The sequence below is a fragment of the Phocaeicola acetigenes genome, from assembly GCF_027529745.1.
Classification (GTDB): domain Bacteria; phylum Bacteroidota; class Bacteroidia; order Bacteroidales; family Bacteroidaceae; genus Phocaeicola; species Phocaeicola acetigenes.
The window spans coordinates 1-112476 of record NZ_JAPZVM010000012.1; the positions used below are offsets into that span (position 1 = coordinate 1).

Sequence of the window (112476 nt, forward strand, 5' to 3'; positions counted from 1 at the left end):
GGAGTTTTTAATCAGACAAGAGGATCTTCGCCGGCTTTTTCCGGGGTGATGTCTACGGTGGTTTCACCGGCCTTCTGGGCTTTCAATACCTTACGGACTGCATCACGGGTCGGAACCGGTGTAAATTCCATTCCGGCAAAGATGTTTTTCAGGTCTTCACCCGGTACAAACTGGATGTTTACATCCTTGATATAATCTGAGGTAAACTCCTCTGCTTTTGCGGCTCCCTCGCTGCTGATTTGCAGACGAAGTTTGCCCAGTTCGCCCAGGTCTACCTGGTTGCCCTCACGGAGCACTTCAAAGATGTTGTCTACCAGGGCGGTAAGTACCGCCATCACATCGGCACGGTTCACCGTGGTCTGCGAAGCAATCCGCTTCGACATGGTTTTCAGACTTACGTTGCTGCCGATCTGAGCTTTTGCATACGCTTTTTTAATTGCTTCCGGATCCATCGGATTGGAAGATCTCATCGAGATACTGTAATTTAAGGCCATAAGTTTAAGTTTTTAAGGTTATTAAATAGGTAACTAGGTATCAGGTGACAAGTTGACGAGGCGCTTGTGTAAGTTTTTTAGTTTTTAAGTTTTTTAGTTTGTTAATGTTCTCAAACTCATAAACTCAAGAACTAAAAAACTCATAACAACTTGTCAACTGATTTAACCTGAAACAAAGATACAACACGGAAACAGGGGCTCGGAAGAAAAGGAATGAATGCGGTGGAATATGAAGTAAAATCGTATAAAATAATTCTCTCAGGCAATGGATATTAGCGGATTTTTTGCTATATTTATAGTGATAAAACAATAATATTCAAGCAATTATGAGAGACACAAGTATTTCTGAAGAGAAGATAGAAAAAGAGTGGGAAATCCATCCTTACTACCGTAGAGAACTGGCCATGGCCTATGCACCTGAACTGACTCCCGAAGCGGCGGTGAACCGGCTGACGAAATGGCTGAAACAGAACGCGACACTGTTCAAGGAACTTCAGGAGTACGGATACCGTCCCAACCAGCGGGTATTTACCCCTGTCCAGGTGGAAACAATTTTCCGCTATTTGGGGCGACCCTAAAGCTTGGGTTTACGTGACTATTACCGTGAGCTCACGTGAACAATCGCGTTGGCTTACGTGAACAATCGCGTAAGCGTACGTGACCAATCGTGCAAATTTGATGCAAAAATCGGCAGTTTTGCTCCGAAACCGACGGTTGCGGATGCAACACTGAAAAGAGATTTCAGATAGTAAAGAATTTTCAATATTTTATTAATCAGCGTTTTATGGTGAAAGATGAAAGATGTGAAGCGTGTTTTGTATAATGTTTCAAAATGTACACTAAAAACCCCACCTTTAAAGGTGGCTATTTTGTTGTCATTGCTGCAACATAGTGAAAATATCCTTCACATCTTTCACCAGGCTTCCAGCCGACTGGTTTACAGAATATTAAGGGTGAAAGATTGATGCAAAACCAATCTTTCACCATCTTTCATCTTTCACCGGGAACCCGAACTTCTACTCGTAGCCTTCGGAAGGCTCCGGAAGAATGTGATCGATTTCATCCTTGGTACGTTCCACAACGACCCAGAAATTGCCGTTCTTGGTATGTACCTGCTGAAATCCCAGATCCTTCAGTGCACGGCCTACCTGCACGGCATTCAGGCGGACTCCTGTTCCAAAGCGGGCGACAATCTGTGCAGAGGTAATGTACTGCCCCTTTTCCAGTTCCACAGGCGGACGGAAATAAGACAGAATCAGTTCGCGGGCAAGATTAGGAGTTTCGAAGCGGCGGTTTCTTCCGTTCAGCACTTCGATTTCCTTTTCGTCGAACCAGTAGCGATAGCCCTGATCGAGTAAAGCCTTGGCCTGTGCATACACCCCTTCGTAAGGAATGGGCGTCGTCCAGGGATTCTCAATCTCCTCGATTTCGGCAATCAGCCAGCGCCGGGTACCCGTATCATCGGTGAGAAACTGAAGGTTGTTTCCCGTGGCACAGAACGAAGCAATGTGCGGCAGTCGCACCTTATGCCGTCCGTATACCGGACGCTCGTTGACAAAAGCCGTTGTGGTCATCGCCTTGAGCTGATTGAGTTCCTTGCGCTGCATGGAGTCAATTTCCTCGAAGTTAATCAGGATGTTCTCCGTCATTCCGAAAAGATCATCCTTGGTAAGACGATGGCTGTTGGTCTTCGTCGCATAATAACGGCGCAACACCGGCGGAAGCAGGTTCTCCATAAAGGAACTTTTGAAACAGCCCTGACGGCCCAGGAAGACCAGAATCACATGATTCACCACCTTGTCGTTGAACACTCCGGCAAGCATACCCACCATCCAGCGGCAGAAATAGTCGCGGAACTGTGCAGGCGAAAGATTGGCACATTTCACCATAGCTGCCATACGGCCGATATAGTCCGTCTTTCCGTCCCAGGCAGGAAGGCTGTCGAGATACTCCTGTAAAGGATGAAACTCTTTCACATAATCGCTGGATATCAGCGTACGCAAGCGGGAAATATCCACCTCCATACCCGTGCGCTGCATGTTGCACCAGAGTGAGTTTTCCACATTATCGGTAAGACACTCCCACGGCGCATTTTCCGGCTTTCTGAACCGGAACTCCAGCTGGTGAATCAAGGTGTTCATCCGCAGTTCTACATGCTCGTTGAGGTAATTTTCCATTTCCTCCACACTGGCACGGTTGAGCAGCCGCCGTTCCCGGTTCTGCCGGACAGGACGATAATCCGCCAGCTTGCAGGTAGCATGTTCGGCAGTCAGCGCATAACAGCTCTGCACGGTTGCCACCACCGAATGTTCCACCGCCTCGTAGTCGGCAAAGACACGCAGCGCCCACTTTTCGGCCTCCTGCTTCTTTACCCCGAAGCGGTTCATCCAATACAGACAGCGGCAGATGTAGTCGTTGTGGCGGTGCTCCTCGTAGCGCGCCCCGTCCTCTTCTACCAGACGCCGCACCACCGGTTCCGCCATCCGCACCGTCACCGCCTTCCGTCCGTCACCGGCAGCATCCTCTGCACAGTCGGACACGGGAAAAGCCTCGGCATCGGGACGGAACAACACATCCGGGTCGTGACAAATGACCGACATCCTCGTGGCATTCTTGCACTGCAAGTCCATGGGAACTCCCAGCAGGTCGGCATAATACGCGTTCACCTTCTTCCAGACAGAAAGGAAGTTGCGCTTCGTCACCGGAGCATCCACGCGAACCAGCACCCGGATACCGCATCCCGACAAGGTAAAATGCACCAGAAACGCATATTTGTCCTGTCGCAGCCGATGCATGGCACGATACAGTGCGTCGCCCTCCAACCCGTCTATATCGCCCATGATAAATCCGGAATACCCGGTAATATGACGGTCGGAACGCCCACCCTCCAGACTTACGGAAGGCACAAAGGCAGGCTGGTTCATTTTCACGTTGCGCAGGTACCCTTTGAGGTTGTCCGCATTACCGGTATCTCCCTCTCCCTCCAGCGCACGGATTCTGGAAAGTGTTTCCCGATAATGCAGGGTAGCATCACGGTGCAAAGGACCTTTGATTTCGTCGACAATGGCCTCCCACGAAGAAGCCTGTGGATGTGTGTCGCGTAATGAAAGAAAACGCGACGGAAAGAAAACAGAATTATTCTTCATAATAAAATTTTAAGGTTAACAGTTTATGCTTCATAAGCCCGAAGCCTTAATTGACCGTGAAGATAATATATGTCATAAAACGGGATTTTCCCTCCATGAAAGGAAAATGCCCCGCAAAAAAATAATGCAAAAAAGAAAAGAGACAGACATGAGTACCCAACAACCGGACTCCCTGATGGGAATTATGCTGGAATATTTCCGGCACGCCAGCCAGCTGCCAATCTCTACCCTGTGCAGCGAAGCCGGCATCAGTACAAAGACGTATTTGAAATTAAAAAAAAAGATTATCCTCCCCTTGTAAGGATATGTAAACTTTTCTGTGTACTCTACATGCATTTCCCTCCCGAAGAACTGGGAGAGATGGCAAAAGAAGCCACAGAACTATGGGCAGAAGGCATCAGGGAAAAAGAAAAGAGAAAGTAATATTACATATATATGCAATAGCAAAAAAATAATGCATAAAATTTTATTCATATGCAAAAGACCACTTATCTTTGCGCCCCGAAAACAGAGCTATAGCTAATCTGAAAACGGATTGAATAAAAATGCATAAAAATACTTATCCCATACTCACTGCTCAGGAAGCAGCCCTTCTGATTCACCACGGAGACACCTTGGGAATCGGAGGATTTTCATCCGTAGGAACCCCCAAGGCAGTACCCGCTGCCCTGGCTTCCCACGCACAGGCCCAACATGAGGCCGGTAAGGAATTCAAGGTAGGACTCATCACCGGAGGAGCTACCGGAAACACCATCGACAGCGCCCTGGCACAAGCTGGAGCCGTCAGTTTCCGTACCCCCTTCCAGTCGAACAAAGACATGCGAAACGCCATCAACAGCGGCGATGTAGCCTACTACGACGTACACCTCTCCCACATCGGTCAGGACGTACGCTACGGCTTTCTTCCCAAGATCAATGTGGCACTGATTGAAGCTTCCGATGTAACAGCCGACGGCGAAATTACCCTGACTACTTCGGTGGGTATCTCGCCTACCCTGATTCAGCAGGCAGACAAAGTGATTATCGAACTGAACCGCATGCACAGCGGCAAGTTGCAGGGCATGCACGACATTTATACTCCTTCGGCTCCTCCCGCACGCACCGACATTCCCATTTTCCGGGTAAGCGACCGTGCCGGCAGTCCGGTGGTAAAAGTCGACCCGAAAAAGATCGTTGCCATTGTGGAAACCAACGAACGCGACCACATCGCTCCTTTCACTCCGCAGAATGAAACCACGCTCCAGATTGGAAACAACGTGGCGCAGTTTCTGCTTTCGGAATGGAAGAAAGGCCGTATTCCTCAAGAGTTCCTTCCGCTGCAGTCGGGTGTAGGCAACATTGCCAATGCCGTACTGGGTGCCCTGGGCGACGATACACAGCTCCCTGCCTTTACCATGTTTACAGAAGTGATTCAGAACTCAGTCATCGACCTGATGCTAAAAGGACGCATCCGTTTTGCAACCGGCAGCTCATTGACGCTGAGTGAAGACCATCTGGATATGATATACAACGACCTTCCTTTCTTCCGCGACCGGCTTTTGCTGCGTCCGCAGGAGATTACCAACCATCCGGAAATGATCCGCCGTTTGGGCATCATCGCCATCAACACGGCATTGGAGGCTGACATTTTCGGTAATGTTAACAGTACGCACGTATCGGGCAGCAAGATTATGAACGGTATCGGTGGTTCTGCGGATTTCTCGCGCAACGCCTACCTGTCTATCTTCACCACTCCTTCTACGGCAAAGAACGGTCTGATTTCGTCCATCGTGCCCCAAGTGTCGCACGTAGACAGCACGGAACACGATGTCCGCATCTTAGTGACCGAACAGGGTGTAGCCGACCTTCGCGGCAAATCGCCCCGCCAGCGTGCACAGTGCATCATCGAGAACTGTGCTCATCCCGACTACAAGCAGCTGTTGTGGGATTACCTGAAACTCTCGGAAGGCAAGTCGTGTCATACCCCTTTCAGCCTCCGCAACGCTTTCCAGATGCATCTCGCCTACGAAGAAACAGGCGATATGCGGAATACTACTTATATCGCTTAAAATAAACTTATTATATTTTTTAATTGAACAGAGGATATCACCTTATGGGTGGTATCCTTTCTTGGTATGTGAGTATACCTCATACAATACGTCAAAACTGAATGCTTAGCCAGTATTAGAAACCCTTTCTCATCAATTCTTATTTTCAAATTTCATCTACATACAAAATATTCCTCCCTATTTTTAAATATAAAAATTTGGGGAGATCCTTATTCAAGATTGATAAATAAACAAATAATTATTATGAAAAATCCGAAAAACTTAAGTATTGCCGTAGCCGGAACCGGTTACGTCGGTCTCTCTATTGCCACTTTATTGGCACAGCATCATAAAGTAACCGCAGTAGATGTAATTCCTGAAAAGGTAGAAAAAATCAACAATCGTATCAGCCCGATACAGGATGAATACATCGAAAAGTATCTGGCAGAAAAAGAACTGAACCTTACTGCTACATTGGACGGAAAAGCTGCTTACAAAGATGCTGATTTTATAGTGATTGCAGCTCCTACCAATTACGATCCGGTGAAGAATTACTTCGACACCAGCCATGTAGAAGAAGTGATTGATTTGGTACTGGAAGTAAATCCGGATGCCATTATGGTGATTAAAAGTACCATTCCAGTGGGTTACTGTCGTAGCCTGTATGTAAAGTATGCAGAGAAATTTGCAAATACTCCTTCCCTTGCCAGAAAGAAATTCAATTTGCTTTTCTCTCCGGAGTTCCTTCGTGAAAGCAAGGCACTGTACGATAACCTCTACCCCAGCCGTATCATTGTAGGTATTCCGAAAATAATCAAAGGACAGAATAAGGAAAATGAAGCGATTGCTTCCATTGCAGGAGAGCATTTGGAAGAAGCAGCTCATACATTTGCAGCTCTTTTGCAGGAAGGAGCCTTGAAAGAAAACATTGATACCCTCTTTATGGGATTGAAAGAAGCGGAAGCGGTGAAACTGTTTGCCAACACTTATCTGGCTCTGCGTGTATCGTATTTCAACGAACTAGATACCTATGCAGAAATGAAAGGTCTTGATACGCAGTCGATTATTCAGGGCATCAGTCTAGATCCGCGTATCGGTTCGCATTACAACAATCCTTCATTTGGTTATGGTGGTTACTGCTTGCCGAAAGATACCAAACAGCTACTTGCAAATTATGCAGATGTTCCAGAAAATCTCATTCATGCCATCGTAGAAAGTAACCGTACACGTAAAGACTTTATTGCCGATCAAGTACTAAAAATAGCAGGAGCATATGAAGCTAATTCAAGCTATAATGCTATAAAAGAAAAAGAAATTATTATTGGTGTATATCGTCTTACTATGAAATCTAATAGTGACAATTTCCGTCAAAGTAGTATTCAAGGTGTAATGAAACGAATTAAAGCAAAAGGTGCAACTGTTATTATATATGAACCAACATTAGAAAATGGAACAACATTTTTTGGAAGTAAAATCATAAACAATCTAGAAGATTTTAAGAAACAATCTAATGCTATTATAGCCAACCGTTATGACACGTGTTTAGACGATGTAAAAATGAAAGTATATACTCGCGATGTATTCCATCGTGATTAATTGTCATAAATCTAACAAAATAAATAAGCCACTATTTGGAGAATTAATAATTGCAGTGCAGTCAACCTCCTATTTCAAACAGACTCTAATATAAAACAATTATGCTAAATAATAATATTATTTTAACAGGAAAAACAGTTTTAATTACTGGAGCAGCAGGATTTATAGGTAGTAATTTATCACAAAGTCTATTATCAAAAATAACAAATATTAAAGTTGTAGGAATTGACAATATGAATGATTACTATGATGTTAAAATCAAAGAAGAACGCTTAAAAAAACTACAGCAACTGGATAATTTCATTTTTATTCAAGGAGACATTTCTGACAAAATAATTATTGAAAATATATTTAAGAAATTTAACCCAGAAATAGTTGTTAATTTAGCAGCGCAAGCAGGTGTCCGCTATAGTATAAGCAATCCAGATGCATATATCGCTAGTAACCTAATAGGATTCTATAATATATTAGAAGCATGTCGTCATAGTTATGATAATGGCGAAAAAGGTGTTGAGCATCTAATATATGCAAGTTCTAGTAGTGTTTATGGCTCTAATACAAAAATTCCATACAGTACGGATGATAAAGTCGATAATCCTGTGAGTTTATATGCTGCTACCAAAAAAAGTAATGAACTAATGGCGCATGCTTACTCTAAACTTTATAATATTCCAAGTACAGGTTTAAGATTTTTTACTGTATATGGTCCTGCTGGTCGCCCAGATATGGCATATTTTGGTTTTACGGACAAACTTGTTGCTGGAAAAACTATCCAAATATTCAATTACGGAAATTGCAAACGAGACTTTACATATATTGATGATATTGTTGAAGGTATTATACGCATTATACAGCATGCTCCTGAACGTCAAAAAGGAACAGATGGTCTTCCTGTCCCCCCCTATAAAGTATATAATATAGGAAATAATCAACCAGAAAATCTACTTGATTTTGTAAATATCCTACAAGAAGAACTTGTCACAGCTGGAGTTTTACCCAAAGAATACGACTTTGATGCGCATAAAGAATTAGTACCTATGCAGCCGGGTGATGTACCAGTAACATATGCAGATACAACTCCATTAGAAAAAGATTTTGGCTTTAAACCCTCTACACCTCTACGAGAAGGATTAAAAGCATTTGCAGAATGGTATGCTCTATACCAGAAATAAGAATAGTATCTGAATGGCATTGCAAGTTTACACAAAAACAAATATCAATTTATACAAATTATATAAATTGATTTATAAACGTCTATCAAAGATTAAAAATTAATGATCACTAAAAAAATAAAAGACTTCTTACATAAAGGGAACAAACGTTCTGTAAAAATGAAAAAGAATATCCTCTTAATGTTATTCCTTAAAGGAGGAAGCATTTTAGCAGGATTACTTTTAATCCCTCTAACATTAGATTACGTTGACAGTGAAACCTATGGTATTTGGATGACTTTAAGTTCCATGGTTGCATGGGTACACTTCTTTGATATTGGAATAAATAACGGACTTCGTAACAGACTTACAGAAGCATTAGCCATTGGCGATCTTAAATTAGGAAAAGAATATGTAAGTACAACATATGCTATTCTAACATTAATATTCGTTCCACTAATGATTATTCTGTTAATAATTACTCCTCATATAAATTGGAATAATCTACTCAATTTAAACTTAACAACCAATCTACTCATTCCAATCTGTATTATTATTGTCTATTTTTGTTTGAATTTTATTTTCTCAACTATCAATACTATAATGCTTGCAGAGCAGCATCCAGCAGATGCTTCATGGAGACAGTTATTACAACAAGTTGTTTCATTAGCAATCATTTATATCCTAACTTTAACAACCGAAGGAAACCTAATATATTTGTGTATTGGACTATGTTTAGCTCCCATTATAGTAATTGTATTCTTTAATATAACTCTCTTTTCTGGAAAATATAAAGAACTTGCTCCGTCGATAAAATATGTTAGATTTTCATTAGCTCCCAATTTACTTAAATTAGGAGTACAATTTTTTATCATACAAATTGCAGGAGTAATACAATATCAAATGATTAATTTTTTAATTATAAGGTATTATGGCGCAAACGAGGTTTCTGCATATAATATTGCATATAAATATTTCAGTGTTATTTATATGCTATGGGGGATAATATTAGCACCTGTATGGTCTGCTGTTACAGACGCTTTTACACGTAATGATTTGCAATGGATAAGACATACAACTTCCAAATACTTAAAAATATATTTTATTTTTATATTAATAGGAATTGTTATGTTAGTTATTTCAAGTTCTATTTATTCTATCTGGATTCAAAATAAAGTATTTATAAGTTTCAATTTATCTTTTTGGATTTTATTATACTTATTAGTACTTATGTTCAGTGGTATCTATGTCAATGTTCTAAATGGAGCAGGAAAACTAAAAGTTCAGTCCATAGCTTGTATATTTTCCCCTATTGTATTTCTTTGTAGCTTTTACATCTTCAAAAAAATAGAATTAGGTGTTTCTGCAATATTAATAGCTTCGATTATTGCAAATTTCAATGGACTGATTCTTGCTCCTTTACAATATAAAAGACTACTAAAGAAATAACTCAATGATAAAAAATACAATATTTATAATTGCTGTTTTTTCTGCTATCTTTTTGTCATTAGAATCTATAATTACAATATTAGGAGTAAATCACGCATTTCTCACTTTCTCCAATCTGCTCATATTATTATATTGTTTTTATGAATTCTTTAAAAGAAAAAACACATTCAGAGACCAATTTTCCAAATTGGTCTTTTTCACTATTATAATTTCAATTCTAACAATACTAATAAAATTTTTAATAAATCAAGATGCAATAGGAAATATACTAAGAGTATTTACAATACCAAGTATTATAATTTTAGTACTAAGAAAATTGCAAGAAAAACAAAAGTTAATTTTAAAAAGGGTCATTATAATTCTATTTCTTATAGAATGCATATTGGCTATAATTGAGAAATATTTGGGTTTTGTCTTTTTCCCACCACTATTATTAACAGAAAACTTAAATGCGGGAGAATATTTATATTCAACAGCAGAAGTATGGCAGTTCAGAAGTACATCCCTATATGGACAACCCCTACTTAATGCACATATTGTTACCATAATTGTAACTTATATAGTAACAAGTAATATAAAAAGATACAAAAAAATAGTTTTGGTATCACTTGGTTTTTTTGCTATTTTATGTTTTAATGCTCGTTTTGCAACAGTAATTTTTATTACAATAATTTTACCATACCTTTTTTATGATTTTATAAGCCATACTAAACAAAAAAAACTTGTAGGTATTTGTTTTATTTCTATCACTTTAATAGTATTAGTATATTTATTTGAGAATTTCGGAGGAAGGTTAGTCCATGGAGATATAACAGATAATTCTGCTCAAACACGATTGGAAACATTTGAATTTTATCAAAAAATAAAATTTGATGAATTAATATTTGGTAGAATGGATGCTATGGGTTATTTCTGGCATATAAAGAACTTTCCAATAGAGAACGGATTCATATCTGCCATTGTTACGTATGGTTTAATTATGGCAATACCTTTGTTTATAAGTTTATTTGCCATTACCAATAGACTTACTTCCACATTCCCAATAAAGGAAAAATGGGTTATTTTATTACCCTTTTGGATCTTAGGATTATCTAATCCCAATATTATAAGTTATCATATATGGAATATATTCTATTTATGTTTCATTGCATTCGATACAAAACACAACAATCAATAAAAAATAATTTAAACATGAAAGTACTCTATGACTATATAGGATTTGCACCACGCATTAGTGGAGTAAGCAGATATCTCTGTGAAATAATATCAAATATGCCTAATGATATAAATTATGAAATTGCTCTAAAACAGTCTGATAATCTATATTTGCAGGATATGAAAATCATAGATAACATAGATATACCCCAACTAACATCTGATAACTATATACCTTTTAACTTCCCATTAAAAAAGAAAGTATATGGCGCCCTACAACGTTTTCTACCAACATTTCCCTCTCCCAATAATATCAATCGCCAATATTCTATAGAAAAAATAAAATCTGGTAATTTTGATCTATTTCATCACACAAGATTCAATGAATATTTTCTCCCATATATAGGTAAAAAACCTTTTGTTTTTACTATACACGATATGAATCATGAAATATTTAATTATAGAAAAGTTGACCAACATGCAAAAAAAATCCTTTCCGAAAAAGCCACACATATTATTGCTATTTCACAGAATACAAAAGAAGACCTAATGCGAATATATGGAGTTCCAGATAAGAAAGTCACTGTAATACATCATGGAGGACCTAAAAAAATAGACTTCAATAAAGAAAAAATTATCAAATCTCCATATCTATTGTATGTAGGGAAACGTAATGGATATAAAAATTTCATTCAAACACTAAAAGATTTTTCTGAATTTATAAAAAAATATAGTCAATTTAAATTCGTTTGTACAGGAGGAGCTTTTTCAAAAGAAGAAACACAAATCATAAATGAATTAAAATTAAAAGATTATGTTATTCAAATGTTTGTTACCGAAGCAGAATTAGCAAATTTATATCACAATGCATGGGCATTTGTTTATCCATCTTTATACGAGGGATTTGGGTTACCTATTCTTGAAGCATATACATATCAATGCCCTATTCTATTAAACAAAAAAAGCTGTTTCCCTGAAATTGCAGGAGATGCAGCAATATATTTTGATTCTCAACCTAATACATCTAATTTAACTCAAAAACTTATTGAACTTTATCATTATTCTGAAACACAACGCCTACAACTTATAGAAAAAGGAACAGAGCAATTAAAACAATATAACTGGAAGAAAACAGCTCAACAGACAGCTAATGTTTATCAAAAAATACTTTAATTACATTTAATATGGCAAGAAAAATTAATATCAGAACTTACTTTTCCGCTTTAAGACATTTCAAAAATTATTATTCTACAATAATTTTTAGAATAAAGTTGACTCTTAACAACATTTCTTACGGAAAGAATGTACGTGCCTACAATGGCATACCTAAATTATATATTCACCCCAATTCTCTTTCTGTAAATTTGGGGGACAACGTAAGAATAAGAAATTACTGGAATACAGGATGGTACGCACATTCATTTATAAAAGTACAAGAAAATGCAAGTCTTACAATTGGGAACAATGTCGGCATAAACAGTTCTATGATTATAGCAACCCATAAAATTTCCATTGGGAACCATGTTTTTATCGGAGGAGGAACAAAAATATATGATACCAATTTTCATAACCTCAATTGGGAAGCAAGAAGAGATGCTAAAACATCTAGTATATCAAATACCTCACCTGTAACAATTGAAGATGATGTTTTTATTGGAACTGACTGTATTATCGGCAAAGGAGTAACAATTGGAGCAAGATCAATAATTGCAGCCGGAAGTGTAGTTGTAAAAAGTATCCCCAGTGATTGTATAGCAGGAGGAAATCCTGCTAAAGTTATAAAAAATCTTATTAATAATTAAGCCATAACAGAACTATTTCTTTAACAAATGAATTATTTCATAAATGTCCCAATTAGTAAATATCGTAATACCATTTATGGTATAGCAACATTAGGCATAATAGCCACACATAACTCCCAGTATTTATCTGATATTCCTTATTGGATTATAAAAATATTAAAATTTGGAGGTTCTGGAGTATTTATATTTGCCTTTTTATCAGGTATGGGATTATTTATAACCTTAAATAAGGAGTATAACATACGTAAATATTATTACCACAGATTAAAAAGAGTTTTTATTCCATACCTTATCATTTCTTTTCTATGGTATGGATACAAATATATACTTATAGAACATAATATACCATATTTTTTTTATGAATGGAGTACATTGTCATTTTGGGGAAATCACCAAGGTGCGTGGTATGTAGCTATGCTTATACCTGTATACATTATATGGCCTTTCTTTTATCAATGGATAATAAAAGATTTTACGAGAAGAACTATCTTAAGTCTAGCAATAATCATAATATTATCTGAATTATTATTCTATACAAATCAAGATATAGCCAAGCATCTAAGCCAAATAACGCAAAGCCTTATGTATTTTATATTAGGTAATTACATTGGAAAAAATGTAAAAGACAATACGCTAAAATCACTATATTGGTTTATCGGAGGAATAATCATTATATTTGCCAGATTCTTAACAAATAATGATACCATAGAAAGGCTTAGTACTGGTATAGGGGGAATATGCATAACATTTGCTATCGCTTGGATTTTTCAAAAAATAAATTATAAATTCATTTTTTTCAACCAAATAACAAATCTATTTTCATCTTTAGGAAAATACTCATTAGAAAGTTATTTAACTAATATTTTCATTTTACAAGCAGTAAAATATTTCAGTTTTGATAAAATGTTAATATCATTAGACTCTTCTGGTATATTAATATTTATACTTGTTGCCGTAGTTGGAATTTTAACAGCCATAGGACTTAGCAAACTTATAGATTTTACCATTTTAAAGCATATATAAAAAACACTACAATAAATGAAAAGAATTATTATTTGTGCAGCTATAAAATTTCCAAGAGGAAGTGCAGCATCTAACTATCTACAATATTTTAGTATGGCTCTAATAGAAAGTGGTTATGAAGTGATATTGTTAGCAGAGTATAATGAAAATGAAAATCAATATTATAATAGTTTCATAAATAAATTCCAAGGTAAATTTTCACTAATTAATATCAACACACCACGAAAAACTTTAGCTAATAAGATATCATACCACCTTATTTATGGAATCAAATATGTAAAAGTCTTAAAAAAGGTAATCAGAAAAGATGATAGCATAATCATTTATTCAGATATCATGAATTTCATATCCCCCATAATAAAATTTGCCCATAAAAACAATTTAAAAGTTGGAAATATTATTGTAGAATGGTATGAAAGAAAATATCTTAAAAACCCAATACGCTATTTTTTATATAAAAAGAGTTTTAAACTAAGAGAGCAAGCAGATATTATATTCCCAATTTCAACATTCATAGAAAGACATTTTAAAGAAAAAGGATGCAATACTTTTGTACTCCCCATTCTGTCTGATCCTTATGAATATGAAAGATTTCCTAAGCCATCATATGACAAAATCAATATTGTTTATCCTGGAAATGGCTTGATAAAAGATTCATTCTTAAATATGATAAATGCTATTGAACATCTCAATAGCGAACAATTAGCAAAATTAAACTTTCATATAAAAGGAGTAAAAAAGCAAGATATTATCAATAAAATTGGACTAAAGCGATTTGAACGTATTTCTCCTTCTCTCATTTTCTATGGATGGATGAATTATGATGAATTAGTTGAATTATACCGAAAAAGTCATTATTTACTTCTTGCTAGAGAAATATGCCATTTAACAAAAGCAAATTTTCCAAGTAAAGTACCCGAAGTAATGTGCCATGGAGTTGTCCCTATTGCATCTGAAGTAGGTGATTACACACAATTCTATCTTAGAGATGGGGAAAATGCCATTATCATGAAGGGAAATTCTACAGAAGTTATAAAAGATGCTATAATACGATGTCTAAATATTCCTTATGACAAATATAATACGATGTCAAACAATGCATATAATTTAGTTTGCAACAAGCTATCATATAAAGTTTGGGGAAATAAGCTAAAAAATGTATTAAACCATATATAACATGAAAAAAATCAAGATTTGCTTCGTCGAAACGAATTGTAAAAAAAACGGTCCAATCAAGCAGACTTTAAATATAATTCGCTATATGGATAGGAGTATATTTGAACCTATCTTACTCACTTTATGGAAAGAAGAACAGTCAAACTCTATGATATCAGAATATAAAAAACAAAATATTCAAATAGTTTGTGCTAACTTAACAAAATATACAACTTTTATTATTGGCCGCAAAAAAGTAACAGAATTACTAAAACAATTAAAACCTGATATAGTACAAGGAGTAGGTATGCCTCCATACCGAACAACTCTAGGATATAAAAAAACAATACATTTTATTACTTTAAGAAATTATTGTTATGAAGACTATCCTGATTATTATGGAAAAATCAAAGGTCAGATTATGGCTTATTTGGACATGAGATTAATACGAAAAAAAATACAAAACGAGCCTATTATTACTTGCTCAAGCAGCTTAACATATTTATATAAGACAAAGCAGAAACTTGATATTCCATTTATTAGAAATGGTGTTAATGTTGAACAATACAAAAAACGAAATATAAATGAAGTATCTCATATTCGTACACAATTAGGCCTACCATTAGAAAAGATTATTTTTGTTTACGGAGGATTTTTTATAGATAGAAAAAATCAGCAAGAGTGTATCGAAGGTTTTCTAAAATCAGAATCAAATAGTAATTGCATTTTGCTTTTACTCGGAGATGGTAAAGAACGTAAAGAACTTGCTTCTAAATATAAAAATTATCCACAGATTATTTTTGCAGGTCAAGTAGACAATATACAAAATTATTTATCAGCCAGTGATATTTATATTTCATCTAGCAAATCAGAAGGCCTACCTAATGGAGTTTTAGAAGCTATGGCTTGTGGTTTACCATTGCTTCTTTCAGATATACCTCAACACATGGAAATTTTTTCCATTAATTCATCAATTGGATACAGCTATCAATTAGGTAATATAAAAGACTTATCTAAGAAAATAAATTTAATACTAAATAACAATCTCACGGAAATGGGTGAAGTAAGTTACAATACATTAAAAGAAAACCTTACAGCTGAAATAATGAGTAAAAACTATCAAAAATTATATAAACAATTAGTACAAATAAATTAATTTTTCATCATATCATCCTTTTTATATAATAGGTATATATGACTTTATTAATTTTCTTTATTTGTAAGTTCATCTTCAAATGACGTATTGCTTCAAAAACAAATAAGAAAACATAACCTTAGCTACAGTAATCATAAGTATTAAAAAGGTATAATAGTATTTCTTTCTAAGAGTGAAAGAATAAAAATCAACTTCATTTTTCCAATTATAAAAAAAGGAAAATACAGAAAAACAACTTTCCTATACGACATTTAAGATGAATGCTTGCAATCAAGTATAAATAATATTATTATACTAATTTTTACGGAATTAATTATGTCACCACTTGTTGAAAATATAATAGCAACAGAAAAAAAAACAATAGATAGCATTTTTTCTTGTAAAGGAAAAATATACACCTTCCTTAATCCTGTATCCTATTTGATTGCATTAGATAATAAAAATCTATTTAAAAATTTTGATGGAATCTTTGCCGATGGCTCTATATTAGCGGCAGCAATTAAAATTTTATATGGGGAAAACATTACACGAAGAAGTTTTGATATGACTTCACTTGCACCTAAATTATTAAGTTATACAGAAAAAGAAAAAAAAACTATCTACATTATTGCATCACAACAAGAACAAGTAGAAAAAGCTGTAAAAATATTCAAAGAACGTTATCCCAATATAATTTTTTCAGGATATAGAAATGGATACTTTAACTCAGAAAAAGACATGGATATTGAAGCTGAAAAGATTACACAGATCAATCCTGATTTTTTAATTGTTGGTATGGGAGCACTTATGCAAGAGAATTTTTTATTAAAAGTAAAAGAACATGGTTTTAAAGGAATAGGGTTTACCTGTGGAGGATTTATTCATCAAACCTCTAAAAATGAAATAGAATACTATCCGAAATGGGCTGATAAACTGAACTTACGATTTATTTATAGAATGTACAAGGAAAAACATACTCGCAAACGCTATATACAAGCAGCCTTGTTATTTCCAACTAAATTTATTTGCGAAAAATTCTTTGGATAAATCTAAAAACAGCATAAAAAGAAGTATATATTATTGATAAAGGTATCAATAATATAAATATTGATATCGAAATAATTTGCCCTATAATATATTCTTTACCCAATCTCATTCCATTAAAACAAAACACCTATAAAAATAACTGGGCTATCTGATACCCATGAGTTTATAAAATACTTTCTGACAGAAGGAAAGTATACTGAGAAAGACACGTTCGAAAAGGGAAGGTTTCATTTTATTTTTTTCTTGTAAATTACTTCAGCAAAAATAAGGGATTATTTTTGTTTGAATGCTATGTTCTCTTTCTTTTCTGGAAGAGAAGCGATAAAGCGTGCTTGTCTTTCTCGTTTTTTTACTATATTCGCTGTGTATGAAACACGGCAAGAGTGTATGAATTTATTTTCGTAAAACTCTGAAATATATTATAATATGAAAAGATATTGCCAGACTTTGGATCTCTACGACGACAAGGAGCTGATAGCGGCGTACGTGGAGGAGCATGCCCACGTATGGGAAGAAGTGAAGGCGGGAATCCGCGAAGTAGGAATCCTGGATATGCAGATTTATATCCACGGAAACCGCCTGTTCATGATTATGGATACAACAGACGAGTTTGATATGGAACGCGACTATGCACGGCTGGCTACGCTGCCACGCCAGGCGGAATGGGAAGCGCACATGGCCAAGTATCAGAAGGCTGCACCCGGACAGGCCGCTAACGAGAAATGGAAACTGATGGAGAGAATTTTTAAATTGTAGTTGACAAGGCGACAAGGTGTTATGAGTTTCTTAGTTCTTGTGTTTATGAGTTTGATAACACCAACCAACTAAAAAACTTAAAAACTCAAAAACTTAAACAAGTGCCTCTTCAACTCGTCACCTGATACCTCGTCACCTGAAAAATAAAACTAAAAAACTTACAATGAAGAAACTACTGTCATTGCCTCCCAACTTAGTGGAGTGCTTTCATGATATTGAAAAGGCAGACCGCAACGAGTGGTTCTGCACGTCGGACCCGATAGGAAGCAAGCTGGGTTCCGGAGGAGGTACGGCCTGGCTGCTCAGGGCGTGCATGGAGAGTGAGAATACAAGTGAGAATCTGACCGGATGGCTGGCGAAGGAGAAGCGTATCCTGCTACATGCGGGAGGACAGAGCCGGCGTCTGCCTGCCTATGCGCCTTCAGGGAAGATTCTTACGCCGATTCCCGTGTTCCGCTGGGGACGCGGCCAGAAACTGACACAGAACCTGCTCTCGCTGCAGCTGCCGCTTTACGAAAGAATTATGGAAAAGGCTCCGGAAGGGCTGCATACGCTGGTGGCAAGCGGGGATGTGTATATCCGTGCGACGGAAGCGCTGCAGGAGATTCCGGATGCGGACGTGGTGTGCTACGGACTGTGGGTGGACCCGCAGCTGGCGAAGAACCACGGGGTGTTTGTTTCCTCGAGAAAGGAACCGGACCGCCTGGACTTCATGCTGCAGAAACCGAGCGTAGAGGAGCTGGGAGCGCTGATGAAGGATTATCTTTTCCTGATGGACATCGGTATCTGGCTGCTGAGTGACCGGGCTGTGGAACTGATGGTGAAGCGTTCGGAAAAAGACGGAAAGATTGGATTCTATGATATGTACTCGGACTTCGGACCGGCACTGGGAGCGCATCCGCGTCTGCACGACGAGGAGCTGGCGCAGCTGAAGGTGGCGATTCTGCCGCTGCCGGGCGGGGAATTCCACCACTACGGTACAAGCCGGGAGATGATCTCCTCTACCCTCGCCGTGCAGAACTGTGTGATGGACCAGCGGGCTATCATGCATCATAAGGTGAAACCGCATCCGGCTATCTTCGTGCAGAACGCGAAGGTGGAATGCAGACTGACTGCGGAGAATGCGGAGGTGTGGATCGAGAACAGCCACGTGGGAAAGGAATGGAAACTGAACAGCCGCAACATCATTACCGGTGTGCCCTGCAACGCATGGAAGATGGAGGTGCCCGAAGGGGTCTGCATCGATGTGGTGCCGATGGGTGAACGGGGTTTTGTGGCAAGACCGTACGGATTCAACGATGCGTTCAAGGGGGCGCTGGACAAGGAGGGTACGCTGTATCAGGGTGTACCGGCGGCGGAATGGCTGAAGGCCCGCGGAATGAAGCCGGAGGAAATCAGAGGAAATCAGGACCTGCAGGCGGCAGCAATCTTCCCGGTGTGCGAATCGGTGGAGGATCTGGGTACGGTGCTGCGATGGATGACGGCGGAACCGGAACTGGAAGAGGGAAAGGATATATGGCTGAAGGCGGAGAAGAGGTCGGCGGACGAAATCTCGGCGTATGCCAACCTGAGAAGACTGACTGCGCAGCGTGAGGAGTTCCGCAAGGTGAACTGGAAGACGCTGGCGGAGAATCACGGAAAGAGTGTGTTCTACCAGCTGGACCTGCAGCAGGCGGCGGAAGAGTACAGCCGTCTGGGACTGGAACTGCCGGCGGAACTGGATGAGACGACTCCCCTGCTCACGCGTATCAGTGATGCGATGTTCCGTGCACGGACAATGCAGCTGAAGGGGGAAGCGCCGGAGATTGTGAAACCGGTAGAGGACAGGGCGTTTGCGCTGATGCGCAACGGACTGGTGAGCACGGTGGACTTCCGCCAGCATCCGAAGCTTTCGGTGTACGAGGACCAGATTGTGTGGGGAAGAAGCCCGGTGCGTGTGGATCTGGCAGGGGGATGGACGGATACTCCGCCCTACAGCCTGATGGAGGGGGGTAATGTGGTGAACATTGCCATCGAGCTGAACGGACAGCCTCCTTTGCAGGTGTATGTAAAGCCGTCGAAGGAATACAAGGTGATTCTGCGCTCCATCGACCTGGGGGCCATGGAGGTGGTGACCTCGTACGAGGAGCTGCATGCGTTCAATAAGGTGGGCTCGCCTTTCTCCATACCGAAGGCGGCACTGGTGCTGGCGGGATTCCACCCGGATTTCAATACGGAATGTTATGCCTCGCTGGAGGAACAGCTCAAGGCTTTCGGTGCGGGTATCGAGGTGACACTGCTTTCGGCTATTCCGGCGGGATCGGGACTGGGTACAAGTTCGATTCTGGCGGCTACGGTGCTGGGAGCGGTGAACGATTTCTGCGGTCTGAACTGGGACAAGCAGGAGATTGGAAGCCGCACGCTGATTCTGGAGCAGCTGCTTACCACAGGCGGAGGATGGCAGGACCAGTACGGCGGTGTGCTGCAGGGAGTGAAGATGCTGCAGACCAAGGCGGGATGGAACCAGGAGCCGATGGTGAGATGGCTGCCCGACTATCTGTTTACGGGAAGCGAGTACCGCAAGTGTCATCTGCTGTACTATACGGGCATCACCCGTACGGCGAAGGGGATTCTGGCGGAGATTGTACGGGGAATGTTCCTCAACTCGTCGAAGCACCTGGAGCTGCTGGGTGAGATGAAGGGGCATGCCGTGGATATGTATGACGCGATCCTGAGAAATGACTTTACCGCAATGGGACGTCTAGTACGCAAGACGTGGAAGCAGAACCAGCTGCTGGACGAGGGTACGAACCCGCCGGCAGTGCAGGCGCTCACGGAACTGGTGGACGACCTGTGTCTGGGTTACAAGTTGCCGGGAGCAGGGGGCGGAGGTTATCTGTACATGGTGGCCAAGGACCCGGAAGCGGCTGCGAGAATACAACGGATTTTGAATGAGAACAGACCGAACGACAGGGCGCGTTTCGTGGAGATGAGCCTCTCGGAAAAGGGTCTTGAAATAAGCAGAAGCTGATATGGAAAGAAACGGTCTGGTGAGAACGAAGGAGGGACGGAGTTTCCTCCTTCCGTTTATTCTGATTACAAGCCTCTTCTTTCTCTGGGGCTTTGCACACAGTATTCTGGATGTGCTGAACAAGCATTTTCAGGATACGATGGAGATTACAAGGACACGCTCGGCGCTGATTCAGGCCGTGGTGTACGGGGGATATTTCATCATGGCGCTGCCGGCGGGGAACATCATCCGGCGCTTCGGATACCGCGCGGGGGTGCTGACGGGACTCGTGCTGTACGGCGTGGGGGCGCTGCTCTTCATTCCGGGGGGAAGGATAGGCTCGTTCGAGTTCTTCCTGTTCTCGCTCTTTGTGATAGGGTGCGGACTGACCTGCCTGGAAACGGCGGCGAACCCGTATGTGACGGTGCTCGGAGACCCGGAAGGGAGCGAGCGGAGACTGAACCTGGCGCAGTCGTTCAATGGACTGGGGTGGATCTGCGGACCGCTCGTGGGGGGATTCTTCCTCTTCGCGGGAGGCGGGGACGTGAGTACACCGTATGCCATCATCGGGTGTATCGTGCTGGCGGTGGCACTGGTCTTTGCACGGGTGAAGTTGCCGGAAATCGGGGACACTCCTGCCCCCAGAATGAAGGAGGAAAGCACGGACAGCAGAGGGCTGTGGAAGGAAGGTACGTTTACTTTCGGTCTGGTAGCGCTCTTCCTATATGTGGCGGCACAGACGGGTATCAACAGTTTCTTCATCAACTATGCTACGGAAACGGCAGGGATTTCGGCACACGAGGCGTCGGTATGGCTATCGTTCGGAGGCATGGGACTCTTCATGGCGGGACGCATGGGGGGAAGCTGGCTGATGCGCTCGGTAAGGGCGGAAAAGGTGCTGACGGCATGTGCCATAGGAGCCGTAGCAAGTATGGCTGCCGTGATTCTGCTGCCGGGAAAGGCGGGATGGTACGGACTGCTGTGCTGTTTCCTGTGCGAGTCGATCATGTTCCCCACCATCTTTGCACTGGCGCTGAGAAAGACGGGAAGTCATACAAAGAGGGCATCGTCTTTCCTCATCATGTCGATTGTAGGCGGGGCTATCGCTCCGATTCTGATGGGTATTATCGCGGATACCAGCTCCATGGCTATGGGATTCTCCGTTCCGCTGGTATGCTTTGTTGTGATTGCGATGTATGCGTATAGATACAAGGCGATAAGTTTGTAAGTTTTTAAGTTTGTGAATTCATAACCAACTTAAAAAGTTACAAACTAAAAAACTCAAAACAGACAAGACCTTGTCAACTCGTCACCTGATACCTTGTCAACTCGTCACCTAAAACCTAATCTCCTGAAAAAAAGCTTTTTCATCTCATCATTTAAAGTTTTGTTAACTAAAATTAAAAACCAAGAAACTTAACAATTGGCCATTGTTAATTGTTATATATTCAACCAAAAACTCAAAAAACACAATGAGAAAAGTAGCTTTGATTACCGGTATTACCGGACAGGACGGTTCCTATCTGGCCGAATTCCTGATTGAGAAAGGATATGAAGTGCACGGAATTCTAAGACGCTCGTCATCGTTCAATACAGGTCGTATCGAACATCTGTATCTGGATGAATGGGTGCGTGACATGAAGCAGAAGAGACTGGTGAACCTCCACTGGGGGGACATGACAGACAGCAGCTCGCTCATCCGTATCATCAGCGACGTGCACCCAACTGAAATATACAACCTGGCAGCACAGAGCCACGTGAAGGTATCGTTCGACGTGCCGGAATATACGGCGGAAGCGGATGCCATCGGTACACTGCGTCTGCTCGAGGCGGTGAGAATATGCGGGCTGGAAAAGACCTGCCGCATCTATCAGGCATCGACTTCGGAACTCTTCGGTAAGGTGCAGGAAGTGCCGCAAAAGGAAACCACTCCGTTCTATCCGCGTTCTCCGTACGGTGTGGCTAAGCAGTACGGATTCTGGATTACAAAGAACTACCGTGAAAGTTACGGAATGTTTGCAGTGAACGGTATTCTTTTCAACCACGAATCGGAACGCCGCGGGGAGACTTTCGTGACACGTAAGATTACGCTGGCGGCAGCACGTATCAAGCAGGGATATCAGGACAAGCTGTATCTGGGTAACCTGGATTCGTTGCGCGACTGGGGGTATGCGAAGGATTACGTGGAGTGTATGTGGATGATTCTGCAGCATGATACTCCGGAGGACTTCGTGATTGCTACAGGGGAAATGCATACTGTACGTGAGTTTGCCACACTGGCTTTCGCGAAGCTGGGCATCGAACTGAAATGGGAAGGTGCAGGCGTGAACGAGAAGGGTATCGATACGGCTACTGGAAAGGTGCTGGTGGAAGTGGATCCGAAATATTTCCGGCCGTGTGAGGTGGACCAGCTGCTGGGTGACCCGACAAAGGCCAAGACGCTGCTGGGATGGAACCCGACAAAGACTTCGTTCGAGGAGCTGGTGAGCATCATGGTGGAACATGACATGAAGTTCGTGAAGAAACTGCACCTGAAGGCGCAACTGGACAGGGAGGAATAAGGAATGCTGGACAAATCGGCTAAAATATATGTGGCGGGGCACAACGGACTGGTGGGCTCTGCCATCTGGAACAACCTCATGCAGAGGGGGTATACCAATCTGGTAGGGCGTTCGCACAGTGAACTGGACCTGCTGGACGCGGTAGCGGTAAGGGAGTTTTTCGACCGGGAGCAGCCGGATGCGGTGGTACTGGCGGCTGCGCATGTGGGGGGCATCATGGCCAACCTGCAGTACAGGGCGGACTTCATCTACCGGAACCTGCAGATTCAGCAGAACGTAATCGGTGAAAGTTTCCGTCACGGGGTGAAGAAGCTGCTCTTCCTGGGAAGTACATGTATCTATCCGAGGGAGGCACCGCAGCCCATGAAGGAGGAGGTGCTGCTGACTTCGCCGCTGGAGTATACCAACGAGCCGTATGCGATTGCGAAGATTGCGGGACTGAAGATGTGCGAGAGCTTCAACCTGCAGTATGGCACGAACTACATCGCGGTGATGCCTACGAACCTGTACGGTCCGAACGATAACTTCCACCTGGAGAACAGCCACGTGCTGCCGGCCATGATAAGAAAGATTCATCTGGCGAAGTGTCTGAACGAGGGGGACTGGAATGCGGTACGCAAGGACCTGGACCTGAGACCGGTGGAAGGTGTGGACGGTACAGCTTCGGAAGAGGTGATTCTGGAGAAGCTGGCAAAGTTCGGTATCACGCCGGAAGCGGTGACGCTCTGGGGTACGGGTACACCGATGCGTGAGTTTCTCTGGAGCGAGGAGATGGCGGATGCCAGCGTGCATGTGCTGTTGAATGTGGACTTCAGGGATACGTACCGCGAAGGAGACAGGGAGATACGCAACTGCCACATCAACGTGGGTACGGGCAAGGAGGTGTCTATCCGTGAGGTGGCGGAGAAGATCATGAAAGAAATCGGCTTCAGGGGAGAACTGCGCTGGGACAGCTCAAAACCGGACGGTACCATGCGGAAGCTGACTGATGTGAGCAAGCTGCACGGACTGGGATGGCATCATAAGGTGGAAATCGATGAGGGTATCCACAGACTGTATGAGTGGTACCTGAAGGGGATTTGCATTAATCATAAGAATTGAGTGAGGAGGTGACAAGGAAACAAGGTTTCAGGGAACAAGGCCTTGTCAACTTGTCTACTGATACCTTGTCAACTGCATACAAAAAAACGGGGAGACGTTTGTGAACGTCTCCCCGTTTTTTTGTGCTTTATTTCTTCGGAGTATTTTCCAGTGTAGCTACAAGGAAATCGTAGAACTTGGATACGGTAGGAATCAGACAGCGTTCTTCGGGAGTGTGAGGACACTGAAGTGTCGGACCGAAGGAAATCATGTCTAAACCCGGGATAACAGCACCGATAATACCGCATTCGAGACCGGCATGGATGACTTTCACTTCCGGTTCTTCGCCGAACTGTGCCTTGTAAGATTCTTTCATGGCATGGAGAATCGGTGAGTTGACATTGGGTTCCCATCCGGAATAACCGCCGCTGCGTACTACATGCATTCCTGCCATAGAGAAGCAACTTTCGATGGCTGTGTTGCGGTAGTCTTTCATTGATTCGCGTGAACTGCGGGTAAGTACTTTCACTGCTGCCTTACCGCCACCGATTTCTACAATGGCCAGATTGGAAGAAGTTTCTACTGTATCGGGGATAGTAGGAATGAAACGTTCTACGCCGTTAGGACAAGCAAAGATAGCATCTACGAGGTTGTCACGGATTTCTTCGGGCACCATTGTAGCCGGAAGGTCTACACGTTCTGCTGTGAAGCTGATGCCTTCTTCAATGGTAGCAAATTCGTCACGCCATACCTGTTCGCATTCGCCTACGAAAGCCAATACATCTTCTACTTCGGTAGCCGGAACAGTGATGACTACTTCGCATTCGCGCGGGATGGCATTGCGCATGTTACCGCCTTCCCATGATACGAGGCAAGCCTCATCGTAGGTAATCACCTGATTGAGGAAACGTGCCATCAGCTTGTTGGCATTGGCATGTCCCCAGCCAATCTGGATACCGGAATGACCGCCACGCAATCCTTTCAATGTCACTTTCAATGCAACATCTTCCGGATCGGTAGGTTCTTCTTTGTATTCAAGAGTAGCAGTAAGGTCTTCGCCTCCTGCACAACCGATATAGAGTTCACCTTCATCTTCTGAGTCGAGGTTCAAGAGAATATCTCCTTCGATGGTTCCGGGTTTCAATCCGAATGCACCGTACATACCGGTTTCTTCATCGGCAGTAATCAGTGCTACCAGCGGACCGTGTTTCAGAGTTTTGTCTTCCATTACGGCCATGATGGCTGCTACACCCATACCGTTGTCCGAGCCTAATGTAGTGCCTTTAGCCTTTACCCATTCACCGTCTACGTAAGGCTGGAGAGGATCGTTTACGAAATCGTGTACGGTTTCTTTGTTCTTCTGAGGAACCATATCCATGTGAGCCTGCAGAATCACTGTTTTGCAATCTTCCATACCCGGAGTAGCCGGTTTACGGTAGATGATGTTTCCGGCTTCGTCCTGGAAAGATTCTACACCTGCATTCTTACCAAACTCCAACAAGAACGCCTGAATTTTCTCCAGATGACCCGATGGACGGGGAATCTGAGTCAAAGAATAGAAATGCTTCCACACATTCTGTGGAGCTAAAGAAAGAATTTCATTCATTGGTTTAAAGTTTTTAAATTTTATGTTCTAATCAGTAGACCAGATAACAAGTGAACGAACAAACCGCTCCCGCTACCTTGCATACCTATATAAGTTTGAAACCAAACGTTCATAGGTATGAAAAAAGACTCTGCACTTACTTCTTATTTGCAAGCGGCAAAGCCACTAATCCATATATGCCTAACAAAATTAATAAAAATGTTTGAACTCCATGTACCAAAAGAGCAAATATTCCGGCATCTTCTTTGCTGACACCATACATCATCATCATGGTGATGACCGCAAAATGCCATGCTCCGGCTCCGTTGGGAGTGGGAACAATGACAGCTATACTGCCGACAACAAAGAGTACAAGTCCTGCCATCCAGCCTAAACCGGCAGAGAAACTGAAGCAGTAGAAGGTAATATAGAAGTGCAGGAAATAGCAAATCCAGATACCGATGGTATAGAGTATAAAGAGGAGGGGATGCTGCACATGACGTACTGAAAGACAGCCTTCCCAAATGTTGCGGAAAAGACCGCGTATCCTGACAAAGAGAGAGAGGTTTCGTATCATCCAGACTAATCCTACCAATACGGCTCCTATACAAAGGAGGGTGATGTAGAAGTTGGTAGAAGAAAAGAGCCTGAGGAAAAAAGTGGGATCGGTACCGGTCTGACGGAAAAAGGCAGCAAAGATGCCCGACTGCAACAGAAGGGTTACCAACGTAATAAGACCGATGCAGACTGTATCGATAATGCGTTCTGTGACCACGGTACCCAAGGACTTGGGGAAGGATACGCCATCGTACTTGGCAAGGATGCCGCAACGGGAGACTTCGCCGATACGGGGGATGACCAGATTGGCTGCATAGGATACGAATATGGCATATACGCTATTGGACAGGCGGGGATATTCGCCCAAAGGAGCCAGTGCCAGATTCCATCGCCAGCCGCGCAGCAAATGGGCCAACACGCCAAAGACCAAAGAAAAGAGCATCCAGTCGTAACGCATTCCCCCGAACAATACATCGTGCACACGACTAAAATCGAAATCGTAATAGGTCCATATCAAAATGGCCGCTCCAAACAACAAAGGCAAAATGATTTGAAAGGATTTGTTCAGGAGCTTTGTTATTTTTATATCAGTTCGTTTCAAAACCTGTCTGTTTATTTAAGATTAATGCTTAACTTTGCATGATGCAAAGATAACATCTTGCCGGAATAATTCTTATATTAATATCGAGAAAATATATACGGAATGAAAACAGTAAAACCCAAAAAGTTTTTAGGACAGCACTTTTTGAAAGACTTGCAAGTGGCTCTGGATATAGCCGATACAGTGGACACCTGCCCTACGCTTCCGATTCTGGAGGTGGGACCGGGTATGGGAGTGTTAACCCAGTTTCTCATCCGGAAAGAACGACCGGTAAAGGTGGTGGAGCTGGATTTTGAATCGGTGGCATATCTGCGGGAGAACTTCGCACAGCTGGGAGACAACATCATCGAACAGGACTTCCTGAAAATGGACCTGTCTACCCTCTTCGACGGAAAACCGTTTGTGCTGACCGGAAACTATCCGTATAATATTTCCAGCCAGATTTTCTTCAAGATGCTCGACTATAAGGACCTGATTCCCTGCTGTACGGGTATGATACAGAAGGAAGTGGCAGAACGTATTGCCGCCAAACCGGGTAACAAGACTTATGGCATATTGAGTGTACTGATACAGGCGTGGTACAAGGTGGAATACCTGTTTACCGTGCACGAACATGTGTTTAACCCTCCTCCCAAGGTGAAGAGTGCCGTGATACGTATGACCAGAAACGAGGTGACGGAATTGGGATGCAATGAAAAGTTGTTTAAGCAAATCGTGAAGACTACGTTCAACCAGCGACGCAAAACGCTGCGTAACTCTATTTCACCTATTCTGGAAAAAGGAAATCCGCTGAGTGCGGACCCCATCTTCAACAAACGGCCGGAACAGCTTTCGGTACAGGAATTTATTGATCTGACAAACCGGGTGGAAGAAGCCCTGGGAGCGCAAACAAGCAACGTAGAGGAGTAATACTACAATGAACAACGATGACTTGACAAATGTATCCGACTTGATTGAAAACAAGGAGTCGGAGAAACTGAAAGAGATATTGAAGGACCTGCACCCGGCCGATATCGCAGAACTCTGCAACGAACTGGATGCGGAAGATGCCCGTTTTATCTATCTGCTGCTCGACAACGAAAAAGCTGCCGACGTGCTGATTGAAATGGACGAGGATGCGCGTAAACGATTCCTCGATCTGTTGCCTTCGGAAACTATCGCCAAACGGTTTGTGGACTACATGGACTCGGACGATGCGGTAGACATTATCCGTGAAATGGATGAAGACAAACAGGAAGAGGTCCTCTCGCACATTGAAGACATCGAACAGGCTGGAGACATCGTAGACTTGCTGAAATACGATGAAGATACCGCCGGTGGTTTGATGGGTACGGAAATGGTCATCGTAAACGAGAACTGGAGTATGCCCGAGTGTCTGCGCGAAATGCGTATACAGGCAGAGGACATGGATGAAATTTATTACGTATATGTAGTGGATGATGACGAACGGCTGCGGGGGGTATTTCCACTGAAGAAGATGATTACCAGCCCGTCTGTTTCGAAGGTAAAACATGTCATGAAGAAAGATCCGGTATCGGTGCATGTGGATACACCGATAGAGGATGTGGTACAAGTCATCGAGAAGTACGACTTGGTAGCAGTTCCTGTAGTGGACAGTATCGGACGACTGGTGGGACGAATTACCGTAGACGACGTAATGGATGAGGTACGTGAACAGGCAGAACGAGACTATCAGTTGGCTTCCGGTTTGTCGCAGGATGTAGAATCGGACGATAACGTATTCCGTCAGACTACTGCCCGCCTGCCCTGGTTGATTATCGGTATGTTGGGAGGAATAGGTAACTCCATGATTCTGGGAAATTTTGATTCCACCTTTGCCGCTCATCCGGAAATGGCACTTTACATTCCGCTGATTGGTGGTACCGGAGGAAATGTGGGTACACAGTCGTCGGCGCTTGTGGTACAGGGTTTGGCCAACAACTCGCTGGATGCACAGAATACATTCAAGCAGGTTCTGAAGGAATCGGTCGTAGCCTTGATCAATGCAACCATCATCTCCATGCTGGTATATATTTATAACTTTATCCGCTTTGGAGCCCATGCTACCGTAAGTTATTCTGTTTCCATCAGCCTATTTGCCGTAGTGATGTTTGCATCTATTTTCGGTACGCTGGTACCGATGACGCTGGAAAAACTGAAAATAGATCCGGCTATTGCCACAGGACCCTTTATCTCGATCACAAACGACATCATCGGTATGCTGATGTATATGGGGATTACGGTTCTGCTGTCATAAAAGCACCTTACAAATTTGCATATTTATTTAAAAAAAATACTTTTGCATTGACAAATTCCGTCACGCATTCATCACAATGCGCACCAAGGCGGAATTTGTTTTTTTATATAACTATTAAATTCTATTTTTTATAAACATTATTACAAAACTACTTAAGCTAATAATTATGAAACTATTTGGGAAATTACTTCTACTCTCCCTTTCCGGAGTTTTGCTAGAATTTGTGCTCAGGTACATTGATGTGTATATAACGAAGTTAGATTCACACTTTTCCTTCTCTATACTTTTAGGAGGAATCTTTTATGCGATATTATTTTATATAGCCTTGTCAAAGTATGAAAAAAGTGCAGGAATGCTAAAAGTTTTGCTTCCTTTGTATATAGGTATGCTTATCTTATCTCTGCCCTCCCACATTTTCTTTTTTAAAGAATCTGTAATACTCTTATGCCAAGATTTTTGTAATATAGCGATTACAGCAACAGCTGTTCTTTACTACTGCCATCATAAAAAAGCAGTTTTGTTGGCAGGTGGACTGTGTTGGTTACTTTTGGCAACATGTATTCGGACTTTAGTATTAGACTATTGGGGAGATAATATCTATCCAATATTCTCTTGAAAACCGATATCCGAATACAATCATCGCTTTAAATATTTCCAAGACTCATAACATCAGTCATTTTTCCTTGTGAAATGCCGTTTCTCACTATTATGGGAAACGGCATTTCATTTATTGGAATAATTCATTAAATCAGCTATCAGAAGAACTTATGCACAATAAGCAATAAAATAATTCACAAAATAATATGAAAATCAGATTTTATTTTCTTAATTTGTAATTCAACTTTACAATAAACAGTATCGATGATACTTTAAATTCTACATACGATGGAAGCAAATGACACCAATCGCCCCTTAACTGAAGTAAATGCAGACAACATGCCTGAAACTTCGGTTACAACTAACGAAGCTAACAACAATATGGCTGTACATAACACAAAACGTACAAAAGAAGATATTGTAGCTCGTCTAAAAGAAATCAGTCTGGATCCTTGCAATGCAGACAAACAGGAAATCGACTCACTGAAACAATCGTTCTATAAAATGCTGCATGCCGAACAGGATGCGGCATATAAGGCGTATATAGAAGCCGGAGGCGCTGCCGAAGACTACACAGTGAAAGCAGAGCCACTTGAAGGAGCCATGAAAGAAGTAATGGCACAAATCAAAGAAAAAAGAAACAGTATTGCTGCTGAACAGGAGCAGATAAAGGAAGAAAACCTTCAGAAAAAACTCGCCATTCTGGAGAGAATGAAGGAATTGACCGAAAATCAAGGAGATACCAACAGCATATACAATGAGTTCAAGCAGTTGCAACAGGAATGGAACGACATTAAACTGGTACCGGCAAACAAGGCCAATGAATTGTGGAAAAACTACCAGCACTATACCGAGAAGTTCTATGACATGGTGAAGTTGAACAATGAATTCAGAGAATACGACTTCAAGAAAAACCTGGAACAGAAAACTTATTTGTGTGAAGCTGCCGAAAAGCTGGCAGAAGCCAATGACCCTGTCTCCGCTTTCCACCAACTGCAAAAACTTCATCAGGAATTCCGCAACATCGGACCTGTGGCAAAAGAATTGAGAGACAGTATCTGGAAACGATTTAAAGATGCTTCTTCCGTTGTCAACCGCCGCCATCAGAAACATTTTGAGGAACAAAAAGAAAAAGAGCAGAATAACCTGGATCAGAAAACCGTAATCTGCGAGATTGTGGAAGCAATGGAGTATGATACGTTTACTACCTTTGCCGACTGGGAGGAAAAGACACAGGAAATACTGGCATTGCAGGCTAAATGGAAAACCATAGGCTTTGCACCGCAGAAAATGAACGTCAAGATTTTCGAACGTTTCCGCGCTGCATGCGACGAATTCTTCAAACGTAAAGCCGCTTTCTTCAAAGCTGTAAAAGAAGAAATGGCAGCTAATCTGCAAAAGAAAAGAGAATTGTGCGAAAAGGCAGAAGCCCTGAAAGACAGCACAGACTGGAAAGAAACAGCCGAAATCCTGACTAAACTGCAGAAGGAATGGAAAACAGTAGGACCGATAGCTAAGAAACATTCGGACGGAGTATGGAAGCGTTTCATCAGTGCATGCGACTATTTCTTTGCCCAGAAGAACAAGGCGACTTCTTCACAACGTTCGGAAGAAATGGAAAATCTGGAAAAGAAAAAAGGAATCATACGCCAACTGTCCGATCTGGATGCATCGGGAGATACAGATGAAAACGTATCTGAAGAAATCCGACAACTGATTAAGGAATGGAACAGTGTGGGACACGTACCGTTCAAGGAAAAAGACCGTATCTACAAGGAATTCCACGGACTGGTAGACAAACTTTTCGACAAGTTGCATCTTTCGGCTTCGGAAAAGAAACTGAATACATTTAAATCGGGACTGGGAAAGACCGAAAACCTGTACCGCGAACGTGAAAAACTGATGCGTAACTACGAAAAGCTGAAAGCCGATATCAAAACTTACGAAAACAATTTGGGTTTCCTCAATTCCAGTTCGAAAAAAGGCAATTCGCTGGTAGGAGAAATCGGCAAAAAAATTGAACGCCTGAAAGGAGATATGGAACTTATCGTGAAGAAGATACAGGCTATCGATGAAACACTGGCCAACGAGAAATAGTCTGACTCTCATATATCAGTACGGCTTGCCACTGCGGCAAGCCGTTTTTTTTATGTCTTGAAGCCGGCGGCAAATAATTCTACCTTTTAAAGAACAACTATTGCAGAAGAATAAAAAATAACGTATTTTTGTTCGCATAAATCCTTATTTTATAAACTGATAAACTTTAAAAAGAACAACAATATGGCAGATTCTAAAACGATTCTTCAGGAAGCTGAAGAAAAAATGGACATGGCAATTATGTATTTGGACGATGCATTGGCACATATCCGCGCAGGAAAAGCGGACGTACGTCTGTTGGACGGTATTCGCGTAGACTCTTACGGAAGCATGGTGCCCATCAACAATGTGGCTGCAGTGACTACTCCTGATGCACGCAGTATTGCCATCAAACCATGGGACAAGAGCATGTTCCGCGTTATTGAAAAAGCAATTATCGACTCAGAATTAGGTATCATGCCGGAAAACAACGGAGAAATCATCCGTCTGGGTATCCCTCCTTTGACTGAGGAACGCCGTAAACAGCTGGCAAAACAGTGTAAAGGTGAAGGCGAAACTGCAAAAGTCAGTGTACGTAATGCACGCCGCGATGCTATGGATGCACTGAAAAAAGCAGTGAAAGACGGTATGCCGGAAGACGAACAGAAGAACTCTGAAGCCAAACTGCAGAAGGTACACGACAAGTTTATCAAGCAGATTGACGACATGCTGGCAGCCAAGGACAAAGAAATCATGACTGTATAATACAAACAAGGAAGAATGAAGAATAGAAACCGGAGAATGGACTTGGCCTGAAAGGCTGGTAATTCTTCCGTTCCATTCTTCATTCTTTTTTATTTCACTTTTCTAAAAAAATACACAGGTTTGAATAAAGGCTTAGTTATAAAAAATACCGGAAGCTGGTACTTGGTCAAGACAGAAGACAACCAGTTGATAGAATGCAAGATAAAGGGAAACTTCCGTCTGAAAGGGATCAGAAGCACCAACCCCATTGCCGTGGGTGACTATGTAAAAATTGCTCCCAATACGGAAGGTACGGCATTTATCACCGAAATAGAAGACCGGAAGAATTACATCATCCGACGGGCTTCCAACTTGTCGAAACAATCGCATATCATTGCTGCCAATCTGGATCAGTGTCTGCTGATTGTGACCGTAAATTATCCGGAAACATCGACTATCTTCATCGACCGCTTTCTGGCATCGGCAGAGGCTTATCGGGTACCGGTAAGTCTGGTGTTCAACAAAGTGGACCGGTATACCGAGGAAGAACAGCATTATCTGGAGGCTTTAATCAACTTGTATACACACATCGGCTATCCATGCTATCGGGTTTCGGCACTGAACCAAACCGGCATTCAGGAACTGAAAGAGAGCCTGGCCGGAAAGGTCACTCTGTTCTCCGGACATTCGGGAGTGGGAAAATCGACATTGATTAACGCCATCCTACCCGACCAGCAACTGCGAACCGGAGAAATTTCCGAATATCACAACAAGGGAATGCATACCACTACTTTCTCCGAAATGTTTCCGGTAGAAGGAGATGGATACATCATCGACACACCGGGTATCAAAGGATTCGGAACGTTCGACATGAAGGATGAAGAAGTAGGTCATTACTTTAAGGAGATATTCGAAATGTCGGCCCAATGCAAGTATGGAAACTGTACACATCGTCACGAACCGGGATGTGCTGTACGTGAAGCCGTAGAAAAACATTATATCAGCGAATCAAGGTATACTTCCTATCTGAATATACTGGAAGATAAAGAAGAAGGGAAATACCGTTCGGCTTATTAACAAACTTAAAACCAGCCCTATTATCATGACAAAATTCCGCATTTTATTTTTGGCCCTGATTTGTGCCGTATGTGCCCAAATCGATGCCGCATCGCGCACGCAGTGTGACGCTGAAAAGAAAGGACTTGCCACCATCAATAGAGCCAGCGCCGAAGCTACCATCGGATTTCTTGCTGCCGACGAACTGGAAGGACGGGAAGCAGGATGGCAGGGAGGACGAATTGCAGGACAATATATTGCTTCATTGTTGCAGTTGTGGGGAATTGAACCGCTGTTCGACAGTTATTTCCAGCCGTTTGAAGCTTACCGTGCAGAACGTGCCAAACCCGGACGTCTGCAAGTTCATCCCGACTCGATTGCTGTAATCAAGGCACAACCGGTGCATCAGAAATATGCCATGCGCAATGTACTGGGGAAAATAGAGGGAAAGAAAAAAGACGAAATTGTAATTGTGGGTGCACATTACGACCACCTGGGATACGATCCGATGCTGGACGGAGACAAGATTTACAACGGAGCCGACGACAATGCTTCGGGAGTTTCGGCAGTACTGCAGATTGCCCGTGCCTTTCTGGCTACAGGAGAACAGCCGGAACGTACCGTGATTTTCGCATTCTGGGACGGAGAAGAAAAAGGATTGCTCGGTTCGAAGTATTTTGCACAGGTTTATCCGGACATCAAAAAAGTGAAGGGGTATCTGAATTTCGACATGATAGGCCGTAACATGGATGAATCACGTCCGAAACACGTAGCATTTATGTACACCGAAGCGACTCCGGCTTTCGGCGAATGGCTGAAAAAGGATGTAAAACAGTACAACCTGCAACTTGAACCGGATTATCGCCCGTGGGACAACCCTGTGGGAGGAAGTGACAATGCCACTTTTGCACGCCTGCAGATTCCTATCATGTGGTATCATACCAACGGACATCCGGATTATCACATGCCGGGCGATGAAGCTTACAAAATCAACTGGGAGAAAGTGGTGGAAATCAGTAAAGCTTCCTTCCTGGGTGCATGGAAAATGGCCAATCAGAAGTTCTAAAGACAAACTGTTTTAAATGGAGTAAGGGCTACTCTGCTCCATTTTATATCTGTATAGTATATGGGCTTATACGCAGTAACGTATAAGCCCATGTTTTATAATATACAGGCTGCAAAGCTCATTCCTACTTAAATACAAAAAATCATTAAAAAAATGTTTCTTTATTAAACATTTCCCTAAGTTTGCTCTCCAAAGTTAAAAATTGGAAACAAGTTAGATTTGAAGAACACATGAACAAAGGTATGAAGTGGGGAATCATCATTTGTGTGGGAGCCGGTCTGATTGGGCTGGGTATTCATACTTTTACCCCCAGAGAAAACGAAGAACTGAATAAGATAGAAGATGTAAAGCCTCAGGAAAGTAAAAAAGCTTTAAACGTAAACGGACAGATTATAAAACCGCATCTGATAACCGACCAGCTTTTCGTCAGCGGAAAGTTGATGCCGGACGAAGAAGTAGACCTCTCGTTTGAAGCTTCCGGAAAAATCATAGACATCAATTTTACCGAAGGTAGTTCTGTAAAAAAAGGACAGTTGCTGGCTAAAGTGAACGACAGCCAGCTTCAGGCACAGCTTGCCCGTCTGGAGGCTCAGATGCCTCTGGCAGAAGACCGGGTATTCCGTCAGAATGCCCTGCTGCAGCGCGATGCAGTGAGTAAGGAGGCCTACGAACAGGTAAAGACCGAACTTGCCACTCTGCATGCCGACATCGAGAATGTAAAAGCCAGCATTGCCATGACAGAACTTCGTGCTCCGTTTGATGGGGTAATCGGTCTGCGCCAGGTAAGTACCGGTGCTTATGCCTCTCCTACTACCGTCATTGCCAAACTGACTAAAATTACGCCGCTTAAAGTAGAATTTGCCGTGCCCGAACGCTATGCACGCCAGATACGGAAAGGTACCAATCTGACTTTCAAAATAGAAGGAAAGTTGGAAGAGTTTAAGGCTCAGGTATATGCTACCGAATCGAGCATCGACCCCGAGACACATACCCTGACCGTACGTGCCATTTATCCGAACCACAACGGACTTCTGCTTCCGGGACGCTATGCCGATGTATCGCTGAAACAGGAAGAAATCAGCGATGCCATTGCCATTCCTTCGGAAGCGATTGTTCCCGAAATGGGTAAAAACAAAGTCTTTGTATACCGTTCCGGAAAAGCATATCCTGTAGATGTAGAAATCGGTATCCGTACGGAAGCTGAAATCCAGATTGTAAAAGGCCTTTCTGCCGGCGATACCATTCTCACTTCCGGAACCTTACAGCTCCGTACCGGAATGCCTGTCACCATTGATCAACTAAACTAATACCGCAGCCATGAATATATCCGAATTAAGTATTCGCCGGCCGGTATTGGCTACCGTACTCACCATTATTATCCTGCTCTTCGGTATGATAGGATATACTACTTTGGGGGTACGTGAATATCCGTCGGTAGACAACCCGATTATCTCCGTGACCTGCAGCTACTCCGGAGCCAATGCAGATGTGATAGAAAACCAGATTACCGAACCGCTGGAACAGAACATCAACGGTATTCCCGGTATCCGCTCCCTCTCCAGTGTGAGCCAGCAGGGACAGTGCCGTATTACCGTAGAATTTGAACTTTCTGTCGACCTGGAAACCGCTGCCAACGACGTGCGCGACAAGGTTTCGCGTGCACAGCGTTACTTGCCGCGGGACTGCGACCCTCCTACCGTTTCGAAAGCCGACGCCGACGCCAGTCCGATTCTGATGGTTGCCATCCGAAGCGACCGCCGCTCGCTGCTGGAGTTGAGTGAAATAGCCGATCTCACCGTAAAGGAACAGTTGCAGACTATTTCCGATGTAAGTAGTGTATCCATCTGGGGGGAGAAACGCTACTCCATGCGTCTGTGGCTCGACCCTACTAAAATGGCAGGCTATGGCATTACCCCCGTCGACATCAAGAATGCCATGGACAATGAGAACGTGGAACTCCCTTCGGGCAGTATAGAAGGAAATACCGTAGAACTTACTCTCCGCACCATGGGGCAGATGCATACCGCCAAAGAATTCAACAATGTAGTGATAAAGGAAGTGGACGGTCAGGTAATCCGCCTTAGCGATGTAGGTTATGCCGAACTGGGTGCTGCCGATATCAAGAGTTACATGAAAATGAACGGAGTACCGATGGTAGGTGTGGTAGTCATCCCACAGCCGGGAGCCAACCACATTGAAATTGCCGATGCCGTATACCAGCGTATGGAACAGATGCGCAAAGACTTGCCCGACGATGTAGACTTCAGTTACGGGTTCGACAATACCAAGTTTATCCGTGCGTCTATTGCCGAAGTAGAAAGTACCGTATACGAAGCCTTTGCACTGGTTATCATCATTATCTTCCTGTTTCTGCGCGACTGGCGTGTAACGCTGATTCCGTGTATCGTGATTCCGGTATCGCTTATCGGTGCATTCTTTGTGATGTATGTGGCCGGATTCTCCATCAACGTACTGACCATGCTGGCGGTAGTGCTTTCCGTAGGTCTGGTAGTCGACGATGCCATCGTAATGACGGAAAATATCTACATCCGCATCGAGAAGGGAATGAAACCCTTCGAAGCCGGAATCGAAGGAGCGAAGGAGATTTTCTTTGCCGTTATCTCTACCACCATCACACTGGTAGCCGTGTTCCTTCCCATTGTCTTTATGGAAGGTACCAGCGGACGTCTGTTCCGTGAGTTCAGCTTCGTAGTGGCAGGTTCGGTTATCATTTCCTCGTTTGCCGCACTGACCTTTACTCCGATGCTGGCTACCAAGCTGTTGAAACACCGCGAAAAGCAAAGTTGGTTCTACCGCAAGACCGAACCTTTCTTCGATGGAATGAACCGGGTATACGGACGCTCGCTGGAGGCTTTTCTAAAAAAGAGAATCATTGCCATTCCGTTTATTATTCTTACGCTGATACTCATCGGATTCCTGTGGAACTACATTCCTTCGGAAATGGCTCCGCTCGAAGACCGCTCTCAAATCAACATCATGACCAAGGCGGCAGAAGGGGCCAGCTACGAATACATCCGCGACTATACGGAAGACATCAATGCACTGGTCGACTCGCTGGTGCCCGATGCAGCAGCAGTCACTGCCCGTGTATCGAGCGGTAGCGGAAACATCAGTGTCATACTGAAAGACATCAAAGACCGCGACTACACCCAGATGGAAGTAGCCGAGAAAATCTCGAAAGCCATCAAGAGCAAGACCAAAGCACGTGCATTTGTACGTCAGCAGTCTTCTTTTGGCGGACGCCGCAGCAGCATGCCTATCCAGTATGTATTGCAGGCTGTCAGTCTTGAAAAACTGGAAAAGGTATTGCCTGAGTTTCTGAACCGCGTATACGACAATCCGGTGTTCCAGATGGCCGATGTAGACTTAAAATTCAGTAGTCCGGAAGTACGTGTCCACATCAACCGCGACAAGGCCGGAACTATGGGAGTGAACGTGCGCGACATTGCCTCTACCCTGCAATACGGATTGAGCGGTCAACGTATGGGGTATTTCTACATGAACGGCAAGCAATACGAAATATTGGGACAGATCAACCGCCAGCAGCGTAACCAGCCGGCACACATCAAGTCTATCTATATCCGGAGCGACAAGGGAGAAATGATTCAGCTGGATAACCTGGTGGAATTTGTAGAATCGATTACTCCGCCCAAGCTGTATCACTACAACCGCTTCCTGTCGGCCACGATTTCTGCCGGACTGGCCGAAGGCAAGACCATTGGCGAAGGTTTGGATGAGATGGATAAAATTGCTTCAGAAGTACTGGACGATACCTTCCGTACCGCCCTCTCCGGCGACTCGAAGGATTATCGCGAAAGTTCTTCGAGCCTGATGTTTGCCTTCATTCTGGCACTGATTCTGATTTACCTGATTCTGGCTGCCCAGTTCGAAAGCTTCAAAGACCCGTTCATCATCATGCTTACCGTACCGCTGGCTATTGCAGGAGCCTTGGTTTTCATGTACTTCAACGACATTACCATGAACATCTTCAGCCAGATTGGTATCATCATGCTCATTGGACTGGTAGCCAAGAACGGTATCTTGATTGTGGAATTTGCCAACCAGAAACAGGAGAGTGGAGAAGACAAGATGACTGCCATACGCGATGCCGCCTTGCAGCGTCTGCGTCCTATCCTGATGACCAGTGCGTCTACCATCCTGGGACTTATTCCGCTGGCTTATGCAACCGGAGAAGGTGCCAACCAGCGTATTGCCATGGGTATTGCCGTGGTGGGAGGTATGCTGGTTTCTACTTTCCTCACCATGTATATCGTACCGGCCATTTATTCGTATATATCTACTAACCGAAGCAAAAAAATCAAGAAGGCATGAAACGTATCCTCTATATAGCAATTATTCTGGCGGGTATTACACTGCCCGCACAGGCACAATACGAATATACCTTGAAACAGTGTCTGGAAGAAGGACTGATGAACAACTACTCGCTGCGTATCACCCGCAACGAGGAACAGATGAGCAAGAACAATGCCACACTGGCCAATGCAGGCTACTTGCCTACACTTGACCTTACAGCGGGATATTCGGGAAGTGTGGATAACTCGGACAGCAAAGACCGGGCTACGGATGTAACCAGCAGACAACGGGGAGTATTCGACCAGACACTGGATGCCGGCATCGACCTGAACTGGACGATTTTCGACGGATTCAACATTACGACAACCTATAAGGAACTGCAGGTGCTGGAACGTCAAGGAGCCACCAATACCCGCATTGCCATCGAAGACTTCATCGCCACGCTGGCTGCCGAATACTACAACTATGTGCAGCAGGAAATCCGACTGAAGAATTTCCGGTATGCCGTATCGCTTTCAAAAGAGCGTCTGCGTATCGTAGAGGAGCGGTATCACATCGGTAACTTCTCGCGTCTGGATTACCAGCAGGCCAAGGTGGACTTCAATGCCGACAGTGCCCAGTACATGAAGCAGCAGGAACTGGTGCACACTTCGCGCATCAACCTGAACGAACTGATGGCCAACAAGGATGTAGACCGTCCGGTACGGGTGAAAGACTCGCTGATTGATGTAAAAGACTGGCTCAACTTCGGTGAGTTGTGGGAAGCCACTCTGGCAACCAATGCCAGCCTGCTGAAAGCCGACCAGAACTCTACCCTTGCCCAACTGGATTATAAGAAAGTCTTGTCGCGCAACTATCCTTACGTAAAGCTGAATGCCGGATATGGATATACGCTGAACAAATACGATGTAAATGCCATACGCAGCCGCAGCAACTGGGGATTCAGCGGAGGAATCACCGTAGGATTCAACCTGTTCGACGGTAACCGCCGCCGCGAAAAGCGGAATGCCAGTCTGGCGATACGAAATGCCCAACTGGCACGCGAAGAGGTGGAACAGGGACTTCGTGCCGACCTGAGCAACCTGTGGCAGGCTTACCGCAACAACCTCCGCCTGCTGAATCTGGAACGGCAGAATCTGATAGCAGCCCGCGAAAACCATGAAATTGCCAAAGAGCGTTATCTGCTGGGCGACCTTTCGGGTATCGAAATGCGTGAAGCACAGAAAAGTCTGCTGGATGCCGAAGAACGTATCCTCTCTGCCGAATACGACACGAAGATGTGTGAAATCTCCCTGCTTCAACTCAGTGGAAGAATCACTACTTACCTGGAGTAAATGCCTTTCAAACGATGCTTTGCTGCCTCAAAAAACGCGACTTGTCACGTTGGCTCACGATACTAGTCACGTAAGCCAACGATACAAGTATCGTGAGCCTTCGATACTTGTCGCGTAAACCGGAGGTTATACAAGCCGGACAGACCGGTTATTTTTGCCCATTCAGCCCCCACCGGCAACCCTCTCTTTTTCCCAAAGAGCGGGTTACCGGTTTTTATTTATATCTTTGCAGGAAATTATATAATATCAACCATGGGATTATTCATCAAGAAAAGTATAGAAGCACTGCAAGCAGAAGCAGAACAATCGGGTAGCAAAAGTCTGAAAAGAGTGTTAGGCCCCATCAGCTTAATAGCCTTAGGGGTAGGAGTCATTATCGGAGCCGGACTGTTCTCCATTACAGGAACAGTAGCAGCCGGATATACCGGTCCTGCCATCACTCTGTCGTTTATCATTGCCGCAATCGGCTGTTGCTTTGCCGGACTGTGTTATGCCGAGTTTGCCTCCATGATACCCGTAGCAGGAAGTGCGTACACTTACTCGTATGCTACCATGGGAGAACTCATTGCCTGGATTATAGGCTGGGACCTCGTACTGGAGTATACTGTAGCCGCCACCACGGTCAGTATCAGCTGGAGCCGGTACATGGTGTTCTTCCTGAACAGCATCGGTATCGAACTGCCACATGCCTTTACAGCCTGTCCGTGGGACGGCGGAATTGTCAACATTCCGGCTATTCTCATTGTAATAGCCATGAGCCTCATCCTGATGCGCGGTACAGCAGGCAGTTCTTTCGTAAACGGTCTGATTGTATTTCTGAAAATAGCAGTCATTCTGGTATTTGTCATTTTAGGCTGGCAGTTTATCCGTACAGAAAACTACATACCTTATATTCCTGAAAATACGGGAGCTCTGGGCGAATACGGCCTGTCGGGTATCTTGCGCGGAGCCGCCATCGTATTCTTTGCCTTTTTGGGATTTGATGCGGTAAGTACCGCCGCACAGGAGACCAGAAATCCCCGTCGCAACATGCCTATCGGTATTCTGATGTCGTTACTGGTATGTACCATCCTGTACATTCTGTTTGCCCACGTAATGACGGGAGTAGCACACTATTCCGAATTCAGCGGTCAAGAAGGAATCGCCCCCGTGGCAGTAGCCATCGAACACATGGGTACTCCCGGTGCCGACGGTGTCATTGTACCCGCCTACCCCTGGCTGAACAAAGCCATCGTACTCGCTATCCTTTTCGGGTATTGCTCCGTGATTATGGTCACCCTGCTCGGACAAAGCCGTGTATTCCTGAGCATGAGCCACGACGGCCTGCTTCCTCCTTTCTTCTCACGCATCAATGAGAAATACCATACTCCCGTACACAGCAATTTCCTGTTTATGGTGGTAGTAGGTCTGCTGGCTGGATTTATACCGGCCGAAGTAGCAGGCGAAATGACCAGTATCGGTACCCTGCTGGCCTTTACTCTGGTATGTGCAGCCGTACTGATAGTACGGAAAACCATGCCCGACGCACACCGTGCCTTCAAGACTCCGTTTGTCCCAGTTATTCCTATCCTGGGAATTCTGACCTGTCTCTGCATGATGTGTTTCCTTCCGGCCGATACATGGATCCGTCTGGTACTTTGGATGCTGATTGGACTGGATATCTACTCGGTATATGGTATCAGACACAGTAAACTGGAGCCCAATCTGCGACACCGCAAAGGAGACATGGTACTGAACATCATGGGACTGATTCTCTCGGTATTATGCGTCATCACCGGACTTTGGCATCAGCAGACAGTAGGCTGGAATGCAGACCAGACACTACTTATCATTTCGTTTGTCTTTGCCTTCACCCATTGCGCATACTACATGTGGAGAATGTGGAAACATTCGCATAAATAAAAGCAAGAGTCCTGTTCTTTTGCCTTGCATCTATTAAAAGAAGTTATAAATGAGGATACAGGACAAAAAAACAGAAGATTATACCAGTTTTAAGTCTTAAAAAAACTGTTATTTTACAACCATTTAAATAATCATGGATAAGAATATACTATTTGTTGCCATTCAAGCCGCAGTAAAGGCCGGCAAGAAAATAAAAAACGTTTACGACGATCCGAATGCGGATTTTGAGATAGAGAAAAAAGCAGACAATTCACCTTTGACGATTGCAGACCGCAAGGCGCACGAAGTAATTGCTTCTACACTGGCAGACACACCCTATCCTATACTCAGCGAAGAAGGAAAGAAAATCCCGGTAGAAGAACGGCAAAGCTGGAATGAATTATGGATTGTCGATCCGCTGGACGGAACAAAAGAGTTTATCAAACGCAACGGAGAATTTACTGTAAATATAGCTTACGTAAGAAAGGGGATACCCGAAGCGGGAGTCATTTATGTACCGGAAAAACAGGTACTTTACTTTGCCGACTATGCGGAAGGAGCCTTCAAAATAAACAACGTGACAGAGGAAAATCTTCCTGCCAGCTTCGACGAACTGGCAGCCTGCGCACACCGTCTGCCCTATCCTCAAGAGCCTGACCATACATTTATGGTAGTGGCTTCACGGTCTCACCTGACAGAAGAAACCGAAAAATACATTGCAGAGATGAAAGAAAAACATGGTCACGTAGAAACCGTTTCCATAGGAAGTTCTCTGAAACTCTGTCTGATAGCCGAGGGAAAAGCCGATGTATATCCACGCTTTGCCCCGACTATGGAATGGGATACTGCTGCCGGACATGCCATCGTACGTGCTGCAGGAAAAGAAGTGTATCAGGCGGGCAGCCTTCTCCCCTTGCAATACAATAAAACCGACTTACTGAACCCCTGGTTCATAGCAGAATAAAACCGACCATGACATTTGAAATAATTATTGTACTTCTTACACTGATAGCCATGCTGGCTGCACTGGTTATGGACAAGATGCGTCCGGGAATGATTCTGTTCTCGGCAGTAGTGGTCTTCCTCTGTACCGGTATCCTTACCCCCAAGGAAATGCTGGAGGGATTCAGCAACAAAGGAATGATTACGGTAGCCATGCTGTTTCTGGTCAGTGAAGGAATCCGGCAAAGCGGGGCCTTGACACAATTCATCAAGAAACTGCTGCCTCAAAAGCAGACCACCGTATTCAAGGCACAATTACGTCTGTTGCCAAGTATTGCCTTTATTTCGGCTTTTCTCAACAACACTCCGGTAGTTGTTATATTTGCCCCTATCATCAAGCGATGGGCCAACTATGTAAAACTGCCTGCGACTTATTTTCTGATTCCGCTTTCGTATGTCACCATTCTGGGAGGAATCTGTACACTGATAGGAACTTCCACCAATCTGGTCGTTCACAGTATGATTCAGGAAGCAGGTATGAAAGGATTCAGCATGTTCGAACTCGGAAAAGTCGGTATCTTCATTGCCATTGCAGGTATCATTTATCTTTTTCTGTTTTCCCACAAACTGCTTCCGGCAAACCGTCCGGACAATACCGCCATTGAAGACGAAGAAAATTCTTCTCTCCACCCGGTAGAAGCCGTATTGGGAGCACGCTTTCCCGGTATCAACAAACGGGTGAGCGACTTCGACTTCAAACGTCATTACGGAGCCGAAGTGAAAGAACTTCGCCGCAACGGTCATACATATACCAATTTGAACAATGTACGGTTCCGCGAAGGAGACACCCTGATTCTTCTGGCAGACGACAGCTTTATCCAGACATGGGGAGAATCTTCTGTCTTCATCATGCTTGCCAACGGAAAAGACCACGAACCGGCTCAAAAGAAAAAACGATGGTTTGCCCTGATTCTGCTGCTTATTATGATTATAGGTGCTACCATCGGCGAATTGCCAGCCATACAGAAACTGTTGCCGGAAGGCATCAGACTGGATATGTTCTTCTTCGTCTCAGTCACCACAGTGCTGATGGCATGGACCAAAATTTTTCCTCCGCGCAAATATACCAAATACATTTCGTGGGATATCCTGATTACCATTGCCTGTGCATTTGCCATCAGTAAAGCGATGGAAAACTCTGGAGTAGCCGACCTGCTTGCCGGTTACATCATCGGACTGAGCCACAATTACGGTCCTTACGTACTGTTGGCCGCCATGTTCATCATTACCAATATCTTTACCGAACTGATTACCAATAATGCTGCGGCTGCTTTGTCGTTTCCGCTGGCTCTGTCGCTTTCGCAACAGCTGGGAGTCAGTCCGATGCCTTTCTTTGTAGTAATCTGCATGGCAGCATCGGCCAGTTTCTCTACGCCGATTGGCTATCAGACCAACCTGATTGTACAGGGTATCGGTAACTACAAGTTCACCGATTTCGTACGTATCGGTTTACCTCTGAATATCATTACATTTCTGATTTCCGTATTTGTAATACCTCAAATATGGGAATTCTAAACAATTATAAAGTTTATGGAAGAAACAACTCATATTTATCCTATATTCGACAAAATGCTGGGACGCTCCGACAAAGAGCAGTTGCTAAACCAGAGGGGAGTCATGATCTGGTTCACCGGACTTAGTGGTTCCGGAAAAAGTACTCTTGCCATTGCCATGGAACGGGAGTTGCAGAAACGGGGACTGTTGTGCCGCATTCTCGACGGCGACAACATACGCAGCGGAATCAACAACAACCTGGGCTTTTCTGAAGCAGACCGTATGGAAAACATACGCCGCATCGCCGAAATAGGTAAGCTGTTTGTCGACACAGGTATCATCACTCTGGCCGCTTTCATCAGTCCGAACAACGACATGCGTGAAATGGCAGCAAACATCATCGGCAAACAAGATTTTATGGAAATATACATCAGTACTCCACTCGAGGAATGCGAGCGGCGCGATGTAAAAGGCCTGTATGCCAAGGCCAGAAGAGGAGAAATAAAAAACTTTACAGGTATTTCGGCTCCATTTGAAGTACCGGCTCATCCGGCTCTTTCGCTCGATACCTCCAAATTGTCGGTAGAAGAATCGGTAAACAAGCTGTTGGAACTGATTTTGCCGAAAGTAAAACTTTAAGTTCAAGCCTCATCACTGAATAAACAAGAAACTAAAAAAACTTAATACAAACATGAAAGAAGAATATCGTTTAAGCCACCTGAAAGAACTCGAAGCAGAATCGATTCACATTATCAGAGAGGTGGCTGCCGAATTTGAAAATCCGGTCATGCTATACAGCATCGGAAAAGACTCGTCGGTGATGGTACGTCTGGCCGAAAAAGCTTTTGCACCGGGAAAAGTTCCATTTCCGCTGATGCATATCGACTCGAAATGGAAATTCAAGGAAATGATTCAATTCCGCGATGACTATGCAAAAAAATATGGCTGGAACCTGATTGTAGAAAGCAATATGGAAGCTTTCAAGGCAGGAGTAGGACCGTTTACTCATGGCAGTAAGGTACATACCGACCTGATGAAAACACAGGCACTGCTTCATGCACTCGACAAATATAAATTTGATGCAGCTTTCGGTGGCGCACGCCGCGACGAAGAGAAATCACGTGCCAAAGAGCGTATTTTCTCTTTCCGTAACGAATTCCATCAGTGGGATCCTAAAAACCAGCGTCCGGAATTGTGGGATATCTACAATGCACGTATCCGTAAGGGAGAAAGCATCCGCGTGTTCCCGCTCAGCAACTGGACCGAACTGGATATCTGGCAGTATATCCGTCTGGAAAATATTCCTATCGTTCCTTTGTATTTTGCCAAAGAACGTCCGGTAGTAAACATCGACGGACAGCTTATCATGCCGGACGATGACCGTCTGCCGGAAAAATACCGCGACAAGATAGAAATGAAAAAGATACGCTTCCGTACCCTGGGATGCTGGCCGCTGACCGGAGCCATCGAAAGTGAAGCCGACACAATTGAGAAAATTGTAGAGGAAATGATGACTACTACCAAGAGTGAGCGTACAACCCGCGTCATCGACTTCGACCAGGAGGCAAGTATGGAACAAAAGAAGCGGGAAGGATACTTTTAAGTTTGCAGGACAGCAATTTCTGACGCATCAGAAAACAAAGCCAATAACTGTAAACAGAAGGATTCAACAAACTTAAATTTAGAAATGAATGGAACAAATAGATAAAACTTTATCTGGAAACCCGATGGAAGGAGAAACCAGAGGCTCAATGTCAATTGAAGAATATCTGAATCGGGACGAACAAAAAGACCTGCTGCGCTTTCTTACAGCCGGTTCGGTAGACGACGGAAAGTCAACACTTATCGGACGTTTGCTTTTCGACAGTAAAAAGCTCTACGAAGATCAGCTCGACGCACTGGAACGCGACAGCAAACGTATGGGAAATGCTGGTGAACACATCGACTATGCCTTGTTGCTGGACGGACTGAAAGCGGAACGTGAACAAGGTATCACCATTGATGTGGCTTACCGATACTTTTCTACCAACAACCGCAAATTCATCATTGCCGACACCCCGGGACACGAACAGTATACCCGTAACATGATTACCGGAGGTTCTACTGCCAATCTGGCCATCATTCTGGTCGATGCACGTACCGGTGTCATTACACAAACCCGCCGCCATACCTATCTGGTATCGCTGCTGGGTATCAAACACGTGGTATTGGCAGTCAATAAGATGGACTTGGTAGACTTTTCAAAAGAAGTGTTCGACAAGATTGTAGCCGACTATCGCAAGTTCATCGAACCGTTGGGAATCCCCGACGTACAGTGTATTCCGCTTTCGGCACTCGACGGCGACAATGTAGTGGAGAAATCGGACCGTACTCCCTGGTACGACGGAGTTTCTTTGCTGGAATACCTCGAAACCGTACACATCGGAAACGACCACAACCTGAACGATTTCCGCTATCCGGTACAATATGTACTCCGCCCTAACCTCGACTTCAGAGGATTCTGCGGTAAAGTAGCTTCGGGAGTAGTCCGCAAAGGTGACGAAGTTGTTGCCTTGCCATCAGGAAAACGTTCACATATCAAGAGCATTGTTACCTACGAAGGAGAAATAGACTATGCATTCCCTCCGATGTCGGTTACCCTTACCCTGGAAGACGAAATCGACGTATCAAGAGGAGAAATGCTGGTACACCCTGATAATATGCCTATGATAGGACGCAACTTCGAAGCCATGTTGGTATGGATGGACGAAGAAAAGATGGATTTGGAAAAATCATTCTTCCTGAAACAGACTACCAACACCAGCCGTACTCGCATAGACCACATCAAGTACAAGGTAGATATCAACACCATGGAACACCTGTCTGTGGAAAACGGACGTCTAAAAGAGGAAGAGGTTCCCATGCAGTTGAACCAGATTGCACGTGTGGTACTGACTTCTTCGAAAGAATTGTTCTTCGATGCATACAACCGTAATAAAGCGACAGGAGCCTTTATCCTTATCGACCCGATTACAAACAATACCAGTGCCGTAGGTATGATTATAGACCGTGTGGAAGACAAGGATATGCACCAGAGCATGCAACTTCCGGTACTCGATCTTCCGAAACTGGGTATTGCCCCGGAACATTACGAAGCTGTAGACAAGGCTGTCAAGGCTCTGGCTCAGCAGGGTATTGCCATCGAGGTAAAGCATTAATTTTTTAAGTTTTTGAGTTTATGAATTCAGTCGTATATACTGAAAATCAAAAAACTTAAGAACTCAAAAACTTAAGAACTCAAAAACTTAAGAACTTAAAAACTTAAGAACTTAAAAACTCAAACCCATGGGATTACTTGAATTTAGCAAATTACCAATCAATACACTTGTAGGAGCCGACTGGAAAACTTTCAACCAGATTACGCAGGGCCGACAGATTGATGCCGCATACAAGGGAAAATACCGTCTTACCAAAGCAGTATGTCGCCTGTTGTCTGTACTGAAGCCACTACAAGACAGCCGCTACGAAAAACTGCTGGCTCAGAAACCTCTGGAACACGACCCGGTCTTCATTTTAGGACACTGGCGTAGCGGAACGACCTTTATGCACAATGTATTTTCGTGCGACAAACATTTCGGCTACAACACTACCTATCAGACGGTTTTCCCGCACCTGATGATGTGGGGCCAACCTTTCTTCAAGAAAAATATGAGTTGGCTGATGCCGGACAAACGTCCGACAGACAACATGGAACTGGCCGTAGACCTGCCGCAAGAGGAAGAGTTTGCCCTGGCCAACATGATGCCTTATACTTACTACAACTTCTGGTTCCTGCCTAAACACATGCAGGAATATGCAGACAAATACCTGCTGTTCGATGACATCAGTGATGAAGAACTGAAGGTGTTTGAAGAAGTATTCACCAAGCTGATTAAAATATCACTCTGGAATACACAGGGAACTCAGTTTCTGAGCAAGAACCCTCCTCACACCGGACGTGTGAAAGAGCTGGTCAAGATGTTCCCGAACGCCAAGTTCATCTACCTGATACGTAATCCGTACACCGTATTCGAGTCGACACGCAGTTTCTTTACCAATACAATCCAGCCGCTGAAGCTTCAGGATATCAGCAACGAAGAACTGCAGGAAAACATTCTGTCGGTTTACGCCAAGTTGTACCACAAGTATGAAGCCGACAAACACTTCATCCCAGAAGGAAACTTGGTAGAAGTAAAATTTGAAGACTACGAAACCAATGCCTTCGATCTGACACAGGAAATCTATCAAAAGCTTTCCATTCCAGGTTTCGACGAGGCACGAAAAGACATCGAAGCTTACGTGAACAAGAAAAAAGGCTACAAGAAAAACAAATACCAGTACAAGCCCGAAACCGTGGAACTGGTAGAAAAGCATTGGTCGTTTGCACTCGACCAGTGGGGATACAAGCTCTAAAACAAAGGCTTACAGTATCGAGATAACCAATATTCCCGTTTTCCTCCGCAATGGATGGAAAGCGGGAATATTTATATATGAAAGCCATTGCAATATATACCTGAAATATCTTCTATCAGGATGCCATTTATAGAATAAGCCACTTTTTCTTACAGGTCCAGTCTCAGCAACTCTTCTCCCTGTGCATTCAAGACCGTCAGGCTCATCCGGCCGGCTTTCTTCCGGAGCACCATAACCGTAGCCTCATCAAGTTTATACCCGCCACCAATGACAACCGGATACGTGTTTCCTTCCTTGCTGCCGGCAGGATAATAGGCAAAACGATGGGTATGTGCATTAAGACTCACGTCGAACGGCGCCTTTTTCAACAATTTCTCCCATGCATCACGACAAGGATTGAAATCCGAATCCAGTCCATAGACAGGAATATGATGCATCAACACATGTCTCTTCGCCTTCTTAAAAGGTTTAGAACTCAATTCCTCTTTCAAAAAATCAGCTTGTTCTGCACGTAACCCCGAAAAATCATTCAGTCCATAATACACCCAATGCGTATCAGGCTTATCTTCTCCACAGTCGAGAGTAACAAAACGGGTATCTCCCCAGCTGAAAGCATTGTATGTCTTGTCGTTCACATAATCGAACAGATTACGTAACCCGATGGAGTACGCATTTCTGATTTCATGGTTTCCCCGGATAAAGAAAGCAGGTACAGAACTGGCACCAACGGTTTCAGTCAGCTCCGTCAGATAGCGGGTAGCCTGCTCGTGAGTAGCAGGATCATCAATACAGTCGCCATTGAATACTACAAAATCGTAGTCAATATCCTTCACCTGGCTGTAAAGCGCCTGCAATGTATTCGACTGCTGGTGAAGGTCATTAAAAATCAAAGCAGTAAACTCATCCTCTCCAGCATCCGGAAGCGTAAAAGAATAGAAATCCGAACGGGCTGTCTCCCCGAACTCCTTCTTATACCCCTCATACAGCAAAATTTCCTGTGAGCAGACCCGATAATAATACGTTTGCCCCGGCTTCAAGTCGGAGAGACGTATCTTGTTTTGCAGTCCGTTGCATATCACTTGTCCGTCTACAAGAGTACGGGCACGCTGCAGATTCTCTTTATCCGTTCCATATTCCACCCAACTATAGGTAGGAACGGTAGTCTGCCACATAATGGTAATCCCATTTCCTGTAGGATTCTGCAGATAAGGTTTCATCCGAAAGATCTTCTCGGCCGGCTGGGGCTGTTTCTTCAGTTCACTTGTTGCTTCGACCGAAGTCTGAGCCGAAAAAGCATAGACCGGTATGGCTCCGATACCTATCCAGCAAAGAAGAACTGCACAATGGAAAATAGTTCGAATTGTCATGATAGAATGTGTCTAATAGTATTTTATTTTGTTTTTCATTTTCGTATTACAGCAGCAAAGATAAAAAATAAGCGGCAAAAACGGAGAAAGAAAGTCGGTCTGCTGAAAAAGCGTATCCATTTTGTATATTTATTCTATTAACAAGTATTAATCCCCCTATTTTAAGTGCAATATTGCATAATTACACATTTATACGTATCTTTGCGCGCATTTTATGAATTAGGATAACAATATACAAATGAAATCAATCAGCAAAACTCCTTCCCCCCTTGTATCTCTTATTCCTATCCTGATACTGGTAGGAATGCTATTTGCAACCATAAAGACTTTCGGAAGCGATGCCTTAAACGGAGGCAGCCAGCTTTCGCTGCTTGTCACCACCGCTTCGTGTATCTTGATAGGAATGGTCTTCTACCGCATTCCATGGAAGAACTACGAAAAAGCAATTACAGACAACATTACCGGAGTAGCTACATCCATTATCATCCTGCTCATCATCGGTGCCCTTAGCGGTATCTGGATGCTCAGCGGTATAGTACCCACGCTTATTTATTATGGAATGCAGATTATTCATCCCAGTTTCTTCCTTGCATCAACCTGCCTCATCTGTATTCTGGTTTCTCTGATGACCGGAAGCTCATGGACTACCATCGCCACCATCGGTATCGCCCTGTTGGGTATCGGCAAGGCGCAAGGATTTAACGAGAGTTGGATTGCAGGTGCCATTATTTCGGGAGCTTATTTTGGCGACAAGGTGTCTCCTCTGTCCGAAACAACCATTCTGGCAGCCTCGGTGACTGAAACACCTCTCTTCCGCCACATCCGCTACATGATGATCACCACTATTCCCTCCATCGTCATTGCACTGATTCTCTTTGCCATATTAGGATTTTCAACCGATACACATTCCGTTCAGCATATTCAGGAAGTTGCACTTCATCTGGAACAACGGTTCACCATCACCCCCTGGCTGCTGATTGTTCCACTGGTCACTGCCATCCTGATTGCCCGTAAAGTTCCGTCTATCATCACCCTCTCTATCTCTACCATTCTGGCCTGCATTGCAGCTGCTATTTTCCAGCCCGAGGTATTGCGTGAAGTAGCCGGAGAAGAAAGCCTCTTTAAAGGAATGATGATGGGATGCTATGGCAGCACCAGCCTGTCTACCGCAAGTCCGGCACTCAGTGAACTGGTTGCTACCCGCGGTATGGCCGGTATGATGAATACCGTATGGCTGATACTGTGTGCCATGTGCTTTGGAGGTGCACTCACTGCCAGTGGTATGCTGAAGAGTCTGATGAATGTATTTATCCGTTTCATGAAAACCCGTGTAAGCCTTGTTTCGTCTACTGTCTGCTCGGGCCTGTTTATGAATCTGGCCACTGCCGATCAGTACATCAGTATCATTCTCACCGGTAATATGTTCGGTGAGGTATATCGAAAAGAAGGTTACGACAGCAGCTTGCTGAGCCGTACTACTGAAGATGCCGTAACCGTGACCTCTCCGCTTATCCCCTGGAATACATGCGGAATGACACAGGCTACCATCCTGAATGTTCCTACACTGGCTTATCTTCCTTATTGCTTCTTCAACCTGCTGAGTCCGCTGATGAGTATTTTCATTGCAGCTATCGGGTATAAGATTGCCCGCCGCCCCAAAGCTGAAATTCATCCGGCAAAAGTGGAAGAACTGGCTGCATAATACATTTCAAAAAAAGGAAACATTCTGCAAACTATTTCCATAAACAGTCTGCATGGTATACACAAGCCAGTATTCCGTTTCCAGAACTTTTGTCCGGCAGTGATCCGACTGCCGAACAGAGGCAGTACAGCCCTCTTTCGGAATCCGGTAAATTTCCAGCGACCACACATGCAGATTACAAGATAAAAAAAGGCAAGATTCTTGATTAATAACGAATTTTGTCTATTTTTGCATATAGATTGAAGGAGGTACACCATGACGGATGAAAAATTAACGCAGGAGCAAGCCGACGAAAAGCAAATCAATGCAGCCTTTCAGGAACTTTTAGACCGATACTTGGAAAGCAGACATCGCAAAAAGGTAGAGATAATCACCAAAGCTTTCAATTTTGCCAAACAAGCACACAAGGGTGTCAGACGACGCTCGGGTGAGCCTTATATTTTGCACCCTATTGCCGTAGCCCGTATTGCCTGTGTGGAAATAGGCTTAGGCTCTACGTCGATATGTTCTGCCCTCCTGCACGATGTGGTAGAAGATACCGACTATACCGTAGAAGATATCGAAAACCTGTTTGGCCCCAAAATAGCCCAGATTGTAGACGGACTGACTAAAATATCCGGAGGAATTTTTGGTGACCGTGCATCGGCTCAGGCAGAAAACTTCAAGAAGTTGCTGCTTACCATGAACGATGACATCCGGGTGATTCTTATCAAGATAGCCGACCGCCTGCACAACATGCGTACATTGGGCTCCATGCTTCCGAGCAAACAATACAAAATTGCCGGAGAAACACTCTACATCTATGCACCTCTTGCCAACCGTCTGGGACTGAACCGTATCAAAACAGAACTGGAAGACCTTAGCTTCAAATACGAACATCCGGAAACCTATAAAGAAATACAAGATAAACTGGAAGCGACTCAAGCAGAACGGGACAGTCTGTTTGAAGAGTTTACAGCTCCCATCCGTACCCAATTGGACAAGATGGGTATTCCGTACCGGATTTTAGCACGCATCAAGTCGCCGTATTCTATATGGAACAAGATGCAGACCAAGCATATTACCTTTGAAGAGATATACGATATTCTGGCAGTACGTATCATCTTTACTCCCCGCAACGAGGAAGAAGAACTGAACGACTGCTTTGATATCTATGTGGCCATCTCGAAAATATACAAGCCTCATCCCGACCGTCTGCGCGACTGGGTAAGCCATCCGAAAGCCAACGGATATCAGGCTTTGCACGTCACACTGATGAGTAATAAAGGGCAGTGGATTGAAGTACAAATCCGCAGCGAGCGCATGGACGATGTAGCAGAGCAGGGATTTGCTGCACACTGGAAATACAAAGAAGGTGGAGGCAGCGAGGATGAAGGCGAACTGAACAAATGGCTGAAAACCATTAAGGAAATACTGGACGATCCGCAACCGGATGCATTGGATTTCCTTGACACAATCAAAATGAATCTCTTCGCTTCAGAGATATTTGTCTTTACTCCAAAGGGAGAAATCAAGACCATGCCACAAAACTGTACGGCTCTTGATTTTGCCTTTTCTATCCATACATTCTTGGGTAGTCACTGTATCGGTGCCAAGGTTAATCATAAACTGGTACCGCTGAGCCATAAATTACAGAGTGGTGACCAGGTGGAAATCCTTACTTCCAAATCACAAAAAGTACAGGCCTCGTGGATAAACTTTGCTACTACAGCCAAAGCAAAAACCAAAATTCAGGCTATTTTAAAGCGTGAACGGAAAGAACAGCAATTACAGGGAGAAGAAATGCTGCACGATTTCTTCAAGCAGGAAAATATTCCAGCTACAGAAGAAAATATCAAGAAACTCTGTATGCTGCATCACCTGAAATCGCCCGAAGAGCTGAAGCAACAAATCGGACAGAAGGTCATCATCCTGGGAGAAGCAGACCGCAATGAACTGAAAGAAAAACCGAGTCCTACCAACTGGAAAAAATATATATCGTTTGCATTTGGAAACATCCGTCCAAAGAACGAAACCAAGCCGGAAAAAGCACCGGAACCGCTTAACGTAGACAAGAAGAAAATTCTGAAAATTACTCCGGATGGTATTCAGAAGAACTATATCCTTGCCGACTGCTGCAAACCGATTCCGGGAGATGACGTATTGGGCTATATCGATGACAACAACCGTATCGTGATACACAAACGGCAGTGCCCCATTGCCACCCAACTGAAAACGAGCTTCGGCAACCGCCTGCTGGCTGTAGAATGGGATACAGGAAAGGCACTGGACTTCCCGGTGAACATCTATGTAAAGGGTATCGACGGTATCGGAGTGCTGAATAAGGTAACACAAATTATCTCACAGCAGCTCAATGTAAATATCCGCAAACTGAACATCGAATCTACTGATGGTATCTTTGAAGGACGTATCCAACTCTTCGTACACGATGTAGATGATGTGAATGCTATTTGCAAGAATCTCAAGAGTGTAGAGAACATCAAGAGGGTTACCCGCATCGAAAGTTTCGATGATGTAATTGCAGACTAAAACAGTATAAATAAAGGCTTTCCTTCCTCACGAAGAAAAGCCTTTATTATATAGTAAAATGGAATACTTTAAATTTCCTGCACTTATTTAAGTGAGATAATCCAACTCCCGTTTCATACTGAGTAATTCTTCCCTTACCCGTTTCAGCCGGTCCACTATCTCTGCTGTACTCACCACACTCTCCCTATTCTGCTTCAGGCGCTGCTTGGCACCGGCCAGTGTCATTCCCTTTTCCTTCACCAGATGATACACCAGTCTGACATTCTCGATATCCGCCTGTGTGTACTGACGGATATTCCCCCCAGCTTTTTTAGGAGAAAGAAAAGGAAATTCTTTTTCCCAATAACGCAGCAAAGATTCGTTTACTCCGAACATCTTTGCCACCTCTGTAATGGAATAATACAGTTTCAGTTTCTTTTCTGTCTTCAATGCCATAATCACGTATCCTCCCTCTATATTAATCGAATACCTTGCCGTGGTTGGCAGCAATCTGAATCATCTTGTCGTAATCGTCAGCACTCAAATCCATAAAGTAATAGTTGACAGGGTTCACTACCTGCCCCTTGACATGCACCTCGTAATGCAGATGCGGTCCGGTACTCTTTCCTGTAGAGCCCACTTCACCAATCACCTCACCACGTACCACTTTCTGTCCTACCCTTACCTTTATCTTACTCAGATGTGCATAACGCGTTACATACCCAAAGCCATGGTCAATCAAGATACAATTACCGTACAGCCCTTCCCAACCAGCCTTCACAACCTTTCCGTTACCCGTTACATACACCGGTGTACCGATATCAGCAGAGAAGTCCATACCTGCATGAAACTTTACAGTCTTATAGATAGGGTCGATACGTGTACCATATCCGGAAGCTGTCTGCTTCAGATTTTTGTTCGATACAGGCTGAATGGCAGGAATACAAGCCAGCATCTCGTCATTCCGTTTACACAGATTCACCACCTCATCGAACGACTTGGACTGAATATACACCCTTCGTGCCAGCAAGTCCATCTTTTGCGTAGTATTTATCACCAGATTCTTATTGGCCATATCCATCAATTCCTCATAACGGTTTGTTTTCCCATAACTGGCATTACGCAATTCGTCACTCACAGGATCGGCCTGCATAATGACACGGTACAAGTTGTCATCGCGCTGTTGAAGATGCTGCATCACATCCAGCGCTTCATCCAGACGGGTAGAAAGGATATTATACTGAGCAAGCAAGCGAGAGTTTTCTACACGGAGGTCTTTTTCGGAAGGAGAGCCGAAAATCCACAACAGCAAAATAAAACTGCCGGCTCCCAAACCCATCCCCACGAACAGGCGTCTTAAATAGCTCTGTACCCTCTGCCGCATGGTAGGATAAATACGATCGTACGTTCGTGTCTGAGGGTTATAGATATAATAGACTTTACGCATTCAAATCTAGTTTTGAAGAATTTTAAGATGCAACGGTTCAAGTTTTTGCATCAAACATACGGACAAAAATAATAAAACCGATTATCTTTGCAAATCAAATTTGAGAATATTAACTACAAGACATTATAAGCATTATGTTGACAGCAAACGAAATCCGCGACTCATTCGTCAAGTTTTTTGAGTCGAAAGGACATCAGATTGTGCCTTCTGCACCAATGGTCATCAAAGACGACCCTACTCTGATGTTTACCAATGCAGGTATGAACCAGTTTAAAGACATTATTCTGGGTAATCATCCTGCGAAATATACCCGTGTAACAGACTCACAAAAATGCTTGCGCGTAAGCGGTAAGCACAACGACCTGGAAGAAGTAGGTCATGATACCTATCATCACACCATGTTCGAAATGTTGGGTAACTGGTCATTCGGCGACTACTTCAAGAAAGAAGCTATCAGCTGGGCATATGAATATCTGGTGAACGTGCTGAAACTCGATCCGAAAGACTTGTATGTAACTGTATTCGAAGGAAGCCCAAGCGAAGGTCTGTCTCGCGATGACGAAGCAGCCGGCTATTGGGAACAATTCTTCCCGAAAGACCATATCATCAACGGAAACAAGCACGATAACTTCTGGGAAATGGGTGATACAGGTCCTTGTGGTCCTTGCTCGGAAATCCACATTGACTCTCGTTCGGAAGAAGAAAAAGCAGCTATACCGGGAAGCCAGCTGGTAAACAAAGATCATCCGCAGGTTATCGAAATCTGGAACCTGGTGTTCATGCAGTACAACCGTAAAGCAGACGGTTCTTTGGAATCATTGCCTGCAAAAGTAATCGATACCGGTATGGGATTCGAACGTCTGGTACGTACCTTGCAGGGAAAAACATCAAACTATGATACAGACGTATTCCAGCCTATCATCAAAGTAATCGGTGACTTGTCTGGCAAGAAATACGGTGATGACGAAAAGACAGATGTAGCCATGCGCGTAGTGGCAGATCACATCCGTACCATCGCCTTCTCTATTACCGACGGACAGCTTCCGTCTAACGCCAAGGCCGGTTACGTAATCCGCCGTATCCTCCGCCGTGCCGTTCGCTATGCATATACCTTCCTGGGACAGAAGCAGGCATTCATGTACCGTCTGGTACCGGTGTTGATTGAAAACATGGGTGGTGCTTATCCGGAACTGAAAGCACAGCAGGCTTTGATTGAAAAAGTAATGAAGGAAGAAGAAGAATCATTCCTCCGTACACTGGAAACCGGTATCCGCCTGTTGGACAAGACTATGAGCGAAGCAAAAGCTGCCGGAAAAACTGAAATCAGCGGAGTGGATGCTTTCACATTGTACGATACCTTCGGATTCCCATTCGACTTGACAGAACTGATTCTCCGTGAAAACGGTCTGTCTGCCGACGTGAAAGGATTTGAAGCAGAAATGCAGAAACAGAAAGAACGTGCCCGCAATGCAGCTGCCGTAGAAACAGGCGACTGGATTACACTGAAAGAAGGTGAAACTACTTTCGTAGGTTACGACTATACTGAATATGAAACCAGCATCTTGCGCTACCGTCAGGTAAAACAGAAAAACCAGACACTGTTCCAGATTGTATTGAGCGATACTCCGTTCTATGCAGAAAGCGGTGGTCAGGTAGGTGATACCGGTGTATTGGTAAGCGAATTCGAGACTATCGAAATCATCGATACTAAGAAGGAAAACAATCTTCCTATCCACATTGCCAAGAAACTTCCCGAACATCTGGAAGCTCCGATGATGGCTTGTGTAGACACAGACAAACGTGCGGCTTGTGCAGCTAACCACTCTTGTACACACTTGCTGGACGAAGCATTGCGTCAGGTATTGGGTACACACGTAGAACAGAAAGGTTCACTCGTTACTCCAGACTCACTCCGTTTCGACTTCTCTCACTTCCAGAAAGTGACTCCGGAACAGATTCGTGAAGTGGAACATCTGGTCAATGCAAAGATTCGTGAAAACGTACCTTTGACTGAATACCGTAACCTGCCTATCGAGAAGGCAAAAGAACTGGGTGCTATCGCTCTCTTCGGTGAAAAGTATGGCGACGAAGTACGTGTCGTACAGTTCGGTTCATCTATCGAGTTCTGTGGAGGTACTCACGTATCGGCTACCGGAAAAATCGGTATGGTGAAAATCATCTCTGAAAGTTCTGTAGCTGCAGGTGTACGCCGTATCGAAGCTGTTACCGGAGAAAAGGTAGAAGAAATGTTCGACATGGTACAGGATACTATCAGCGACCTGAAAGCACTGTTCAACAACGCTCCTGACCTGAAAGCTGCTATTACAAAATATATCGACGAAAATGCAGGCTTGAAGAAACAGATGGAAGAATTCATGAAAGAAAAAGAAGCTTCTGTCAAGAACAAGCTGATTGAAAATGCAAAAGAAGTAAACGGTGTGAAAGTAATCAGCACTGTACTTCCGATGCCGGCTGACGCTGTGAAGAACATTGCCTTCCAGCTGAAAGGACAGTTCCCTGAAAACTTGTTCGTTGCTATCGGTAGCGTATTCGAAAACAAACCGTTGCTGACTGTAACCATGAGCGAAGACCAGGTGAAAGCCGGACTGAACGCAGGCCAGTTGGTACGCGAAGCTGCCAAACTGATTCAGGGTGGCGGTGGCGGTCAGCCTCACTTTGCTACAGCCGGTGGTAAGAACCCCGACGGACTGAGTGCAGCTGTCGATAAGATTATCGAATTGGCAGGATTCTGATTTCAACAGAATCCCTCTATATAAGAAATGTCATTCTCCCGGAATAGTTTCCTGTGGAGAATGACATTTTTGTATTTGGATACCCAGAGCAATTGAAGCTCTTTTAATATTGAACAAAAAGCGGCAATAATACACGCAAAAAACGCGACTTGTCACGTTAGCTGATGATACAAGTATCGAAAGGCAACGATACAAGTATCGTATGCCAACGTGACAAGTCGCATTTTTAACGTGATTATTCAAGCAAAATCACACCAGCAGCTTTACTCGAAGAAGAGGTAAAACGAACAGTCAGGACACATCCATTATTAGCCTGTATCTTTTCCGGCAGAACAATTGGATACGTAGTTTTTTCCTGCAGACTCTTTACATCATCAGATGAAGCAAGGAGTTTTCCATCTGCCTCAAGTATAAAGCCTGTCGCCTCTATCTCTTTTCTTCCCTTTATGATTTCTATAGAAATTCCCTTCATTTTTTCCAGCATACGGGCAGAAAGATTCAGTTTCACCTCTTTTGTTTCCTTATCTCCCAAGCTCCATACTCCTATCAAATTAGGCTGATTCAATTTCAAGTCCTTTTCCGAAATATCTTTTGATAATGCGATCATCTTTTTAGAGAAATCCACCACATCAATCGTCCCCCATTCATAATCTGTACCCTGATGATTCTCTACCCAATTACGCTCCCAAGCAGGCATATCGAAATCTATTCCCTGAGTCCGACTGGTATAATAATTCTTCCAACGGCCTAAATAATAACTTTCTATCAGTCCGCTCCAAATACGGGCTGCATAATCATCGACAGGAGGTCCCCAAATAGTTACAATTCTACGGGCATTTTTTTCATATTGCTTTTGTTGTTCCGGTGTTTCAGCAGCCTTCCGTGCAAAGTCCAGCCAACGCTCCAAACGAAGTGTAGGATGCTGGCTCAAAAGAGCGTCCATTCCCAACATCAAAGTTTCAAACCGGCTTTGAAGAAAACAAGCTTGTAAAGTATCTCCCAACAAATACTCCTGATCGATCATCTTCGTCAAAATCTCAGCTTTTCCACCCAAATACTGAGTGGCCATTTCTGCCAAATCAACTCGATACATCTTGTTATCCCCTAATTCATCTGCGGCATCCACAAAGCATTCCAACCCTTTAAAGTAGTCTTCGCATATATTAATAGAACCATCTTTAACAGTACCCGGACGGAACTGCCAATTGAAACGAGGATGGTCGGTAAAAGTACCATATACCGACTTCAACAGATAATTCCATGCAGCCGTGATATCGGCAGAGGCTTTTCCATAACGGTTTTCCGAATAATCCTTCAACCAGTTGCGCACATCTATCCGGCGAGAGCTCCAACCGGCATCTGTCACCAGTTCATACAACACTTCATTATTCTCAATACCTTCCGGAGCCATTCCATGTGCAATCAGTTTCCCTTTATAAGGTGAGGCCAAAGCTTCCAAATGACCATTGGCATAAAAGTCAAGTACCCCAGTCATTCCTACCTTACCTCCCATATTAGGTATCACACTATATACCCACTGTTTATTATAAAAGCCCTTATAATATTCCCAGTTTACTTCGGAATGCCAGAAATGCTTATTATAATCCACAGCCAGATCAAGCAACAGCATTTTATCATCAGGAACTTTCGATACCAAGGCTCCTAAAGTTTCATAATCCCAGATATGCCGCTGATACCCAAACATCCATCCCTGCATCACCCATACAGCTTTGGTATTAGCCTTCCTAATTGATTCGTATACACTATTACCATAGGAAGCTGCCATCTCATACCGTTCAGGATTTCCTTTTTCAGGAAAAGGGATTTCCATTTCATTAAAACTGTCTACCAGATAATAATCGCATTTTCCAAACTCTTTCTCCCATTCACGGATAAATGCCGTACCTATTTCTTTAAATAAAGGCTCTTGAGGAGAAATCATCCAGTTAGAGAAAGCACCTCCCCAATGTGTCTCGATTATTTCCAGTTCCGGATGAATACGCTTGAACTCCTGAGGAATAAACCCCGGGAAACCCGGACAAATGGGTTTCATCCCCAAGGAGCGCATTCTATCCAATATTTTATGTTGAAGAGCGATTTGTTTCCGATGCCAGTCTTCATTAAGAGGACCATCTATCCCACTTACATTTCCCATACGCATCCAGGGTAAATGAGCAGGTCCTACAAAATAATGTTCTATTTCTTCATCAGTCAACCCCATTTTTTTCCATACACGTGCTATAATTGCCTCATAGCCTACTAAAGCCAACGGCATATTAATGCCATGCAGAGCCATCCAGTCAATTTCCTGTTGCCAACGTTCCCAATCCCAGTAAGGCATGGAGTATCCATAAGTACAGACATTAAAATAATAATGATTGGAGAAAGGAGAAACAGTTCTTACAAAAGACTGGTCGGGTAATACGCCGGGGACAGTAATACTATTTCCACTCCATGTATACATTCCCCATTGATTATCCTTTATATAGTCGTAAAAGCCACGACATAAAGATACATTATCTGAGGCCTGAATACGCAATGTTCCATCCTGCACCTCATACTGATAATACGTACTGTCCTTATCCTGTTTCAACTTCAATGACACAGGGATATCCTGCCGGCCGGAAACACGTTGAATCAGTTCACGTACAGCTTTTGTCTGCTGAGCGCATCCAAGCACCTCTCCAGCCAACAGATAAAATAAAAATAAAAAAATGTGTTTTCCCATGTAATAGTTCTTATTTGTTATTTATACACCCATCGGGTCAGAATTGTATTCGGAGTTTTTACTACAAACTTATAGAATTTTGAAGCAGGATATTTACTCAAGTCAACTACAAACTGACCGGAAGAAGCTTTTACCCGTCCTAACTCAATCCACTGATCATGCCCCCCATCTTTATAATTATTCGTAGTAGACATATAAACCACAGCCTCTTCTTCTGAACATTCCGATTGCCAGTTCAGTTTCAAAGTATTATCATAAGGATGTGTCGTCAAGTTATAAATATCTGTCGCCCCATAGAAAGAGATACCGTCTTGTTCGAAAGCAACGTCTTGAGGTATGTCAAATTCCATAAAACGGCAAATAGAAGGAAGAATATCAACCAAAGCCAATGTCGGACGTCTGAACTGTTCATTCAACTGATTGAAGTTAGTTGAAATCCAAACACTGCGTTCACGAGCCAACTGCCCTCCATGATGATGTCCGCTTTCTCCTCTTCCATGGTCGGTCGTGACAATAATCATCCATTCTTCATCAAAATGTTTTTCACGATACTTGACAGCCTCCCATATCTGTCCGACCAGTTCGTCTGTCTTATTGACATACTGATCCATAAAACTTCCATCACCATAGATATGAAAACCAGAGTCTGTATACCACAAATAAACCCAACTCAAATCAGGAGCATCCTTACGTATACAATCTGCTGCAGCTTTACTTACTACAGAATCAATATCAAAAATCTGTAATTCATCTTTCTTCTGAGGAAAATTTACCTTGTCGTTATCATAGCCGTCAAAGACATAGTCTATCTTCAGAGAATCGGTTTCTTTTTTCCCCTCCCCAATCAAAACAGTACGGTTATCGGTCCAGCCAGAAAAGATTGCAGTTGTGTAGTTTTTCTTCTGTTCTTTAGCGATACGAAATAAAGACCAATAATTATAGTTTGGTTTCAAATTAGAGTTTCCATCTACATTATGCTTATTCATCCATGTACCAGTCAATATATTCATATAACCAATTGCCGAAATGGTAGGAGTCTGCGAATAACCGCCTATTTCTCCCCCGGTATAAGCACGGGCATATCCTCCTTGCGAAGCTATATCGTATATATATTTAGGATGGACACGTTCTATATAGTCAGCCGGTATACCATCCAACACCACATACACCACTTTACGGGTTTTACCATAAAGCAAAATCGGAAACAATACGCAAATTGCAACAATCAAGTACTTTTTCATAATTTCATGTCTATTTATTAATATCTTTTTTCTATAAATTTCATTACCTGCAATTCCCCATTCAATTTCTTAGGTATGGAATATAAAACAAGATAGACTCAGATTATAAGGTCTGCAAAAATAACACTTTATTTATATCACTCGTTTTTCATCTTTACAAATTGCCCGGGCGACATTCCTGTAATCTGCCTGAACACCCGATTAAAATTATTGGGAGTACTGAAACCTACTTCATAAGCTATTTCCGATAAAGTTTTCTCCCTGTCGGCCAGCAATTCAATAGCCCTCGTCACTCGCTGATAATTCAGATACAGACTAAAACGGATATTCGAGCGGAAAAACAAACGGCTCAGGTTACGGACCGAAAATCCAAAGTATTTTGCTACCGTTTCTATTTTCAAATTCTCGCCACAATGCTCTGTTATATAATGTAACACCGGTACCAGGCGCTGATCGTCGGGAATCACCAGTGTCTTTAGAAGAATCTCTCTGACCGGACTCATGGAGGGAAGTAGCTTAAAGAAGCTCAAAGTAAACTGAAATAAATCGGCTTGTGTATCTCTTCGAATCAATTTGCCTTTCGAAGCGATAAACTTTAAATTTTCTGCTATTACCGAAGTGGTATTATAAATGGAAAAGCCATTCATCACATCAGCCTCCTCAAATGACAAATAAAAGATAACCAGCGAAACCAGACGATTGTGACTGCATAACTCATGTTCTACTCCAGCCGGTATCCAGGCTATGTGTTTTTCCGGTACAAAATAATTCGTATTGCCAATCTGTACCCTTAACGTTCCCGACAAAGTATAGATAATTTGTTCCTTATTATGAGCATGAGCAGGTAGAACAATTTCTTCCCAACCTGTTTTTTTTATAAAGATTTCTTCAGGTTGTGAACTGTTTATAGTCGCAATATACGATTTCTGTTCTCCATTCATCGGTTGGCATGATTTGATAATTTTATTGCATTAATTGAAAATTCAGAACAAAGTTAAAGGTTTATTTTTGCATGCACAAATTGAAATAGACAGAAAAGGTTACATGAAGAATAGGTATTGGTTTTTCTGCATCGGATTGCTTTTTTCAGGAGCTGCATCCGATGCCCAGACTCGTATACTCAGTATAGACGAAATGTTCCACTTGGCTGACGAGAACAGCAAAAGCATACGGGTACACACACTTCACACGGAAGAAACCGCTCAAGGGATTAAAGTTGCACGTGACAAGCGACTTCCATCCATTCACAGCGAACTGACTCTCAACTACATTGGAGACGGTTGTATGACCGACCGGGATTTTTCAAACGGAATACATGCAGACATGCCTCACTTTGGAAATACATTTGTTCTGAAGGCAAGTCAGGTAGTTTACAGCGGGGGAAGCATCAGCGGAAACATCGAGAAGAGTAAGCTGATGCACCGGAATGCCCAACTGGAATACGACAGTAACCGCCAGGATATACGTTTCCTGCTCATCGGCTACTACCTGGATATATGTCAGCTGAATAATGAAAAGACGGTGTACGAAAAGAATATCGAACAGACACAGCTTCTGGTGAAAGATATGCGAGCAGCCTACAGCCAGGGAACAGCTTTGAAGAGCGACATTACACGCTATGAGCTTCAGCTTCAGAATCTGAAACTGGCACTGACTTCCGTTCTGAACAAGAAGAATATATTATGCCAGCATCTGGCCAGTACCATCGGACTGCCGGAAGGTACAATTATACAGCCTGATACAGCACAACTTAAAAACATACAGATTGCGAGACAGAGCGAAACAGCCTGGAAAGAAGGAAAGCTGAATGCTCCCGCACTACAAATGGCCGATAACCAAATACAACTAAAGCAAAACGAGGAACGCCTGATTAAGGCGGAAAGAAGGCCCCATATCAACCTCACCGCTACCAATGATTTTACCGGTCCCATTCTTGTAGAAGTACCACCGTTGAACAATAATTTCAACTACTGGTTTGCGGGAGTCTCTGTCTCATACAATCTGGACGCCTTGTTCAAAACCAAAAAGAAACTAAAACAGGCACGTATCTCCACGCTTAAGACACAGGAACAAAGAAGACTGGCAGAAGAAGAACTCGACAACGCCATTCATGCCGCTTACATCGGACTGAACGAAGCTTATACGCGACTTCAGACCCAGCAGAAGAGTGTACAGCTTGCACACGAGAACTTCAATATCGTAAAGCACCGTTACCTAAATGGTTTGTCACTGATTACCGATATGCTGGATGCAAGCAATACGCAGCTGGACACCGAATTACAACTGACCAACGACCAGATTAATATTCTATACCAATATTATCTGCTCAAGAAATTAAACGGAACATTATAATAAACCCTATATACTCATGATAAAAAATAAGAAAAGAGCCATCCCCAATTTCATCATACTGCTTGTACTGGCAGGAGGTATAAGCTGGATAAGCGGAAAATTTATCCGCCTCGGCAGCAACGAATATACAGACAATGCACAAATCAAACAACATCTGACTCCTGTCAATACACGAGTACAGGGATTTATCAAGAAAATTTGCTTTGAAGAATATCAGAGAGTGAAGAAAGGAGATACACTGGCTATTATAGACGATACCGAATATCGCCTGAAAGTAGCGCAGGCAGAAGCCGACTATCAGAATGCTCTGGCTGGAAAAAGTGCCATGTATACAACTATCAACACCACACAAAACAACATTTTCGTAACCGAAGCAGCTATCGAAGAGCAACGGGTACGTCTGCTGAATGCTGAAACCGACTACAAACGTTACCAGGAACTGATGAAAGAAGAAGCGGTAACTCCCCAGCAGTTCGACCGGGTGAAAACTGATTATGCTGCTACCAAAGCACGGTATGAACAGTTACTGAGACAGAAACAGTCTACCTCCCTTATGAAGCAGGAACAGACTCAGCGTCTGGAACAAAACGAGTCGGCTATCAAACTGGCAGAAGCAGCACTGAATCTGGCCAAACTGAACCTCTCGTATACCATCATCCGTGCTACAACCGACGGAGTAACCGGACGCAAGGATATTCACGAAGGACAGCTGGTACAATCCGGACAAACACTGGTCACTCTGGTAGACGGTACAGAAAAATGGGTAATTGCCAACTATAAAGAAACCCAGACTACAGACATGCAAAAAGGACAGCTGGTCAAGATACAAGTTGATGCCATTCCAGGAATAGAATACGAAGGACAAATTTCTTCTATCTCCGACGCGACCGGTTCATTCTATTCGGTGATACCGCAAGACAACTCTGCCGGAAACTTTGTAAAAGTAGAACAGCGTATCCCAGTACGTATAGAATTCACACACAACAACCGTCCGGAAGATCTCGAACGCCTCCGTGCCGGTATGAATGTAGAATGTACCGTAAAATTCTAAAAGCCAATGAAACCAGTACGTCCCCGTATCCTATACTTCAAGGAATCGCTTTCTACCCCCTTCTGTATCTGTATCTCCTTGTTTTTCGCCATGGTTTTCCAATTCAATGGCGGAGTTTTCCTGCCTACAGCCTACCAGATGTCGAGTGCATTGGGTTGTATTCAGGAAGATATCAACATGGCAGGATACGCTTCTTTTATCGGGATGACTGTGATTTTTCCCATTCTGTTCCGTCTTAAGTCGCGTTTCACGACCCGTTCCATATTGCTGACGGTATGTTGCGTACTGATAGTATGCAACCTTATCACCATGCATACCCGGCAAATTCCGCTTTTGATTTTCATTTGCTTTATTTCCGGTTTTTTCCGTATGTGGGGAACCTTCGAATGTTTCTCCAACATCCGCCTAAGTGTGACTCCTTCCGGTAATTTCTCTGTATTCTATCCGGTTATCTATATTATCGTACTGGAAAGTATCCAGTTGTCCGGTCTGGTAGCCACTCATATATCCGAGTGGGCCAACTGGCATTATATGCACTGGTTTGTCATCGGTCTGCTGGTCATTGTATGGTTTTGTGTATTCTTTCTTACCCGCCCCTATCGCCCGGGAAAGAAAATACCCTTGTATGGTATAGACTGGCTAAGTGGTATACTCTGGGGAGTGATGCTGTTTGCTGTAGTTTATATTTGTATCTACGGTGAATATCACGACTGGCTAGACAGTGTAGAAATACGTGCCTGCATCGTCATTGCCCTGCTCTGCCTGCTCATCAACATCAACCGCATGAGCACAGTGCGCCGCCCGTATATCTCACCCAAGGTATTCCGTTACCGCAACTTTCCGGTTATTCTGTTCCTGTTCCTCACGATGTGTCTGCTTCTTACCACCTCTTCGGTTCTGCAGAGCCAGTTCATGACTTCCATTCTGCATTACGACGACTTGAATTCTGTATCCATCAACTGGTGTGTATTTATCGGTATTCTCTCGGGAGCAGCAGTTGTATTCTACCGCCAGGTAGTCTTGCGTAAAGGCTTCAAACTTCTCATTTCAGTAGGATTTATACTGATTATTATTTATCAGTACTACATGTATTTTCTTATTTATCCTACACTGAATATCGAAAGCCTGTACCTGCCCAATTATCTGAAAGGTGTAGGAAACGGTATACTTTATATTGCACTGACCATTTACATTGCCAAGAGTGTTCCTTTCCAGCATTTCTTTCAAGGACTTTGCGTACTAAGCTTTATCCGTACCAGTATAGCTACCCCACTCGGAACAGCCATTCTTACCCGATGGCTCAGACATTTGAGTCAGGAAAACATCGGACTTCTCAGTCTGAGAATGGACCAGGTACACAGTAGCCTGTCTCCTCATTCCATACAAGCTCTTTACGCACAGGTTACAGAGCAAACCATTCTCATCAGTCTGAAAGAACTGTTCGGATGGATTTGCATTATCAGTACAGTGTTTCTGTGTATTCTGCTCAGCTACAGACTTTGGGAGAATCATCACGAAAAACTGATGAAAAAACATACCATCGCCATAGAACCTTAAGAAAATTTCGACATGCAAAAAACAATGAATACCTGACAAAAAGCTGAAAAACTGCAACATTCAAGGGGCTGATTCAAAGTACGAAGACGCCCCTTTTTCACACAATTCTCTAACAAAATATACATTTGTTCTGACTATTCTGTCTGCTCCTTCGGCCAATTTACCAGATAGATTTTCTCTGTAGCACGGGTAAAAGCAGTATAAAGCCAACGATAATAGTCGGGCGAAAGCATTTCTTCGGTCATATACCCCTGATCGAGAAAAATCCTTTTCCACTGTCCACCCTGAGCCTTATGGCAAGTCACGGCATAAGCATACTTCACCTGTAAGGCATTATAATATGCATCTTCCTTCATTTTTTTCATACGTTCACGTTTCGTAGGAACATCTGCATAATCTTCCAGTACAGCATAAAACAAACGGTCGTTTTCCTCTTTCGTAAGCGAAGGAGCATCCGAATGCAGGGTATCCAGAAGAATCTTGACCTCCAGTTCCAAATCATCATAATCCGGAAAAGTCAGTACAACATCGGCAAAACGGAAGCCATACATCTCGCGTATCCGGCGTACTCTACGTACTACAGCCACATCTCCATTGGCAATAAAATCCAGTTCCTTACACTCCGCTCCCCAATAATAATTATTCTTCGCCACCATCAGCATATCCCCCGTGTTCAGTTCGTCTTCTCTGAACAAGATTGAATTACGTATCCCTTTGTTATAAAGATTGGCCCGTTTGTTGGAACGGCAGATTATCATGGTATCGTCCATACCTGCCGTATCATAGGCTTCGGTAATGGCTTCTATCAGTTCTCCTCCCGGCAGAATCCGTACATCGGAGCATGCAGTTGCCTTCAACACCGGAAGCGAAAAGAAATTCTCTTCTGTAATATATTGTCGCAACAATGTAGCATTGTATAAAATACCGGAATCAGTTGTCTGACGCACTACCTGTGTCAAGCTACACTCCGTAACCTCCAGTCCATAGCCCCGCAAAAAAGAAGCCGATAAAGCCGGACTCTCCTCTTCGCCTACCGGAGGTAACTGTGCCGTATCTCCTACCATCATCAGCCGACATCCCTCTCCACTATATACATACTGCACCAAATCGTCCAGCAGTCGTCCTGTACCAAAAGCCATTCCTCCCAGTCCGCTATTGGCTATCATTGAAGCCTCATCTATTATAAATAAGGTGTGACGATGCATATTCTGATTGATAGTGAAATTGTCCGTTTCATTCGAAAATACCCGCTGGCGATAAATCTTCTTATGAATGGTATAAGCCGGATGTCCTGCATAATGCGCAAAAACCTTTGCTGCCCGACCGGTAGGAGCCAACAATACACATTTCCGCTTCAACTCCCCCATGGTTCTGACCAAAGCCCCCATCAGCGTAGTCTTTCCCGTTCCGGCATACCCTTTCAGAATGAAAGCAGAATCTGCTTGCGAAGAAAATAAAAAGTCGGCGAAAGATTTTATAGTAAAATCTTGTTCTTCTGTTGGTTTATAGGAAAAATTTCGCTTAATTTGCTGCGACAAATCATTATTTAACATAACACGGCATAAAAAGTTCACGTAACTTTGACGTGGTTAAAGTAATTTATTTTATTTTTGCGCTACGAATATAAACTAAAAAAACAAATATTATCATGAAAACAGTTATTAATCTTGTATTAGCTGCCTGTGTTGTTGCCTTGGTATACATCTGCTACGGCAGTATCATGGGTCCTATCAACTTCGATGAAGCAAAAAAAGAAAGAGAAAAAGCAATTATCGCTCGCTTGATCGATATCCGCAAAGCACAGCAGGAATATCGTACAATGCACAACGGTGCATATACAGCAGACTTCGACTCTCTGATTGCTTTCGTTAAAACTGCAAAACTTCCTTTCATCATGAAAGTAGGTTCTTTGACTGACGACCAGTTGAATAACGGTATGACAGAAAAGAAAGCTATGGAATTAATCAACAAAGCTAAAAAGACTGGTAACTGGAAAGATGTAGAAAAAGAAGGCTTGCAGAACTTCCGTCGTGATACAATGTGGGTTGCCGTAATGGATACTATTTTTGCTAAAGGTTTCAACCCGGATTCTTTGGCTTACGTACCATTCGGAAACGGATCTAAATTCGAAATGGCTATCCGTAAAGATACTACAAAATCTGGTGCTCCTCTGAACTTGTTCCAGGCACAGGTTGCTTACGACGTATATTTGGGCGACTTGGATGCACAGCAGTTGGCTAACTTGAAAGACATGCAGAACAAATTGGGTAAATACTGCGGTCTGAAAGTAGGTGATATCGAACAGCCTAACAACAACGCAGGTAACTGGGAATAATATATATGATTGAATCGATCGATTTTACAAAATCGGAACAATATACTTTATCCATCCGTCTTAGTACGGATGGATTTTCTTTTTCTATCTACGACCCGTTCTGCGACAGTAAATTATTCTTTAAGCAATACGCGGTCAACACCCAGCGCTCGATGGCAGCCAACGTAAAGTCGTTTTTGGCAGAAACAGAAGAGCTGAAGTACAAATACAAACAGACCAATATTCTGATTCATTCTTCGCGTTACACTCCGGTACCGCTGGAAATATTCGAAGACGAACAGATGGAAAGTCTGTTCTATCAGAACCTGCCCAAGCAAAACAACGAAATTGTACTGTGCAATATTCTGGGAAAAAGCAATCTAGTAATCCTCTTTTCCATCGACAAGCTGACGCATCAGTTTCTGACAGATAATTTTGCCTCCACACGTTTCTTCTCTGCCGTCAGCCCACAGATTGAACTGCTGACAGCCAAGAGCAGATTGGGAAACAATAGCAAGCTATATGCTAACCTGCACCCGCACAGCATTGATTTATTCTGCTTCGACCGCGGAAAGCTACAGCTCATCAACAGTTATCCGGTGACTACCACCGAAGATACCTGCTACTATCTGCTCAATGTATGGAAAATGTTGGGATACGACCAGGAACGGGATGAACTCCACCTGACAGGTGATCTCTCCCAACAGGACAGCCTAATGGGCGAGTTGAAAAAATACATAAGAAAGATATTCATTATTAATCCTCAGGCAGAACTTCACAGTGCAACAGACACTCCTATTGAAGAAGTTCCGTTTGACATCCAATCTCTACTGATATGCGAGTAATTAGTGGTATTTATAAAAGACGACGCTTCGATGTGCCCCATACATTCAAAGCCCGACCTACAACCGACTTTGCCAAAGAAAACCTTTTCAATGTACTGAACAACTACATTGATTTTGAAGACGGAATCACGGCTCTCGACCTGTTTGCAGGTACGGGAAGTATCAGTATAGAACTGGTTTCAAGAGGTTGCGACCGGGTGATTTCGGTAGAAAAAGACCCTCAGCATCATGCATTCATCAGTAAAGTGATGCGTGAAGTAAAAACCGACAAATGTTTTCCTCTGAGAGGTGATGTATTCAAATACATTGAAAAGTGTAGCGAGCAATTCGATTTTATCTTTGCCGATCCTCCTTATGCTTTGAAAGAACTGGCTACTATCCCAGACCTTATCTTCAACCAGGAGCTGCTGAAACCAGACGGACTGTTTGTGCTGGAACACGGAAAAGACTTGAATTTCGAAAATCATCCTAACTTTGTAGAGCACCGTCACTACGGAAGCGTCAACTTCTCTTTCTTTAGAGTAAAGGAGCCAGCAGACGAACCACAGACTCTATGACACGCTGTTTCCGCGGGCGCATAGCCCACTGCTTACGGGAGAGTAACAGACAACTGCGCTGATCATTTAAAAATATTTCTTTCAAAGCCAATGCTGTTTCTTTGTCATAAAAGAAAGCATTGGCTTCAAAATTATGTTCGAAACTACGGAAATCCATATTGGCAGAACCTACAGAAGCCACTTCATCATCGGATACAATGAGTTTGGAATGCAAAAATCCGGCTTTATATATATACACTTTTACACCGGCAGCCATCAGTTCATCCAGATAAGACAATGACCCCATGTGTGTAAGGAAAGTATCCGCACGTTCGGGAATCATCACCCTTACATCCACTCCTGCCAGTGCCGCTGTCTGAAAGGCATTCATTACCTCTTCAGTAGGAAGGAAATAAGGGCTCTGCACATAAATGTAACGCTGTGCATTACAAATGGCCAATACCACTCCCTGCATAATATCCTTCCACTCACCTACCGGATCGGATGTCACAATCTGAGCCACTACATTTCCTTCTTCGCGCATTTTCGGAAAATATTCTGCCGAAGTAAGCAATGTGCGGTCTATGGCATACCAGTCTGTAAGAAAAGAAGTTTGCAGTCCATAAACCGCTTTTCCCGACAGGCGCACATGAGTATCTCTCCATCTCCCCCATGAAAAGCCCCGGATATACCGCTCTGCAATATTCATTCCTCCGATAAAGCCAACCCTCCCATCAATAATGGCAATCTTCCGGTGGTTCCGGTAATTCACTTTACTGGTAAACAAAGGAAAACGTACTTTCAGGAACCCCAGCACTTCGATTCCCTCACACAACATCTGGTCGTAAAACAGCCGGTCTACCTTCCAGCATCCCACGTCGTCGTACAACAGACGCACCTTCACTCCTTCACGAGCCTTATCTATCAGCAAATCGCGCAACAGACGACCTACTGCATCGTTCTCAAAAATATAGAATTGCAAATGGATGTGATGCCGTGCACCGGCTATTGCCTTAATCAGCGCCTGCAACATCGAATACCCGTCGGTATAAATTTCCATTTTATTCCCGCCAAAAGGCAATGCCTTGTTCACCCGTTTAAAGAAAGCCATCAGTCTCGGCTTACCGGTTTCATCCTGCAAGGACTCCTGCGACTGATATTCAGCCATCGGACGCTTGCTGAGACGGATATAACGCTTCCTACTTATCAGGCGTTCCTTACGTGTACTCCTTCCAAAAAAGAAATAGAATATCAGTCCGACAACAGGAAAGAAAAACAAAACCAGAATCCATGTCATGGTCTTGATGGGACTCCGGTTGTCCAGTATCAGAGAAAATATGGTGAAGAGGACAATGAAAAAATACAATATATAAAAAAAAGTCCCGAAAATCTCACTCCAAGCTATTCCATCCATACAGATATCTATATTAATTGGACATTGCGACAGGAATAATGAAAAGCCATATGCAAAGCCTCCTCCTGTCTTTTCCCAAAGTTACACAAAAAAGATGAAAATACAAGAAGTGACAAACTCTGTATTATCGCCGACGGTGCAGGCTATACAGCCGACGACGTTGAACACAAAAATGGCGTCGCCAACTATAAAGCCGACGACGCCGATTGAAATATAGTTCTGTTACCCTACAGTATGAATAGCCGAATCAAACCTTAAAAACGGCGATGACGCGGTCCGGGACCACCAAACGCAGGTCCTCCGGCAGGACGAGGAGCTCCCTTACCACCGAACAAATTAAGACGATAAATAAAATGTACCATACAATAGCTGTAAATAGCATTGTATTCTATATCCTTACGCATGGCTGCCGTAATGGTACGGCTGATATTACTCTGATTACGCAGAATATCATAGAACTGAAGACTTACCGTAGCTGCATTTCCTTTCAGAAAATCCTGAGAAATCTGTGCATTCCAAATCAATTCATCGCGGTTCATGCTGGCATCTGCATATCCACGGCGTGAATTCTGTGAAAGATCGGTCGATACCGACATATTCCACGGAAGACGTACATTGGTGCTGGCACCATAAGAGAACTGATACGTATCCATGTTGTTGCTCTCCTGATAATTATTACGCGAATGAGTATAACTGATAGAACCATTCAGCGAGAACTCCCACCAATCGTTACGGTACGTACCACGCAAACGTTCGCTCAAAAGCAACTGTTTGGTAGTATTCTTATCGGCATCTGTCGTCACATCCTTATCACTGATGTAACTCACCATATTGCTATAGTTTGCCATGGTAAACGTATTGATGGTATACTTCTTATTACGCAAAGCCGTATTGGTACCCATCACTCCAAACACATTCCAGTTTCCGTTGATATTTTCCGGCATGGTTTCCGTACCTCCGGTAGAAGAATTATACGTTCTGCGGCTACTGATATCATTAATCATATTCTGGAAACGTACATGCGAGAACATACCACGTTGCGTTTCGGCATTAAAGAAATTGTATTCCAACTTGAACTCATTGGTAAAAGTAGGCTTCAGGCCTGGATTTCCCACCTTTACATTCAGCGGATCTGTATCATCCTTTATCGGCAGCAAGTCGACCATATCGGGCTGTGAACTTCGTCCACGGTATTCCAACTCCAGACGGCTTGTCTTAGAAAAGTTATACCGGAAACGGAACGTCGGTGTAAAATTGAAGACATGACGTACCGTATCTACATTATATTCTCCCTTCTGATAAGTAAGCGTAGAACTCTGTGGCTGGAAAGAGACACCCGCATTAAGCTGCATCTTCTCACGTACCCAGCGCAAAGCAAGATCGACCTGATGATTATAATAATTATAAGTCGCATTCTTGCTCAAGTCCGGATTCAATACTCCTTGGTCTCCCACCTCATCATGTATATTCCATCCATCGGGCATGTCGTAAGTGAAATTATCCGTAGTAGAATGTTTATACTGGAAGTTATAACTTAACTGCAAGAATCCTCCCTTGAAAATGGGTTCACTATACATCAAGCGAGCACTGTAATCCGATGTTTTGGTCGGTGTATTGATATAACGGCGAAGCTCTTCGTAACGCTCCTCATCAGTCTGTTGGAAATACTCGGTCAGCGAAGTAGAGAACTGTTCACTACTGCTGTTGGTATAATTGTATTTACCACGGAAAGTAAGGCTACGACCATTGTCAGACAAACGACGGTTGACCATCAACGAACCTCCTGCAGTTACATCGTCTCCGGTTGTAAGCGAATTTTTAACAATCGTATTGACAACAATCTCCTCGGGTACCAAATCAGTCACCTGTCCGGATGACAACAATTCATCCGTAGAGTATCCGGGATCTTCATTAAATGTATACGAGTTGACATTATTGGTATTATCCGTTTTTCCATACTTTACACGCGGACGAAAGATTAAAGTAGTAAGCGTATCCGGATGCCATTCAATACGGAAGTCGGCTGTAAGATTGGTTGTTTTGTTACGTGTATGGTCGAATGCATTCTGAAACGAACTATTTTCTGTAGAAACAAAAGTTTCTGAAGACTGCTTGCTCAGCATATCCGCATCCTTGTAGTTAAAGTTCACACTACCACCAGCTTCCAGCTTTTCGTTCTTTGTAGCAAAGTTAAATCCTCCCATTTTAATGGCAGTCAGCCCATTCTCCTTACGCCAGTGTCCACCGCCACCGCCTCCGGGAAATCCATTATCGTTTACATTATTGGCCGAACCGATGACAGTAAACTGATTGGAGCCCTTAAAATAATTCAGCATCAGTTTTCCACTATAACGGTCTTTGTTTCCACCAGCCAAATCGGCATTTCCAAACCAACCTTTATTCATACCTGGCTTCACAGTAAGGTCGAGCACGGTTTCCTCTTCTCCGTCATCAACTCCCGTGACACGGGCCAAATCAGACTGTTTGTCATACGCACGCACCTTATCAATGATGTTCACCGGCAGGTTTTTCATGGCAATATTCGGATCGTCAGCAAAAAACTCCTGACCATCTATCATGATTTTCTTGATTTCTTTTCCGTTGATGGTAATCTTTCCGTTTTCATCAATTTCTGCCCCAGGTAATTTTTTCACCAACTCCTCCAGTGCAGACCCCTCGGGTACACGGTATGCCGAACTATTGTATACCAACGTATCTGCCACCGCAGTCACTTCCGGTGCCTGTGCCACAATCACAGCTTCATCCAGCATAATGGCATCGGAGTGCAACTCGATTTTCCCCAACCGGAGTTGAGGAACATTACGTGTCAGTACAACTGATTTAAATGTAGGAGAATATCCTACAAAAGAAACCTTCAACAAATATTTTCCAGGACGAGCCGACAAGGAAAAATTCCCATCCAAATCGGTCACATTACCGGTTATCATCGTACTATCTTTCAATGAAAGAATCTGAACCGTAGCCTGCATTACAGGCGATTGATCATCCCCATCTACCACAGTGCCCGATATACTATTCTTTCCCCCTTTGTTTTGTGCCCACACAGCTCCCCAGCCGAACAGCAGCAAAACCACTAAAACCCAATTTTTCATTCTTCTGTTCTTTCTTGTTTCAATGTGAGTTTGACTTTTCAAACTCCAAAAGGTTTAATGTATCTTCCCCTTTTTTCTATTTATTTTCTTCTGAACATCTTTTCCATGCGACGCTTCTGCAAGAAAAATTCCCAAACGAGTACATTCAGAACCATATATACAATTCCCACTGAATTATCGGCTACCTGCAAGTCTCCCTCTACTGCACCTTTCACCAGCAGAACTATATAATAAAGTCCCCACACATATAGCGCATATTGCATAGCCTTGCTGCGTAAAGAAGCGGCCTCCGCATCTTCTTCTTTTGCTTTGGCCAGAAAAACCATAAACAAAGAAAGCCAGATAACCAGTTTCATACTCATTTTTACATACAACAGGTTTGTATCGTCTACCATTCCAAACATATACATCAGAAGCGGTACAAATACAGACAATATCAATAGGGCATATCCTATTATTCTACACGATGCAGGCAATATTCCTTTCATAATACACTTTTTTAGTTATTTGCCACAAAATTAATTAAACAGAAGTAAACCCACATTCTCTTCTGACTTTTTTTCTATTTTTGCAGGAAAAACAAGATAATCATGAGTAAACAAGATGTCATTATTTGCCGGAATTTGGAAACGAATCTGCAACAAGCCGTAGCCCAATGCCCACACGATAAATTATTTATATTGACCGACGAACATACCCATCAATATTGTCTTCCTCTGCTTGAACAGCTGCCTTTTCTTAAAAATGCAACCGAAATCTGTATCGGAGCAGAAGATGTTCACAAGAATCTGGATACCTTGAGTGAGGTATGGAACGCTCTAAGCACACAGGGAGCCACCCGACACTCACTAATGATAAACCTGGGAGGAGGAATGGTAACCGACCTCGGAGGATTTGCTGCCGCCACTTTCAAGCGTGGTATTCAGATGATTAACATACCAACTACTCTGCTCGCTATGGTGGATGCCTCGGTAGGCGGAAAAACCGGGATCAATTTCAACGGGTTGAAAAATGAAATCGGTGTATTTGCCTCTGCTTCCAGCGTACTGATAGACTGTAATTTTCTGAAATCGCTGGATCATGCCAATATTTTGTCGGGATATGCAGAAATGCTGAAGCACGGCCTCATCAGTCAACCCGAACATTGGAGCGAACTGGTATGCTTCGATATGGAACACATTGATTATACCCACCTTCAGACATTAGTCGGTCAATCGGTTGCCATCAAGGAAAATATAGTAGAACAAGATCCGTTTGAAAAGGGTATACGCAAGGCACTGAATCTGGGACATACCATCGGACATGCCTTTGAAAGTTTTGCATTGAAGAAAGGACAGCCGGTATTACACGGTTATGCCGTAGCCTGGGGTATTGTATGCGAATTGTATTATTCGCACCTGAAAGTGGGATTTCCAAAAGAACAGATGCGCCAGACTATCTCTTTCATAAAAGAAAATTACGGCAAACTCTCATTCAGTTGCAAGGATTATGAAACTTTATACGAACTGATGAAGCATGACAAAAAAAATACTTCTGCCGAAACTGTGAATTTCACACTGTTGGGAGGTATCGGAGACATCCGCATCAACCAAACAGCAAGTAAAGAAGAAATTTTTGATATGCTGGACTTTTATTGTGAGACAATGGGGTAAACCTGTAAACTAGCGTTTTATGTACAAGAGAATGCACTTTTAAAACCTCTTTTCTACTCATGTCTACAGTGAACCTATCCACATCCCTGTTCATAAATGAATAATAAAAAAGTGGATTAAAAGTTTGCTGTTTTAAAATAAAGCGCTACCTTTGCACTCGCAATTCGGGGTGTAGCTCAGCCCGGTTAGAGTACGCGTCTGGGGGGCGTGTGGTCGCTGGTTCGAATCCAGTCACCCCGACTGGTAAAAAGGCTTGATAATCAATATCAAGCCTTTTTTATTTTTACCATATACCGGTTTAATCTAAAGAATTATTTGAATCATATGACATTCAATGTCATTCTATATCGCCCATGAATTTCACACTCTCCTCTGTTCTCACTACAATAATAAGTTCCACTGAAGATTCCTTCTACCTGAACTCCATCTTTCACCTCCTTAATAGAATTGACATAATGTTTTCCATCCATCAATCCATAAAAAGTACCATCTGCATAAATTTCCAACTCCGTAACTAAAGTGAAATTTTCTACGTCAAACTCACCTTCCCAAATATTCCCGAAATCATATTTATGTAAACACTCTCCTGTTTTAGCAAACTCCCAATCTGCTTTTCTCGCAAAATGACCGATACTTGGCATAAAAGAGAAACCATACTTTTCAAATGCATCGATAGATACATTTGTTATCGTAATACCACGTCCCTCACTATCTGTAAAAACATCTTCAAGAAATACATATCCAAACACCGGAATTGACTCTTTATACGTTTTACCATTGAAGGTCAGCTCTATGAAATCTGAATTCCCCTCCAGATCATCATCTCCATCACAGGATGTAAATGAAAATGGCAGTAATGTCAGCAATGCAATAAACAAGTAATCAGCAAATGTTTTCATAACTATTAGAATTAATATTTATATCTTCTCCCATAAACAATGAGAGTTTCACCAACAACTCCATATTGATGTTTCGTATATATGCAACGTTTGATTCATTAGGCAATCAAAGTTATTCAATCTTCAATAAATGTACAATAATTTTGATTTATAAAAAATAAATAGATGATGATATAATTTGTCAGTATTGAATATAGTACCAAAGCAAACTTTTTATGAACACTTTTATTACAGTATTTCTCTATTTTTTAAAGAACATTGAAAATACTATATAATTAAGGTATATATCAAAAAAACAATAGCCTTAAAACTGGATTCAAAAAAAACATAATATTTCCAACAGACAGAAATAAAATTATTTATTATCTATTTTTAATAATAGCATCCAAGTATTATAAAGCTTATAAGATTAAAAATGCTGAGAAAACAAGGAATAACAAACAAGCACCCTTATTCTTAATATTTTTGAAACAAGAATCCATCTCTGACTACAATAGTATAACAGATAAACAATATTCCACGTATTTTATAAAATAATTTATAAATATTTCTTTGTTTAATAAAAAAAGAATATATTTGTGAGTACAAATAAACAATACACTAAGAAACGATAAGAGATGTTATAAGAAAGAGAAATCATCCATCTTATAAACAAATACCAGTAGCCTTTCAGGAAAAACAGAAAAAGACACATATAATAAGTTTAAAGCAATAACCGACCTCATAAACATATGAAAAAGATAGATTTTAGAAACTTAGCAGAACAGTACAGAACTGAATTAATGGATAATGTACTTCCTTTTTGGCTAAAGCATTCACAAGACAAAGAGTTTGGCGGATACTTTACCTGCCTAAACCGAAACGGTGATGTATTTGATACCGATAAATTCATTTGGCTACAAGGACGAGAAGTATGGTTGTTTGCCATGCTATATAATAAAGTAGAAAAAAGACAAGAATGGCTAGACTGTGCCATTCAAGGCGGTGAATTTCTGAAAAAATACGGCCATGACGGTAACTACAACTGGTATTTTTCACTCGACCGTACAGGAAAACCTCTGGTTGAACCTTATAACATCTTTTCTTATACATTTGCAACAATGGCTTTCGGCCAATTGAGTTTAGCAACCGGCAAACAAGAATATGCCGACATCGCAAAAAAAACATTCGATATTATTCTTTCCAAAGTAGATAATCCGAAAGGGAAATGGAACAAACTTCACCCTGGAACTCGTAATTTAAAAGGATTTGCCCTTCCTATGATTCTTTGTAATCTTGCATTGGAAATCGAACATTTGTTGGATGAAAACTTCCTGGTAGAAACGATGAACACCTGTATTCACGAAGTAATGGAGGTATTCTACCGTCCGGAATTAGGAAATATCATTGTAGAAAATGTATTAACAGATGGCTCTTTATCTGATTCTTTCGAAGGTCGTCAAGTCACGCCCGGACATGCTATCGAAGCAATGTGGTTTATTATGGATTTAGGTAAACGCCTAAACCGCCCGGAACTGATAGAAAAAGCTAAAAACATTACACTTACCATGATTGACTATGGCTGGGACAAAGAGTATGGAGGTATCTATTATTTCATGGATCGCATGGGCAATCCTCCGCAGCAACTGGAATGGGACCAAAAACTATGGTGGGTACATATAGAAACCTTAATTTCTTTGCTGAAAGGATATCGTCTTACAGGTGACTCTAAATGCTTGGAATGGTTTGAAAAAGTACATGAGTATACCTGGAGTCACTTTAAAGACCAGGAATATCCAGAATGGTATGGATACCTGAACCGCCGTGGTGAAGTGCTGCTACCATTAAAGGGTGGAAAATGGAAAGGATGCTTCCACGTACCAAGAGGACTTTATCAATGCTGGAAAGTCTTGGAAGAATTAGTATAAACAGAAAGCAGAGAAAGCCATGAAAACAAATCTAATAAAATGGAGCGCACTGATGATACTAATATGTATCTTATCTGGATGTCAAAATAACACAAATGGAGATAATGCTGTAATGCATCGGCTGTGTGAGCGACTTTTTCCACAACATTCTGATCATTTTATCTTTCAATGTATAAAAGATACAACATCTACAGATTGGTATAGTGTAGAATCTATAGATGGAAAAATTCAAATCTGCGGCAATAACAACAACTCACTGGCAGTAGGGTTAAATCATTATTTAAAATATTACTGCCATACCAATGTTTCATGGTATGCCGACGATGAAGTTAAAATGCCCGAATCTTTGCCTGAAGTCAAGGAAAAAGTTACTTCTCATGCAAAATGCTCAAATCGCTTTTTTCTGAACTATTGTACCTTTGGCTATACATTACCTTATTGGAAATGGGAAGACTGGGAACGTTTGATAGACTGGATGGCCCTAAATGGTATAACTATGCCACTGGCTATCTCAGGCCAGGAATCGGTTTGGTATAAAGTATGGTCTAAATTAGGACTGACAGACGAACAAATCCGGAGCTATTTTACAGGCCCGGCTCATTTGCCCTGGCACCGTATGTCGAATGTAGATTATTGGCAAAGTCCGTTACCAACTTCATGGCTGGAAGGTCAGGAAAAACTTCAAAAACAAATCTTGCAAAGAGAACGAGAATTTGACATGACTCCTGTTTTACCGGCTTTTTCCGGACATGTACCTAAAGAATTGAAAGAGCTATATCCAGATGCAAAGATTCATCAGATGAGTCAATGGGGAGGATACGACGAACAATATCGCAGCCATTTCATCGAACCAATGGATACATTGTTTACAACAATCCAGCAAATGTATCTGAAAGAACAGACTGCCATGTATGGAACCGACCACATCTATGGCATTGATCCTTTCAATGAAGTAGATTCTCCGAACTGGAATGAAAAATATCTGTCGGATGTATCAGAAAAGATTTATGAATCTATCCGTCAGGTAGACGAAGAAGCGACCTGGTTACAAATGACATGGATGTTCTATCACAGCAAAGAAAAGTGGACACAACCGCGTATCCGTTCTTTTCTTGAAGCAGTACCAAAAGACAAGTTGATTCTTCTTGACTATTATTGTGACAGCACTGAAATATGGCGTGAAACAGAAAAATATTATGGAAAACCGTATATGTGGTGTTATCTCGGCAACTTTGGTGGCAACACAATGATGGTTGGCAATTTAGATGACGTTGATTTCAAAATAAACAGACTTTATACGGAAGGAGGAGACAACGTATATGGATTGGGAGCAACACTGGAAGGTTTTGATGTAAACCCGTTAATGTACGAATTTGTCTTCGACAAAGCTTGGGATTGTCCTGTGACTACCAAAGAATGGATACACAACTGGGCTCTTTCCAGAGGTGGAAAAGAAAGCAAACATGTAGTGAAAGCATGGGAATTGCTGCACCAGAAGATTTATACCAAGCATGCAACTTGCGGACAGGCTGTATTGATGAATGCAAGACCGATGCTGGTAGGTACAGACAGCTGGAATACATATCCTGATATTCATTATAAGAATGTTGAATTATGGGAAATCCTTGAAGAGCTGCTGCAAGCAGGTGAACTGGATAACACCGGATACCGTTATGATGTGGTGAATGTAGCAAGACAAAGCTTAGGTAATCTTTTCTCTGACTTCAGAGAAGCATTTACTGCTGAATATCAAAAAAAGAATTTAACAGGAATGGAATTATGGGCTGCCAGAATGGACACATTGCTGTTGGATATGGATCGCCTGCTATCTACAGAGGAAAACTTCTGCATCGGAAAATGGATTCAAGATGCAAAAGATTGGGGAAAAGATGAAGCTGAAAAATCGTATTATGAAGAGAATGCACGCTGCATACTGACTGTATGGGGACAAAAAGCGACCCAGCTCAACGACTATGCAAACAGAGGATGGGGTGGATTGACCAAAGATTTCTATCGTATGAGATGGAATAAATTCACTTCTTCTGTAACAGCAGCGGTTAAAGCAGGTCAGCAATACGACGCGAAAGCATTTTACGATATGATAACAGAAGCAGAATATCAGTGGACTTTGCAAAGTAAAGATTATCCGCTGGTTTCCGGTGAATCTCCCTTTGTCGTAGCTCAAGAACTATTCAATAAATATAAGCATTACTTCGACTGAGAGTTGATAACTAAAATACAAACATGGTAATAACAAATCTAAGTGAATGAATTATCAAACGAGAAAAATTGCAGTATTCATTTTTAAATTTATTTCTTATGGTGTCAGATTTACGAAGAAAATTTTTCTTAAGACAGGGAATAATCTTGACATGCAGCTTTTTGCCTCTGGCAGATGTTAATGCAAACTTTATTCCGAACACTTTCTCCTCTCACGGGGATATGGTTGATCAGGCTAATAGTCAAAAAGATATTACAGGTAAAGTTCTTAATGAAGTAGGAGAACCTATTCCGGGAGCTTCCATCCTAGTAGAAGGAAGTTCACGCGGTGTTATTACAGATTTAGACGGTATATTTACAATCAAGGTATCACCGACCGACAAACTTATAGTCTCATTCCTTGGAATGGAATCTCAAACTATTACAGTAGGAAATCAGACAAATCTGGTTGTAAAAATGGCACCTAAAGTTGCAGAACTTTCCGAAGTAACTGTTGTTGCTTATGGTAAACAGCGTAAGGCCAGTGTAATTGGTGCCATCAATACCATTTCTACAAGTGAGTTGAAAACCCCTGTTGGTAAACTGAGTTCCGGATTGGCAGGACAATTAGCAGGTTTAGTCGTTATGCAACGCTCAGGAGAACCGGGTGCAGGTGCAGATTTCTGGATACGCGGTATCAATACTTTTGGCGCAAACAATAAACCTCTGGTGTTAGTCGATGGTATTGAACGTGAACTAGACTTGGTAGACCCGGAAGATATCGCTTCTTTCTCTATCTTGAAAGATGCTACAGCTACTGCTCTTTATGGTGTACGTGGTGCAAACGGTATTGTATTAATCACCACCAAACGAGGAAGTGAATCGAAACCCAGAATCAGCGCTAAAGTTGAATATGGAATGGCAAGCCCTACCCGATTGCCCGAATTGGCAAACGCCAGCCAGTGGATTGACTATTACAATGATATTAACCTGGAGGCATCAGGACGTTTAGCTATCCAGCCTTCTGAAAAAGCCATGTACCTGAATGGTACCGACCCAGATCTTTACCCAAATGTAGACTGGATGAAGACCATTTTCAAAGATCGCAGCCATTCAATAAGATCCAATGTCAGTGTTACAGGAGGTTCACCCAAAGTACGTTATTACGTAGGAGGCTCTTACTACTCTGAAGGCAGTATTATGAATATGGCCGACAAGAGCCGTTATGACGCCTCAATGAATTACAGCAAGTTTAATTTCCGAACGAACATAGATATAAACATTACTTCTTCTACAGAATTAGGTTTGTCTTTGTCTAACCAATATGAAATAACCAATCGTCCGGGAGCTGATTTGGCTGATTTATATGCTTATACTATCTTAACCACACCGGTATCAATTCCTACTGTTTACTCTGATGGAACCATTTCTCGCCCAGCAGTAGGTTACAACCCTTATTCAATGCTGAACCAGACTGGTTATTCTCAAGAATTCGCAAATAATGCTCAGTCATTATTGTCGTTGACTCAAGACTTCTCGGAGTTCATCACTCCTGGATTGAAAGCAAACATCAAATTCTCATGGGATGCTTACAATGGATCTATACTAAATCGCAAAATCAGTCCTTCCACTTATTATGCAACAGGTCGTGACAAGGATGGTAAACTACAATTCGTTAAAAACAATGACGGTAGTGACTACATGACATTAGTACGCAGCAACTCAGGTTCTAGAACTATCAATCTGGAAGCTTCAGTTAACTACGATCGTCTGTTTGATGAAAAACATCGCGTTGGTGCTATGTTCTTGTTTAATATGCGCGACTATACAGATAACTTTCCAGCTAACTATATTGCAGCTTTCGCTTATAAAAATATAGGTATAGCCGGTCGTGCAACTTATTCTTATAAAGATAAATATTTCGCCGAATTCAATTTCGGTTATAATGGTTCTGAAAATTTTGCCCCTGATAAGCGCTTTGGTTTCTTCCCTTCTTATGCAATTGGATACATGATTAGTAACGAAGACTTTTGGGATAATTTAAGAAAAACCATCCACTTATTGAAACTGAAAGGTTCGTACGGTCACATTGGAAATGACCAAATTGGTGGTAACCGCCGTTTTGCCTTCAACTCCGAGATGAACAGCTATACTTCCGGATACCGTTTCGGATTAATTCCTTCGGATTTGCCAGGTGTAGCAACTGGTATTCCCGGTAATCCGAATGTATCATGGGAAAAAGCAACAAAAGGAAATGTTGGTTTTGAAATAGGATTCTTTGATAAGTTAAAACTTCAGATGGATTACTTCTACGAAAAACGCTCGGGTATTTATATCCAACAACAGAGTGTTCCTTCAATTGTGGGCCTGAATGTAACTCAATACGTAAACCTTGGTGAAATGGAAAATAGAGGTATCGATGCTTCCTTGGAATACGAACAACGATTCAAAGACTGGTATTGGTCTGCACGTGCCAACTTTACGTATAACCGCAACGAAATGCTCTACGATGACAAACCGACTCCAATATGGGCTTACCAAAGCGCTGTAGGTTTCCCGTATAATCAGCAGAGAGGACTCATTGCTTTAGGACTATTTGAGTCTGAAGAAGATATAGCCAATAGTCCGGTACATACTTTCAGCACAGTTCGCCCTGGAGACATCAAATATAAAGACATCAATGGTGATAATATAATTGATGCTTACGACCAAGTGGCCATAGGATATACCGATGTTCCTCAAATTAACTACGGTTTTGGATTCAGCGCAGGCTGGAAAGGTTTCGATTTGTCACTGTTCTTCCAAGGGGTTGGTAATGTAACCCGTATTATCGGTGGATCTGCTTTCTATGGAGCTTCCGATAATATCTTTAACAGAGGTCAAATTTATGCTGATGTAGCAGAAAAACGCTGGACTGTAGATAATCCTGATCCGAATGCGTTATATCCTCGTCTGTCTTTGAGTAAAGTAGAGAACAATCTTCAGCCTTCTACATTCTGGCAGCGTGATATGAGTTTCTTGCGTTTAAAAAATGCAGAAATCGGATATACACTTCCAAAAGACTTATACACACAATGGGGAATATCTACTATTCGCTTGTATATGCAAGGTGTAAACTTACTAACATTCAGCAAGTTCAAACTTTGGGATCCAGAACTTGCATCCGATTATGGTAATGTGTATCCACAAATGAGAACCGTTACATTTGGCTTAAATATTAACTTCTAAAAGTCATAATTATGAAAAAGAATAAATTCAAAATATTTGCAGCCATGGCGTTGGCTTCTATGCTAAGTTTTTCTTCATGTAATGATTATCTGGATGTATCACTACAAGACCAGATGACCTTAGAAGAAGTTTTCAGTAAACGTGTTACAACAGAACGTTACTGGGCTCATATATATAGTTATATACCGCGTGAATACGAATATTTAGACGAAGGATGTGCAGTTCCTTTAAGTGATGAAGCTCAGTTCTCTTGGTATCAATGGGTCGATTATCTGATCTTCAAGACTGGTTCATGGGGACCTACATCTACAGCCTATAACATATGGAAAAACAAATATACAGGTATTAATCAGGCTACCATATTCATGGATAATGTAGACAGATGCCAGGAACTGGATGCAAACTCACGTAAAATAATGAAAGCCGAAGTTCGTTTCCTAAGAGCCTACTTTTATTTTGAACTATTACGCCGATACGGTCCAGTTTATGTTTGGGGAGATGTAGCACCAGATCCATTGATTAAACCTGATCAAGTAGACCGTCATACAGTTGATCAGAATGTAAACTTCATCATAGAGGAATTTGATAAAGCCATAGCTGATCTTCCACTAGAGGTTGCAGATATGAATGAGTGGGCAGGACGTATTACAAAAGGAGCCGCAATGGCTATAAAATCACGTGTATTACTTTACGCTGCAAGTCCATTATTCAATGGTTGTGATTTATATAAAGGTAAGATGAAAAATATCTATGGTGAATATCTGTTCCCTCAGCAAGCCGATCCCAATAAATGGAATAAAGCGGCTGAAGCTGCTAAAGCTGTTATTGATATGCCTCAATATAAGCTATACGAAGCAACAGGGGAAACAGATCCATTTCAGAAAGCAATCAAATCTTACCAAGGTGTTTTATTTGATGAATGGAACAGTGAAATTATCTGGGGAGCTTGGGCACGTAATCCGACAAATGCAAATTTTGGCTCTGCAGAATCTTACTATATAACCCGTTTTCTGCCTCCAACGCTATTAAGAAATGCGTACGGTGGTTACTGCCCTTCTCTGAAATTAGTAGATACTTATCCTATGGCAGAATCAGGAAGATATCCGGTAACGGGCTATGATAGCAACGGACAACCTATCGTAGACGAAAAATCCGGTTATAAGAGTACCGGATTTACAGCCAACTACTCACACCCTATCGACGGTGCTATGGGCTTAATCAATGCTCATAATAGCTGTGTAGGTCGTGATGCCCGATTCTATGCATCCATATTAGCCAATGGGTTCTATTGGATTAACAATTATGCAGGAAACAAACAAGTAACTTTCTACACAGGTGGAACATCTCCTTATAAAGGAAATGATGGCGACTGCGTAAAAGTAGGTTTCCTTTTCCGTAGAATGGTAGATCCTCAACTTAATACCAATAACGGAAACTATGGTAAGGTCTTTTGGTCATATTGTCGCTTGGCAGAAATTTATCTTAATTATGCAGAAGCATGTAATGAAAAGCCTCAACGTGATGAAACAGAAGCTTTGAAATATATTAATAAGGTACGTAATCGTGCCGGATTAAATAACCTGGAAGAAGCTTATCCTGAAGTTATAGGAAATCAAGAACTCTTACGTGAACTAATCCGTAAAGAAAGAATGGTAGAGTTGGCTTTCGAGGGACATCGCTACCACGACGTACGTCGCTGGATGATTGCCGAAAAAGAATTAACCGGCAAAAACTATACATTAAACCTGCTGGCTACAGAGTACGAGCAATCATGGAATCGTACAGATCAAGTATGGATGGGAGCCGACAATATTTTTGAGCCTAAACATTACTTCTTCCCTATCAATCAAGTTCAATTGAGCGAGATGAAAAACATGACTCAAAATTACGGATGGTAAACCATAAATAGTTAATTAGGTTACAATATTATTATAGAGAAGTAATATGAAAACGAATAAATATTGGTTATCTTGTGTATTGTTAATAATGGGGATAACCTCTTGTAAGAACGATCTGGATATCAATATGGTAAACGATACCATAGGCTTGATGAATCCAGACATGGTTACTACCACTATATATCCCGGAGTAAATGAAGTTTATAATGTTCAAGTGATAAAAAGTGGAAAGGGACAAAATGGAGCACAAGCAACACTGACTATTGACAAGAATTTCCTGAACAAATACAATAGTGAAAAGGGAACAAACTATAGTTTAATGCCATCTGATTGCTATTCATTGACATTAAACACCTTGGATTTCTCAGAATCGGATTATCAGAAAGCGTTTACATTAAAATGGAATGTAGAAAAACTCCAAGCCGTATTGGAAGATGACGCAAATGTTGCAGTTCCGTTAACAATGCATGTAAATACAGAGGGAGTCAATATTGCTCAAGATCGTCTTTCAACATTGGTAGTTCCTTCTATTGATACCCCTACATTGGCTTTTGAAAACACTGGATTATTCAAGGGAATTATGCCAACAATTAACGATTTAGATGAACGTGAAATACATATTAAAGTTCAAACAAACTTCCCCAACAGAAACAATATTATTTATGAAATAGCTGTCGATCCACAACTGCTGGAAGACTATAATAAACAAAATGCTACAAATTATCAATTGCTACCAGAAACTGCCTATAAACTGTCTAATACAAAATGGACTCTTCCTGCTCTTACAAATGAAACTTATTTTTCATTTACATTCAAGAAAACAGGTTTAATGTCCAACCCTGACAAAGTAGAGTTTGGAGAATATGTATTACCTATCAAGCTGGTATCTGCATCTACATGCGAAGTGAATCAAGCTTCTTCTACGATTCTGTATAACATCAGTTTTCAACCTGCACTGATAGAAAAAAACAATTGGGTAGTTCTTGATAATAATACCTGCTCCAAAGAAGACGAAACGTCTTGGGTTGCATCTTTAGACTGGGGACCAGAGAAAACGATCGACAGTAACCCTGCCACTTTCTGGGGATCAAAATGGACTACTCCTAAGCCTCTTCCTTATTACTTTGTATACGATATGGCTACAGAATATAAGATTTATAAAGTTGGTTTTGACAATCCGACTGGCGCAGATGCTTGGCGTGGAAATGCTAAAGCCGGTTATATCGAATATAGTATAGATAACGAAAATTGGAACCGTTTGACCGATTGGAGTCTTTCAGCGCAAGAAATCCGCTCTATAGCAGTCAATGTAAACACTACAACTGCCCGATATTTGCGTTTTGTTATCACAGAAGCTTTTGATTCACACCTATTTGAAAACGGTGGTTCTCAAATGAATATTGCTGAATTCTATGTTTGGGGTGAATAAAAATAAAATAAACAAAGAATTCAAAAAAAGGCTGTATCTTGATAAAGCATTACTGAAGTGAACGATAGATTACATGGATATCTCTATTACCCCCAAAATCCATGTAATCTGTATAAAAGACACAAAGTTTTATTTTGATACAGTCTTCTTGGCCAAGTTTATAACCGATGCATATCTTTGCATATCTAAACGACAAAAAGAAACAATGAAAAGAAATACACAAATCTTCAGAGTTTTACTTTGCCTTTCGTTCTTATTTAGTTTCCTCACGATTAAAGCGAATGACAAAGGATACAAACAAGGAAATATCAATGACTTAGCATTGATTTATCAAGGAGGGAAACACCGTATCGACTGGACTCCCGAGCAGTTTACTCCTTATGTAGTACATGAATTTGCAGATGGTCATAAAGAATGGTTATTCGACGGATATCTGTTTTTGGAATTTACAGATGGAGAAGGATTAAGTTTTGCCACCCGATATTCAGACCTGAATGCAACCAAAGCCGACTGGATTTGGTTACTCGACCGTCTTTTTGAAGAAGGAAAATCTCTTTCAGCCTTGGATCAATGTATCGATACTCATATTCATGAGATTGGAAAACCAGGATTTACTCATAAGATTGTTCTAAGTATTCCCGAACTTATGCCCGGACAGAAAAACTGGGGAGAATTAGATGGTGAAACAATGGATTTCAGTATCAAGGAACATCAAATCAAGGCTACATGCTGGTATGTAGACCAATTAGCAGAACGATTTAAAAAAGCGAAATTCAAACACTTGAAACTAGAAGGTTATTATTGGTTGGCAGAAGACAATGACCTGACTAAAGATCTTTCAGTCTTCGTTGCCAATCATATTCGCCCTACAGGAAAATCATTTTGCTGGATTCCTTATTGGCAAGCAAAGGGCTATGACCAATGGAAAGAATTGGGATTCGACATCGCTTATCAGCAGCCCAATCATTTCTTCAATCATAATATTCCCGACAAACGTTTAGATGAAGCTTGTATTTCTGCAGCTAAACTGAATATGGGTATGGAGCTTGAGTTCGATGAAAATGCACTTTATAATGCCAAAAACTCTTCTTACAACCGTCTGGTAGCCTATGTAGACTACTTCGAACGTCATCAGGTATTCCGCCGTTCTGGTATTGCGTACTATAGTGGAAATCACGGATTCCTGGATATGTATCAGTCAGAACATCCTAAAGATCAAGAAATCATGGATCGCTTATGTCGCCTCATCATTGACCGCCGTTCCCATCTACAAAAAGAGCCGGCACGTAAGCATACAAAAGTTGTAGCTCATAGAGGATTTTGGAGCACACCAGGATCTGCAGAAAACTCAATCGCATCTTTAGTTAAGGCAGATTCAATAGGTTGTTATGGTGTTGAGTTTGATGTATGGTTGACAGCAGATAATAAACTAATTCTGAATCATGACGGATGGCATGAAGGGCTTTCTGTAGAAAAGAGTACCGCTGATGTACTGCACGCACTGAAATTAAGCAATGGAGAAAAGATGCCTATGTTCGAAGAGTATCTGGATAAAGCAAAAAAAACTAAAGTCAAACTGGTGTTGGAAATGAAACCACTCAGCACGCCAGAGCGTGAAACCCAAGCTGTAGAACAGATCCTTCAGATGGTAAAAGAGAAAAAACTTGAAAAACGTATGATGTATATCAGTTTCTCCCGTCATGTAGTCGAAGAGTTTGTCCGTCTTGCCCCTAAAGGTACTCCAATCTTATACTTAGGTAACAATATATCTCCTAAAGAATTACACAAAATGGGAGTCTCAGGTGGCGATTACAACTATTGGGTATTCCAAAAAAATACAACCTGGCTGCAGGATTTGAAAGATCTGAAAATGATTTCAAACGCATGGACAGTCAATCGTCCAGATGAAATGCAGTGGTGTATAGATCAGGAAGTAGATTATATTACTACCGACTATCCGTGTATGTTTATGGGACTGTAAACGTTCCAGACATACTTATCATTATCAATAATTAAATGATAGGTTATGAGATTTATTTGGATTATCTGGTTCTGTTTACAAAGCACTTTTATGTGGGCTTGCTCTGCCAATAGCACAAATGGCGCAGTTCCTGCAGGACCAAACGAAGAGGAAACAGCAGATACATTGAAGTTAAGCCGACAGATGCGGGTGTTAATAAAAGGAGAAAACCTTTATATTGGAGCTCGCCTCGATACTTCTTATGACATCCTCTATTGGTTTAAGAAATGTATGTTCAACAACCTCTACACTTTTTACCAAGTAGGAATATATCCTAACAGTGATTTTATGCCACTCTCGGATCCCTCCATAAAACCGTCGCATATACTGAATTTAGCATTTAGCGACAACATTAGTCCTTTTTCCATTTCCGGATATGGATGGTGTGGAGGGAATCATCCATATGTAGACAATATCACTCCAACAGGATACAACATAACCTATCAGATAATACTTGATGGCAAACCTTGTACGGATGAAGGCGCATTCTTGGTAAACAAGGTAGAACTTCTTGTAGAAAACTGTATCCTCAACCCTGCTGTTGTACAACAAATAGATGGGAAAAATATTTTAGAAAGTCCACTCACGATAGAAACAGTCCGTTATCAGATAAAAGGGAACAGCATTGAAGTAAAACTCATGCATGAATTCAAAAATGAAAAACCGGTCACAGTGCAAACCTACTACGGTATGCAGTCTATGTTTATGGACGAAGTCTATACAATGACAATAGGAGGTGCTTACAGCAATTGGACACAGCAGAACGGGGTAAGTACGTTCAATAAGGGTGCCTATCCTGACATGTGCTGCTTTCTGGAAAAAAATCATGTGGCTTCTCAGGCTTCCTACTTATTCAATACAGGATTGGGGATGCATAATGATATTTCCGATGAAGATATCATATTCATTGGCAACTCAAATGGAAAAAGCTATCATAAGCTGATTTCAAACAAAGAATTTGTCAAAGGAGATAAAATTGAATGGGAAGGTGTATACGTATGGTTCAGGACACCTGTTTTCGAAAACGAGCAATTCTTATGCTTCGAAGGAAATATAGAAGGAAACAGAACATTGTTTATCCAAACTAAAAAAGGAGTCGATACAGTTTTGCCATTACCTGAATATACAAATGGAAGGTTCCGGATATTAGAGTCACGCGGAGATATTAAAATTGAAGGAAATACATTTTACGAAGGCAAGCTTAAGGTAAAAAGCAACGGTTCTACCGGGTGTGTATTACTTCTTCAATAAAAGGAAACAAGAACAATGCTAATTATAAATCTAAACAGTACTCCAATGAAACAAAAAATATTATGGACAATCTTTATGTGGTGGGCCTGGCATTCGGTATATAGCCAAGTGAAATATTACGATGCGACAGCCTTTCCACTTTACGGGAAATGCAAACTGGAAGGTTCCGCATTGTATAACCGTTTTCCAGACTCTTTGCAATCGATTTCACGGCCAGAGCTTTGGACATTAAGCACGAACTCTGCGGGAATGGCAATACGTTTTCGCAGTAACTCCTCTACAATATCCGCCCGTTGGGTATTGAAATACAACAATCACATGAACCACATGACCGATACGGGAGTAAAGGGACTCGATTTGTATGGCTTGGAAAACGGTGAATGGGTGTATATGAGCGTAGGACGTCCTTTAGGCAAGAGCAATGAAGCTGCAATTATAAGCAACATGCAACCTGTATGGCGTGAATACATGTTATATCTTCCGCTGTACGATGGGGTGGATTCATTATTCATCGGTATCGACAAAGAAGCAGAAATCACTCAACCTCAGACAGAGCTTCCCCGACGTTCTAAGCCGCTTGTCATGTATGGAACCAGTATCCTGCAAGGAGGTTGTGCCACTCGTCCAGGTATGGCACATACCAACATCTTAGGCCGTATGCTGGGAGTAGAAGTCATCAACTTAGGATTCAGCGGAAATGCATTTCTTGATTTAGAAGTAGCCGACTTGATGGCAAAAGTAGATGCTTCTGTTTTTGTAATAGACTGTCTGCCTAACTCTTCCGTAGAAATGATGGAAGAACGTTTATATGAATTTTATCGTCGCATACGTAATGCCTGGCCGGATACTCCAATCCTATTTATTGAAGATCCTGTTTTTACTACGGCTGTATTCGATTTGCGTATGAGAGAAGAAGTTACTGCCAAAAACAAGACTCTACACCACATTTTCGATAAAATAAAAAAGCAGGACTGCCATGTTGAGTGTATCGGACTATCCAACTTCTTAGCTCAACATAAAGATGCTACTGTTGATGGTATCCATTTTACAGATGTCGGTTTTATTGAATATGCCCAACTCCTATACCGCCATCTAAAAAAATATGTAAAGTAATTCCTGGAATTATTGTTCATTTTTTTAATGAGGCTAACAAGTTTATAAAAATCAAAAATTCTACGATTACTTAATAGTAATCACGTCAAAACTTGATACAACTCTACACAATTCCAAACAGTTTGAATAAAAACGGGAGAAATAAAACCTACTCTTATTCTGTTTTACTTCTCCCATTTTTCAATTTCGCACCAACTGGCATTATTCCTTTCTTTTCTTCTTATCCATCTGTCCGAAGACTTCTTTCTGCTCTTCAGTCAGCAATGCCTTAACAGCCTCATCCAGCTCCTGTTTTTTTACTTTACGCTGTTCGCGTGAAATTTTCTGATTAAAAAACTCCTCGTACAGCGTTTTTATTTTCTGCTCCTGTTCATCGGACAAATTCAGTTTCTCATCCAGATTCTTAATAATCTGTTCTACACGCTGCGCAGGATCCATCTGCTGTCTGTTGCGTCGTTGTGCATCGGTTGTACCGATAGTCGTAAAAACAATACAAGCCAATAATACAATCTTTTTCATTTCTGTCTGTTTTTAGTTATACAATAGATTCTTATCTGATGGTATACGTAAAGCTTAGCATCAAATAAGGTTTCAACACATTATAATTGATATAGTCATAATAATTGCTTCCTATCTGGTGTAAAAAAGCCTGGTTCTGATTAAGCAAGTCACATGCTTCCAGTCTGATTTCCGCCTGGTTATGCTTCAGGAATTTCTTACCGATTGATGCATTCCACAGGAAATAGTCCGAATCTCCCTCGTCCAGCCCTGCATAATTAATATAGTTGAACGTGGTTTGAAAAGTAAATCCCTTCCAAAAGGTCCAACCGAGTTTTGCCGCAGTAAGATGGTTGATATAATCACCGTTGGATGTTCCCGAAACCGAATTGAATATCTTGTTTATCGTAGCCGAATAAGACACGGTAAAATCCAGATTATGGCTGATGTTACTTCCTATTATTATTTTCGGTATGACATTCAGTTCCCGGGTTGCACTTTTCATCCCGTCGAATATGGTCGGTACATTAGCATAATTGGCAGCTATGCTTAAGTTCAGATTGCTCTTGATAATATCCAGCGGGAAACCATAGGTAAGCATCGACTGGAAGCTGTAATAACCATCCAAGTTGACCGGTTTCGTATACTGTGCTCCTTTTTCCATTTCCACTCCAGAAGGCAAGACCATATCTTCTTTAGCTACAAAAGAACTGTCGGCTACATAGTTTTGCTGGAAAGTAGCCCCCGCCATTGCAATGAAAGTATGACCGGAAGAAGTAGTCCTTATATAACGTAAGTTCAGTGAATGATTAATCTGCTGGTCCAGCTCCGGATTACCCGAAGTCAGGAACAACGGATTGGTATTATCTACCACCTCCTGCAAGTCGGTTACCGACGGAGAAGCCGAACGACTTCTATACCTTAAGATAAAAGAATTACTCCGATCCAAAGCATAGCGTACAGTGGCAGAAGGCAAAACAGAGAAATACTTTTTATTCAAATCTTCATATACCGGATAGAACTGATTTCCCATCAGAGATGAATACAGAAAATCGGCTCCCAGCATCACATTCAACTGCTTCTGGTGGAAACGCAAACCGACTCCTCCCGAATGAGTCAGATAATCGGATTCATATACATTGGAAAGATCCTCATCAAGTTGTTCATACAAATCACCTACCGCTGCCCGTTCGTATACCTTACGGTCTGCATCTACATTCGAGTAAGAGACTCTATAATTAGTCTGCAACTGCCAGGCGTCGGTCAGTTTTTCGGTAAACATCAAACTTCCATTCCACATATATTGTTTGTCTGCGGTTGCCTTATATTGTCCGTAACTCTCCTCAACGGTCTGTTCTCCATATTGACGGTTCACATAATCAGAATAAACATCTCCCACTTTATCAGACATCGTTCCATTGAAAGTGACAGAAAGAGTACGTCCGGGTACAGGAAAACGATGACGGTAAATCATGCTTCCTCCTACGCTATACGCATCAATATCACTGTAACTGTTGTTTTCTACTTCACTTTCCACTGCTCCATCTGTAAGATTGCTTCCCAACCACATTCCTGTCATGTCATTGTTCTGAAAACTGATGATCGGTCTTATCTGGAGAGAATTATTCTTGTCTATCTGATAATCCAGTTTCATATTGAAGCGATGATTCCAGTTTTCCATCCGTGAACTGTTTGTTTCATGATAGCTCATACCAGGCAATACTGAATCGAAGAAGTAACGGTCGGTTATTTTTTCGGAATTATTAACCGACTGGTTGAAAAAGTAACTTCCTGTCACTTTAACTTTTTCTCCCCACTGATCTACATAGTTCAGACCAAGTCCGTTGCTGGCTGTAACACCACCCAAATTTCCTACCATAAAATTATTTGCAGAATTACCCGGTCCTCCTCCGGCTTTTCCACCTTTCCTACGCCCTCCCCTGCCTTTTCCGGCAGACGAAGCCATCACTCCAGCCAAGTCTTCCTGAGAAAAGTTCTGCTGGTTTACGTTGTTACTCATACCTAATACAGACACACGCCTGTCGCCATCAAAGAAATTAACGTTTCCTCCCACACGATAACGGTCCTCTGTACCATAGCCTCCGTACACTTCTCCGAAAGTCCCTTCTTTGAATCCCGACTTTGTTACAATATTGATGGTCTTTATCTCCTCTCCGTCGTCAAAACCCGTAAACTCAGCCTGTTCACTCTTTTTGTCGAAGACTTCAATACTTGCAATAATATCAGCCGGCAAATTCTTGAGTGCCAGATTAATATCTCCATCAAAAAATTCCTTGCCGTCTACCAGTACTTTTTTCACATCTTCTCCCTGTGCCTGTACCGTTCCTCCTTCTACCACTACCCCAGGCATCTTGGCCAGCAACTCTTCGGCTGTACTACCCTGCAACACTTTAAAAGCCTCTGCATTGTAAACCAGACTGTCGCCTTTCTGCTCTGCCCGTGTAGCCCGTCCGTTCACAGATACCTGCCCCAGTAGCTGTATATCTTCTTCCATGCTTATATTCACCATTGCACCTGCGGAAGAAACACGGACTTTATTCTTATAAGTTTTATAACCCACATACGAAACCTGCAGAACATACTCTCCCGGCAACAGTTTCTTAAACTGATACCATCCAGCCAAATCGGTGGTAGTATAAACTGTTTTCCCGCTTTCAGGAGTCAAACCTACCGTAGCAGAGAACAAAGGCTCTCCGCTTTTCTTATCTGTTACCGTACCCGACAGATGCTGCGCCCAAACGATTGCCGGCAAAATGATGCAGACAATCACCCCAATCATTCTTTTCATCATACTATTTATTGTTCCAAAAATCCGGATACTTTATACTGAACTCCCTGTGGAGTAGGAATCTGCTTATAGAGAGTACCTTCAAACAAAAACAAATCCTCTCCCTCTATACATACATGCTGTACGTTATATTGCGGAAGTTCCGGAATAATCATCCCGATTTCCGGTTTTACCACTTCGTACTCAGAAGAACTAACCTGCTGGTAAAAAATACCATTGGCATAGATAAAAGGCACACTATGGTATTTTATCACGACAGTACGAGGAGGCAATACACGAACCCGCGTACCTATCACTACTTTTTTAACTACTTTATGACGGTGTCTGGGCGAAACTGTAGTCACAACCGTTACTTTTTTCCGTGGATGAGAGGGTACGGAAAAAGCAGAAACACAACTGCTCATCATTCCTGCTACTGATAGTAATAAAATCAATCTTTTCATATTCTATCCTATTGTTTCACCACAAAAATAAGCGACAGAGAAATGCAAAATCCAAGGGCACCTGAAAGTAGGGGTAAACAGCACGAATGTAATGGTAAACAGCATAAGGCTTATTTCCATAACACAGCGGAAAAGCGTATTTTTGTAAAAACAAGATATCTATGTGGCAAACAAAGAAACTTCCTTTTTTTATAGACCTTATTTTTTGCCTGGTACTGCTACCGGCTCTGATTGCTTTGCTGCCTATCGAGCGATGGCTGGAAAAAGATTCTATTTTTGTATACCTGCTGGTAGGATGGCTGTACATTGTATATATTCTGAACCGGTATGTGGTTATGCCTTTTGTGCTGGTGGGACAGAAACGTTTCTGGATTGCAGTAATCCTTATCTTACTCACAATAACAGGAACTTATCTCATCACACGCTACCAGATGGAAATACCTGTACACAGAATGCGGCGTCCAAGACTGGCCACGCATATTCCCAAAATCCGATTGCAGCAGCAGGCGGTATGGTTTCTCTACATTGTGGTCATGGCTTTCAGTATCGCCGTGGGACTGCTTACCGAACTGTATCATCAGATAACCAGAAGGCAGGTGGTAGAATTTGAAAAGAAAAAAGCCGAACTGGCTCTATATAAGGCACAGATCAACCCTCATTTTCTGTTCAACAGTCTCAATACACTGTATGCAATGGTGGTAACCCGCTCACCACAGGCCGAAGATGCCTTTACGCAGTTTATCGGACTCATGAAATACATGTATACCCACAATACACAGGAAAAAATTCCGCTCTGCACTGAAATAGAATACATCCATCAGTACATCGAACTGCAGAAATACCGGATACCGGAGAACTTCAAAATCCACTATTCGTACCAGCACGACGAAACGGAACAATTGGACATTGCACCGATGATTCTGATTACCTTTATAGAGAATGTATTCAAACATGGAATTTCTTCGCACAAAGCCGGAGAAGCTTATATCACAATTCAGGCAGAAAACGGAGAATTACTTTTGTCCACAACCAATCCGCTGTTAAACCATACACGCAACAACCTGTCTAAGGGAATAGGGATAGAGAACTGCAAAAAAAGACTGGAACTTCTCTATCCACACAAATACAGTTTGTTTACAGAAGAAAAAGACGGGTTATTTACGCTAACTCTCAGTATCAGTTTAAAGACATGAAGATAAAGTGTGTGGCAATAGACGATGAGCCAATGGCACTGGAAATCATTACCAGCTTTTGCCAACGGTATGGAGATATGGAGGTGAAGACTTTTACCAATCCGCTGACCGGTATGGAGCAAGTAAAAAAAATAAAGCCTCATCTGCTCTTCCTCGATGTGGAAATGGGCGATCTGAATGGGATAGAACTGGCACACGAATTGCCGGCGGGCACCTTTCTGATTCTGACTACAGCATATGCCCAGTATGCACTCGACGGTTTCGAACTGAATGCCATCGATTTTCTTCACAAACCCTTTTCATACACGCGTTTCGAAAAGGCCGTCGACAAGGTAATAGAACGGTATTCGCTGCAAAGCCTTTCCAATAATCCGGTCTTTACAGACGAAAGCATCACACTAAAGGTTGAGTATAAAAATACACATATCAAACTGAAGGATATACTGTATATCGAATCGATGGACAACTATGTACGTATTTATCTGCAGGACCAGCCGCCACTGATGTCGCAAATCAGCATGAAAAGCACACAGGAACTACTTCCTCCGGAGAAATTCATACGTATACACAAATCATTTATCGTACCGGTACACCGAATAGCCAGTTTTACGCAAAAAGAAGTGCTTTTATACAATGGTACCCGAATTCCGGTAGGAAGAAGTTACAGCAAAGAGCTGAAAACGATAGAGCAGATGCCCCAGACGGAATAAGAAAGCTCTCCTTCCCTACTCGAACTTTTATTTGCACTGCTTGATTTTTTCCATCAGTTCGATGCGGGGAATACCCAGTTCGATGGCTTTCTCATACGCAGCCAATGCTTCTTTCTTCTTTTCCTGTCCCAATTTCACATCACCAATCATCAGAAAGACTTCAGCATCCTGACTGTCCAGACGGGCAGCTTCCTCCAAATCGAGCAAAGCGGCATCCGGATACTGTAATTCTGTTTCCAGATTGGCACGCATCTTAAACAGAGATACGTCTGTAGGATATTCCTCTATCAACAGGTTCAGTCCGTCACGAGCTGCCGTATACTTTCCTTCTTTTTGGTCGAGCATAGCCAGACCGATACGGGCCGTCTTATTCTTTAAATCTTTGGATAAAATGATATTATAATCTATTCGTGCTTCTTTATATTCTCGACGCTGCATATAGATATATGCACGAAACAGGCGAGCTTCTTCATTCTCTGGAAGCAAATCTATGACATTGCAATAATCAAGATAAGCCTTATCTATCAGATTTTTATCCAGATAGAGTGCCGCACGGTTCAAAAGAATAGCCGTAGCATAAGGCGTAATGTTCAGTGCCATCGTATACGACTCAATGGCCTCATCGGTTTTTCCCATCCGTTTCTGTACAGTACCCAGATTAGAGAACAACAATGCATTGCGGGCACTGGAAGGATCCATCTTCAAGGCCTCACGAAATAAAGTTTCCGCCTCAGCAAGACTGTCTTTCAATACACAATCCATGGCACGTCCTACCACTTCCTTATATGATTTCTGCGCACAGAGCGAACCCAAAGACAGCAGACACAAGCAAACCAATACGAATCTTCTCATTTTACGGGATTTTTCTTTCTACAATTATGCGTCAAAGGTAAGGGAATATTTGCAGAAGTCTTTCTGTGTTAAATACTTTTTGTAAGTTTAAAGTTAAGTTTATGAGTCAGCCTGTTTGTAAGTTGGCGTGAAGTTCGTAAGTTTGTGACTGTTTCTTGCTTCATATACGGCAGAAACATCGGAAAAAAGTAAAACCCAAACCTATACAACCGTATGAAAATAGAAAAAGCCATCTTTGCCTGCGGGTGCTTCTGGGGCGCACAATATCAGTTTGAGCATGCCAAAGGAGTCGTCCGCTCTACTGTAGGATATATCGGAGGTCATAAAGACGAACCGACTTATCAGGAAGTAAAAGCACATCTTACCGGACATGCCGAAGCTACTCTGGTGGACTTTGATGCGGAACAGACCTCTTTCAGCGAACTGTGCAAACTGTTCTTCGAAATACACGACCCGGCACAAACCGACGGACAGGGTCCCGACATCGGCGACCAGTACCGGAGTGAAATATTCTACCTCGACGAAAAGCAGAAGAAAGAAGCAGAAGAGGTGATCCAAATTTTGCGCGACAAAGGGTATGAAGTGAATACCCGTCTGACTCCTGCCACCACATTCTGGGAGGGAGAAGAATATCACCAGCATTATTACGACAAGACAGGCGGAGAACCTTATTGCCACATCCGGATAAAGAAATTCTGATTCGGGGAAAACGGCTTTTCCTGTCCGACAAAGACAAGTATTGATTTCAGACATTTGCTAAAACCGACGACGTTGTATTTACAATCGACGACGCCGGATATAAAATCAGCGCCGCTGTTTATACAAACAACGGCGCTGACTGATTAATAATATATGTTATGTCTGTGTATGTGTATATAATCAGGCTTTACGGATATAATTTACAATCCATTCACCCACTTCTTTTGTACCATATTTGGCACCGCCTTCCACCTGAATTTCAGGAGTGCGTACGCAAGCATCCAGCGAAGCATCTACAGCCTTACGAATCAGTGCACCTTCTTCCTTGCAGTCGAAATATTCGAACAACATTGCTACCGACAGAATCTGAGCCAGCGGATTGGCAATGTTCAATCCCTTAGCCTGAGGCCATGAACCGTGAATCGGTTCGAATACCGGTGTACTTTCGCCTGTAGAAGCCGAAGGAAGCAAGCCCATAGAACCACTGATGCAAGAACCTTCATCGGTCAGGATGTCGCCGAAAGTATTTTCAGTTACCATGACGTCGAAGAAAGTAGGTTCCTGAATCATACGCATGGCAGCATTGTCTACAAACATATAGTCGGTAGTCACTTCCGGATACTGCGGTGCCATTTCCTGGGCAATCTGACGCCACAGACGAGAAGATGCCAGTACGTTGGCCTTATCGACTACGGTGAGGTGTTTGCGGCGTTTCATGGCATACTCGAATCCGACTTTCAGAATGCGTTCAATCTCCGGACGGGTATACATGTTGGTATCGTAAGCCTTTTCGTTATCCTGATATTTTTCACCGAAATACATACCTCCCGTCAATTCACGGATGCAAAGGAAATCGGCTCCTTCTACCAGTTCGGCACGCAGCGGCGATTTATGCAACAAACACTTAAAGGTCTGTACCGGACGGATGTTTGCAAACAAGCCCAACTTTTTACGCATGGCCAGCAATCCTTGTTCCGGACGTACTTTTGCAGTAGGATCGTTGTCGAACTTCGGATCACCTACTGCAGAAAACAACACGGCATCGGCACGCTTACATACTTCGTAAGTAGCTTCCGGAAACGGATCGCCTACTTTATCTATGGCATCGGCACCACACAATGCATATTCATAACTTACTTTATGTCCAAATTTCTCACATACAGCTGTCATGACATCCACACCCTGCACGGAGATTTCCGGTCCGATGCCATCGCCAGCCAATACGGCTATTTTAAATTCCATATATTTTAAGTTTTAAAGTTTGTAAGTTTTTTAGTCAAGTATCAGGTTACGGGCAGGCAAGGTTCTCGATATCTTATCTTTTGTTCCCTTGTCAGCTGAAACCTTGTCAACTCTCTTCTATTATATTCAACATTTTAATGGTAGCTTTGATAGCTGCCTCTGTCTGGTCGGCATCCAGTCCGCGTGTACGGAACTCACGCCCTTCGTAACTCCAGGTGATGACCGTATGTACGAATGCATCGGTACGTCCTCCGGGAGGAATAGAAACTGCATAGTTCACCAGCATGGGGAAGGTACGCTTCAAGACGCCTTTATAGATTTTACGCAATGCACGCACAAAGGCATCGTATTGTCCGTCGCCCGAAGAACTTTCCTGATACGTCTTGCCATCTATTTCGATGTTCAAGGTAGCCATCGGTTTCAGTCCCTGCGCCAACGTGACAAAGTAGCTCAACAGGCGCACCTTGTTGTTGGCTCCATCGTGCTTCAGTACATCGGAAATGATATACGGCAAATCTTCCTGAGTAACCAGTTCCTTGCGGTCGCCCAACTGGATAATGCGTTCCGTCACCTTACGCATGGCTTCTTCGTCCAGTTCCAGTCCCAGACGTTCCAGATTCTTACGGATATTGGCTTTTCCGGAAGTTTTTCCCAACGCATATTCACGTACACGTCCGAAGCGCTCCGGAAGCAGGTCGTTGCAATACAGATTGTTCTTATTGTCTCCATCAGCATGTACCCCGGCCACCTGCGTAAACACGCTGTCTCCCACAATCGGTTTATTGGCTGGAATGGTCACTCCCGAGTATGACTCTACCACCCGGCTTACATCATTCAGACGGCTTTCGTCGATGTGTGTAATTGCCTGAAAATGGTCTTTCAGGATGGCCTGTACACTGGCAAGAGGAGCATTTCCAGCACGCTCTCCCAGCCCGTTGATGGTAGTATGAAGGCCTTTCACTCCACTCAGCACAGCGGCCAGTACATTGCTCACAGCCAAATCATAGTCGTTGTGTGCGTGAAAATCGAAATGCAAATCCGGATAGCGTTTCTTCATCTTACGCATGAACTCGATGACCTGCAGCGGATTCAGTATACCCAGTGTATCGGGCAACATGAAACGCTTGATACCCATGTCCTGCAATCCGTCTATCAACCCGAATACATAATCCGGCGAGTCTTTTATCCCGTTGCTCCAGTCTTCCAGATACACATTGACCGACATATCACACTGCTGTGCATAACGTACCACTTCACGTATGTCGGCTACATGTTCGGCCAGTGTTTTCTTCAACTGATAAGTACAATGTTTTTCCGAGCCTTTTGTCAGCAGATTGATGACACGGCATCCTGCCTTATGAATCCAGTCGACAGATACTTTTCCGTCGACAAACCCAAGCACTTCTACACGGGACAGCATATTACGAGCAGAGGCCCAGTCACAAATCATCTTCACCGCATTGAACTCTCCTTCCGACACACGGGCCGAAGCCACTTCTACACGGTCGACTTTCAAATCCTCCAGCAACAAGCGGGCTATCATTATTTTTTCACGGGCTACAAACGATACGCCACTGGTCTGTTCTCCATCGCGCAGCGTTGTATCCATGATTTCTATTATCGGTCTTTCCATACAGACATCTACTCGTTTTTATTTGTTTTTTATAGCTTCTGGCGATTCGCCTCGAAAGCTTCTATCTTCTCTTTATTTTCTACAAGGAAATCAATATCGTCCAGTCCGTTCATCAGACAATGCTTTTTGTAAGCATTGATTTCGAAGACTTCCGATTTACCGGTAGCCTTGTTGGTAATGGTCTGTGCCGGAAGGTTGACTTCCACTTCTGTTTTCGGATTGGCATAAATGGAGTCGAACAGTTCTTTCAGGAAAGCTTCGCTCACCACAACAGGAAGTACAAAGTTGTTCAACTCATTGTTTTTGTGAATGTCGGCAAAAAAGCTGGAAACTACGACTCTGAATCCGTATCCGGCAATTGCCCATGCAGCATGTTCACGGCTTGAACCGGAACCGAAGTTCTTTCCGGCAACCAGAATTTGTCCGCTATAAGTAGGGTCGTTCAGCACGAAGTCTTTGTTGAGTGTACCATCCGGATGATAACGCCAGTCGCGGAACAGGTTGTCACCAAAGAATTTCTCTTCTCTTGTGGTTGCTTTCAAGAAGCGTGCAGGAATAATCTGGTCTGTATCTACATTCTCTAAAGGAAGAGGGATACAAGTGCTTGTAAGTATATCGAATTTCTGTTTCATAGTGGTTCTGTATTACATTAATGTTCGCGGATCGGTAATTACTCCAGTTACAGCTGCGGCAGCGGCAGTCAGCGGACTTGCCAGCAAGGTGCGTGCTCCAGGACCCTGACGACCTTCAAAGTTACGGTTGCTGGTAGATACGGAATATTTTCCTGCCGGAATCTTATCGTCGTTCATAGCCAGACAAGCCGAGCATCCCGGCTGACGGATGGCAAAGCCTGCTTCTTCCAGCACTTTGTCCAATCCTTCCTGACGAATCTGTTCATCGACCATCCAAGAACCTGGTACGAGCCATGCTACCACATTTTCTGCTTTCTTACGTCCTTTTACAATAGAAGCAAAGGCCCGGAAGTCTTCAATACGTCCGTTGGTACATGCACCAAGGAATACATAATCGATGGGCTTGCCTATCAGCGATTCTCCGGCAGAGAAACCCATATAATTCAACGACTTTTCGAATGAACCTTTTTCTACGTCGCTCATGCCTTCGGTGGTAGGAATGGAATCGGTAATTGCCATACCCATTCCCGGATTGGTTCCATAGGTAATCATCGGCTGGATATCGGCTGCATCATAGCGTACTTCTTTATCGAATACGGCATCGTCGTCACTCTTCAAGGTTCTCCAGTAAGCTACAGCCTTTTCCCATTCTTCTCCTTTTGGAGCATATTCACGGCCTTTGATGTATTCGAAGGTTACTTCATCGGGGGCAATCATACCACCGCGTGCTCCCATCTCGATACTCAGATTGCAGAGTGTCAGACGGCCTTCCATTGTAAGGCTGCGGATTGCTTCTCCGGCGTATTCTACAAAATAACCGGTTGCTCCGCTGGTTGTCATCTTCGACATCATATACAATGCTACGTCCTTGGCGGTAACTCCTTTACCCAACTGTCCGTCGATGGTAATACGCATTGTCTTCGGACGAGCCTGCAAGATGCACTGTGAAGCCATGACCATTTCTACTTCGCTGGTACCGATACCAAATGCAACGGCTCCCATTGCTCCGTGGGTAGATGTATGCGAATCGCCGCATACGATGGTCATTCCCGGAAGAGTCAATCCGCGTTCCGGTCCTACCACATGGATAATACCGTTTTTCTTGTTCATCATACCGAAATGAGTCAGCCCAAAGTCGGCCGCATTTTTTGCCAAAGTATCAACCTGTGCCTTGGATACCGGATCTTCAATAGGTTTATCCTGATCGTGGGTAGGAGTGTTATGGTCGGGCATACAATAGATACGCTCCGGACGGAAACATTTCAATCCACGGGCACGCATGCCGGCAAAGGCTTGCGGACTGGTCACTTCGTGACAATAAAGACGGTCTATATATAATTGTGTGGGACCTTCTTCTACTTTCTGCACCACATGTGCATCCCATATTTTGTCGAATAATGTATTAGCCATATTCTTTACTTCGTTTAGTTATTTCTTAAATTTGTTGATACAGTCAATATAAGCTTCTACCGACGCTGCGATAATATCTGTGTTTGCTCCAAAACCATAATACATCTGTCCGTCGTATTCTACCTGCATGTGTACTTTACCTACATCATCACTTCCCTTGCTGATGGCCTGGATAGTAAACTCTTTCAATGTCATCTGACGGTTGATAATCTTTTTCACGGCTTTGATAGCGGCATCTACCGGACCGTTTCCTGTAGCAGCTGCTTCAAAATGTTCACCGGAGATATTCAGTCCGAGACTGGCTACAGAACGCACTCCTACTCCACTGGTTACCTGCAGATACTCCAGTTTGATGTGATGGTTGAAGTTGCGGTCAGCTCCGGCCAGTACCATGATATCATCATCGGTAATGTCTTTCTTCTTATCGGCCAGTTTCAGGAAGTCTTCGTATACCTTATCCAGTTTTTCCTGGCTCATTTCTACTCCCAATACATGCAAACGATGTTTCAAAGCAGCTCGTCCGCTACGGGCTGTCAGTACAATGGCATTATCGTCTATTCCTACATCTTTCGGATCGATAATTTCGTATGTCTGTACGTTCTTTAAGACTCCATCCTGATGGATACCCGATGAATGGGCAAAGGCATTGCGACCTACGATGGCTTTGTTGGGCTGAACAGGCATGTTCATCAAACTGGATACCATGCGGCTGGTAGGATAGATTTTCTGAGTATTGATATTGGTGTCGATGTTGATATTGTGATGACAGCGAAGAATCATGGCCACTTCTTCAAGTGAGGTGTTTCCGGCACGTTCGCCAATACCGTTGATAGTTACTTCTACCTGACGTGCACCGTTCAGCACTCCACTGATGGTATTTGCCGTAGCCATACCCAAATCGTTATGACAGTGGGTAGAGATAATAGCCTTATCAATACCGTCAACATGCTCCATCAGATACTTGATTTTTGCTCCATATTCCTCAGGAAGACAATAACCGGTTGTATCGGGTATATTGACAACGGTAGCTCCTGCCTTGATGACAGCTTCTATCACACGAGCCAGATATTCGTTGTCTGTACGACCTGCATCTTCTGCATAGAACTCTACATCATCTACATAGCGACGTGCGTATTTTACAGCAGCCACTGCACGTTCGATGATCTCTTCACGTGTAGAATTGAATTTATATTTGATATGGGAATCTGATGTACCGATACCTGTATGGATACGTTTGTGCTTGGCGTATTGCAAAGCCTCTGCTGCTACATCAATGTCTTTTTGTACGGCACGGGTCAAAGCACAAATGGTAGGCCATGTTACTGCTTTCGAAATTTCAATTACAGAGTTAAAATCTCCCGGACTTGAGACTGGAAAGCCTGCTTCAATGACATCTACTCCCAATGCTTCAAGCTGCTTGGCTACCTGAATCTTTTCAACCGTATTCAACTGACATCCCGGCACCTGCTCACCATCGCGAAGTGTAGTATCAAAAATAAATAATCTGTCACTCATAGTAAGTTCTATTTTTATAGGGTTATTATCAACTAAAAAAGCCTTTCACACCAAGGAAGTGAGAAAGGCTTTCAATTATTCTTTATAGACATTTATACACGCGACTCACTTCCCATCGGGCAACCCAATAGAATAATAATCAAACCGCATAGCAAAATCTGTATAAACATCATCTTTTTATCTCCTTTTATTTTTAACAGGTGCAAAGGTAAAGAATATTTCGAATAAGCAAAACAATATGTAAGTTTTTTAATGCTATAAACAATAATTTTTAAAACTTAGACAGGGTTTAATATAAAAGTATTACTAAAGAGAAAACTATCAAAATTCTCCGAAAACAGGCAATAATACCTTTTCGAGAAAGATATTATTGCAAATTCAGCCTGTTATCTCCCCTTTAAATAAAACAAAAAGGTATATCGGCCCAATGCCGACATACCTTTTTCTTAGTTAAAAAGCAAACTGTACTTTTTCTTATAAACGTAGTTCATAAAGGCACGCTTCTACTTCTGTACTGCTTCCCATATGTTTTCCCATGTCATCCGAAAGCTTGACGCACTCACGCCACTCCTGGTTGCTGTTCATTTTACAGCGAGAAAGTTTCATCACAATATTGGAGGGCTTGTAGCCTGTATCATTGGTCAAGTTGGTACCAATACCAAACGAACAGCGTATTTTTCCTTTGCAATATTCATACAAACTCAATGCTTTTTCAAAGTCAAGCGCATTACTGAATATAATGGTTTTCGTAGTAGGATCGATACCCAATTCTTTATAACGTGCAATCAACCGATCCACAAACTCATATTCGTTGCCAGAGTCACATCGTACTCCATCAAACAATTTAGCCTGCTTCCTACTGAAGTTTGTAAGGAAAGAATCTGAAGTGTATGTATCAGACAAAGCTGTACCCAAATCACCATCGTATACATTCACCCAGTTTTCCAATGCCATATAGTTGGCGTGTTTATATCCAAACTGTGCTCCATGAAACATAAACCATTCGTGCGGATGGGTTCCCATAGGCAACATGTCGTATTTCATTGCCAGATAACAGTTGGATGTACCTGTACAGTAATTTGCATGTTCTTTGAGATAGGCTACCACAATATCCTGTACGGCAAAAGAAAAGCGACGGCGTGTTCCAAACTCAGAGAAAGGAAGCTGATTTGTATTGGAAAGTTCTACCTTACCGGATAGCCGTTCTATAATCTCTTTCTTATCGGGAATCCGATTGAAGAACTGATTACGAATCTCGGAAACAATAGCAAGTAAAGGAACTTCATATAAAGTGACTTTATATAAAAAGTCGGTCACTTCCAGATGTAGATGATGCTGTTCATCTAAGTAAACCTCAATCTTGTTTGGATCGAAACGGAAAGAAGAAAGCCACTCCCAATATACCCGGGGAAGAAATCTACAATGTGCCGACATGTATTCGAGTTCCTCATCGGTCAAAGCGACCAAACTCAAATTATAGATTTCACTTTTTAAAGCTTCTAGAAAACCTTCTGTATATTCAGTTTCATCTCGGTCTTTGAAAGAAAATGTCCCTATTGCATAAGGAAATAACTTAATATAAGCATACGAAGTGGTAAACTTATATAAATCGGTATCTAAAATTGTTTTTATAACCATAAAAAACAAATGTATTAATTACTATCCCGCTGTCACCTTTATATTGAGTTACAGCTATCGCTACGAAGTTAACTAAAAAATCAGAAAATGCCTATTCCGTTTCGAGAAAAGCATTTCCTTTATTCTGTATCTGATACAAATCCATACACATTTCCGCTAAAATCGGCTACAAACAATGCATTTCCCGAAACAGCAACCGAAGCAAAAGAAGGAGCACCCATTGTGTATCTCCATATCTGTTTTCCAGTCTGTATATCTAATGCATACAAAATACCATCTGAAGCAGTAAAATAAACGTTATTACCTACCTGTACAGGACTGGTTTCCACTGTGCAAGCCGGATATCGGGTATAAGGAGCACTATAAATAAAAGAAGGGGTAGTCTGGAAATTCCACTTTTCCTCTAAGGTGGACTTATCCAAAGCAACAACTCCCCGCTCTGCAGTTCCGAATATAATCAGTTCGTCTGTAATCAAAGGAGAAGAGGTGACGTCAACATTATATCCCAATTCCTTTCGCATCAGAATTTCTCCTGTATGAGCATTCATAATAAAAAAGGAGGACAAAGACGGCACATACAATATTCCATCTTTTAAAACCGGTGAAGCAGAACGGTTGCGTAAACCATCTTTTCTGTTGGTCCACAATAATTGACCAGTCCGAGCGTCATTGGCATACATGGCATCCCAATGGGCACCTCCAACTAATACTCCATCCTCCAATGATAATGTTACGGTACATCCTTCTCTCGACTTCCAATCTTTATTAATCCAACAGATTTTACCAGAAAGAGCCTCTATTGCACACATTGTCTGCCCAGTGCCTGCATATACAATACCATCTGCTGCAATAATTCCTCCATCGAATGAGGGTATAGCTTCTGTTCCCATTTTTTTCTTCCAAATCAAATTACCCGTATTGACATCTACTGCATATAAAGTAGAATGTACATCCTGGGCAAACACCACCTCATCTGTAATAGCAATACTGTTTTTTACAGACCCATCCAGCATATACTTCCAACGAATCTTTCCCGTTTCACCTTCCATAGACATCAGTGCAGCTTTGCCTTGAGCATCTTCATCTACCGATGCCACATAAACATTCCCTTTGTAAACCAATGGAGAGGTCATATAAATATTCGATTTTACATTTTGTACCCATGCCAAGCGCAAGGGAGCGACGGCATTAGCCTCATTTCCTCCTATATGATTAGGAGTCCTGAGTAAATTTGTCCAATCGCAGGATGTCTGTATTTGAGTTGTAGACCGAGTATCATTATAGACAAATGATTCTTCAGTTTTTATAATTTCTCCATTACTTAAATAAGCTTCAGCAACTACAGTCACCAAACGTTTTTTGCAGTTCTCAGGCAATTGAACCAAAGCCGACCAATTGAAATTGGTGTTTTTCTTCATCGATTGAGCCTTTATCCAAACTTGTCCGCTACAACGAATATCATAAGTGACTTTCTGTACAGGAGAAACAGTATGATAGACATTCACAGATAATGGTAATTCACCTTTTTCATTCACTGGGGCTTGTCCATTTGAAATCGAAGCCAGTTCGATGGTTCTATTTATAAAGGTATAGCGCAACTCGCTTTGAAAATCACCTTTACCGTCTACAGAAAAGACTCGGAAAGCAGAAGATGCATGATCGATTCCTCCACATGCCAATGTGGACGTACAAACGCTATAAGCAGAGCGATGCTTATGAATATGGTTAACATGCCAATGTCCATAAATCCAAGCTTTTAAATTATATTTATCCAAATCAATAAATTCATTATCGCTTATTTGATAAAGCATACGTTCATCGGCAGTCAGCAAATCATGATTGAATACATAAACAGCTTTCTCTTTAGAGACATACTTCAAATCATTTTTCAACCATTCATATACATCTTTTTTGGTATAATCAGGTTGATAGTCTCCTCCCAACATAGGAGTCACAATATAATGTACATTACCGACTTCAAAAGAATAAAAGGTAGGACCATAAATGCTTTCAAATACTTGCTCTCCATAATCTCCCTGTACAAGATCATGATTTCCTATTGCATAAAACATCTGGGTATCCATATTCATAGTGTTCATCATTCCCAAATGGCTTTTTAAACCGGGAATATAACAGATATCTCCTGTATGGATAATAAAAGCAGCCTTTTCATTGGCTGCATAATCCTTCACTTCTTGCACCCATCTTTCCTGTCCTTGAGGTGATCCTATTTCAGTATCGGATATCTGAATAAAACGATGTGAGCCGTCTTTGTTTATTCTATTCTGATACGGAATTACTCCAAAATCATATGCAGTTCGTCCTGCTTCAATACGACGATAATAAGCGTTATTAGTTTTATATCCGGAGGGAGTCGTAATAAAAATAAATTTAGCCTTTTCATGCCCTGCTAAATTAAAACTTCCTTCTTGATTTGTCTGAACCACATTTAGTCCATCGGATACGGATACTTTATTCAGCAGTGTTTCCCCTGCATCATATTTACCATTATAATTTTCATCTACATATACCTTACCAATATATTGTGCAGACACGTAGAAAGGAAATCCACACAATAGTAAAGTCGTTTTCAATCTTATTTTCATAGTACATTTCCCCATATTTATAATAAAGGGGCAAGTATACTGATTTTTATTTATAATAGAAGCAAATTTAATATCATATTCACTATCGAAAATTAAAATCGTGTCAAGCAGGGAACAAGTCTTCAGAAGCAGAGGATGCATATACATAGCCACCACGTCCGGACAAGCCATGATTCATACACGCAGAGATTTCCGGGATCATACATGATTCCACCAATACAGCTGCTGGAAACCATGCATCAGACGGGATTTAAGAATAAAGCAGGCCGTACTCAGGATTTTCCTCTTTACACACAGGAGAGGATCATCCTTAATATGCAGAATAAAGACATACAGCTGTCAGACACGACAAATGAGGAAGAAGAACGGGGCAGTGCCGGGCCGGAGAAAGGCCTGCTACGGAACAGCGGCGGCAGAGAAAAGGACACTGGAGAGTCGCAGACATCCTGAGGCAGCGGCAGAAAAGGCATCACCAGAAGACAAAAAAAA

General features: G+C 42.4%; 82 protein-coding genes, 1 tRNA gene and 2 pseudogenes. 58 read left to right on the forward strand and 27 right to left on the reverse strand.

From position 1 onward, the window contains the following. Positions 1-11: 11 nt before the first annotated feature. Complete coding sequence (locus O6P32_RS11910) at positions 12-494, reverse strand: HU family DNA-binding protein (RefSeq protein ID WP_269878735.1); 483 nt, start codon at positions 492-494, stop codon at positions 12-14. Positions 495-820: 326 nt separating this feature from the next. On the opposite strand from O6P32_RS11910, the gene O6P32_RS11915 reads away from it, so the two are divergent. Further along, positions 821-1072: a DUF4248 domain-containing protein gene (locus tag O6P32_RS11915; RefSeq protein WP_269878736.1), complete on the forward strand. Its 252-nt coding sequence runs from the start codon at positions 821-823 to the stop codon at positions 1070-1072. 438 nt (positions 1073-1510) lie between these two features. On the opposite strand, the gene O6P32_RS11920 is transcribed toward O6P32_RS11915, so the two are convergent. Continuing rightward, a complete protein-coding gene (locus O6P32_RS11920) occupies positions 1511-2809 on the reverse strand; it encodes a VapE domain-containing protein (protein ID WP_269878818.1) in 1299 nt (432 codons plus the stop codon). Between the two features lie 261 nt (positions 2810-3070). Beyond that, positions 3071-3640 (reverse strand): annotated as a pseudogene (locus O6P32_RS13635) (BT4734/BF3469 family protein); the annotation flags it as partial. A 25-nt stretch (positions 3641-3665) separates the two neighbouring features. On the opposite strand from O6P32_RS13635, the gene O6P32_RS11930 reads away from it, so the two are divergent. The 17 genes from O6P32_RS11930 (at position 3666) to O6P32_RS12010 (ending at position 24587) form a co-directional block, all read left to right on the forward strand. Continuing rightward, the gene (locus tag O6P32_RS11930) at positions 3666-3941 is read left to right on the forward strand and encodes a hypothetical protein (RefSeq protein ID WP_269878737.1); all 276 of its coding nucleotides are present in this window, start codon (positions 3666-3668) and stop codon (positions 3939-3941) included. Between the two features lie 244 nt (positions 3942-4185). Next, positions 4186-5688, forward strand: coding sequence for a succinate CoA transferase (locus tag O6P32_RS11935; protein WP_269878739.1), 1503 nt, complete (start codon positions 4186-4188; stop codon positions 5686-5688). Positions 5689-5931: 243 nt separating this feature from the next. Next, complete coding sequence (locus O6P32_RS11940; protein WP_269878740.1) at positions 5932-7263, forward strand: nucleotide sugar dehydrogenase; 1332 nt, start codon at positions 5932-5934, stop codon at positions 7261-7263. Between the two features lie 101 nt (positions 7264-7364). Then, positions 7365-8435 (forward strand): NAD-dependent epimerase/dehydratase family protein, encoded by a 1071-nt coding sequence (locus tag O6P32_RS11945; protein WP_269878741.1) that lies wholly within the window; start codon positions 7365-7367, stop codon positions 8433-8435. Positions 8436-8537: 102 nt separating this feature from the next. Next, complete coding sequence (locus O6P32_RS11950) at positions 8538-9863, forward strand: lipopolysaccharide biosynthesis protein (RefSeq protein ID WP_269878742.1); 1326 nt, start codon at positions 8538-8540, stop codon at positions 9861-9863. 4 nt (positions 9864-9867) lie between these two features. After that, the gene (locus tag O6P32_RS11955) at positions 9868-11040 is read left to right on the forward strand and encodes a hypothetical protein (RefSeq protein ID WP_269878743.1); all 1173 of its coding nucleotides are present in this window, start codon (positions 9868-9870) and stop codon (positions 11038-11040) included. A gap of 14 nt (positions 11041-11054) precedes the next feature. Then, a complete protein-coding gene (locus tag O6P32_RS11960) occupies positions 11055-12191 on the forward strand; it encodes a glycosyltransferase family 4 protein (protein WP_269878744.1) in 1137 nt (378 codons plus the stop codon). 11 nt (positions 12192-12202) lie between these two features. Next, positions 12203-12820 carry an acyltransferase gene (locus tag O6P32_RS11965; protein ID WP_269878745.1) on the forward strand — a complete coding sequence of 206 codons (618 nt, stop codon included), beginning with the start codon at positions 12203-12205 and terminating at the stop codon, positions 12818-12820. A gap of 27 nt (positions 12821-12847) precedes the next feature. Beyond that, the gene (locus O6P32_RS11970) at positions 12848-13843 is read left to right on the forward strand and encodes an acyltransferase family protein (RefSeq protein ID WP_269878746.1); all 996 of its coding nucleotides are present in this window, start codon (positions 12848-12850) and stop codon (positions 13841-13843) included. Positions 13844-13858: 15 nt separating this feature from the next. Beyond that, complete coding sequence (locus O6P32_RS11975; protein ID WP_269878748.1) at positions 13859-15019, forward strand: glycosyltransferase; 1161 nt, start codon at positions 13859-13861, stop codon at positions 15017-15019. A gap of 1 nt (position 15020) precedes the next feature. After that, positions 15021-16154, forward strand: a complete 1134-nt coding sequence (locus O6P32_RS11980) for a glycosyltransferase family 4 protein (RefSeq protein WP_269878749.1) — start codon at positions 15021-15023, stop codon at positions 16152-16154. A gap of 315 nt (positions 16155-16469) precedes the next feature. Further along, complete coding sequence (locus O6P32_RS11985; protein WP_269878751.1) at positions 16470-17180, forward strand: WecB/TagA/CpsF family glycosyltransferase; 711 nt, start codon at positions 16470-16472, stop codon at positions 17178-17180. Positions 17181-17606: 426 nt separating this feature from the next. Next, positions 17607-17936, forward strand: a complete 330-nt coding sequence (locus O6P32_RS11990) for an L-rhamnose mutarotase (protein WP_269877666.1) — start codon at positions 17607-17609, stop codon at positions 17934-17936. Between the two features lie 136 nt (positions 17937-18072). Next, complete coding sequence (locus O6P32_RS11995) at positions 18073-20946, forward strand: bifunctional fucokinase/fucose-1-phosphate guanylyltransferase (RefSeq protein ID WP_269878819.1); 2874 nt, start codon at positions 18073-18075, stop codon at positions 20944-20946. A 1-nt stretch (position 20947) separates the two neighbouring features. Further along, on the forward strand, positions 20948-22153 hold the full coding sequence (locus O6P32_RS12000; RefSeq protein ID WP_269878753.1) for a sugar MFS transporter: 1206 nt from the start codon (positions 20948-20950) through the stop codon (positions 22151-22153). 244 nt (positions 22154-22397) lie between these two features. Further along, positions 22398-23486 (forward strand): GDP-mannose 4,6-dehydratase, encoded by a 1089-nt coding sequence (gmd, locus tag O6P32_RS12005; protein WP_269878754.1) that lies wholly within the window; start codon positions 22398-22400, stop codon positions 23484-23486. Positions 23487-23489: 3 nt separating this feature from the next. Continuing rightward, entirely contained in the window at positions 23490-24587 is a 1098-nt protein-coding gene (locus O6P32_RS12010; protein ID WP_269878756.1) for a GDP-L-fucose synthase family protein, read from the forward strand. A 127-nt stretch (positions 24588-24714) separates the two neighbouring features. On the opposite strand, the gene O6P32_RS12015 is transcribed toward O6P32_RS12010, so the two are convergent. Then, entirely contained in the window at positions 24715-26172 is a 1458-nt protein-coding gene (locus O6P32_RS12015; protein ID WP_269878757.1) for an aminoacyl-histidine dipeptidase, read from the reverse strand. Positions 26173-26308: 136 nt separating this feature from the next. After that, a complete protein-coding gene (locus O6P32_RS12020; RefSeq protein WP_269878758.1) occupies positions 26309-27310 on the reverse strand; it encodes a lysylphosphatidylglycerol synthase transmembrane domain-containing protein in 1002 nt (333 codons plus the stop codon). Between the two features lie 102 nt (positions 27311-27412). Here O6P32_RS12020 and rsmA point away from each other — a divergent pair, with 102 nt between their 5' ends. From rsmA to O6P32_RS12105, 17 genes are all read left to right on the forward strand, one after another. Next, positions 27413-28219 carry a 16S rRNA (adenine(1518)-N(6)/adenine(1519)-N(6))-dimethyltransferase RsmA gene (gene rsmA / locus O6P32_RS12025; RefSeq protein WP_269878759.1) on the forward strand — a complete coding sequence of 269 codons (807 nt, stop codon included), beginning with the start codon at positions 27413-27415 and terminating at the stop codon, positions 28217-28219. 7 nt (positions 28220-28226) lie between these two features. Next, positions 28227-29567, forward strand: coding sequence for a magnesium transporter (gene mgtE / locus O6P32_RS12030; RefSeq protein ID WP_178266186.1), 1341 nt, complete (start codon positions 28227-28229; stop codon positions 29565-29567). Between the two features lie 166 nt (positions 29568-29733). Continuing rightward, entirely contained in the window at positions 29734-30183 is a 450-nt protein-coding gene (locus tag O6P32_RS12035; RefSeq protein WP_269878760.1) for a hypothetical protein, read from the forward strand. A 269-nt stretch (positions 30184-30452) separates the two neighbouring features. After that, entirely contained in the window at positions 30453-32261 is a 1809-nt protein-coding gene (locus O6P32_RS12040) for a DUF349 domain-containing protein (RefSeq protein ID WP_269878762.1), read from the forward strand. A gap of 183 nt (positions 32262-32444) precedes the next feature. Continuing rightward, positions 32445-33005: a ribosome recycling factor gene (gene frr, locus O6P32_RS12045; RefSeq protein WP_178266183.1), complete on the forward strand. Its 561-nt coding sequence runs from the start codon at positions 32445-32447 to the stop codon at positions 33003-33005. A 120-nt stretch (positions 33006-33125) separates the two neighbouring features. Further along, positions 33126-34061 carry a ribosome small subunit-dependent GTPase A gene (gene rsgA, locus O6P32_RS12050; RefSeq protein ID WP_178266182.1) on the forward strand — a complete coding sequence of 312 codons (936 nt, stop codon included), beginning with the start codon at positions 33126-33128 and terminating at the stop codon, positions 34059-34061. Positions 34062-34086: 25 nt separating this feature from the next. After that, positions 34087-35106, forward strand: a complete 1020-nt coding sequence (locus O6P32_RS12055) for a M20/M25/M40 family metallo-hydrolase (protein ID WP_178266181.1) — start codon at positions 34087-34089, stop codon at positions 35104-35106. A 230-nt stretch (positions 35107-35336) separates the two neighbouring features. Beyond that, a complete protein-coding gene (locus O6P32_RS12060; protein WP_178266180.1) occupies positions 35337-36413 on the forward strand; it encodes an efflux RND transporter periplasmic adaptor subunit in 1077 nt (358 codons plus the stop codon). 10 nt (positions 36414-36423) lie between these two features. Next, a complete protein-coding gene (locus O6P32_RS12065; protein ID WP_269878765.1) occupies positions 36424-39459 on the forward strand; it encodes an efflux RND transporter permease subunit in 3036 nt (1011 codons plus the stop codon). Next, on the forward strand, positions 39456-40775 hold the full coding sequence (locus O6P32_RS12070; RefSeq protein ID WP_178266178.1) for a TolC family protein: 1320 nt from the start codon (positions 39456-39458) through the stop codon (positions 40773-40775). The genes O6P32_RS12065 and O6P32_RS12070 overlap by 4 nt, the downstream gene beginning before the upstream one ends. 252 nt (positions 40776-41027) lie before the next feature. Then, a complete protein-coding gene (locus O6P32_RS12075; RefSeq protein WP_269878766.1) occupies positions 41028-42677 on the forward strand; it encodes an amino acid permease in 1650 nt (549 codons plus the stop codon). Between the two features lie 133 nt (positions 42678-42810). Then, positions 42811-43620, forward strand: a complete 810-nt coding sequence (gene cysQ / locus O6P32_RS12080; RefSeq protein ID WP_269878767.1) for a 3'(2'),5'-bisphosphate nucleotidase CysQ — start codon at positions 42811-42813, stop codon at positions 43618-43620. Positions 43621-43628: 8 nt separating this feature from the next. Further along, on the forward strand, positions 43629-45173 hold the full coding sequence (locus tag O6P32_RS12085) for an SLC13 family permease (protein WP_269878768.1): 1545 nt from the start codon (positions 43629-43631) through the stop codon (positions 45171-45173). A gap of 15 nt (positions 45174-45188) precedes the next feature. Then, positions 45189-45791, forward strand: a complete 603-nt coding sequence (gene cysC / locus O6P32_RS12090) for an adenylyl-sulfate kinase (RefSeq protein WP_269878769.1) — start codon at positions 45189-45191, stop codon at positions 45789-45791. 52 nt (positions 45792-45843) lie between these two features. Beyond that, positions 45844-46755 carry a sulfate adenylyltransferase subunit CysD gene (cysD, locus tag O6P32_RS12095; RefSeq protein WP_178266173.1) on the forward strand — a complete coding sequence of 304 codons (912 nt, stop codon included), beginning with the start codon at positions 45844-45846 and terminating at the stop codon, positions 46753-46755. Between the two features lie 148 nt (positions 46756-46903). Continuing rightward, positions 46904-48349 carry a sulfate adenylyltransferase subunit CysN gene (gene cysN / locus O6P32_RS12100; protein ID WP_408636074.1) on the forward strand — a complete coding sequence of 482 codons (1446 nt, stop codon included), beginning with the start codon at positions 46904-46906 and terminating at the stop codon, positions 48347-48349. 127 nt (positions 48350-48476) lie between these two features. After that, on the forward strand, positions 48477-49583 hold the full coding sequence (locus O6P32_RS12105; protein ID WP_178266171.1) for a sulfotransferase family protein: 1107 nt from the start codon (positions 48477-48479) through the stop codon (positions 49581-49583). Positions 49584-49732: 149 nt separating this feature from the next. Here O6P32_RS12105 and O6P32_RS12110 read toward each other — a convergent pair. After that, a pseudogene (locus tag O6P32_RS12110) lies at positions 49733-50824 on the reverse strand (metallophosphoesterase); the annotation flags it as partial. A gap of 373 nt (positions 50825-51197) precedes the next feature. On the opposite strand from O6P32_RS12110, the gene O6P32_RS12115 reads away from it, so the two are divergent. Both O6P32_RS12115 and O6P32_RS12120 read left to right on the forward strand, forming a co-directional pair. Then, positions 51198-52652: a Na+/H+ antiporter NhaC family protein gene (locus O6P32_RS12115; RefSeq protein ID WP_269878821.1), complete on the forward strand. Its 1455-nt coding sequence runs from the start codon at positions 51198-51200 to the stop codon at positions 52650-52652. Between the two features lie 255 nt (positions 52653-52907). Beyond that, positions 52908-55181 (forward strand): RelA/SpoT family protein, encoded by a 2274-nt coding sequence (locus tag O6P32_RS12120; RefSeq protein WP_269878772.1) that lies wholly within the window; start codon positions 52908-52910, stop codon positions 55179-55181. An 87-nt stretch (positions 55182-55268) separates the two neighbouring features. On the opposite strand, the gene O6P32_RS12125 is transcribed toward O6P32_RS12120, so the two are convergent. Beyond that, entirely contained in the window at positions 55269-55616 is a 348-nt protein-coding gene (locus O6P32_RS12125) for a MerR family transcriptional regulator (protein WP_178266168.1), read from the reverse strand. A gap of 22 nt (positions 55617-55638) precedes the next feature. Next, positions 55639-56607 (reverse strand): M23 family metallopeptidase, encoded by a 969-nt coding sequence (locus O6P32_RS12130; RefSeq protein WP_178266167.1) that lies wholly within the window; start codon positions 56605-56607, stop codon positions 55639-55641. Positions 56608-56741: 134 nt separating this feature from the next. On the opposite strand from O6P32_RS12130, the gene alaS reads away from it, so the two are divergent. Beyond that, positions 56742-59360 carry an alanine--tRNA ligase gene (alaS, locus tag O6P32_RS12135; RefSeq protein WP_178266166.1) on the forward strand — a complete coding sequence of 873 codons (2619 nt, stop codon included), beginning with the start codon at positions 56742-56744 and terminating at the stop codon, positions 59358-59360. Positions 59361-59595: 235 nt separating this feature from the next. Here alaS and O6P32_RS12140 read toward each other — a convergent pair whose 3' ends face one another. From O6P32_RS12140 to O6P32_RS12150, 3 genes are all read right to left on the reverse strand, one after another. After that, positions 59596-62088 (reverse strand): alpha-N-acetylglucosaminidase, encoded by a 2493-nt coding sequence (locus O6P32_RS12140; RefSeq protein WP_269878775.1) that lies wholly within the window; start codon positions 62086-62088, stop codon positions 59596-59598. 17 nt (positions 62089-62105) lie between these two features. Further along, complete coding sequence (locus O6P32_RS12145; RefSeq protein ID WP_269878776.1) at positions 62106-63329, reverse strand: alkaline phosphatase family protein; 1224 nt, start codon at positions 63327-63329, stop codon at positions 62106-62108. A 137-nt stretch (positions 63330-63466) separates the two neighbouring features. Then, positions 63467-64270, reverse strand: a complete 804-nt coding sequence (locus O6P32_RS12150; RefSeq protein ID WP_178265796.1) for an AraC family transcriptional regulator — start codon at positions 64268-64270, stop codon at positions 63467-63469. A 103-nt stretch (positions 64271-64373) separates the two neighbouring features. Here O6P32_RS12150 and O6P32_RS12155 point away from each other — a divergent pair, with 103 nt between their 5' ends. Genes O6P32_RS12155 through O6P32_RS12165 form a run of 3 tightly spaced genes read left to right on the forward strand, consistent with a single transcriptional unit; the run spans position 64374 to position 68289 of the window. Next, the gene (locus O6P32_RS12155; protein ID WP_269878777.1) at positions 64374-65681 is read left to right on the forward strand and encodes a TolC family protein; all 1308 of its coding nucleotides are present in this window, start codon (positions 64374-64376) and stop codon (positions 65679-65681) included. A 16-nt stretch (positions 65682-65697) separates the two neighbouring features. Further along, entirely contained in the window at positions 65698-66732 is a 1035-nt protein-coding gene (locus O6P32_RS12160; RefSeq protein WP_178265798.1) for an HlyD family secretion protein, read from the forward strand. A 6-nt stretch (positions 66733-66738) separates the two neighbouring features. Then, positions 66739-68289, forward strand: a complete 1551-nt coding sequence (locus O6P32_RS12165; RefSeq protein WP_269878778.1) for an efflux MFS transporter permease — start codon at positions 66739-66741, stop codon at positions 68287-68289. Between the two features lie 134 nt (positions 68290-68423). On the opposite strand, the gene O6P32_RS12170 is transcribed toward O6P32_RS12165, so the two are convergent. Then, on the reverse strand, positions 68424-69842 hold the full coding sequence (locus O6P32_RS12170; protein ID WP_178265800.1) for an ATP-dependent DNA helicase: 1419 nt from the start codon (positions 69840-69842) through the stop codon (positions 68424-68426). Between the two features lie 95 nt (positions 69843-69937). Between O6P32_RS12170 and O6P32_RS12175 the strand changes: the two genes are divergently transcribed. From O6P32_RS12175 to O6P32_RS12185, 3 genes are read left to right on the forward strand one after another with little or no spacing between them, the layout of a single operon-like run. Next, positions 69938-70624 carry a hypothetical protein gene (locus O6P32_RS12175; RefSeq protein WP_178265801.1) on the forward strand — a complete coding sequence of 229 codons (687 nt, stop codon included), beginning with the start codon at positions 69938-69940 and terminating at the stop codon, positions 70622-70624. A 5-nt stretch (positions 70625-70629) separates the two neighbouring features. Then, complete coding sequence (locus O6P32_RS12180; protein ID WP_178265802.1) at positions 70630-71448, forward strand: DUF3822 family protein; 819 nt, start codon at positions 70630-70632, stop codon at positions 71446-71448. After that, a complete protein-coding gene (locus O6P32_RS12185) occupies positions 71439-72005 on the forward strand; it encodes an RsmD family RNA methyltransferase (protein WP_269878779.1) in 567 nt (188 codons plus the stop codon). The genes O6P32_RS12180 and O6P32_RS12185 overlap by 10 nt, the downstream gene beginning before the upstream one ends. Here O6P32_RS12185 and cls read toward each other — a convergent pair. The 3 genes from cls to O6P32_RS12200 form a co-directional block, all read right to left on the reverse strand. Beyond that, the gene (gene cls / locus O6P32_RS12190; RefSeq protein ID WP_269878781.1) at positions 71965-73398 is read right to left on the reverse strand and encodes a cardiolipin synthase; all 1434 of its coding nucleotides are present in this window, start codon (positions 73396-73398) and stop codon (positions 71965-71967) included. The two genes, O6P32_RS12185 and cls, sit on opposite strands and share 41 nt — an antisense overlap. Before the next feature lie 254 nt (positions 73399-73652). Continuing rightward, positions 73653-76511: a TonB-dependent receptor gene (locus O6P32_RS12195; protein WP_269878784.1), complete on the reverse strand. Its 2859-nt coding sequence runs from the start codon at positions 76509-76511 to the stop codon at positions 73653-73655. Positions 76512-76591: 80 nt separating this feature from the next. Beyond that, complete coding sequence (locus O6P32_RS12200) at positions 76592-76999, reverse strand: hypothetical protein (protein ID WP_178265794.1); 408 nt, start codon at positions 76997-76999, stop codon at positions 76592-76594. A gap of 102 nt (positions 77000-77101) precedes the next feature. On the opposite strand from O6P32_RS12200, the gene aroB reads away from it, so the two are divergent. Beyond that, positions 77102-78163 carry a 3-dehydroquinate synthase gene (gene aroB / locus O6P32_RS12205; protein WP_269878786.1) on the forward strand — a complete coding sequence of 354 codons (1062 nt, stop codon included), beginning with the start codon at positions 77102-77104 and terminating at the stop codon, positions 78161-78163. 165 nt (positions 78164-78328) lie between these two features. Continuing rightward, positions 78329-78403: transfer RNA gene (locus tag O6P32_RS12210), tRNA-Pro, on the forward strand. Positions 78404-78483: 80 nt separating this feature from the next. Here the strand turns inward: O6P32_RS12210 and O6P32_RS12215 are convergent. Beyond that, on the reverse strand, positions 78484-79062 hold the full coding sequence (locus tag O6P32_RS12215; protein ID WP_269878788.1) for a hypothetical protein: 579 nt from the start codon (positions 79060-79062) through the stop codon (positions 78484-78486). Between the two features lie 740 nt (positions 79063-79802). Between O6P32_RS12215 and O6P32_RS12220 the strand changes: the two genes are divergently transcribed. The 8 genes from O6P32_RS12220 to O6P32_RS12255 all read left to right on the forward strand — a co-directional run bounded on the left by O6P32_RS12220 (position 79803) and on the right by O6P32_RS12255 (position 94107). Continuing rightward, entirely contained in the window at positions 79803-80969 is a 1167-nt protein-coding gene (locus tag O6P32_RS12220) for an AGE family epimerase/isomerase (protein WP_408636075.1), read from the forward strand. Between the two features lie 19 nt (positions 80970-80988). After that, positions 80989-83190 (forward strand): alpha-N-acetylglucosaminidase, encoded by a 2202-nt coding sequence (locus O6P32_RS12225; RefSeq protein ID WP_269878790.1) that lies wholly within the window; start codon positions 80989-80991, stop codon positions 83188-83190. A 98-nt stretch (positions 83191-83288) separates the two neighbouring features. Next, entirely contained in the window at positions 83289-86396 is a 3108-nt protein-coding gene (locus tag O6P32_RS12230) for a SusC/RagA family TonB-linked outer membrane protein (protein ID WP_332909938.1), read from the forward strand. A gap of 11 nt (positions 86397-86407) precedes the next feature. Beyond that, complete coding sequence (locus O6P32_RS12235) at positions 86408-88294, forward strand: RagB/SusD family nutrient uptake outer membrane protein (protein WP_269878792.1); 1887 nt, start codon at positions 86408-86410, stop codon at positions 88292-88294. 46 nt (positions 88295-88340) lie between these two features. Further along, positions 88341-89723 carry a BT_3987 domain-containing protein gene (locus tag O6P32_RS12240; RefSeq protein ID WP_269878794.1) on the forward strand — a complete coding sequence of 461 codons (1383 nt, stop codon included), beginning with the start codon at positions 88341-88343 and terminating at the stop codon, positions 89721-89723. A gap of 205 nt (positions 89724-89928) precedes the next feature. Further along, positions 89929-91704, forward strand: a complete 1776-nt coding sequence (locus O6P32_RS12245) for a DUF4855 domain-containing protein (RefSeq protein WP_269878795.1) — start codon at positions 89929-89931, stop codon at positions 91702-91704. 45 nt (positions 91705-91749) lie between these two features. Then, positions 91750-92994 carry a hypothetical protein gene (locus O6P32_RS12250; protein WP_269878797.1) on the forward strand — a complete coding sequence of 415 codons (1245 nt, stop codon included), beginning with the start codon at positions 91750-91752 and terminating at the stop codon, positions 92992-92994. A gap of 45 nt (positions 92995-93039) precedes the next feature. Then, positions 93040-94107 carry an SGNH/GDSL hydrolase family protein gene (locus tag O6P32_RS12255; protein WP_269878798.1) on the forward strand — a complete coding sequence of 356 codons (1068 nt, stop codon included), beginning with the start codon at positions 93040-93042 and terminating at the stop codon, positions 94105-94107. A gap of 201 nt (positions 94108-94308) precedes the next feature. Here the strand turns inward: O6P32_RS12255 and O6P32_RS12260 are convergent, their stop codons facing one another. From O6P32_RS12260 to O6P32_RS12270, 3 genes are read right to left on the reverse strand one after another with little or no spacing between them, the layout of a single operon-like run. After that, positions 94309-94626 carry a hypothetical protein gene (locus O6P32_RS12260; RefSeq protein ID WP_269878799.1) on the reverse strand — a complete coding sequence of 106 codons (318 nt, stop codon included), beginning with the start codon at positions 94624-94626 and terminating at the stop codon, positions 94309-94311. A gap of 31 nt (positions 94627-94657) precedes the next feature. After that, on the reverse strand, positions 94658-97417 hold the full coding sequence (locus O6P32_RS12265; RefSeq protein WP_269878801.1) for a TonB-dependent receptor: 2760 nt from the start codon (positions 97415-97417) through the stop codon (positions 94658-94660). A 5-nt stretch (positions 97418-97422) separates the two neighbouring features. Further along, the gene (locus O6P32_RS12270; protein ID WP_269878802.1) at positions 97423-97857 is read right to left on the reverse strand and encodes a DUF6515 family protein; all 435 of its coding nucleotides are present in this window, start codon (positions 97855-97857) and stop codon (positions 97423-97425) included. Between the two features lie 161 nt (positions 97858-98018). On the opposite strand from O6P32_RS12270, the gene O6P32_RS12275 reads away from it, so the two are divergent. Both O6P32_RS12275 and O6P32_RS12280 read left to right on the forward strand, forming a co-directional pair. Further along, positions 98019-99050: a sensor histidine kinase gene (locus tag O6P32_RS12275; protein ID WP_269878803.1), complete on the forward strand. Its 1032-nt coding sequence runs from the start codon at positions 98019-98021 to the stop codon at positions 99048-99050. Continuing rightward, positions 99047-99760 carry a LytR/AlgR family response regulator transcription factor gene (locus O6P32_RS12280; protein WP_269878805.1) on the forward strand — a complete coding sequence of 238 codons (714 nt, stop codon included), beginning with the start codon at positions 99047-99049 and terminating at the stop codon, positions 99758-99760. Before O6P32_RS12275 ends, O6P32_RS12280 begins: the two co-directional genes overlap by 4 nt. Before the next feature lie 27 nt (positions 99761-99787). Here O6P32_RS12280 and O6P32_RS12285 read toward each other — a convergent pair whose 3' ends face one another. Continuing rightward, the gene (locus O6P32_RS12285; protein ID WP_269878807.1) at positions 99788-100612 is read right to left on the reverse strand and encodes a tetratricopeptide repeat protein; all 825 of its coding nucleotides are present in this window, start codon (positions 100610-100612) and stop codon (positions 99788-99790) included. 213 nt (positions 100613-100825) lie between these two features. Here O6P32_RS12285 and msrA point away from each other — a divergent pair, with 213 nt between their 5' ends. Continuing rightward, complete coding sequence (gene msrA, locus O6P32_RS12290) at positions 100826-101311, forward strand: peptide-methionine (S)-S-oxide reductase MsrA (protein WP_269878808.1); 486 nt, start codon at positions 100826-100828, stop codon at positions 101309-101311. Positions 101312-101491: 180 nt separating this feature from the next. On the opposite strand, the gene leuB is transcribed toward msrA, so the two are convergent. The 7 genes from leuB to O6P32_RS12325 form a co-directional block, all read right to left on the reverse strand. Continuing rightward, a complete protein-coding gene (gene leuB, locus O6P32_RS12295; RefSeq protein WP_269878809.1) occupies positions 101492-102553 on the reverse strand; it encodes a 3-isopropylmalate dehydrogenase in 1062 nt (353 codons plus the stop codon). A gap of 106 nt (positions 102554-102659) precedes the next feature. Further along, positions 102660-104186, reverse strand: coding sequence for an alpha-isopropylmalate synthase regulatory domain-containing protein (locus O6P32_RS12300; RefSeq protein WP_269878811.1), 1527 nt, complete (start codon positions 104184-104186; stop codon positions 102660-102662). A gap of 29 nt (positions 104187-104215) precedes the next feature. After that, a complete protein-coding gene (leuD, locus tag O6P32_RS12305) occupies positions 104216-104818 on the reverse strand; it encodes a 3-isopropylmalate dehydratase small subunit (protein WP_178266963.1) in 603 nt (200 codons plus the stop codon). 12 nt (positions 104819-104830) lie between these two features. Next, a complete protein-coding gene (gene leuC / locus O6P32_RS12310; protein WP_178266962.1) occupies positions 104831-106228 on the reverse strand; it encodes a 3-isopropylmalate dehydratase large subunit in 1398 nt (465 codons plus the stop codon). Positions 106229-106246: 18 nt separating this feature from the next. Then, complete coding sequence (locus tag O6P32_RS12315; RefSeq protein ID WP_269878812.1) at positions 106247-107743, reverse strand: 2-isopropylmalate synthase; 1497 nt, start codon at positions 107741-107743, stop codon at positions 106247-106249. 474 nt (positions 107744-108217) lie between these two features. Continuing rightward, a complete protein-coding gene (gene pncB / locus O6P32_RS12320; protein WP_178266960.1) occupies positions 108218-109381 on the reverse strand; it encodes a nicotinate phosphoribosyltransferase in 1164 nt (387 codons plus the stop codon). A 119-nt stretch (positions 109382-109500) separates the two neighbouring features. Then, on the reverse strand, positions 109501-111987 hold the full coding sequence (locus O6P32_RS12325; protein WP_269878814.1) for an outer membrane protein assembly factor BamB family protein: 2487 nt from the start codon (positions 111985-111987) through the stop codon (positions 109501-109503). 204 nt (positions 111988-112191) lie between these two features. Between O6P32_RS12325 and O6P32_RS12330 the strand changes: the two genes are divergently transcribed. After that, positions 112192-112437, forward strand: coding sequence for a hypothetical protein (locus tag O6P32_RS12330; RefSeq protein WP_269878816.1), 246 nt, complete (start codon positions 112192-112194; stop codon positions 112435-112437). The last annotated feature ends 39 nt before the right edge of the window (positions 112438-112476 follow it).

What these genes read in the sequence shown, in the direction of transcription:
- O6P32_RS11970 (WP_269878746.1), top strand. Translation starts at nt 12,848, where the DNA reads ATGAATTATTTCATAAATGTCCCAATTAGTAAATATCGTAATACCATT.
- O6P32_RS12150 (WP_178265796.1), bottom strand. Translation starts at nt 64,270, where the DNA reads ATGAATGGAGAACAGAAATCGTATATTGCGACTATAAACAGTTCACAA.
- O6P32_RS12060 (WP_178266180.1), top strand. Translation starts at nt 35,337, where the DNA reads ATGAACAAAGGTATGAAGTGGGGAATCATCATTTGTGTGGGAGCCGGT.
- cysC (WP_269878769.1), top strand. Translation starts at nt 45,189, where the DNA reads ATGGAAGAAACAACTCATATTTATCCTATATTCGACAAAATGCTGGGA.
- frr (WP_178266183.1), top strand. Translation starts at nt 32,445, where the DNA reads ATGGCAGATTCTAAAACGATTCTTCAGGAAGCTGAAGAAAAAATGGAC.
- O6P32_RS11940 (WP_269878740.1), top strand. Translation starts at nt 5,932, where the DNA reads ATGAAAAATCCGAAAAACTTAAGTATTGCCGTAGCCGGAACCGGTTAC.
- O6P32_RS12255 (WP_269878798.1), top strand. Translation starts at nt 93,040, where the DNA reads ATGAAACAAAAAATATTATGGACAATCTTTATGTGGTGGGCCTGGCAT.
- O6P32_RS12270 (WP_269878802.1), bottom strand. Translation starts at nt 97,857, where the DNA reads ATGAAAAGATTGATTTTATTACTATCAGTAGCAGGAATGATGAGCAGT.
- O6P32_RS11950 (WP_269878742.1), top strand. Translation starts at nt 8,538, where the DNA reads ATGATCACTAAAAAAATAAAAGACTTCTTACATAAAGGGAACAAACGT.
- O6P32_RS12185 (WP_269878779.1), top strand. Translation starts at nt 71,439, where the DNA reads ATGCGAGTAATTAGTGGTATTTATAAAAGACGACGCTTCGATGTGCCC.
- O6P32_RS12070 (WP_178266178.1), top strand. Translation starts at nt 39,456, where the DNA reads ATGAAACGTATCCTCTATATAGCAATTATTCTGGCGGGTATTACACTG.
- O6P32_RS12085 (WP_269878768.1), top strand. Translation starts at nt 43,629, where the DNA reads ATGACATTTGAAATAATTATTGTACTTCTTACACTGATAGCCATGCTG.
- O6P32_RS12275 (WP_269878803.1), top strand. Translation starts at nt 98,019, where the DNA reads ATGTGGCAAACAAAGAAACTTCCTTTTTTTATAGACCTTATTTTTTGC.
- O6P32_RS12285 (WP_269878807.1), bottom strand. Translation starts at nt 100,612, where the DNA reads ATGAGAAGATTCGTATTGGTTTGCTTGTGTCTGCTGTCTTTGGGTTCG.
- O6P32_RS12120 (WP_269878772.1), top strand. Translation starts at nt 52,908, where the DNA reads ATGACGGATGAAAAATTAACGCAGGAGCAAGCCGACGAAAAGCAAATC.
- O6P32_RS12170 (WP_178265800.1), bottom strand. Translation starts at nt 69,842, where the DNA reads ATGTTAAATAATGATTTGTCGCAGCAAATTAAGCGAAATTTTTCCTAT.
- O6P32_RS12075 (WP_269878766.1), top strand. Translation starts at nt 41,028, where the DNA reads ATGGGATTATTCATCAAGAAAAGTATAGAAGCACTGCAAGCAGAAGCA.
- O6P32_RS12325 (WP_269878814.1), bottom strand. Translation starts at nt 111,987, where the DNA reads ATGAAAATAAGATTGAAAACGACTTTACTATTGTGTGGATTTCCTTTC.
- O6P32_RS12000 (WP_269878753.1), top strand. Translation starts at nt 20,948, where the DNA reads ATGGAAAGAAACGGTCTGGTGAGAACGAAGGAGGGACGGAGTTTCCTC.
- O6P32_RS12315 (WP_269878812.1), bottom strand. Translation starts at nt 107,743, where the DNA reads ATGAGTGACAGATTATTTATTTTTGATACTACACTTCGCGATGGTGAG.
- O6P32_RS11960 (WP_269878744.1), top strand. Translation starts at nt 11,055, where the DNA reads ATGAAAGTACTCTATGACTATATAGGATTTGCACCACGCATTAGTGGA.
- O6P32_RS11985 (WP_269878751.1), top strand. Translation starts at nt 16,470, where the DNA reads ATGTCACCACTTGTTGAAAATATAATAGCAACAGAAAAAAAAACAATA.
- leuC (WP_178266962.1), bottom strand. Translation starts at nt 106,228, where the DNA reads ATGGCTAATACATTATTCGACAAAATATGGGATGCACATGTGGTGCAG.
- O6P32_RS12015 (WP_269878757.1), bottom strand. Translation starts at nt 26,172, where the DNA reads ATGAATGAAATTCTTTCTTTAGCTCCACAGAATGTGTGGAAGCATTTC.
- O6P32_RS12230 (WP_332909938.1), top strand. Translation starts at nt 83,289, where the DNA reads ATGGTGTCAGATTTACGAAGAAAATTTTTCTTAAGACAGGGAATAATC.
- leuB (WP_269878809.1), bottom strand. Translation starts at nt 102,553, where the DNA reads ATGGAATTTAAAATAGCCGTATTGGCTGGCGATGGCATCGGACCGGAA.
- O6P32_RS12280 (WP_269878805.1), top strand. Translation starts at nt 99,047, where the DNA reads ATGAAGATAAAGTGTGTGGCAATAGACGATGAGCCAATGGCACTGGAA.
- O6P32_RS12035 (WP_269878760.1), top strand. Translation starts at nt 29,734, where the DNA reads ATGAAACTATTTGGGAAATTACTTCTACTCTCCCTTTCCGGAGTTTTG.
- msrA (WP_269878808.1), top strand. Translation starts at nt 100,826, where the DNA reads ATGAAAATAGAAAAAGCCATCTTTGCCTGCGGGTGCTTCTGGGGCGCA.
- O6P32_RS11980 (WP_269878749.1), top strand. Translation starts at nt 15,021, where the DNA reads ATGAAAAAAATCAAGATTTGCTTCGTCGAAACGAATTGTAAAAAAAAC.
- cls (WP_269878781.1), bottom strand. Translation starts at nt 73,398, where the DNA reads ATGGATGGAATAGCTTGGAGTGAGATTTTCGGGACTTTTTTTTATATA.
- pncB (WP_178266960.1), bottom strand. Translation starts at nt 109,381, where the DNA reads ATGGTTATAAAAACAATTTTAGATACCGATTTATATAAGTTTACCACT.
- O6P32_RS11955 (WP_269878743.1), top strand. Translation starts at nt 9,868, where the DNA reads ATGATAAAAAATACAATATTTATAATTGCTGTTTTTTCTGCTATCTTT.
- O6P32_RS12165 (WP_269878778.1), top strand. Translation starts at nt 66,739, where the DNA reads ATGAAACCAGTACGTCCCCGTATCCTATACTTCAAGGAATCGCTTTCT.
- O6P32_RS12240 (WP_269878794.1), top strand. Translation starts at nt 88,341, where the DNA reads ATGAAAACGAATAAATATTGGTTATCTTGTGTATTGTTAATAATGGGG.
- cysQ (WP_269878767.1), top strand. Translation starts at nt 42,811, where the DNA reads ATGGATAAGAATATACTATTTGTTGCCATTCAAGCCGCAGTAAAGGCC.
- O6P32_RS11930 (WP_269878737.1), top strand. Translation starts at nt 3,666, where the DNA reads ATGCTTCATAAGCCCGAAGCCTTAATTGACCGTGAAGATAATATATGT.
- O6P32_RS12040 (WP_269878762.1), top strand. Translation starts at nt 30,453, where the DNA reads ATGGAAGCAAATGACACCAATCGCCCCTTAACTGAAGTAAATGCAGAC.
- O6P32_RS11910 (WP_269878735.1), bottom strand. Translation starts at nt 494, where the DNA reads ATGGCCTTAAATTACAGTATCTCGATGAGATCTTCCAATCCGATGGAT.
- O6P32_RS12055 (WP_178266181.1), top strand. Translation starts at nt 34,087, where the DNA reads ATGACAAAATTCCGCATTTTATTTTTGGCCCTGATTTGTGCCGTATGT.
- O6P32_RS12145 (WP_269878776.1), bottom strand. Translation starts at nt 63,329, where the DNA reads ATGAAAAAGTACTTGATTGTTGCAATTTGCGTATTGTTTCCGATTTTG.
- aroB (WP_269878786.1), top strand. Translation starts at nt 77,102, where the DNA reads ATGAGTAAACAAGATGTCATTATTTGCCGGAATTTGGAAACGAATCTG.
- O6P32_RS12160 (WP_178265798.1), top strand. Translation starts at nt 65,698, where the DNA reads ATGATAAAAAATAAGAAAAGAGCCATCCCCAATTTCATCATACTGCTT.
- O6P32_RS11975 (WP_269878748.1), top strand. Translation starts at nt 13,859, where the DNA reads ATGAAAAGAATTATTATTTGTGCAGCTATAAAATTTCCAAGAGGAAGT.
- O6P32_RS12155 (WP_269878777.1), top strand. Translation starts at nt 64,374, where the DNA reads ATGAAGAATAGGTATTGGTTTTTCTGCATCGGATTGCTTTTTTCAGGA.
- cysD (WP_178266173.1), top strand. Translation starts at nt 45,844, where the DNA reads ATGAAAGAAGAATATCGTTTAAGCCACCTGAAAGAACTCGAAGCAGAA.
- O6P32_RS11915 (WP_269878736.1), top strand. Translation starts at nt 821, where the DNA reads ATGAGAGACACAAGTATTTCTGAAGAGAAGATAGAAAAAGAGTGGGAA.
- O6P32_RS11945 (WP_269878741.1), top strand. Translation starts at nt 7,365, where the DNA reads ATGCTAAATAATAATATTATTTTAACAGGAAAAACAGTTTTAATTACT.
- O6P32_RS12130 (WP_178266167.1), bottom strand. Translation starts at nt 56,607, where the DNA reads ATGCGTAAAGTCTATTATATCTATAACCCTCAGACACGAACGTACGAT.
- O6P32_RS11965 (WP_269878745.1), top strand. Translation starts at nt 12,203, where the DNA reads ATGGCAAGAAAAATTAATATCAGAACTTACTTTTCCGCTTTAAGACAT.
- O6P32_RS12200 (WP_178265794.1), bottom strand. Translation starts at nt 76,999, where the DNA reads ATGAAAGGAATATTGCCTGCATCGTGTAGAATAATAGGATATGCCCTA.
- O6P32_RS12250 (WP_269878797.1), top strand. Translation starts at nt 91,750, where the DNA reads ATGAGATTTATTTGGATTATCTGGTTCTGTTTACAAAGCACTTTTATG.
- O6P32_RS12065 (WP_269878765.1), top strand. Translation starts at nt 36,424, where the DNA reads ATGAATATATCCGAATTAAGTATTCGCCGGCCGGTATTGGCTACCGTA.
- O6P32_RS12215 (WP_269878788.1), bottom strand. Translation starts at nt 79,062, where the DNA reads ATGAAAACATTTGCTGATTACTTGTTTATTGCATTGCTGACATTACTG.
- O6P32_RS12260 (WP_269878799.1), bottom strand. Translation starts at nt 94,626, where the DNA reads ATGAAAAAGATTGTATTATTGGCTTGTATTGTTTTTACGACTATCGGT.
- O6P32_RS12180 (WP_178265802.1), top strand. Translation starts at nt 70,630, where the DNA reads ATGATTGAATCGATCGATTTTACAAAATCGGAACAATATACTTTATCC.
- cysN (WP_408636074.1), top strand. Translation starts at nt 46,904, where the DNA reads ATGTCAATTGAAGAATATCTGAATCGGGACGAACAAAAAGACCTGCTG.
- mgtE (WP_178266186.1), top strand. Translation starts at nt 28,227, where the DNA reads ATGAACAACGATGACTTGACAAATGTATCCGACTTGATTGAAAACAAG.
- O6P32_RS12265 (WP_269878801.1), bottom strand. Translation starts at nt 97,417, where the DNA reads ATGATGAAAAGAATGATTGGGGTGATTGTCTGCATCATTTTGCCGGCA.
- O6P32_RS11990 (WP_269877666.1), top strand. Translation starts at nt 17,607, where the DNA reads ATGAAAAGATATTGCCAGACTTTGGATCTCTACGACGACAAGGAGCTG.
- O6P32_RS12195 (WP_269878784.1), bottom strand. Translation starts at nt 76,511, where the DNA reads ATGAAAAATTGGGTTTTAGTGGTTTTGCTGCTGTTCGGCTGGGGAGCT.
- alaS (WP_178266166.1), top strand. Translation starts at nt 56,742, where the DNA reads ATGTTGACAGCAAACGAAATCCGCGACTCATTCGTCAAGTTTTTTGAG.
- leuD (WP_178266963.1), bottom strand. Translation starts at nt 104,818, where the DNA reads ATGAAACAGAAATTCGATATACTTACAAGCACTTGTATCCCTCTTCCT.
- O6P32_RS12330 (WP_269878816.1), top strand. Translation starts at nt 112,192, where the DNA reads ATGATTCCACCAATACAGCTGCTGGAAACCATGCATCAGACGGGATTT.
- O6P32_RS12105 (WP_178266171.1), top strand. Translation starts at nt 48,477, where the DNA reads ATGGGATTACTTGAATTTAGCAAATTACCAATCAATACACTTGTAGGA.
- O6P32_RS12300 (WP_269878811.1), bottom strand. Translation starts at nt 104,186, where the DNA reads ATGGAAAGACCGATAATAGAAATCATGGATACAACGCTGCGCGATGGA.
- rsmA (WP_269878759.1), top strand. Translation starts at nt 27,413, where the DNA reads ATGAAAACAGTAAAACCCAAAAAGTTTTTAGGACAGCACTTTTTGAAA.
- O6P32_RS12245 (WP_269878795.1), top strand. Translation starts at nt 89,929, where the DNA reads ATGAAAAGAAATACACAAATCTTCAGAGTTTTACTTTGCCTTTCGTTC.
- O6P32_RS12225 (WP_269878790.1), top strand. Translation starts at nt 80,989, where the DNA reads ATGAAAACAAATCTAATAAAATGGAGCGCACTGATGATACTAATATGT.
- O6P32_RS12140 (WP_269878775.1), bottom strand. Translation starts at nt 62,088, where the DNA reads ATGGGAAAACACATTTTTTTATTTTTATTTTATCTGTTGGCTGGAGAG.
- O6P32_RS11935 (WP_269878739.1), top strand. Translation starts at nt 4,186, where the DNA reads ATGCATAAAAATACTTATCCCATACTCACTGCTCAGGAAGCAGCCCTT.
- O6P32_RS12010 (WP_269878756.1), top strand. Translation starts at nt 23,490, where the DNA reads ATGCTGGACAAATCGGCTAAAATATATGTGGCGGGGCACAACGGACTG.
- O6P32_RS12235 (WP_269878792.1), top strand. Translation starts at nt 86,408, where the DNA reads ATGAAAAAGAATAAATTCAAAATATTTGCAGCCATGGCGTTGGCTTCT.
- gmd (WP_269878754.1), top strand. Translation starts at nt 22,398, where the DNA reads ATGAGAAAAGTAGCTTTGATTACCGGTATTACCGGACAGGACGGTTCC.
- O6P32_RS12175 (WP_178265801.1), top strand. Translation starts at nt 69,938, where the DNA reads ATGAAAACAGTTATTAATCTTGTATTAGCTGCCTGTGTTGTTGCCTTG.
- O6P32_RS12125 (WP_178266168.1), bottom strand. Translation starts at nt 55,616, where the DNA reads ATGGCATTGAAGACAGAAAAGAAACTGAAACTGTATTATTCCATTACA.